104 protein-coding genes, 2 pseudogenes and 1 riboswitch (2 of these 107 running past the window's edge) are annotated in these 112,809 nt (G+C 69.6%); of the genes and pseudogenes, 57 read left to right on the plus strand and 49 right to left on the minus strand.

Annotated elements, in window-relative coordinates; all coding sequences use genetic code 11:
- Positions 1-813: the 3' portion of an oxidoreductase gene (locus ACIRG5_RS09000; RefSeq protein WP_402902332.1), read on the plus strand. It extends 60 nt beyond the left edge of the window; the window shows 813 of its 873 coding nt (coding positions 61-873); its start codon lies off the left edge, out of view; it ends in the stop codon at positions 811-813.
- Here the strand turns inward: ACIRG5_RS09000 and ACIRG5_RS09005 are convergent.
- Positions 800-1,543, minus strand: a complete 744-nt coding sequence (locus ACIRG5_RS09005; protein ID WP_402902335.1) for an ABC transporter permease — start codon at positions 1,541-1,543, stop codon at positions 800-802. The two genes, ACIRG5_RS09000 and ACIRG5_RS09005, sit on opposite strands and share 14 nt — an antisense overlap.
- Positions 1,540-2,448 carry an ATP-binding cassette domain-containing protein gene (locus ACIRG5_RS09010; protein WP_402902338.1) on the minus strand — a complete coding sequence of 303 codons (909 nt, stop codon included), beginning with the start codon at positions 2,446-2,448 and terminating at the stop codon, positions 1,540-1,542. Before ACIRG5_RS09010 ends, ACIRG5_RS09005 begins: the two co-directional genes overlap by 4 nt.
- Positions 2,449-2,526: 78 nt before the next feature.
- Between ACIRG5_RS09010 and ACIRG5_RS09015 the strand changes: the two genes are divergently transcribed.
- The 5 genes from ACIRG5_RS09015 (at position 2,527) to ACIRG5_RS09035 (ending at position 6,770) form a co-directional block, all read left to right on the plus strand.
- Complete coding sequence (locus tag ACIRG5_RS09015) at positions 2,527-3,210, plus strand: TetR/AcrR family transcriptional regulator (RefSeq protein WP_402902341.1); 684 nt, start codon at positions 2,527-2,529, stop codon at positions 3,208-3,210.
- Positions 3,207-3,737, plus strand: coding sequence for a molybdenum cofactor guanylyltransferase (locus tag ACIRG5_RS09020; RefSeq protein ID WP_402902344.1), 531 nt, complete (start codon positions 3,207-3,209; stop codon positions 3,735-3,737). Before ACIRG5_RS09015 ends, ACIRG5_RS09020 begins: the two co-directional genes overlap by 4 nt.
- 62 nt (positions 3,738-3,799) lie before the next feature.
- Positions 3,800-4,849, plus strand: coding sequence for a MoxR family ATPase (locus ACIRG5_RS09025; protein WP_093588020.1), 1,050 nt, complete (start codon positions 3,800-3,802; stop codon positions 4,847-4,849).
- 77 nt (positions 4,850-4,926) lie between these two features.
- A complete protein-coding gene (locus ACIRG5_RS09030) occupies positions 4,927-5,808 on the plus strand; it encodes a DUF58 domain-containing protein (RefSeq protein ID WP_402903117.1) in 882 nt (293 codons plus the stop codon).
- Complete coding sequence (locus ACIRG5_RS09035; RefSeq protein ID WP_330277363.1) at positions 5,805-6,770, plus strand: VWA domain-containing protein; 966 nt, start codon at positions 5,805-5,807, stop codon at positions 6,768-6,770. Before ACIRG5_RS09030 ends, ACIRG5_RS09035 begins: the two co-directional genes overlap by 4 nt.
- Here the strand turns inward: ACIRG5_RS09035 and ACIRG5_RS09040 are convergent.
- Both ACIRG5_RS09040 and ACIRG5_RS09045 read right to left on the minus strand, forming a co-directional pair.
- On the minus strand, positions 6,755-7,288 hold the full coding sequence (locus tag ACIRG5_RS09040) for a dihydrofolate reductase family protein (RefSeq protein ID WP_402902347.1): 534 nt from the start codon (positions 7,286-7,288) through the stop codon (positions 6,755-6,757). The two genes, ACIRG5_RS09035 and ACIRG5_RS09040, sit on opposite strands and share 16 nt — an antisense overlap.
- Positions 7,289-7,394: 106 nt before the next feature.
- Positions 7,395-8,363 (minus strand): SDR family oxidoreductase, encoded by a 969-nt coding sequence (locus tag ACIRG5_RS09045; RefSeq protein ID WP_402902350.1) that lies wholly within the window; start codon positions 8,361-8,363, stop codon positions 7,395-7,397.
- A gap of 121 nt (positions 8,364-8,484) precedes the next feature.
- Here ACIRG5_RS09045 and ACIRG5_RS09050 point away from each other — a divergent pair, with 121 nt between their 5' ends.
- Positions 8,485-9,075, plus strand: coding sequence for a TetR/AcrR family transcriptional regulator (locus ACIRG5_RS09050; protein WP_402902352.1), 591 nt, complete (start codon positions 8,485-8,487; stop codon positions 9,073-9,075).
- Between the two features lie 43 nt (positions 9,076-9,118).
- Here the strand turns inward: ACIRG5_RS09050 and ACIRG5_RS09055 are convergent, their stop codons facing one another.
- From ACIRG5_RS09055 to ACIRG5_RS09065, 3 genes are read right to left on the minus strand one after another with little or no spacing between them, the layout of a single operon-like run.
- Positions 9,119-9,955 carry a TAXI family TRAP transporter solute-binding subunit gene (locus ACIRG5_RS09055; protein WP_402903120.1) on the minus strand — a complete coding sequence of 279 codons (837 nt, stop codon included), beginning with the start codon at positions 9,953-9,955 and terminating at the stop codon, positions 9,119-9,121.
- 23 nt (positions 9,956-9,978) lie between these two features.
- A complete protein-coding gene (locus tag ACIRG5_RS09060; protein ID WP_402902355.1) occupies positions 9,979-11,283 on the minus strand; it encodes a sensor histidine kinase in 1,305 nt (434 codons plus the stop codon).
- Positions 11,284-11,943 (minus strand): response regulator transcription factor, encoded by a 660-nt coding sequence (locus ACIRG5_RS09065; RefSeq protein WP_402902358.1) that lies wholly within the window; start codon positions 11,941-11,943, stop codon positions 11,284-11,286.
- 150 nt (positions 11,944-12,093) lie between these two features.
- Between ACIRG5_RS09065 and ACIRG5_RS09070 the strand changes: the two genes are divergently transcribed.
- Positions 12,094-12,411 carry a hypothetical protein gene (locus ACIRG5_RS09070; RefSeq protein ID WP_402902361.1) on the plus strand — a complete coding sequence of 106 codons (318 nt, stop codon included), beginning with the start codon at positions 12,094-12,096 and terminating at the stop codon, positions 12,409-12,411.
- Between the two features lie 55 nt (positions 12,412-12,466).
- Here ACIRG5_RS09070 and ACIRG5_RS09075 read toward each other — a convergent pair whose 3' ends face one another.
- The 3 genes from ACIRG5_RS09075 to ACIRG5_RS09085 are packed head-to-tail and all read right to left on the minus strand — an operon-like array spanning position 12,467 to position 15,921.
- Positions 12,467-12,889, minus strand: coding sequence for a hypothetical protein (locus ACIRG5_RS09075; RefSeq protein ID WP_402902364.1), 423 nt, complete (start codon positions 12,887-12,889; stop codon positions 12,467-12,469).
- A 1-nt stretch (position 12,890) separates the two neighbouring features.
- Complete coding sequence (locus ACIRG5_RS09080; protein WP_402902367.1) at positions 12,891-13,310, minus strand: hypothetical protein; 420 nt, start codon at positions 13,308-13,310, stop codon at positions 12,891-12,893.
- Positions 13,311-13,338: 28 nt separating this feature from the next.
- The gene (locus ACIRG5_RS09085; RefSeq protein ID WP_402902370.1) at positions 13,339-15,921 is read right to left on the minus strand and encodes an FAD-binding and (Fe-S)-binding domain-containing protein; all 2,583 of its coding nucleotides are present in this window, start codon (positions 15,919-15,921) and stop codon (positions 13,339-13,341) included.
- A 108-nt stretch (positions 15,922-16,029) separates the two neighbouring features.
- On the opposite strand from ACIRG5_RS09085, the gene ACIRG5_RS09090 reads away from it, so the two are divergent.
- The 5 genes from ACIRG5_RS09090 to ACIRG5_RS09110 are packed head-to-tail and all read left to right on the plus strand — an operon-like array spanning position 16,030 to position 20,116.
- Entirely contained in the window at positions 16,030-16,734 is a 705-nt protein-coding gene (locus ACIRG5_RS09090; protein ID WP_330277353.1) for a beta-ketoacyl-ACP reductase, read from the plus strand.
- Between the two features lie 48 nt (positions 16,735-16,782).
- Positions 16,783-17,550: an enoyl-ACP reductase FabI gene (gene fabI / locus ACIRG5_RS09095; RefSeq protein ID WP_093588011.1), complete on the plus strand. Its 768-nt coding sequence runs from the start codon at positions 16,783-16,785 to the stop codon at positions 17,548-17,550.
- 52 nt (positions 17,551-17,602) lie between these two features.
- Positions 17,603-18,628: a ferrochelatase gene (locus ACIRG5_RS09100; RefSeq protein ID WP_402902373.1), complete on the plus strand. Its 1,026-nt coding sequence runs from the start codon at positions 17,603-17,605 to the stop codon at positions 18,626-18,628.
- Positions 18,629-18,662: 34 nt separating this feature from the next.
- On the plus strand, positions 18,663-19,385 hold the full coding sequence (locus tag ACIRG5_RS09105) for an ABC transporter ATP-binding protein (protein ID WP_402902376.1): 723 nt from the start codon (positions 18,663-18,665) through the stop codon (positions 19,383-19,385).
- Positions 19,382-20,116, plus strand: coding sequence for an ABC transporter permease (locus ACIRG5_RS09110; RefSeq protein ID WP_402902379.1), 735 nt, complete (start codon positions 19,382-19,384; stop codon positions 20,114-20,116). Before ACIRG5_RS09105 ends, ACIRG5_RS09110 begins: the two co-directional genes overlap by 4 nt.
- Here the strand turns inward: ACIRG5_RS09110 and ACIRG5_RS09115 are convergent, their stop codons facing one another.
- The 4 genes from ACIRG5_RS09115 to ACIRG5_RS09130 all read right to left on the minus strand — a co-directional run bounded on the left by ACIRG5_RS09115 (position 20,117) and on the right by ACIRG5_RS09130 (position 24,688).
- Positions 20,117-21,442, minus strand: a complete 1,326-nt coding sequence (locus tag ACIRG5_RS09115) for an extracellular solute-binding protein (RefSeq protein WP_402902382.1) — start codon at positions 21,440-21,442, stop codon at positions 20,117-20,119.
- Positions 21,439-23,241 (minus strand): VWA domain-containing protein, encoded by a 1,803-nt coding sequence (locus tag ACIRG5_RS09120; RefSeq protein ID WP_402902385.1) that lies wholly within the window; start codon positions 23,239-23,241, stop codon positions 21,439-21,441. Before ACIRG5_RS09120 ends, ACIRG5_RS09115 begins: the two co-directional genes overlap by 4 nt.
- Positions 23,242-23,404: 163 nt before the next feature.
- Positions 23,405-24,202 carry a hypothetical protein gene (locus ACIRG5_RS09125; protein ID WP_402902387.1) on the minus strand — a complete coding sequence of 266 codons (798 nt, stop codon included), beginning with the start codon at positions 24,200-24,202 and terminating at the stop codon, positions 23,405-23,407.
- Positions 24,203-24,262: 60 nt separating this feature from the next.
- Positions 24,263-24,688: a hypothetical protein gene (locus tag ACIRG5_RS09130; RefSeq protein ID WP_402902390.1), complete on the minus strand. Its 426-nt coding sequence runs from the start codon at positions 24,686-24,688 to the stop codon at positions 24,263-24,265.
- A 154-nt stretch (positions 24,689-24,842) separates the two neighbouring features.
- Here ACIRG5_RS09130 and ACIRG5_RS09135 point away from each other — a divergent pair, with 154 nt between their 5' ends.
- From ACIRG5_RS09135 to ACIRG5_RS09145, 3 genes are read left to right on the plus strand one after another with little or no spacing between them, the layout of a single operon-like run.
- On the plus strand, positions 24,843-26,234 hold the full coding sequence (locus ACIRG5_RS09135) for a sigma 54-interacting transcriptional regulator (RefSeq protein WP_319973163.1): 1,392 nt from the start codon (positions 24,843-24,845) through the stop codon (positions 26,232-26,234).
- A complete protein-coding gene (locus ACIRG5_RS09140) occupies positions 26,231-28,159 on the plus strand; it encodes a VWA domain-containing protein (RefSeq protein WP_402902394.1) in 1,929 nt (642 codons plus the stop codon). The genes ACIRG5_RS09135 and ACIRG5_RS09140 overlap by 4 nt, the downstream gene beginning before the upstream one ends.
- 44 nt (positions 28,160-28,203) lie before the next feature.
- Complete coding sequence (locus ACIRG5_RS09145) at positions 28,204-28,515, plus strand: hypothetical protein (protein WP_402902397.1); 312 nt, start codon at positions 28,204-28,206, stop codon at positions 28,513-28,515.
- 163 nt (positions 28,516-28,678) lie between these two features.
- Here the strand turns inward: ACIRG5_RS09145 and ACIRG5_RS09150 are convergent, their stop codons facing one another.
- Complete coding sequence (locus ACIRG5_RS09150; protein WP_402902400.1) at positions 28,679-29,215, minus strand: DUF4240 domain-containing protein; 537 nt, start codon at positions 29,213-29,215, stop codon at positions 28,679-28,681.
- A gap of 75 nt (positions 29,216-29,290) precedes the next feature.
- On the opposite strand from ACIRG5_RS09150, the gene ACIRG5_RS09155 reads away from it, so the two are divergent.
- A complete protein-coding gene (locus ACIRG5_RS09155) occupies positions 29,291-30,103 on the plus strand; it encodes a hypothetical protein (protein WP_402902403.1) in 813 nt (270 codons plus the stop codon).
- Here ACIRG5_RS09155 and ctaD read toward each other — a convergent pair.
- The 5 genes from ctaD to ACIRG5_RS09180 all read right to left on the minus strand — a co-directional run bounded on the left by ctaD (position 30,100) and on the right by ACIRG5_RS09180 (position 42,333).
- On the minus strand, positions 30,100-31,860 hold the full coding sequence (gene ctaD, locus ACIRG5_RS09160; RefSeq protein WP_402902406.1) for a cytochrome c oxidase subunit I: 1,761 nt from the start codon (positions 31,858-31,860) through the stop codon (positions 30,100-30,102). The genes ACIRG5_RS09155 and ctaD overlap by 4 nt on opposite strands.
- 38 nt (positions 31,861-31,898) lie before the next feature.
- Entirely contained in the window at positions 31,899-33,224 is a 1,326-nt protein-coding gene (locus ACIRG5_RS09165; RefSeq protein WP_402902409.1) for an esterase/lipase family protein, read from the minus strand.
- Positions 33,224-37,120 (minus strand): hypothetical protein, encoded by a 3,897-nt coding sequence (locus ACIRG5_RS09170; protein WP_402902411.1) that lies wholly within the window; start codon positions 37,118-37,120, stop codon positions 33,224-33,226. The genes ACIRG5_RS09165 and ACIRG5_RS09170 overlap by 1 nt, the downstream gene beginning before the upstream one ends.
- Positions 37,121-37,178: 58 nt before the next feature.
- Positions 37,179-37,961 carry a slipin family protein gene (locus ACIRG5_RS09175; protein WP_402902413.1) on the minus strand — a complete coding sequence of 261 codons (783 nt, stop codon included), beginning with the start codon at positions 37,959-37,961 and terminating at the stop codon, positions 37,179-37,181.
- A 205-nt stretch (positions 37,962-38,166) separates the two neighbouring features.
- Positions 38,167-42,333 (minus strand): glycoside hydrolase family 2 TIM barrel-domain containing protein, encoded by a 4,167-nt coding sequence (locus tag ACIRG5_RS09180; protein WP_402902416.1) that lies wholly within the window; start codon positions 42,331-42,333, stop codon positions 38,167-38,169.
- 236 nt (positions 42,334-42,569) lie between these two features.
- On the opposite strand from ACIRG5_RS09180, the gene mshC reads away from it, so the two are divergent.
- Positions 42,570-43,808, plus strand: a complete 1,239-nt coding sequence (mshC, locus tag ACIRG5_RS09185; protein ID WP_402902419.1) for a cysteine--1-D-myo-inosityl 2-amino-2-deoxy-alpha-D-glucopyranoside ligase — start codon at positions 42,570-42,572, stop codon at positions 43,806-43,808.
- Here mshC and ACIRG5_RS09190 read toward each other — a convergent pair.
- Together ACIRG5_RS09190 and ACIRG5_RS09195 are read right to left on the minus strand one after the other, a co-directional pair.
- A complete protein-coding gene (locus ACIRG5_RS09190) occupies positions 43,805-44,266 on the minus strand; it encodes a hypothetical protein (protein ID WP_402902422.1) in 462 nt (153 codons plus the stop codon). The two genes, mshC and ACIRG5_RS09190, sit on opposite strands and share 4 nt — an antisense overlap.
- The gene (locus tag ACIRG5_RS09195; RefSeq protein WP_402902425.1) at positions 44,263-44,505 is read right to left on the minus strand and encodes an ATP-dependent Clp protease adaptor ClpS; all 243 of its coding nucleotides are present in this window, start codon (positions 44,503-44,505) and stop codon (positions 44,263-44,265) included. The genes ACIRG5_RS09190 and ACIRG5_RS09195 overlap by 4 nt, the downstream gene beginning before the upstream one ends.
- 32 nt (positions 44,506-44,537) lie before the next feature.
- On the opposite strand from ACIRG5_RS09195, the gene ACIRG5_RS09200 reads away from it, so the two are divergent.
- A complete protein-coding gene (locus ACIRG5_RS09200) occupies positions 44,538-45,551 on the plus strand; it encodes a hypothetical protein (RefSeq protein WP_402902428.1) in 1,014 nt (337 codons plus the stop codon).
- A 64-nt stretch (positions 45,552-45,615) separates the two neighbouring features.
- Here ACIRG5_RS09200 and ACIRG5_RS09205 read toward each other — a convergent pair whose 3' ends face one another.
- A complete protein-coding gene (locus ACIRG5_RS09205) occupies positions 45,616-47,322 on the minus strand; it encodes a S8 family peptidase (protein ID WP_402902431.1) in 1,707 nt (568 codons plus the stop codon).
- A gap of 499 nt (positions 47,323-47,821) precedes the next feature.
- On the opposite strand from ACIRG5_RS09205, the gene ACIRG5_RS09210 reads away from it, so the two are divergent.
- Positions 47,822-48,922, plus strand: a complete 1,101-nt coding sequence (locus ACIRG5_RS09210) for a S1 family peptidase (protein ID WP_402902434.1) — start codon at positions 47,822-47,824, stop codon at positions 48,920-48,922.
- 50 nt (positions 48,923-48,972) lie between these two features.
- Here the strand turns inward: ACIRG5_RS09210 and ACIRG5_RS09215 are convergent, their stop codons facing one another.
- The gene (locus ACIRG5_RS09215; RefSeq protein ID WP_402902437.1) at positions 48,973-49,470 is read right to left on the minus strand and encodes a GbsR/MarR family transcriptional regulator; all 498 of its coding nucleotides are present in this window, start codon (positions 49,468-49,470) and stop codon (positions 48,973-48,975) included.
- A gap of 83 nt (positions 49,471-49,553) precedes the next feature.
- Here ACIRG5_RS09215 and ACIRG5_RS09220 point away from each other — a divergent pair, with 83 nt between their 5' ends.
- Positions 49,554-50,441, plus strand: a complete 888-nt coding sequence (locus ACIRG5_RS09220; RefSeq protein ID WP_402902440.1) for an ATP-binding cassette domain-containing protein — start codon at positions 49,554-49,556, stop codon at positions 50,439-50,441.
- Entirely contained in the window at positions 50,438-52,021 is a 1,584-nt protein-coding gene (locus tag ACIRG5_RS09225; RefSeq protein ID WP_402902442.1) for an ABC transporter permease, read from the plus strand. The genes ACIRG5_RS09220 and ACIRG5_RS09225 overlap by 4 nt, the downstream gene beginning before the upstream one ends.
- On the opposite strand, the gene ACIRG5_RS09230 is transcribed toward ACIRG5_RS09225, so the two are convergent.
- From ACIRG5_RS09230 to ACIRG5_RS09245, 4 genes are all read right to left on the minus strand, one after another.
- Positions 51,951-53,111, minus strand: a complete 1,161-nt coding sequence (locus ACIRG5_RS09230) for an MFS transporter (RefSeq protein WP_402902445.1) — start codon at positions 53,109-53,111, stop codon at positions 51,951-51,953. The two genes, ACIRG5_RS09225 and ACIRG5_RS09230, sit on opposite strands and share 71 nt — an antisense overlap.
- 74 nt (positions 53,112-53,185) lie before the next feature.
- Positions 53,186-53,359, minus strand: coding sequence for a hypothetical protein (locus ACIRG5_RS09235; RefSeq protein ID WP_402902448.1), 174 nt, complete (start codon positions 53,357-53,359; stop codon positions 53,186-53,188).
- Positions 53,360-53,505: 146 nt separating this feature from the next.
- Positions 53,506-54,405, minus strand: a complete 900-nt coding sequence (locus ACIRG5_RS09240) for a PAC2 family protein (protein ID WP_319973143.1) — start codon at positions 54,403-54,405, stop codon at positions 53,506-53,508.
- Between the two features lie 30 nt (positions 54,406-54,435).
- Positions 54,436-54,633 carry a hypothetical protein gene (locus ACIRG5_RS09245; RefSeq protein WP_402902452.1) on the minus strand — a complete coding sequence of 66 codons (198 nt, stop codon included), beginning with the start codon at positions 54,631-54,633 and terminating at the stop codon, positions 54,436-54,438.
- Between the two features lie 188 nt (positions 54,634-54,821).
- On the opposite strand from ACIRG5_RS09245, the pseudogene ACIRG5_RS09250 reads away from it, so the two are divergent.
- Both ACIRG5_RS09250 and ACIRG5_RS09255 read left to right on the plus strand, forming a co-directional pair.
- Positions 54,822-56,302, plus strand: a pseudogene (locus tag ACIRG5_RS09250) (vitamin B12 dependent-methionine synthase activation domain-containing protein); the annotation flags it as partial.
- Between the two features lie 37 nt (positions 56,303-56,339).
- A complete protein-coding gene (locus tag ACIRG5_RS09255) occupies positions 56,340-56,966 on the plus strand; it encodes an HAD family hydrolase (protein ID WP_402902455.1) in 627 nt (208 codons plus the stop codon).
- Positions 56,967-57,002: 36 nt separating this feature from the next.
- On the opposite strand, the gene ACIRG5_RS09260 is transcribed toward ACIRG5_RS09255, so the two are convergent.
- From ACIRG5_RS09260 to ACIRG5_RS09270, 3 genes are all read right to left on the minus strand, one after another.
- Positions 57,003-57,758, minus strand: a complete 756-nt coding sequence (locus ACIRG5_RS09260) for a CbtA family protein (protein ID WP_402902458.1) — start codon at positions 57,756-57,758, stop codon at positions 57,003-57,005.
- A gap of 26 nt (positions 57,759-57,784) precedes the next feature.
- Positions 57,785-57,973 (minus strand): CbtB-domain containing protein, encoded by a 189-nt coding sequence (locus tag ACIRG5_RS09265; protein WP_093588538.1) that lies wholly within the window; start codon positions 57,971-57,973, stop codon positions 57,785-57,787.
- A 53-nt stretch (positions 57,974-58,026) separates the two neighbouring features.
- A riboswitch (cobalamin riboswitch) is annotated at positions 58,027-58,161 on the minus strand.
- A gap of 70 nt (positions 58,162-58,231) precedes the next feature.
- Positions 58,232-58,882 (minus strand): (2Fe-2S)-binding protein, encoded by a 651-nt coding sequence (locus tag ACIRG5_RS09270; RefSeq protein ID WP_402902461.1) that lies wholly within the window; start codon positions 58,880-58,882, stop codon positions 58,232-58,234.
- Between the two features lie 108 nt (positions 58,883-58,990).
- Between ACIRG5_RS09270 and ACIRG5_RS09275 the strand changes: the two genes are divergently transcribed.
- Genes ACIRG5_RS09275 through ACIRG5_RS09285 form a run of 3 tightly spaced genes read left to right on the plus strand, consistent with a single transcriptional unit; the run spans position 58,991 to position 60,438 of the window.
- A complete protein-coding gene (locus ACIRG5_RS09275; protein ID WP_089912086.1) occupies positions 58,991-59,254 on the plus strand; it encodes a phosphoribosyl-ATP diphosphatase in 264 nt (87 codons plus the stop codon).
- A 15-nt stretch (positions 59,255-59,269) separates the two neighbouring features.
- Positions 59,270-60,130 carry an ATP phosphoribosyltransferase gene (gene hisG, locus ACIRG5_RS09280; protein ID WP_402902464.1) on the plus strand — a complete coding sequence of 287 codons (861 nt, stop codon included), beginning with the start codon at positions 59,270-59,272 and terminating at the stop codon, positions 60,128-60,130.
- The gene (locus ACIRG5_RS09285; protein ID WP_402902467.1) at positions 60,127-60,438 is read left to right on the plus strand and encodes an antibiotic biosynthesis monooxygenase family protein; all 312 of its coding nucleotides are present in this window, start codon (positions 60,127-60,129) and stop codon (positions 60,436-60,438) included. The genes hisG and ACIRG5_RS09285 overlap by 4 nt, the downstream gene beginning before the upstream one ends.
- Here the strand turns inward: ACIRG5_RS09285 and ACIRG5_RS09290 are convergent.
- From ACIRG5_RS09290 to ACIRG5_RS09300, 3 genes are all read right to left on the minus strand, one after another.
- Positions 60,399-61,013, minus strand: coding sequence for a phosphoribosyltransferase (locus ACIRG5_RS09290; RefSeq protein ID WP_402902470.1), 615 nt, complete (start codon positions 61,011-61,013; stop codon positions 60,399-60,401). The genes ACIRG5_RS09285 and ACIRG5_RS09290 overlap by 40 nt on opposite strands.
- Before the next feature lie 72 nt (positions 61,014-61,085).
- Positions 61,086-61,856, minus strand: a complete 771-nt coding sequence (locus tag ACIRG5_RS09295) for a thioesterase family protein (protein WP_402902472.1) — start codon at positions 61,854-61,856, stop codon at positions 61,086-61,088.
- On the minus strand, positions 61,856-62,701 hold the full coding sequence (locus ACIRG5_RS09300) for a PD-(D/E)XK nuclease family protein (protein WP_319973133.1): 846 nt from the start codon (positions 62,699-62,701) through the stop codon (positions 61,856-61,858). Before ACIRG5_RS09300 ends, ACIRG5_RS09295 begins: the two co-directional genes overlap by 1 nt.
- A gap of 174 nt (positions 62,702-62,875) precedes the next feature.
- On the opposite strand from ACIRG5_RS09300, the gene ACIRG5_RS09305 reads away from it, so the two are divergent.
- Both ACIRG5_RS09305 and ACIRG5_RS09310 read left to right on the plus strand, forming a co-directional pair.
- A complete protein-coding gene (locus ACIRG5_RS09305; protein ID WP_402902475.1) occupies positions 62,876-63,994 on the plus strand; it encodes a site-2 protease family protein in 1,119 nt (372 codons plus the stop codon).
- A 12-nt stretch (positions 63,995-64,006) separates the two neighbouring features.
- Positions 64,007-64,834: a tRNA (adenine-N1)-methyltransferase gene (locus ACIRG5_RS09310; RefSeq protein WP_402902478.1), complete on the plus strand. Its 828-nt coding sequence runs from the start codon at positions 64,007-64,009 to the stop codon at positions 64,832-64,834.
- Between the two features lie 59 nt (positions 64,835-64,893).
- On the opposite strand, the gene ACIRG5_RS09315 is transcribed toward ACIRG5_RS09310, so the two are convergent.
- Both ACIRG5_RS09315 and ACIRG5_RS09320 read right to left on the minus strand, forming a co-directional pair.
- Positions 64,894-65,721 carry a hypothetical protein gene (locus ACIRG5_RS09315; protein ID WP_402902481.1) on the minus strand — a complete coding sequence of 276 codons (828 nt, stop codon included), beginning with the start codon at positions 65,719-65,721 and terminating at the stop codon, positions 64,894-64,896.
- A 40-nt stretch (positions 65,722-65,761) separates the two neighbouring features.
- Positions 65,762-66,625 (minus strand): hypothetical protein, encoded by an 864-nt coding sequence (locus tag ACIRG5_RS09320; RefSeq protein ID WP_402902484.1) that lies wholly within the window; start codon positions 66,623-66,625, stop codon positions 65,762-65,764.
- A gap of 714 nt (positions 66,626-67,339) precedes the next feature.
- Between ACIRG5_RS09320 and arc the strand changes: the two genes are divergently transcribed.
- A complete protein-coding gene (gene arc / locus ACIRG5_RS09325; RefSeq protein ID WP_090070210.1) occupies positions 67,340-69,139 on the plus strand; it encodes a proteasome ATPase in 1,800 nt (599 codons plus the stop codon).
- A gap of 55 nt (positions 69,140-69,194) precedes the next feature.
- On the opposite strand, the gene ACIRG5_RS09330 is transcribed toward arc, so the two are convergent.
- Together ACIRG5_RS09330 and ACIRG5_RS09335 are read right to left on the minus strand one after the other, a co-directional pair.
- Positions 69,195-69,821: a response regulator gene (locus ACIRG5_RS09330; protein WP_402902490.1), complete on the minus strand. Its 627-nt coding sequence runs from the start codon at positions 69,819-69,821 to the stop codon at positions 69,195-69,197.
- Positions 69,818-70,885, minus strand: coding sequence for a sensor histidine kinase (locus ACIRG5_RS09335; RefSeq protein WP_402902494.1), 1,068 nt, complete (start codon positions 70,883-70,885; stop codon positions 69,818-69,820). Before ACIRG5_RS09335 ends, ACIRG5_RS09330 begins: the two co-directional genes overlap by 4 nt.
- A gap of 111 nt (positions 70,886-70,996) precedes the next feature.
- On the opposite strand from ACIRG5_RS09335, the pseudogene ACIRG5_RS09340 reads away from it, so the two are divergent.
- The 5 genes and pseudogenes from ACIRG5_RS09340 to ACIRG5_RS09360 all read left to right on the plus strand — a co-directional run.
- Positions 70,997-71,638 (plus strand): annotated as a pseudogene (locus tag ACIRG5_RS09340) (ABC transporter ATP-binding protein); the annotation flags it as partial.
- Between the two features lie 56 nt (positions 71,639-71,694).
- Positions 71,695-72,450, plus strand: coding sequence for an ABC transporter permease (locus ACIRG5_RS09345; RefSeq protein WP_402902496.1), 756 nt, complete (start codon positions 71,695-71,697; stop codon positions 72,448-72,450).
- 96 nt (positions 72,451-72,546) lie between these two features.
- Complete coding sequence (locus ACIRG5_RS09350; protein ID WP_402902499.1) at positions 72,547-73,602, plus strand: glycoside hydrolase family 5 protein; 1,056 nt, start codon at positions 72,547-72,549, stop codon at positions 73,600-73,602.
- A gap of 74 nt (positions 73,603-73,676) precedes the next feature.
- Complete coding sequence (locus tag ACIRG5_RS09355; RefSeq protein ID WP_402902502.1) at positions 73,677-74,555, plus strand: aldo/keto reductase; 879 nt, start codon at positions 73,677-73,679, stop codon at positions 74,553-74,555.
- A 13-nt stretch (positions 74,556-74,568) separates the two neighbouring features.
- On the plus strand, positions 74,569-74,904 hold the full coding sequence (locus ACIRG5_RS09360) for an antibiotic biosynthesis monooxygenase family protein (protein ID WP_402902504.1): 336 nt from the start codon (positions 74,569-74,571) through the stop codon (positions 74,902-74,904).
- Here the strand turns inward: ACIRG5_RS09360 and ACIRG5_RS09365 are convergent.
- On the minus strand, positions 74,901-75,386 hold the full coding sequence (locus tag ACIRG5_RS09365) for an NUDIX hydrolase (protein ID WP_402902507.1): 486 nt from the start codon (positions 75,384-75,386) through the stop codon (positions 74,901-74,903). The two genes, ACIRG5_RS09360 and ACIRG5_RS09365, sit on opposite strands and share 4 nt — an antisense overlap.
- A gap of 107 nt (positions 75,387-75,493) precedes the next feature.
- Between ACIRG5_RS09365 and ACIRG5_RS09370 the strand changes: the two genes are divergently transcribed.
- From ACIRG5_RS09370 to prcA, 5 genes are all read left to right on the plus strand, one after another.
- Positions 75,494-77,899, plus strand: coding sequence for an FtsX-like permease family protein (locus tag ACIRG5_RS09370; RefSeq protein WP_402902509.1), 2,406 nt, complete (start codon positions 75,494-75,496; stop codon positions 77,897-77,899).
- A gap of 73 nt (positions 77,900-77,972) precedes the next feature.
- Entirely contained in the window at positions 77,973-79,466 is a 1,494-nt protein-coding gene (gene dop / locus ACIRG5_RS09375) for a depupylase/deamidase Dop (RefSeq protein ID WP_319973120.1), read from the plus strand.
- A 79-nt stretch (positions 79,467-79,545) separates the two neighbouring features.
- The gene (locus ACIRG5_RS09380; RefSeq protein WP_319973119.1) at positions 79,546-79,740 is read left to right on the plus strand and encodes a ubiquitin-like protein Pup; all 195 of its coding nucleotides are present in this window, start codon (positions 79,546-79,548) and stop codon (positions 79,738-79,740) included.
- A gap of 49 nt (positions 79,741-79,789) precedes the next feature.
- Entirely contained in the window at positions 79,790-80,638 is an 849-nt protein-coding gene (gene prcB, locus ACIRG5_RS09385) for a proteasome subunit beta (RefSeq protein WP_093587954.1), read from the plus strand.
- A 34-nt stretch (positions 80,639-80,672) separates the two neighbouring features.
- Positions 80,673-81,437 carry a proteasome subunit alpha gene (prcA, locus tag ACIRG5_RS09390; protein WP_402902514.1) on the plus strand — a complete coding sequence of 255 codons (765 nt, stop codon included), beginning with the start codon at positions 80,673-80,675 and terminating at the stop codon, positions 81,435-81,437.
- A gap of 64 nt (positions 81,438-81,501) precedes the next feature.
- Here prcA and ACIRG5_RS09395 read toward each other — a convergent pair whose 3' ends face one another.
- The 4 genes from ACIRG5_RS09395 to ACIRG5_RS09410 are packed head-to-tail and all read right to left on the minus strand — an operon-like array spanning position 81,502 to position 86,023.
- Complete coding sequence (locus ACIRG5_RS09395) at positions 81,502-82,134, minus strand: alpha/beta fold hydrolase (RefSeq protein ID WP_402902517.1); 633 nt, start codon at positions 82,132-82,134, stop codon at positions 81,502-81,504.
- Between the two features lie 9 nt (positions 82,135-82,143).
- Positions 82,144-84,780, minus strand: a complete 2,637-nt coding sequence (locus ACIRG5_RS09400) for an FtsX-like permease family protein (RefSeq protein WP_402902520.1) — start codon at positions 84,778-84,780, stop codon at positions 82,144-82,146.
- The gene (locus ACIRG5_RS09405; RefSeq protein ID WP_402902523.1) at positions 84,777-85,481 is read right to left on the minus strand and encodes an ABC transporter ATP-binding protein; all 705 of its coding nucleotides are present in this window, start codon (positions 85,479-85,481) and stop codon (positions 84,777-84,779) included. Before ACIRG5_RS09405 ends, ACIRG5_RS09400 begins: the two co-directional genes overlap by 4 nt.
- Positions 85,478-86,023 carry a PadR family transcriptional regulator gene (locus ACIRG5_RS09410; protein WP_402902526.1) on the minus strand — a complete coding sequence of 182 codons (546 nt, stop codon included), beginning with the start codon at positions 86,021-86,023 and terminating at the stop codon, positions 85,478-85,480. Before ACIRG5_RS09410 ends, ACIRG5_RS09405 begins: the two co-directional genes overlap by 4 nt.
- A 205-nt stretch (positions 86,024-86,228) precedes the next feature.
- Here ACIRG5_RS09410 and ACIRG5_RS09415 point away from each other — a divergent pair, with 205 nt between their 5' ends.
- Positions 86,229-86,771, plus strand: a complete 543-nt coding sequence (locus tag ACIRG5_RS09415; protein ID WP_402902529.1) for a GNAT family N-acetyltransferase — start codon at positions 86,229-86,231, stop codon at positions 86,769-86,771.
- On the opposite strand, the gene ACIRG5_RS09420 is transcribed toward ACIRG5_RS09415, so the two are convergent.
- Positions 86,761-87,369, minus strand: a complete 609-nt coding sequence (locus ACIRG5_RS09420) for a maleylpyruvate isomerase family mycothiol-dependent enzyme (protein ID WP_402902532.1) — start codon at positions 87,367-87,369, stop codon at positions 86,761-86,763. The two genes, ACIRG5_RS09415 and ACIRG5_RS09420, sit on opposite strands and share 11 nt — an antisense overlap.
- A gap of 78 nt (positions 87,370-87,447) precedes the next feature.
- Here ACIRG5_RS09420 and ACIRG5_RS09425 point away from each other — a divergent pair, with 78 nt between their 5' ends.
- Positions 87,448-87,867 (plus strand): MarR family winged helix-turn-helix transcriptional regulator, encoded by a 420-nt coding sequence (locus ACIRG5_RS09425; RefSeq protein ID WP_402902535.1) that lies wholly within the window; start codon positions 87,448-87,450, stop codon positions 87,865-87,867.
- 5 nt (positions 87,868-87,872) lie between these two features.
- Positions 87,873-88,700, plus strand: a complete 828-nt coding sequence (locus ACIRG5_RS09430) for a hypothetical protein (protein WP_402902537.1) — start codon at positions 87,873-87,875, stop codon at positions 88,698-88,700.
- On the opposite strand, the gene ACIRG5_RS09435 is transcribed toward ACIRG5_RS09430, so the two are convergent.
- From ACIRG5_RS09435 to ACIRG5_RS09450, 4 genes are read right to left on the minus strand one after another with little or no spacing between them, the layout of a single operon-like run.
- Positions 88,697-90,217, minus strand: coding sequence for an FAD-dependent oxidoreductase (locus tag ACIRG5_RS09435; protein ID WP_402902539.1), 1,521 nt, complete (start codon positions 90,215-90,217; stop codon positions 88,697-88,699). The two genes, ACIRG5_RS09430 and ACIRG5_RS09435, sit on opposite strands and share 4 nt — an antisense overlap.
- Positions 90,210-91,700, minus strand: coding sequence for a glycerol kinase GlpK (gene glpK / locus ACIRG5_RS09440; protein ID WP_402902542.1), 1,491 nt, complete (start codon positions 91,698-91,700; stop codon positions 90,210-90,212). The genes ACIRG5_RS09435 and glpK overlap by 8 nt, the downstream gene beginning before the upstream one ends.
- Before the next feature lie 46 nt (positions 91,701-91,746).
- Entirely contained in the window at positions 91,747-92,502 is a 756-nt protein-coding gene (locus ACIRG5_RS09445; RefSeq protein WP_402902545.1) for an IclR family transcriptional regulator, read from the minus strand.
- Between the two features lie 41 nt (positions 92,503-92,543).
- Positions 92,544-93,908, minus strand: coding sequence for a phosphatase PAP2 family protein (locus tag ACIRG5_RS09450; protein ID WP_402903123.1), 1,365 nt, complete (start codon positions 93,906-93,908; stop codon positions 92,544-92,546).
- Between the two features lie 116 nt (positions 93,909-94,024).
- Here ACIRG5_RS09450 and pafA point away from each other — a divergent pair, with 116 nt between their 5' ends.
- The gene (pafA, locus tag ACIRG5_RS09455; protein WP_090070241.1) at positions 94,025-95,383 is read left to right on the plus strand and encodes a Pup--protein ligase; all 1,359 of its coding nucleotides are present in this window, start codon (positions 94,025-94,027) and stop codon (positions 95,381-95,383) included.
- Positions 95,384-95,416: 33 nt separating this feature from the next.
- Here pafA and ACIRG5_RS09460 read toward each other — a convergent pair whose 3' ends face one another.
- On the minus strand, positions 95,417-99,595 hold the full coding sequence (locus ACIRG5_RS09460; protein ID WP_402902549.1) for a hypothetical protein: 4,179 nt from the start codon (positions 99,593-99,595) through the stop codon (positions 95,417-95,419).
- A 121-nt stretch (positions 99,596-99,716) separates the two neighbouring features.
- Here ACIRG5_RS09460 and ACIRG5_RS09465 point away from each other — a divergent pair, with 121 nt between their 5' ends.
- From ACIRG5_RS09465 to ACIRG5_RS09525, 13 genes are all read left to right on the plus strand, one after another.
- The gene (locus ACIRG5_RS09465; protein ID WP_402902551.1) at positions 99,717-100,721 is read left to right on the plus strand and encodes an oxidoreductase; all 1,005 of its coding nucleotides are present in this window, start codon (positions 99,717-99,719) and stop codon (positions 100,719-100,721) included.
- A 4-nt stretch (positions 100,722-100,725) separates the two neighbouring features.
- Entirely contained in the window at positions 100,726-101,358 is a 633-nt protein-coding gene (locus ACIRG5_RS09470; RefSeq protein ID WP_402902554.1) for a uridine kinase, read from the plus strand.
- Between the two features lie 58 nt (positions 101,359-101,416).
- Entirely contained in the window at positions 101,417-102,268 is an 852-nt protein-coding gene (locus ACIRG5_RS09475; protein ID WP_402902557.1) for an alpha/beta hydrolase, read from the plus strand.
- 61 nt (positions 102,269-102,329) lie between these two features.
- Positions 102,330-103,295, plus strand: a complete 966-nt coding sequence (locus ACIRG5_RS09480) for a helix-turn-helix transcriptional regulator (protein ID WP_402902560.1) — start codon at positions 102,330-102,332, stop codon at positions 103,293-103,295.
- Positions 103,292-104,263, plus strand: a complete 972-nt coding sequence (locus ACIRG5_RS09485) for a YafY family protein (protein ID WP_319973100.1) — start codon at positions 103,292-103,294, stop codon at positions 104,261-104,263. Before ACIRG5_RS09480 ends, ACIRG5_RS09485 begins: the two co-directional genes overlap by 4 nt.
- Before the next feature lie 18 nt (positions 104,264-104,281).
- Positions 104,282-104,554 carry a bacteriophage holin gene (locus ACIRG5_RS09490; protein WP_402902564.1) on the plus strand — a complete coding sequence of 91 codons (273 nt, stop codon included), beginning with the start codon at positions 104,282-104,284 and terminating at the stop codon, positions 104,552-104,554.
- Positions 104,547-104,840 (plus strand): Sec-independent protein translocase subunit TatA, encoded by a 294-nt coding sequence (gene tatA / locus ACIRG5_RS09495; RefSeq protein WP_402902566.1) that lies wholly within the window; start codon positions 104,547-104,549, stop codon positions 104,838-104,840. The genes ACIRG5_RS09490 and tatA overlap by 8 nt, the downstream gene beginning before the upstream one ends.
- A gap of 113 nt (positions 104,841-104,953) precedes the next feature.
- A complete protein-coding gene (tatC, locus tag ACIRG5_RS09500; protein WP_402903126.1) occupies positions 104,954-105,862 on the plus strand; it encodes a twin-arginine translocase subunit TatC in 909 nt (302 codons plus the stop codon).
- On the plus strand, positions 105,859-106,719 hold the full coding sequence (locus tag ACIRG5_RS09505; RefSeq protein ID WP_402902569.1) for a diacylglycerol/lipid kinase family protein: 861 nt from the start codon (positions 105,859-105,861) through the stop codon (positions 106,717-106,719). Before tatC ends, ACIRG5_RS09505 begins: the two co-directional genes overlap by 4 nt.
- Positions 106,720-106,762: 43 nt before the next feature.
- Entirely contained in the window at positions 106,763-108,607 is a 1,845-nt protein-coding gene (htpG, locus tag ACIRG5_RS09510; RefSeq protein ID WP_402902572.1) for a molecular chaperone HtpG, read from the plus strand.
- Between the two features lie 115 nt (positions 108,608-108,722).
- Positions 108,723-111,470 (plus strand): DEAD/DEAH box helicase, encoded by a 2,748-nt coding sequence (locus ACIRG5_RS09515; protein WP_402902575.1) that lies wholly within the window; start codon positions 108,723-108,725, stop codon positions 111,468-111,470.
- A gap of 96 nt (positions 111,471-111,566) precedes the next feature.
- A complete protein-coding gene (locus tag ACIRG5_RS09520) occupies positions 111,567-112,289 on the plus strand; it encodes a DUF4333 domain-containing protein (protein WP_402902577.1) in 723 nt (240 codons plus the stop codon).
- 193 nt (positions 112,290-112,482) lie between these two features.
- Positions 112,483-112,809 carry the 5' portion of a hypothetical protein gene (locus ACIRG5_RS09525; protein WP_402902580.1) on the plus strand. 33 nt of this gene lie beyond the right edge of the window, so only the first 327 of its 360 coding nucleotides appear in the window; the start codon lies at positions 112,483-112,485; the stop codon falls past the right edge of the window.

The following is a 112,809-nucleotide window of genomic DNA, read 5'->3' on the forward strand; positions in this document are numbered from 1 at the left end:
CCTCAGCGGGGGACGGCGTTCGACCGCCGTGCCGAGCCACGCGACCGCGGGCAGGCGATCGAGGTGCTGCGGAAGGCCGTGGAGCTCGGGGTCAACCACGTCGACACGGCCGCCTTCTACTTCTCCGCCACGCGGTCGGCGAACGAGCTGATCAACAGCGCGCTCGCGCCGTACCCGGAGGACCTGGTGATCGTGACCAAGGTCGGGCCGGGCCGCACGCCGCAGGGGGAGTGGCTGCCGCTCGCGACGCCGCGGCAGCTGCGGGGACAGGTCGAGGAGAACCTGCGCCAACTCGGCCGCGACCACCTCGACGTGGTCAACCTGCGGGTGAGCGGTCTGGACGACGTCAGCGCGCACTTCGAGCAGCTCGCGGCGCTCCGGCAGGACGGCCTGATCCGGCACCTCGGCCTGTCCAACGTCAAGCCGCACCACCTCGACCAGGCGCAGCGGATCGCGCCCGTGGTGTGCGTGCAGAACTCCTACGGGCTCGGGCACCACCCCGAGCAGGACGACTTCGTCGGGGTCTGCGGGGAGCGGGGCGTCGCGTACGTGCCGTTCTTCGCGCTCACCGGCGCCAACCAGGAGGCCGGGACGTCGGCCAACGACGACGTGGTCACCGAGATCGCCCACGACCGCGACGCCTCGCCCGCGCAGATCCGGCTGGCGTGGACGCTCGCGAGAGGGCCGCACGTGCTGGTCATCCCGGGCACGGGCGATCGTGAGCACCTGCGGCAGAACGTCGAGGCGGGACGGCTGAGCCTCACCACGGACGAGCTCACCCGCCTCGACGCCGCGCACCTCAACGGGAGCTGATCCGCCGGAACAGCCAGGTGGCCCATCCGAAGGCCACGACCAGAAGGCCGCCCGACCACGCCAGTGCGAGCCGGCCCGACGACACGGGCTGGTCGGTCAGCAGAGCGCGCACGGTCTCGATGACCGGCGTGATCGGCTGGTGCTCGCTGACGGCGCGCAGCCAGGCCGGCATCGTCGCCACCGGCACGAACGCGCTGCTCAGGTACGGGATGAACAACATGAAGAACCCGAGCAGGCTGGCCGACTCGACGGTCCGCGCGATCACCCCGAAGCCCGCCGCGAGCCACGACAGCGCCAGCACGTAGAGCAGCAGCAGGCCCATCGCCACGATCCAGGAACCCAGCGACGCCGTCGGCCGGAAGCCCATCAGCAAGGCCACCAGCACCACCGCGAACGTCGCCAGGGCGTTGCGGGCGACCGACGCGGCGACGTGACCGGTCAGCACGGAGAAGCCGCTGATCGGCATCGAGCGGAACCGGTCGACCACGCCCTTCTTCATGTCGTCGGCCACGGACATCGCGGTGGACGTGGCGCCGTAACCGGTGCACAGCACGATGATGCCGGGCACCACATAGTCCACATAGGACTGCACCGAGCTGATCGCGCCGCCGAACACGTAGACGAACAACGCCATCATCAGCACCGGCAGCACGATCGCCATGATCAGCGTGTCGAGGTTGCGGCGGCTCAGGCGGATGCCGCGGCCGGCCATCGTCAGCGAGACGGTCATGCGGCCACCGCCGTCAAGGTCGTGAAGACGTCGTCCAGGGTCGGGCGGTGCGCGGACACCCGCGACACGCTCACCCGCGCCGCCAGCAGGTCGTCCAGCACGCGGTGCAGGTGCACGGCAGTGCCGTCGGACGGCACGCCCAGCGTCGCCCCGTCGGCCACCCCGCCGACCACGGCCTGGGCTCGCGCCGCGTCCTCGGCGCACGAGAAGGTCAGGTCCAGCCGGGTGCCGCCGACCGAGTTCTTCAACGCGTCCGCGGTGCCGTCCGCGACGACGCCTCCGTTGTGCAGCACCACGATCCGGTCGGCGAGGCGGTCGGCCTCCTCCAGGTACTGGGTGGTGAGGAAGATCGTCACGCCGTCGCGCACCAGGTCGCCGATCGCGTCCCACATCGTCGTGCGGCTCACCGGGTCGAGGCCGGTGGTCGGCTCGTCCAGGAACAGCAGCCGCGGCCGCGCCACCAGGCTCATCGCGAGGTCCAGGCGCCGGCGCATGCCGCCGGAATAGGTGCGCACCCGCCGGTCCGCCGCCTCGACCAGGTCGAACCGCTCCAGCAGTGCGACCGCCCTCGCACAGGCCGCCGATCGGGCGAGACGGCGCAGCCGGGCGATCATGACCAGGTTCTCCCGGCCGGTCTGCTCCTCGTCCACCGCCGCGTACTGGCCGGTCAGGCTGATCACGCCGCGCACGGCGGCGCCCTCCCGCTCCACGTCGAACCCGCACACGCGGGCCGCGCCGCCGTCGGGCCTGGTCAGCGTGCTCAGGATGCGGATCGCGGTGGTCTTGCCCGCGCCGTTGGGCCCGAGCAACGCGAGCACGGATCCTTCCGCGACCTTCAGGTCCAGGCCGTTCAGCACGGTGTTCGAGCCGTATCTCTTCGTCAGGCCCTCTGTCTCGACGATCATGGAACCCCCCTTTTATGCGTACCTAATACGCAAAACCTAAATGAGCGTATGGCATACGCATCTGTTTGACTAGAGGGCATGAAGAGGGGGCGCAAGCCGACCATCGACGCCGCCGACATCACGCGGGCCGCCATCGCTATCGCGGACGCCGATGGGCTTGCCGCCGTGTCGATGGCACGCGTCGCGCAGGAGATGGGCAACGCGACGATGGCGCTCTACCGGCACGTGAAGAGCAAGGACGAGCTCCTCGCGCTGATGGCGGACGCCGCGTTCGACGATCCGCCGCCCCTGCCGGACGGCGACTGGCGGGACAAGCTCGGAGTCTGGGCGAGGGAGATGCTCGGCGGCATCCGCAGGCGCCCGTGGTTCCTGCAGATCCCGATGAGCGGCCCGCCGACCGGTCTCAAGAGCCTCGCCTGGTTCGACAGCGCGCTGGGCGCGCTCGAGGGCACGCCGCTGGAGGCGGGGGAGAAGGTCGGCGTGGTGATGGGCCTGATGACGTTCGTGCACGGCGAGGCCTGGCTGAGCGTCACGCTGCAGCAGGGGTTCGACGACGACCCGGCCCAGTTCAGCCGCCAGTACGGGCAGCGGTTGCGCGAGATCGTCGACCCGCGCCGCATGCCCGCTCTCGCGAAGATCGTCTCGGCCGGCGTGTTCGACGTGGACGACCTCTTCGACGCGGAGGACGTCGCCGCCGACTTCGACTTCGGCCTGCACCTGTTCCTGGAGGGCGTCGCGACGCACATCGGAGGCAGGGCATGACGTACGCGGTGATCATCCTCACCGGCGGCACGGGCGAACGGCTCGGTGGCGTCGACAAGGCCGCACTGTCCTATCGGGACGCCACGCTGCTCGACCACGTGCTGTCCGTTGTGGACGACGCGAGTCAGAAAGTCGTTGTGGGACCGGAGAAGAACCTCCCCGGCGTCGTCTGGGCGCGCGAGGATCCACCCGGCGGCGGACCGCTCGCCGGACTCGCCGCCGGACTGGCGAAGATCACGGAGGACTGGGTCGCGGTGCTCGCCGTCGACCAGCCCGGCCTCACGAAGGACACCATCGCGAGGCTGCGCGAGACAGGACGCAACGCCGTGCTCTCCGACGACCGCGTGCAGTGGCTGATCGGCTTCTGGAACGCCGCTGAGCTGCGCGAAGCCCTCCCCGAAGATCCACGGAATCTGCCGTTGCGCAAGACTCTGCTGCGACTCGACCCCGTCGAAGTGTCCGCTTTGCCCGGTGAGGCTCAGGACGTCGACACGCCCGCCGACCTGGACACCCTTCACAGCGGTTGAACAGGCGAAGGGTAAGACTGTTCCACTATCGGTAAAACCCTGTTCCGCATGGAGGCCCGCACGTGACCGAGCCCGCCGCCGAGGCAACGCCGAACGCATCGGCGCCCGTCACCCCGGCTCGTGACGCCCAGCTGCTCGAACGCACCGTGTTCGAGGTGAAGCGGGTCATCGTCGGCCAGGACCGGCTCGTCGAGCGGATGCTCGTGGGTCTGCTGGCCAAGGGCCATCTGCTGCTCGAAGGTGTGCCGGGTGTCGCGAAGACGCTCGCCGTCGAGACGTTCGCCCGCGTGGTCGGCGGCTCGTTCTCGCGCGTGCAGTTCACGCCCGACCTGGTGCCCGCCGACATCCTCGGCACCCGAATCTACCGCCAGTCCACCGAGACGTTCGACGTCGAGCTCGGGCCCGTCGTCGCGAACTTCGTGCTCGCCGACGAGATCAACCGCGCGCCCGCCAAGGTGCAGTCGGCGATGCTCGAGGTCATGGCCGAGCGGCACGTGTCCATCGGTGGCCGCACGTTCCCGATGCCGAACCCGTTCCTGGTGCTGGCGACGCAGAACCCGATCGAGAACGAGGGCGTGTACCCGCTGCCGGAGGCGCAGCGCGACAGGTTCCTGTTCAAGATCCAGGTCGAGTACCCGACCGCGGAGGAAGAGCGCGAGATCGTCTACCGCATGGGCGTCGAGGCGCCCACGCCGAACCAGGTCCTCTCCCCGGAGGAACTGGTGCGCCTGCAGGGCGTCGCGTCGCGCGTCTTCGTCCACCACGCGCTCGTCGACTACGTGGTGCGCCTGGTGATCGCGACCCGCGCGCCCGGCGAGCACGGCCTCACCGACGTCGCCGGCTGGGTCGCCTACGGCGCCTCGCCGCGTGCGTCGCTCGGCATCATCGCCGCCGCGCGTGGCCTCGCGCTCGTCCGTGGCCGTGACTACGTGCTGCCGCAGGACGTCGTGGACGTCGTCCCGGACGTGCTGCGCCACCGTCTCGTGCTCTCCTACGACGCGCTGGCCGACGGCGTGCCGCTCGACCACATCATCACCCGTGTGCTGCAGATCGTGCCGTTGCCGCAGGTGTCGGCCCGTCCGCAGCAGCCGGTTCCGGCTGGTAGGCCGTGAGCCGGCCAGAAAAGGAAACCAAGGGAGCGGCCGAAGAGCGTCCGTCCTGGGCGCCGCCCGTCCTGCGCGGCGTTCGGATGGAAGCCGCGCTGCGCATGCTGGAGCTCGACGTCCGGCGCCGTCTCGACGGTCTGCTGCAGGGCAACCACCTCGGCCTCGTGCCGGGGCCGGGCACCGAACCGGGCGAGGCGCGCACCTACCAGCCCGGTGACGACGTGCGCCGGATGGACTGGGCGGTCACGGCCCGCACGACGATCCCGCACATCCGGGAGACCGTCGCGGACCGCGAGCTGGAGACGTGGATGGCGATCGACCTGTCGCCGTCGCTCGACTTCGGCACCGCCGCCTGCGAGAAGCGCGATCTGGCCATCGCCGCGACGGCCGCGGTCGCGCACCTGACACGCGGCGGTGGCAACCGGATCGGCGCCGCCGTCTCGACGGGTGCCGAGAACGTCCGCATCCCGGCCCGCGGTGGCCTGGCGCACGCGCGCGGCATGATCCGCAAGATCGCCGAGATCGACCGGGCGCCCGAGGGCACGCGCGGAGACCTGGCGGCGCTGCTGGAACAACTGCGCCGCCCGCCTCGCCGGCGCGGCCTGATCGTGGTGGTCTCCGACTTCCTGGGCGGCATGGAGTGGCAACGGCCGTTGCGCGCCTTGTCCGCGCGTCACGACATCGTGGCCATCGAGGTCGTCGACCCGCGTGACGTCGACCTGCCCGAGGTCGGCACCGTGGTGCTGTCCGACCCGGAGAGCGGCCGCCAGCGCGAGGTGACCGCGTCCGCGTTGCTGCGCAAGGAGTTCGGCGCCGCGGCCGCGGAACACCGGGGCGAGGTGGCGGCGGGCCTGCGCCGCGCGGGCGCCGGGCACCTGGTGCTGCGGACCGACTCGGACTGGATCGCGGACACGGTTCGTTTCGTGGTGGCGCGCAAGCGCCGCTGGTCTGGGGGTGTCGCATGAGCTTCTCGAACTTCGTCGCCCCGTGGTGGTTCCTGCTGCTGCTCGCGGTGGGGCTGCTCACCGCCGGATACGTGGTGGCGCAACGGGTCCGGCGCAAGCGGGTGCTGCGGTTCACGAACCTGGAGCTGCTGGAGAAGGTCGCGCCCAAGCGGGAACGCTGGTCGCGGCACGTCCCGGCGGCGTTCCTGCTGGCGGCGCTCGCGTTGCTGACGGTCGCGCTGGCCGGTCCGACGTCCGAGCAGCGGGTCCCGCGCAACCGGGCGACCGTGATGCTCGTGGTCGACGTGTCGCTGTCGATGAAGGCCACGGACGTCAAGCCGTCCCGGCTGGAGGCCGCGCAGGTGGCCGCCAAGTCGTTCGCCGAGGGCCTCACACCGGGCATCAACCTGGGCCTGATCTCGTTCGCCGGCTCGGCCACCGTGCTGGTCGCGCCGACGACGGACCGTGCCGCCGTCACGCAGTCGATCGACGGGCTCAAGCTCGCCCAGTCGACCGCCACGGGTGACGCGCTGGTGGCCGCGATGGCGTCGATCGACTCGTTCGGCAAGGTCGTCGGCGGCGCCGAGGGCCCGCCGCCCGCCCGCATCGTGCTGATGACGGACGGCAAGGAGACCGTCGGCACCCGCAAGGCGTTCGACGCGGCCGAGGACGCGAAGAAGGCCGGGACCCCGATCTCCACGATCTCGTTCGGCACCGAGGACGGCGTGGTCGACATCGAGGGCCGGCAGCAGTCCGTGCCCGTCGACGACGACTCGATGAAGGAGATCGCGAAGATCTCCGGCGGCGAGTTCTTCAAGGCCGCCTCCGCCGAGGAACTGCGCCGCGTCTACGACACGCTCGGCGAGCAGATCGGCTACGAGAAGAAACAGGCCGACGCCTCGAAGCCGTGGCTGCTGCTCGGCACGATGACGGCGATGTTCGCGGCCGCCGCGGCCCTGTTGCTCGGTCAGCGCCTGCCGTAGGTGAGCAGCACGACTCCGTTGTCGAACGCCCTGGTGCCCTTGAGCGCCAGGGCGTTCGGCTTGCGGAAGAACGGCGTGCCGGCGCCGATCGCGACCGGGTTGACGTAGAGCCGGATCTCGTCGATCAGGTCGTGCTCGAAGAACGTCTGAAGCAGCTCGTTGCCGCCGATCATGGCGTCGCCGGGGAGCGCCTTGATCTCGGCGGGAACGACCTCGGTGCGCGTTTCGGTGTTCCACTCGGTGAACTGCCGCGTGCGCGAGTAGACGATCTTGGGTGTGTCCCGCCAGATCGGGCCGAAGTCGAGCATCGGCTGCGGCCAGTCGAGGTGGTCCTCGGCGTGCGGCCACGCCCGCAACATCAGCTCGTGGTTGCGGCGGCCGTCGACGAACGTGGTCATCTTCGCCAGTTCGTCGTTGATGTGGCGGTGCAGCTCGTCGCTCATGTGGTGCCAGCCGATGTCGTGGCCGGGGCCCTCGAAGAACCCGTCCAGCGAGACCGACGCCATCGTGATGATCATTGTGGGCTCCTCGATGGTGTTCTTCCCGTGTGACTGTGGTTCCGATGCGGTCGAGCACGTGAAGCGGTGTTCCAGTATCGCTCTGTCGTGTCCGCGGGGCCGTGGGTCAGCTTTGGCTGTGCGCGTGTGTTTCGTGGTGTGGCGACCAGATCTCCTCGGCGCGAGCGCTGGCTTGTGGGGTGAAGTAGTCGCCGGTCTCGAGGTCCTCCAGCAAGGTCCTGTGCTTCGGCGCCCAGTTCAGGAGGGCCTGTGTGTGCTCGCTGGAGACGGGTACGTCGAGCGAGAAGAACCTTGCCAAGAAGGGGTTTCCGAGGTGCTCGGCGGCCTGTTCGAGGGTGAGCGAGACGCTGGGGACGCCGAGAATCCGCGCGATCTGCCCGGCGATGCTCTTGATCGTCACGGCGCTTTCGCCGACGGCGTGCAGCACGCTTCCGGCGGGAGCTTTCTCCAGCGCCAGGCGGAAGAGACTGGCGGCGTCCGAGCGGTGGACCGCCGGCCACCGGTTGGCGCCGTCCCCGATGTAGGCCGAGACACCCGCCCTGCGTGCGGCGGCGATGAGAGCGGGGATGAACCCGTGGTCGCCTGGGCCGTGGACGGTCGGCGCGAGTCGCACGACACTGGCTCGCACCCCCTGATCCGCGAAGCTCAGGCACGCCCGCTCGCCCGCTACGCGAACGGCGACGACCGAGTCGGGATCCGGTGCCTCCTCCTCGGTGCTGACCCGGCCACTCCGCATCACCAACGTGCCCGACGTGATGACCAACGGCTTACCGGACCCGCCAAGACCCTGACCGAGCGCCTCGATCGCGCCGCGGTCGCGACGGGCGAGAGCGTCCGGATCGGCGTAGTCGCCGCCGTAGGCCATGTGCAGGACGCCATCGGCGGCCTCGGCGCCACCGCGCAGACTGTCGAGGTCGTCGAGAGAGCCGCGGTGGGAGGTGGCGCCCAGCGCCTCCAGCCGGGTGGCGGAAGCGTCCGAGCGGGCCAGACCGATGACGGTGTGGCCCGCCTCGATGAGTTCGGTGACGACGGTGGGGCCGGTCTGACCGGAACCACCGGTGACGAAGACGCGCATGGCACTCCTGTTTCATGTCAGTGACTGGCGCTACTTGATGTCAGTCACTGACGCTACACGTTACGTCAGTGACTGGCGCAACGTGGCGCCAGTCACTGACATGACGCGGTAGGCTCAGGACATGCCGAGAAGCGGACTGGAAGCGCGCCGCCGCCTTCAGCAGGCGGCCCTGGAGCTGTTCCGGGAACGCGGTTTCGATCGGACCACCACGGCTGAGATCGCGGCCCGTGCCGGCGTCAACGAGCGCACCTACTTCCGGCACTTCGCAGACAAGCGTGAGGTCCTGTTCGACGGTGAGGACGATCTGCGCGCGTCTCTGGCGCAGGCGGTGGCCGAGGCGCCGGAGGGTCTGCGGCCGTTCGAGATCCTGCTCCTCGCCTTCCGGAGAACCGGCCGGGCACTCGAGGCCAACCGCTCGTTCGCGGAGCCGCGATTCGCCGTCATCGCCGCCACACCGGCGCTACAAGAACGCGAGCTGGCCAAGCACGCGTCGCTCACCGAGGTCGTGGCCGAGGCGCTGCGGCGGCGCGCCGTCCCCGACCGGCTGGCCGCGCTCGCGGCTCAGACCGGCTGGGCCGCCTACCGCCAGGCGGTCCAAGCCTGGACGAACGACCCCGGACAGGGCCTGGACGCGCACCTCACTCAGGCCTTCGACGATCTGCGCACCCTGTCCGCGGCCGGTTCATCGACGACGACAGGACCGGAACGCTGACATGGCGTTCTCGGCCGCGTGGCCGGTGGTGGCGAAGCAGACGTCAACCGTGCAACCTCCGGTACTCCGCCGCCGCGCCAGGATGCAGCGGCACCTTGCCCGTGTCGATCAGACTGCGCACGTCGAGGTACTGCGTGCCGAGCGCCTGTTCCGGCACCAGTTCGGCGGCTCTGCCCACGAGCAGCCGCACGACGGCGCTCGCGTGCTCTGCGGTGAGATCCGGCCGGCACACCAGCAGGTTCGGCGTGCCGATCGTGGGGACGTCGACCGGGGAGCCGTAGACGCCCATGCGGACGTCCACGCGTTCGTAGACCTTGCCGTGGTCCTGGCGCAGCTTCGGCAGAAAGCCGTCCAGCGGCAGGAGTCTGATCCCGCTGGCCTTGTCGAGTTCCGGGGTCGGGACGCCGCCGGACCACAGCAGGGCGGCGATCTCGCCCGCCTTGAGGGCGTCGACCGCGTTGCGCAACGGGTAGTGCGCCTCCTGAACGCCCAGCGCGAGCCGTGAACCCTGCAGGGCGGCGCCGGATCCGGCCGCGCCCAGGGACACCGGCTTGCCGATCAGGTCGGCGGCGGTCGTGTACGGCGAGGACTTCAGGACCACCAGCTGCAGGTAGTTCTCGTAGACGCGGCCCAGTGCGACGAGGCCGGGTTCCATGTGGGCGCTGTCGCTCAGCGACAAACCTATGTCGGCGGTGCCTTCGCGCAGGTGCCTGAGGTTGTCGGCGCTGCCGCCGGTCTGGATCGGCGTGATGGTCAGCGGGGCGGGGGAGAGGCGCGAGATCAGTCCGGCGAAGTCGTTGTAGAAACCGCCGGGCTCGCCGCCGGCGATCCTGATGGTGCCGTCCGGTTCGGAGGAACCGCAGGCGGTCACCGCGAGCATGCCCAGCAGGAACGTCCGGCGCCTCACAGCAGCGGCTCCTTCGGCAGTTCCACCGTCACGACCAGGCCGTTGTCGGTGTGCAGCTTCAGCTTTCCGTCGTGCGCGGTGACGATGCGTTCCGCGATCGCGAGGCCCAGGCCCGTGCCGCGCCGGGTGTCGTCGCCGCGCCAGAACCGTTCGGTGGCGTGCTTGATGTCCTTTTTGGACAGACCGGGTCCGTTGTCCCGCACGGTCAGCGTGGCGCGGTCGCACACCACCGTGATCTCCGAACCGCCGTACTTGATGGCGTTGTCCAGCACCACGTCCAGCACCTGCGCGAGGTCCGACACCGCGCACCGCACGAGTCCGGGCGCCCGGTCGTCGACGGTGATCGTGACGCCCTCCGCCTGGGCCGCCGCGCGCCACGCGTCGACCCGGTCGTGTGCCACGACCTGGAGATCCGCGAGTTCGGGTTCGACGCCGCCGGCCGCGCGTTCGGTCGCGGTGCTCTCGGCGTTGGCGAGGGCGAGAAGCCCGTCCAGCAACGACTCCAGGCGTTCGACCTCGGTCAGCAGCGATCCGTTGGAGGGCAACATGTCGACGCGCAACCGCAGTGCCGCCATCGGGTTGCGCAGCTGGTGCGAGGCGTCGGCGATCAGTCGTCGTTGCTGGTCGGCGGCCTCGGCGACGGCATCGGACATGCGGTTGAACGACTCCGACAGCGCCCGCAGCTCTGCCGGTCCGGCGGTGTCGGCGACGTGCGTGCGCCGTTGGCCCTCGGCGACCGCTCGCACACCCCGGTCGAGTTCCTTCAAAGGCCTGAGCAGCCAGCGGGAGACGACCAGTGCCAGCAGCACGCACGCGCAGGCCGCCAGCAACGCCCCGGCCAGCACGATCGCCCAGCGCCGTGCCACGTCGAGCGCGGCCACACGCGTGGAAGCCCGCAGCACCACGGCGCCCGCGACCTTCGTGCCGATGCCGACCGGGCGGGCGAACAGGACGTCGCCGCCGTTCCACGGCAGCACGGTCGGCACGGGCGCGGCGGGCTGGTTGCGCAGGGCCGCGTCGATCTGCGCGGACACGTCCCCTGCCGTCATGCCCGACTCCACGACGGGCGTGCCGGACGCGTCGACGACCACGATCTCCTCGCCGTAGACCTCGGCGTACCGCTCCGCCTCGGACACCACGACGTCGACGGGCAGTGTGGCGAAGCGGTCCAGGTCGGCGGTGCGGCTGATCACGAACTGCTGGGTGCGTTCGGAGGCGGTGCTCATCAGCAACGGGAACGCGAACGCCGTCACGGCCGAGAGCGAGAACAGCAGCAGCACCAACAGAAGCCGTTGCCGCATCTATTCACCGAGCCGGTAGCCGAAACCGCGGATCGTGTGCAGCAGCCCCGGCCGGTCGAGCTTGGCGCGCAACTGTGTGAGGTGCACGTCGAGCGTGCGTGACACCGCGACGAACGCGTTGCCCCACACCTCGTCCATCAGCTGCTGCCGGCTCACCGCCGTGCCGGGACGTCGCGCGAGCACCGCCAGCACGTCGAACTCCTTGGTGGTCAACGAGATCTCGCGCCCGCCGACCACGACCTGACGGCTCTGCAGGTCGATCTCCACATCGGACACCCGCACGACGTCCTCGGGTTCCTGCGACCGGGCCGCGCTGCGCCGCGCCACCGCGTCGATGCGCGCCAGCAGTTCGGCCAGCCGCACCGGCTTGACCAGGTAGTCGTCCGCGCCGAGCCGGAGCCCGCGCACCACCGTGCGTTCGTCACCGCGGGCGGTCAGCACGAGCACCGGCACCGGGTCGATCCTGCGGAGCTTGCGCAGCACCTCCAGGCCGTCCTGGTCGGGCAGGCCGAGGTCGAGCAGCACCACGTCCGCGTCGCGGTGGGCGATCAGCGCGTCGGAGCCCCTGCGCACGCGGGCAGGCCGGTGGCCGTTCGCCCGCAGCGCTTCCACCAGGGCGTCGGCGACACCGTCGTCGTCTTCGACCAACAGCACCCGCATGGGAGCAGTATCAGCCATGAAGTCTGTTTCGTGTGCGTGGCGACGCGCCTAAGGGACGGTTAAGTTGCCCGCGGGCCGGGCGGAGGTTCCCGTACGTTCGGATGCACGGGACGTAGTCGTTCCATCACAACAGGTTCTGGGGGAATCTGAATGCTCTTGAAGAAGACTCGTGCGCTGATCCTGTCGGCGGGACTTGCCGCCGCCGCGCTCACTCTGACTGTGCCGGCCTCCGCCGCACCCGTGAGCACGGCGTCGGTGTGCGGCCTGCACTACGAGGCGGGCGCGCCCACGCAACTCTGGTGGCACAACTGCGACGCGTCGCCAGACCTGGTGGAGCTGCACTACGCCGTGCTGCCCAACCAGAAGGTGTGCATTCCGCCGTACGCCGACCAGTGGGTGGCGAGCCAGGACTACGACAACCCGCTGGGCTGGGTGAACTCGCTGTCCCTCGCCGGCGAGTGGTGCTGATCGAGCAGGCCTCGCGGAGGGCGGTCTTGCGGCGACCGCCCTCCGCCTTCCGCCACTAGCAGCGTTCGTCGGTCGAACCGGAGGCGCTGTAACCGGATCCGAACACGTTGCCCGCCGCGTAGGTGCAGACGTTCAGCGTGTTCGCGCCGTACGACCACAGCTCCTGCTTGGTGCCGTCGTGGCCCGCGTAGTCGACCGCGCCGTCACTGGTGCGCGTCCAGATGCCCGCCCGGATGTGGTTGGACGGGTGCTTGGCCTTCCACGCGTCCCAGATGTAGACGTACGCCCAGTTCTTGTTGCAGCCCTTGAACTGCTTGAGCGACGCCACGGTCTCGGAACCGTGCTTCAGGTACTTCGTCGACCCGATCTGGGTGACCCCGCTGGAGCACTTGGGGTTCGTCTCGGCGTGAGCGGCGCCGGTGAACGTCATGGCGATGGCCGCGGCCGCGAGGGCGGTGGCACTGATCTTCTTCAGCATGTCAGCAACGCTCCTCGGTCTCGGCACCGCCGCTGTAGCCCGACGCCAGGATGGAGCCGTAACCCTTGGTGCACTTGGTCAGCGTGTCCGTGCCGTAGGACCACAGCTCCTGCTTGTTCTCGGCCCGGTTGTAGCCGCTCGGGAACTCGGCGCCGCGGACCTGGACACCAGCGAAGAGGCTGTAGGTCCGGTGGTTCGCGCGCCACGAGTCCCAGACGTAGATGTAGCCCCAGTTCTTGCCACAGCCCTTGAACTGCTTGACCGACGCAATGGTCGTGCTACCGCTCTTGACGTACTTGGTGGCGCCCATCTGCGTGACTCCGCTGGAGCACGACGGGTTCGTCTCGGCCTGCGCGGACCCCGTGAAGGTCATCGCGATCGCCGCGGCCGCCAGCACGGCGGCACCAATCCTCTTCTGCATGCGCACGACGATGGCCGGGCGCGGTTAGTCAGCGGTAAATCACACCCAGCCGGGCCGCGAGCGCGCTGGCCAGGTGGACCGGCTCGCGTTCGGTGGTGTGGCGGATCTGCGTGCGGCAGCTGAAGCCGTCCGCGATCACCAGCGCGTTCTTGTTTTCTCGCAACGCCGGCAGCAGGTCCTGTTCGGCGCAGGCGATCGAGACGTCGTAGTGCCCCTTCTCGAAACCGAAGTTCCCGGCCAGCCCGCAGCAGCCCTCGACGATCTTCGGCTTCAGCCCCGCCTTGGCCATCGCCTCGCGGTCGGGGTCGAACCCGAGTTCCGCGTACTGGTGGCAGTGGGTTTGCACGACGGCCTCGCGGGCGCCCTCGAGTGCGGGCAGCTTCGGCGCGACGTGCTCGGCGAACGTCCGGGTGGCCCGCGCCAGCGCGTGGACGGACGGTTCCTGCGAGAGCTTCGGGGCCTCGGTCCTCAGGAACGCCGTGCAGCTCGGTTCCAGGCCGATCACCGGGACGCCCTGGCTCGTCCACGGGTGCAGCGCCCGCGCGGTGCGTTCGATCACCCGGCGGGCCTTGGAGAGTTGACCCGTCGAGTGCCACGTCAGTCCACAGCAGACGTTCGCGGACGGCACCTCGACCCGGTTTCCCAGATGTGCCAGCACGTTCGCGGCGTCGAGGCCGACCCCCGGTTCGAAGTGGTTCGTGAACGTGTCGGGGAACAGCAGCACCGGATCGCCCTCGCCGAGCGGGTGCAGCTGGCGGACGAGGCGAGTGGTCTGCGTCGGCAGTTCGCGTTCCGGCGTGATCCCGGCAAACCGGCCGAGTTTCGCGGTGAACCTGTTGACCAGCCCGTACTTCAGCCACGTCGGCAGCCAGCCCATGGCGTAGTGCGCAAGTGGCCGGATCCGCCTCTTGTAGTGCTCGTGCAGGAATTCGGCCTTGTAGCTCGCCATGTCGACGTCGACCGGGCAGTCGCGCTTGCAGCCCTTGCAGCCCAGGCAGAGGTCCAGGGCCTCCGCGACCTCGGGCGACCTCCAGCCACCCTTGACCACGTCGCCGTTGAGCATCTCGAACAGCAGGTGCGCGCGGCCCCGCGTGGAGTGCTTCTCCTCCTTGGTCACGCGGTAGCTCGGGCACATCACGCCGCCCTTGGTGTTCAGGCACTTGCCGACGCCGACGCACCGCCGCGTGTCGATCGCGAACTCCGCGCGGGTCGGGATCTTCGGCGGTGCGACCAGGATCCGCAGGTCGTCGTCGAGCTTCAGCGGCTCCACGATCCGGCCGGGGTTGAGCAGGTTTCCGGGGTCGAAGGCGTGCTTGAACTCGCGGAACGCCCTGATCGCCTCCGGCGGGTACATACGGCTGAGCAGCTCGGACCGCGCCTGTCCGTCGCCGTGCTCGCCCGACAGGCTGCCGCCGTGGCTGACGACCAGGTCGGCGGCGTCCTGCAGGAACTCGCGGTAGCCGTGCGCGAGGTCGAAGTCGATGCGGACGTGGATGCACCCCTCGCCGTAGTGGCCGTAGGTGATGCCGCGACGGCCGTACCCGGTCAGCAGCTGGTCGAACTCGCGCAGGTAGGCGCCGAGGCGCTCCGGCGGGACGGCCGCGTCCTCCCAGCCGGACCAGGCCTCGCTGCCGTCGGCCATGCGGGTGGCGAGGCCAGCGCCGTCCTCGCGGATCCGCCACAGTGCCCGCTGCTGCGCCGGATCGTGGATGATCATCGAGTTCCTGGTGATCCTGGCGACGCGTCCGGGGTCGTCCTCGACCTCGACGAACAGCCAGCTCCGCCCTTCTGGCAGCTCGGGGCGGCTGCGGACGCTGTGCACCAGCGACTCGTTCAGACCTTCGATCGCGAGCGCGTTCTCGATCTGGGTGACCTGGTCGGCGGCCTCGTAGGTGTCCGCGAAGCCCAGCACGACCAGGACGCGGCGTTCCGGCCTGCGCACGAGCTTCAGTTCCGCGCCCAGCAGCACGACACAGGTGCCCTCGGTGCCGACGAGCTGCTGCGTGAGCGTCGGGGCGTCCAGCGCGTACCCGCTGACCCTGCGGCCGAGCTGGGGAAACCACGCCGGGTCGTGGTCCGGCAGGGTGAGCGGAGGCGGGTTCGTCGTGTCGAACGTGCGGCCGTCGGCGGTCAGGACCTGGAGGTTCGTGACGTTCTCGCTGGTCTTGCCCCACCTCACCGAGTGCGCGCCGCACGCGTTGTTGCCGATCATCCCGCCGATCGTGCAGCGGGAGTGCGTGGACGGGTCCGGGCCGAAGAGGTGGTCGCCGGCCTGCGCGTTGATCCTGTCGAGCACGGCGCCCGGCTGGGCGAACGCGCGGTCCCCGGAGATCTCGAACGCGGTCAGGTACCGGCTGAAGTCGATCACCAGGCCGGTGCCGCACGCGTTGCCCGCGATGGACGTTCCCGCGCCACGGCTGGTGATCGGCACCCGGTGCTCGGCGGCCAGCCCGACGGCCGCGACCACCGCGTCCGTCGTGCGCGGACGGACGACCACGCGTGGCACGTGCCGGTAGTTCGACGCGTCCGCCGAGTACAGAGCCCGGCTGGCCGGGTCGTCGAGCACGTCGCCGTCCACATCGCGCCGGAGCTGATCGAGAAAGGCCCGCATCACCCGATCATGCCCGCCTCGATGTGACATGCCTCCGCCGATGCCGGTCTACCTGCCGGTAGCCGATAACCTCACCCGGTCAACCAGCAGCGATTCTCAGGAGAGCTAGTGAGTCGGTCCGTTCTGGTCACCGGAGGCAACCGCGGCATCGGCCTCGCCATCGCGCAGGCGTTCGCGGCGCAGGGCGACAAGGTCGCCGTGACGCACCGCGGGTCCGGCGCTCCCGAAGGCCTGCTCGGCGTGAAGTGCGACGTGACGAACTCGGCGGAGATCGACGCCGCGTTCACCGAGGTCGAGGCCGCGCACGGTCCCGTCGAGGTGCTCGTCTGCAACGCGGGCATGACGCAGGACACGCTGCTGCTGCGCATGAGCGAGGAGCAGTTCACCCAGGTCGTGGACGCGAACCTGACCGGCGCGTTCCGGTTCGCCCAGCGCGCCTCTCGCGGCATGCTGCGCAAGAAGTTCGGCCGCATCGTCTTCATCTCGTCGGTAGTGGGCCTCACCGGCGGCGCCGGCCAGGTCAACTACGCCGCCTCCAAGGCAGGCATGGTCGGCATGGCGCGCTCGATCGCGCTGGAGCTCGGCTCGCGCAACATCACCGCGAACGTCATCGCGCCCGGCTTCATCACCACCGACATGACGGCGGACCTGCCCGAGGCGGTCCGCGAGGCAGCGCTCAAGCAGATCCCGGCCGGCCGTTACGGTGCGGCCGACGAGATCGCGCGCGCCGTGACGTTCCTCGCGGCCAACGAGGCGGGCTACATCAACGGTGCCGTGCTGCCGGTCGACGGCGGCCTCGGCATGGGCCACTGAGTTATCTGAACTACGGCTGGTCTCCTTACTGCGAAAGGGTTGGATCAAGTGACCGGACTGCTCGAAGGCAAGCGACTGCTGATCACCGGTGTGATCACTGATGCGTCCATCGCCTTCCACGTCGCACGCGTCGCCCAGGAACAGGGCGCGGAGGTCGTGCTGACCGGGTTCGGCCGGATGAGCCTCGTGACGCGCATCGCCCAGCGCCTGCCCAAGCCCGCGCCCGTCGTCGAGCTCGACGTGCAGAACCAGGAGCACCTCGACACGCTCGCCGACCGCGTACGTGAGCACGTCGACGGCCTCGACGGCGTCGTGCACGCCATCGGCTTCGCCCCGCAGAGCTGCCTCGGTGCGCCGTTCATGGACGCGCCGTGGGAGGACGTCTCCGTCGCGATGCACGTCTCCGCCTACTCGTACAAGGCGCTCGTGCAGGCCACGCGGCCGTTGCTCTCGCACGGCGCGTCGGTCGTCGGCCTCGACTTCGACGCTCGCCAGGCGTGGCCCGCCTACAACTGGATGGGCGCGGCGAAGGCGGCGTTCGAGTCGATCAACCGCTACATGGCGCGCGACCTCGGCCCGGACGGCATCCGCGTGAACCTGATCTCCGCCGGCCCGGTCCGCACGATGGCCGCGAAGTCCATCCCGGGCTTCGGCGAGCTGGAGAAGATGTGGGGCGAGAAGGCTCCGCTCTCGTGGGACGTCGACGACCCCACGCCGGTCGCGAAGTCCGTCTGCGGCCTGCTGTCCGACTGGTTCCCGGCCACCACTGGCTCGATGGTCTTCGTCGACGGCGGCGTGCACTTCCTCGGTCTCTGACGTCACATCTGTTCGTCATGTGAGGCGATCGGGCGTCTGATTGGATGGAGCGGTGAGTTTCGACGCGCTGCTCTGGCTGTCTTTCGGAGGACCGGAAGGTCCTGAGGACGTCCGTCCCTTTCTGGAGAACGTGGTTCGCGGACGTGGCGTGCCGCCGGAGCGGCTGGACGAGGTCGAGGCCCACTACCAGCACTTCGGCGGCGTGTCGCCGATCAACCGCCTGAACCTCGAAGCCATCGAGGCCGTGCGGGCCACCGGTTTCGAGCTGCCGATCTACTTCGGCAACCGCAACTGGCACCCGATGGTCGAGGACGTCGTCGCGCAGATGAAGGCCGACGGCGTCAAGCGCGCGCTGGTGTTCCCGACTAGCGCGTACGGCGGCTACTCCGCGTGCCGCCAGTACGACGAGGACATCGTGCGCGCCCTGCAGGCCGTGCCGGACGGCCCCGAACTCGTGAAGCTGCGCCAGTTCTTCGACCACCCGCTGTTCATTTCTTCCTTCGCCGACGGCATCCGCGCCGCCGCCGCGTCCCTGAACGGCCCGTACCGGCTGGTCTTCACCGCGCACTCGGTGCCGGTGTCCGCCGACAAGGCCGCCGGGCCGCCCGCGGAGGGCGGCTACCGCTACTCGCGCCAGATCGTCGAGGCCTCGCGGCTCGTGGCCGCGGAGCTGGGCGTCACCGAGTACGACGTCGTGTGGCAGTCGCGTTCGGGCCCGCCGCAGATCCCGTGGCTGGAGCCGGACGTCGTCGACCACATCGACGCCCTGCACGCCAAGGGCGTCACCGGGGTCGTCGTGTGCCCGATCGGGTTCGTGTCCGACCACCTCGAGGTCGTGTGGGACCTCGACACCGAGGCGCGCGACCGTGCCGCGGAGCTGGGCATGGAGTTCGCCCGCGCCGCCACTCCGAACGCGGACCCGCGCTTCGCCGAGCTCGTGGTCGAACTGGTCGCCGAGCACACCGCCGATGCTCCCGTGCGGAAGCTGTCGTCGTTCGCGGTGGCCGGCTGCACGGTGAACGGTGCCCCGTGCGCGCCGTTGTGTTGCGAACCGGCCAAGAGGCCTGCCCGAACCTAGACAGCAGTTTTTCAACGGATGCAGAATTGGTTGCATGACCAGTTCCGATGCCGTTGAGGTCACCGGGCTCCGGGTGCGCCGGGGCAAGCGCCTGGTCCTGCGGGATGTGAGCTGCACGATCCCGCGGGGCAGCGTCACCGGCTTGCTCGGCCCGTCCGGCTGCGGCAAGACCACGCTGATGCGCTCGGTCGTCGGCGTGCAGATCGTCGAGTCCGGCGAGGTGACGGTGCTCGGCGCCCCCGCCGGCAGCCCCTGGTTGCGGAACCGGATCGGGTACGCGACCCAGAACCCGGCCGTCTACGCCGACCTCAGCGTGGCCGAGAACCTCCGCTACTTCTGCGCGGTGCTGCGGGCTCCCCGGTCCGACGTGCGGCGGGTGATCGACGAGGTCGGGCTCGGCGGCCAGGAGTCGCAGCTCGTGTCGTCGTTGTCCGGCGGTGAGTTGTCGCGGACGAGTCTCGCGGTCGCGTTGCTCGGCAAGCCCGAGTTGCTCGTCCTCGACGAGCCGACTGTCGGGCTCGACCCGGTGCTGCGCGACGAGCTGTGGACGTTGTTCCGGGAACTCGCTGATCGTGGCGTCACGCTGCTCGTCTCCAGCCACGTCATGGACGAGGCCGCGCGCTGTGAACGGCTGCTGCTGATGAGGGATGGCGCGCTGCTGGCTGACGACACCCCGGCGGCGTTGCTGTCGGAGACCGGCACGAGCGACCTGGAGCAGGCGTTCCTCTCGCTGGTCCGGGCGAAGGAGACAGCGTGAACACCTCGATCCTGCTGGCCACGACCGTGCGGATCCTCACCCAGTTCCGCCACGACCGCCGCACCGTCGCGCTGATGGTGCTCATGCCGTCGCTGCTGCTGATCCTGCTGCGGTTCGTCTTCAACTCCGACCAGGCCTTCAGCCGCGCCGCACCGGCCCTGCTGGCGGTCTTCCCGTTCGCGATCATGTTCATCGTCACGTCGATCACGACCCTGCGCGAGCGCACCACGGCCACGCTGGAACGGTTGATGACGATGCCGATGGGCAAGCTGGACCTGTTGTTCGGCTACGCGCTGGCGTTCGGGATCGTGGCGCTGGTCCAGGTGCTGGTCGCGGTCGGCATCTCGCTGACGTGGCTCGGCCTGGAGATCGGCGGCTCGGTGTGGCTGCTCGTGGTCATCGCCGGGCTGGACGCGCTGCTGGGCACGGCACTGGGCCTGTTCGCGAGTGCCTTCGCGCGCACCGAGTTCCAGGCCGTGCAGTTCATGCCGTTGTTCGTGATGCCGCAGGTGTTGTTGTGCGGGCTGTTCGCGCCACGAGAGGCCATGACGCCCGCGCTGGAATGGCTGTCGAACGTCATGCCGCTGTCGTACGCCGTTGACGCGCTCACGGCCGTGACGAAGTCGTCCGACGTCACGGGTGAACTGGTGCGCAACCTCGCGATCGTGGCGGCGTGCGGACTCCTGGCGCTGGTGCTGGGCGCGGTGACGCTGCGCAGGCGCACGCCCTGATCACCGGCCTTGAAGAGCCGCGGTCAGCGCCTCCTCGGCGTTGCCGGGCAGGGCGCCGTCGTGGTCGAGGGCGTAGCGGACGATCGTGCGGAACTCGTCGCTGAAGCGCGAGTAGTACGGGGTGAGCGGCCGTAATCGCGCGTCCTCGATCGCCTTCAGCAGCGTGCGGGCGTACGGGTGTTCGGTGGCGACCCGGCTGTCCTGGTAGACGATGCTGCGGGTGGCGGCGAGGCCTCCGCGTTCGAAGAGGAGCTGCTGGCTGCGCGGGCCGGTGAGGAACTCGATGAGGGCCTGGGCGGCGCGGGGTTTGGCGGACTTGGCGGAGATCGCGAGGTTCTGGCCGCCCAGCACGCTCGGGCCGGGCAGCTGCGCCACCTCGAAGTCGATGGCGGGGCGGCCCGCGGACTCGCCGCGGTTGCCCTGCAGGGTGCGGTGGGCCACGGGCCAGTTGCGCATGAAGACGACCTTGCCGTCGCGGAACGCCTGGGTGGTCAGCTGCTCGTTCTGCGCGCGGGATTCGGGCAGCACCACGGGTTTCTCGCCCTTGAGGCCGTCGGCGAGCCAGCGCAGGGCGCGGCGGGTGCGGTCGGAGTCGATCACGACCTTGCCGCTCTCGTCGACGACGTCGCCCTTCTCCGCCCAGATCAGCTCCAGGGCGTTCACGGTGAGGCCCTCGTAGTCGAGGAACTGGCCCGCGTAACCGGCGGTGAGGCGGGCGTCCTGCGCGGCACGCAGCGCTCGGGTCGAGGTGTCGGCGATGTCGTCGAGGCCGAGGGGTTCGTCCTGGACGAGGTCCTTGCGGTAGAAGAGCAGGCCCGCGTCGGTGTTGAACGGCAACGCCCACAGCACGCCCTGGTAGCGGCAGCTCTCCAGCGGACGCCGCAGGAAGCCACTGGTGTCCACGGTGGACAGCGGACGCAGGTAGCCGGACTGGGCGAACTCGGCGGTCCAGGTGACGTCGAGGTTGAAGACGTCCGCGTTGTCGGCCTTCTCCCTGGCCCGCGCGACCATCTCGCTGCGCTGGCCGTCCGCCTCCGTGGGCAGTTCGATGATCTCCGCGGGCTGTTCGGGGTGCTCGGCGTTCCACTGGTTGATCAACGCGCGCCGCTGGCCGCCGTCGCTCTGGTCGCGGCCGCTGAGCACGACGAGCTTGCCCTTCTCCCAGTCGGTCGGCTCGCGGAAGAGCGGTTGCACCCCGCTGGTGAACAGGATCGTCAGCACGATGCCGACGGCCACGCCCATCGCGAGCCACGACCGGTTCGCCCACACCACACCGGGCGGGCCCAGCCTCGGCAGAGCCGCCCACGTGCGCCGCACCCATCTCATCCGGCACCTCCCCACACCCGGCGGAACAACGCCGCCAGGTCGTCGCCGAGCGTGTCCGTGGTCGAGTCACGGCACTCACCGCCGGACGCGTCCGTGATCGCGGTCAGCGCGTGGGCCGCACAGCTGGCCTCGCCGACGGCGATCACGAACACCCGGATCCCCTTCTGCCGCACCGCGTTCACCACGTCCTGCCGGGTCTGCGGGCTCGTCGTGTCCTCGCCGTCGGTCAACGCGATCACCGCGCTGACGTGGTCCGCGTCGTTGGCGCCGACCCGGTCGAGGCTGTCGAGGATCGCCTGGTGCAGCGGCGTGCCACCGGTGGGCCGCACGGCGTTCAACGCGGCGGTGGTGGCCTCCTTGTCCCGCCTGCCGAGGGGGACGAGTGGCCGGACCTCGGTGTCGTTGAACACGGACAGGCCGTACGTGTCCTCGGCACCCATCTGTGTGAGCGCCTTGCGGACACCTTCGACCGCCACGTCGAACCGCTTCTCACCGGTGGCCGTCGGCTCGACCATCGACCCGGACGCGTCGAGCGTCAGCCAGACGCGTCCGTCCCTCTTGGCCTGCTCGTACTTCTTCAGGAACGCGGTCTGGGCCTCCTCGTCGGGTGCGGCCTCGGCGCGGTCGAGCGCCAGGCCGGCCCGCACCCCGTACTCCTCGCGGAACTCGGCCCCCGCGGCCTGCCGGGCGGGACGCAGCCCGGCGGTGTTGAGCGCCGTCATGCCCTCCTGCGTGCCGAGCCACGCCTGGAACGCCTTCGCCGGCGCGCGGGCGGCGAAGTTGGACACGTCCGGCGCGTCCCACTCGACGAGGTTCAGCGGGTAGTCGGCGCGGTAGGTGTCCGACGGGTACAGCGCGGTCAGGCACGGCTTCTGCGCACAGCCGGTCTTGTTGTGCCGCACCAGGACCTGCTCGGTCGTGATCATCGCGGCGCCCGGCTGCGGCCGGTCGGTCTCCGTGACCCTGCGCTCGACGACGGCCGGTTCGAGCGACTCGTACAACGCCACCGTGGCGAGCCTGCCGTCGATCGCCATCAGCGGGTTCGGCCTGCCGATCGCGATCTCGGTCCTGCCGACCTTGGTCATCAGCTCGCCCCACGTCTCCGGGGAGCCGGAGACGACGTCCTGCGCGATCGGCGTGGGCACCGCGAGCACGACGGGCGAGAACGCGACGGAGTCGCCCGGCGTGATGCGCACCGCCGACCCGATGCCGCCGGTGCGGCGCACCACCTCGTTCGTCTCCGTGGTCGAGTCCGGCAGCCACACGTCCGGGTGCGGCCCGATCTCCCGCAGTTCCGGCGACGACCAGGAGGACCGCAGCGCGATCGCACCCCGGTTGCCCGGCGCCGCGAACACGTAGAGCCGCGCCGTGCGGCACCCGTGGTTCTCCGCGGCCGTGTGCTGCTCGAACTTCCGCGCCACCTCCCCGATCGCGGGCAACGCGTCCTGCGACGTCAGGACCCGCACCTCGGTCGGTTGTGGACAGCCGAGCAGCAGCACCCGCCCGTACGCGATCACCGGCGGTGCCGCGAGCGCGATCAGTCCCGCCGCGACCACCAGCACGGCCGTGAACACCACCCAGCGCAACCGGATGCGTTTGACCAACTGGTTCAACCGGTCGATCGCGGACGCGGACAGCACGAGCAGCGTGGCGCCGATGCCGTAGAGCACCCACGACTGCCAGGTCGAGAGCGCCCCGGTGGCCGTCTCCGAGAGCAGGTGCCCGGCTACCGCGGCCAGCATGAGGGCGCCCGCGTACCTGGGCGCTGTGCTCGACCGGCGCTGGTCGACGTCCTCCATCCGGCGTTCCTCCCCGATCGGCACCCTATGTCGGGGCACCGACAGTTCTGGGGGAGTTGCCCGCCAGGGCGGGGTCGCTGGAGGAGAACCACTCGTTTGGATCAGTGCTTGTGCAGGTCCGGCGTTCAGCGTGCCCGCAGGCACGCGTCCTCGTCAGCTGACGTCAGTGCCGGCCGGCTCCGCTGTCCGCCAGCACACGCACGGCCTCGTCGACCGCCGCGCACCGTGCACGGCGCACGGCTTCCGACACCGGCCGCAGCGCCTCGGTGCGCGCGGTCATCGCCGACGCCGACATCGCGCCGCCGGGGGAGTCGGAGCTCGCCACGGACACGATCGCGGCCACCTCGGCGGCCCGTTGGAGCACTCGCAGCGAGCGGGGCGGCATCGCGTCCGGCCACGGCAGCGTCGAGTTCTCCGCCGCCAGGTCGGTGATCTCCTTGCGCACGTTCGGGCGGTGCTTGGCCACGTCGAGCGACGCCAGGGCGGCCGTCGCCTCGCGCAGCGCCGCGCCCAGGCCGTGCTCGGCCTCGCCGATCGGTATGTGCTCCAGGCCGGTGGACGACGGCAGGTCGAACACCGTCCAGCGCATCACGCCGTCCGCCACGATCTTCGGCACGAGCCCGATGTGCACGGACGGCACCACGAGGGCCTCACCGGACCGCAGCGCGCACGTCGAGAGCGGGCCCTTGCCGCCCAGGCCTCGCACGTCGCCCGGTACTGGTAGCACCAGCCGAGCCGAGGTCGCGCCCGCACGCCGCAGCGCGGCCAGCAGCAGAGCGGGCCCCACGGGGGCCTCGTCGGGACCGGGGAGGTCGAGCGCCGTGGCGGTGCCGTCGTCGTCGGCCACCACCTCGTGCTGCTCGGCCCACATGTGCAGGGCGTCGAGGACGTCGTCGGCGGCGGCTAGACCGTGCAGCCATCCCGACGTCCACACGACCAGCGTGGCACTTGCACAGGACACCCGACGAGATTACGTGGCCCGGCCCCGGGAGCCCCACCCGGTGTGCCCGATCCGAGACGACTAATTGGCCGGACCGATGTGCTTTTCGAGGAGGGTGCGGAACGACGCGGTGTCCTCATCGGACGCGAAAGCCCGGTGCGGCACGGAAAGCGACGCCGCGCCCTCGTCGAGCGTCTCCAGCACGAAGCCCTGCCGCGTCTCGGTCCAGCCCGGCAGCTCCTGCCAGACGATCTCCTCGCGCACGGCGTTGCCCACGGCCATCCGGAACGACTGCTCGTCGGCGCTGCCCACCACGGTCCGGCTGATCATCTCGTCGGACGAGAAGCGCCACCACACCGCGACCGGCTCCATGAACCCGATGACCAGCGCGCACACCAGGCCGAAGAGCGCCACGAAGAGCGCGTCGTCGAAGCCGATCAGCAGCACCAGCGAGACCACCGCGAGCACGAGCGCGAACCACGGCGCCCATCTGAACATCGGCACCATCGCGCGCAGGCTGGCCCGCCAGTCCGCCGGTGAAGGGGCCCATCTGAAATCAACGCTGTCACTCATGTCGCCCGCATTCTGGCGCACGGGCCCGGCCCGCGCCTGGAGTTGCTCCACATCGACGGGTCCCGATTCGGTGCGTAGCGTCGTCTGCGTGACCCAGAACCTGGCCCGCACGGCGGGCGAACTGCGCGCCGCCGGGCATCTGCCGCGCGGCGTCAAGACCGAGATCAGGGAGAACCTCCTCGCGGCCCTGCGCGAAGGACGCAACCCGTGGCCCGGCATCGTCGGTTTCGACCGCACGGTGCTCCCTCAGCTGGAGCGCGCTCTGCTGGCCGGCCACGACGTCGTCCTGCTCGGCGAACGCGGGCAGGGCAAGACCCGCCTGCTGCGCACCATCGTGTCGTTGCTCGACGAGTGGACGCCCGTCATCGAGGGCTCCGAGCTGGGCGAACACCCGCTCGACCCGATCACGCCCGAGTCGAAGAGGCGGGCCGCCGAACTCGGCGACGACCTGCCGGTGGTGTGGCGGCACCGCGACGAGCGCTACGCGGAGAAGCTCGCGACGCCCGACACGTCCGTCGGCGACCTGGTCGGCGACGTCGACCCCGTGAAGGTCGCCGAAGGCCGTTCGCTCGGTGACCCGGAGACGATCCACTACGGCATGCTCCCGCGCGCCCACCGAGGCATCATCGCCATCAACGAGCTGCCCGACCTGGCGGAACGCATCCAGGTCTCCCTGCTCAACGTCATGGAGGAGCGCGACATCCAGGTCCGCGGCTACACGCTGCGGCTGCCGCTGGACGTGCTGCTCGTGGCGACCGCGAACCCCGAGGACTACACGAACCGCGGCCGCATCATCACGCCGCTGAAGGACCGCTTCGGCGCCGAGGTGCGCACGCACTACCCGTTGGAGATCGACGCCGAGGTCGACCTGGTCCGCCAGGAGGCCGATCTCGTCGCCGAGGTGGGCGACCACCTGCTGGAGATCATCGCCCGGTTCGTCCGGAACCTGCGCGAGTCGTCGTCGATCGACCAGCGCTCCGGCGTCTCCGCCCGGTTCGCGGTCGCGGCGGCGGAGACCGTCGCGGCCTCGGCACTGCGCCGGTCCGCGCTGATCGGCGAGACCCCGGCCATCGCCCGCCCGGTCGACCTCGCGTCGGTGCCGGACGTGCTGCGCGGCAAGCTCGAGTTCGAGGCGGGTGAGGAGGGCCGTGAGGACGAGGTCCTGGTCCACCTGCTGCGCCGCTCGATCGCCGACACCGCCCGTGCCCGTCTGGCGGGGCTGAACCTGCGTGCGCTGGCCGAGGTCGTCTCGGACGGCCACCCCGTCGCGACCGGCGACCGCGTGCACGCCGGCGACCTGCTGGCGGCGTTGCCGGAGCTGCCGATCCTGCACGAGGTGGCGGCCCGCATGGGCGCGGGCCCGAAGGATCCCGTCGGCCGCATCGCCTCGGCCGTGGAACTGGCCCTGGAGTCGCTGTACCTGACCCGCCACCTGTCGAAGGACGACTCCTCCGACGACGACCGATCGGTGTACGGATGAGATACCGCTACGGACGCTGGGGCGGCGGCGCCGATCCGCTGGCGCCCCCGGTGGACCTCCGCGCGGCCGTGGACGAACTCGGCCGCGAGATCATGGAGGGCGCCTCACCGGCGTCCGCCCTGCGCGAACTGCTGCGCCGCGGCGTCGACGGCACCCGCGGCCTCGACGACATGACCTCACGCCTGTGGCAGCGCCGCGCGTCGATCCAGCGGCGGCACCGCCTGGACGGCACGCTGACCGAGGTCAAGCAGTTGCTGGACAAGGCGGTCGAGGCCGAGCGCCGCGCGCTGTTCCCGGATCCGTCCGACGACGCGCGCTTCCGCGAGGCCCAGCTCGACGCCCTGCCGCCGGGCACCGCCGCGGCCGTGCAGGAGCTGTCCTCCTACGACTGGCGTTCCGAGGAGGCCCGCGAGGCGTTCGAGCAGATCCGCGACCTGTTCGGCCGCGAACTGCTGGATCAGCGCTTCCAGGGCATGAAGGAAGCCATGTCCAACGTGGACGCCGAGGACGTCAAGCGCATCCAGCAGATGCTCGGCGACCTCAACTCGTTACTGGAAGCACACGCCTCCGGTTCCCCGGACACGCCGCGCATGTTCGACGACTTCATGCGCAAGCACGGCGAGTTCTTCCCGGAGAAGCCCCGCAACGTCGACGAGCTCATCGACGCGCTGGCCGCCCGTTCGGCCGCAGCGCAACGCATGATGAACTCGATGACCGACGCCCAGCGAACCGAGCTGTCCGCGTTGTCCCAGCAGGCTTTCGGTGGCATCGGCTCCTCTCTGTCCACTCTGGACTCGCTGCTGCAACGCCTGCGCCCTGGTGAGGACTGGACGTCGTCCGCCCGCTTCCGCGGCCAGGACCCGCTGGGCCTGGGCGAGGGCGCGCAGGCCATGGCGGACCTCGCCGAACTCGACGCCCTGGCCGAACAGCTCTCGCAGTCGTATCCGGGCGCACGCCTGGAGGACATCGACCTCGAAGCCCTGGAACGCCAGCTCGGCGAGTCGGCCTCGGTCGACGCCCGTCGCCTGGCGGAGCTGGAAAAGGCGCTGCGCCAGCAGAACATCGTGGAACGCGCCCCGGACGGTTCGTTGCGCCTGACGCCCAAAGCGTTGCGGCGCCTGGGCGAAGCGGCCCTGCGCGGCGTCGTGGACCAGCTGCGGTCGTCACAGGGCTCACGCGAGACCACCTCGGCCGGCGCCGCGGGCGAACTGATCGGCTCGACCAGACCCTGGCAGTTCGGCGACACCGAACCCTGGGACGTGCCACGAACCCTGCGCAACTCCGTGCTGCGCTCCGGCTCGATGTCCCTCGACGTCGTGGACCTGGAAGTGTCCGAAACCGAACACCGCACCCGTGCGGCTGTCGCTCTGTGCGTGGACACCTCCTGGTCGATGGTGCAGGACGGCCGTTGGGTGCCGATGAAACGCACGGCCCTCGCCCTGCATCACCTCGTGCGCACCCGTTTCCGGACGGACGCTCTGCAACTGGTGACCTTCGGGCGTTACGCCGAGGCCGTGGACATCGGTCAGCTGACCGCGCTGGAAGGCGTGTGGGAACAGGGAACGAACCTGCACCACGCCCTGTTGCTGGCAGGGCGCCACGTGCGTCGCCATCCGGACGCGCAGCCCGTGGTGCTCGTCGTGACCGATGGCGAACCCACGGCGCACCTGGAGCCCGACGGGGATGCCGAGTTCAACTACCCGCCGCTGCCCCGGACCCTGGCCAAGACGTTGAACGAGGTCGACGCGCTGGCTCGGCTCGGTGCGACGATCTCGGTGTTCAAGCTGGGCGACGACCCCCGGCTGGCCGCCTTCGTCGACATCGTGGCCCGGCGAGGCGGTGGACGTGTGGTGTCGGCGGACGAGGAAGGACTCGGGGCCGCTGTGGTCAGCGACTACCTGAAGTCTCGGCGCCGGCGTCGTTGATGCGGTTCCTCCTTGCCGTTGTGCTGAGTGGAGTTCCTTCGACCGTGCACGCGCTGGTGGTGGGTGACGACCTGTTGCGCGCCACCAGAGCTGCCGGGTCGTTGGTCGGCGGTGGCGTTCGTTCGGGCGTTGTCGTGCACCTGGCCGTGTCCGCGTTCTGGGCGTTCGTGCTGACACGGCTTCGGGTGCGCGGTGTGGTCGGTGGGGCGGTGGCCGGGTTGGTGATCGCGGCCCTCGACCTGGAGCTCATCGGGCGCCACAACGCGCAGATCCGTGCACTGCCCAGGATTCCGCAGTGGCTGGACCACGCGGCTTTCGGCGTGCTCGTCGCCCGGCCACCCGTTCAGCGCAGCTAGAGCGCGGACAGGCGTGGGAAGAAACCGGAGCGCCTGCTCGTCGTCGAACTCGAGCCACCACGGGCGCAGTTCGTCGGCCGGTGACGTGGCGCGGGCGGCCACCTCGCAGCAGGTCTCGGCACCGGCACGCGCGGTGGAGATCAGCTGCCGGCAGCCGGGCACCTCACGACTCGTAGAGCGCGGCGAGGCAGGGTAAGCGGGTGGCCAGTTCGGCGCTGTCGTCGAAGTCGAAGTCCCAGTCCGGGTCGAGGTCGGGGTAGCGGATCCGGAAGGCGTCCTGCGGCAACTGCATGCCGGTGGCCTTGATGTGGGCGTTCCAGGCGATCGACAGGGCCGACTCGCACTCGAACTCCATGCCGGACTCGGCGGCCTCCACGACCGCCGGTAAGGACGCCAGCGCGTCGGGCGAGGCCACGACTGAGTTGTAGGTCTCCTCGCCCTGGGTGAGGAGCCAGCCGCGGAAGTAGTCGAAGCCGTCGTCCGAGCAGCCGCCGTTGATCAGGTAGGCCGCCGCCCACAGCGGGTTCTGGTACGACGTGGCCAGCAGATCCCACAGGACCTGTTGCGTCGCAACGATCTCCGCGGGCGGCCGGGCGGCCAGCAGAGTCGCGGCGGCGTCGGCCACCGCCTCGCCGTCGGACGGGTCGGAGACGCTCGCGCGGGCGTCGGCGATGAGCTTCCAGAAGGTGTTCGGGTCCACGTCGAGAAGCTTGGCAGAGGGGTCTGACAATTTTTGGCGCCTGACTTACGAGCCGGAACGTTCTAGGTTGGACACATGATCAGGAACCTGTTTCGTTCGCTCGAGGCCGTGCACGGAATGATCTACTTCGCCCCGGAGGCGGAGTCCCGGTACGCGAGTGTCGGGCTCGACCGGCCTGGAGGGTATTTCGCGTCACGGGCGGCGGCGCTGGGGGCGGTCGGGGCCGACGTCGTGATCGCGACCTTCTACAACTTCAACCCCGAGATCGTGCGGGCGCGCATTCCCCAGGCGTGGGAGAAGGTCACGCCGGAGCGCATGCTCGAACTGCGGTGGGAGGCGGCGGACGAGGCGCTCGCGAAGGCCCTGCCGGACGACCTGAAGGAGATCACCGAACTGGCGAAGCGCGCTGCCGAGCGGTCGAAGGAGATGCTGAGCGGCCGCACGTTGTTCGCCGCGCACGCGCGCCTGCCGTGGCCGGACGAACCCCGTCTGCAGCTGTTCCACGCCCAGACGTTGTTGCGCGAGTTCCGCGGCGACGGGCACCTCGCGGCCCTTCTCCGGCACAACATCAGCGGCATCGAGGCGTTGGTGCTGCACGTCGCGACGGGCGACTACCCGGCCGACGTGCTGCGCAAGACGCGTGCGTGGTCGGAAGAGCAGTGGGCGGCGACGGTCGCGGACCTGCAGCAGCGCGGGCTCGTCGGCGAGGACCAGTTGCTCACCGAGCAGGGACGGGAGCTGCGGCAGGGCATCGAGGACGACACGGACCGCATGGCCGCGCCGGCCTACGACGTCCTCTCCGACCAGGAGAAGCAGCGGTTCGTCGAGCTGGCCGCGCCGCTGAGCAAGGCCGTGGTCGACGCCGGGATGATCCCCGGACGCCGCTAGTCGGCCCCGTCGCGGTCGGTGGAAGCGAGCGCCTTCTCGGTGGCCTCGTCCTTGCCCGCCCGGTGTTTTCCGGGATGGGTCAGCGAGAAGTGCGCCTCGTCCCGCATCCGTTCGACCATGTGCGGGTAGTGCAGCTCGAACGCCGGACGCTCCGAGCGGATCCGCGGCAGCTCCTTGAAGTTGTGCCGCGGCGGGGGAGACGTCGTGGCCCACTCCAGCGAGTTGCCGTAGCCCCACGGGTCGTCCTGCGGGGCCGGGTCGCCGTAGCGGTAGGAGCGGAAGACGTTCCACACGAACGGAAGCACCGACGCGCCGAGCAGGAACGAGCTGATCGTGGAGATCGTGTTCAGCGTCGTGAAGCCGTCGGACGGGAGGTAGTCGGCGTAGCGGCGCGGCATGCCCTCGTTGCCCAGCCAGTGCTGCACGAGGAACGTGCCGTGGAACCCGATGAACGTCGTCCAGAAGTGCAGCTTGCCCAGCGGCTCGTTGAGCATCCGCCCGGTCATCTTCGGGAACCAGAAGTAGATGCCGGCGTACGTGGCGAACACGATCGTGCCGAACAGCACGTAGTGGAAGTGCGCCACCACGAAGTACGTGTCGGACACGTGGAAGTCCACCGGCGGCGACGCGAGCAGCACGCCGGTCAGACCGCCGAACAGGAACGTCACGAGGAAGCCGACCGAGAACAGCATCGGCGTCTCGAACGTCAGCTGGCCCCTCCACATCGTGCCGATCCAGTTGAAGAACTTGATGCCCGTCGGCACCGCGATCAGGAACGTCATCAGCGCGAAGAACGGCAGCAGCACCGCACCCGTGGCGTACATGTGGTGCGCCCACACGGCCACGGACAGCATCGCGATCGCCAGCGTCGCGAACACCAGGCCCTTGTAGCCGAACAACGGTTTGCGGCTGAACACCGGGAAGATCTCCGTCACGATCCCGAAGAACGGCAACGCGACGATGTACACCTCGGGATGGCCGAAGAACCAGAACAGGTGCTGCCACAGGATGACGCCGCCGTTGGCCGGGTCGAACACGTGCGCCCCGAGGTGCCGGTCCGCCGCGAGACCCATCAGGGCCGCGGTCAGGATCGGGAACGCCAGCAGGATCAGCACGGACGTGACCAGGATGTTCCAGGTGAACACCGGCATCCGGAACATCGTCATGCCCGGCGCCCGCAGGCACACCACGGTGGTCGTCATGTTGACCGCGCCGAGGATCGTGCCCAGGCCGGAGATCGCCAGACCCATGATCCACAGGTCCGCGCCGATGCCCGGCGAGTGCACGGCCGAGGACAGCGGCGTGTAGGCGAACCAGCCGAAGTCCGCCGCACCGCCAGGCGTCAGGAACCCCGAGACGGTGATGATGGCGCCGAAGAGGTACAGCCAGTACGAGAAGGCGTTCAGGCGCGGGAACGCGACGTCCGGCGAGCCGATCTGCAGCGGCAGGATGTAGTTCGCGAACCCGAACAGGATCGGCGTCGCGTACAGCAGCAGCATGATCGTGCCGTGCATGGTGAACAGCTGGTTGTACTGCTCGTTCGACAGGAACTGCAGGCCCGGCCGCCCCAGCTCGCCGCGCATCAGCAGCGCCATCACGCCGCCGATCATGAAGAACGCGAACGACGTGGTGAGGTACATGATCCCGATCTGCTTGGGATCTGTCGTCTTGAACAGCGAGAGGAAGTACGAACCCTTCGGCCGTGCGCGCGCCGCCCCCGGATGGGGCACCACAGGCGTGGGCTTGATCGTGGTCATCGCGCCTCCTCCGTGCCAGACGTGAATCGTCCTCCCGGTCAGACCGAGGGGCAATCCATGACGAGCACCGCACTGGTCACCGGGACCACCGGAGCGCCTACCGAAATGCCGCTGACCTGCACGTAGTAGGCGCCGGGGATCAATTCATCGAATTTGATCGTCATCCTCTCGGAGATCGCCGGACTGCGCGATTCGACCTGTTTGCCCTGCTCGTTCAGCAGCGCCACCTTCACCGCCCGCGCCGCCGTGTCCTTCAGCTCGACGGTGACCTCCAGGTCCTCCCCGGTCAGCACGAGGTCGGGCACGGTGAGCTGAGGCTCGGTCGCCGTCACGTTGCGCGGCACGACGGCCTTCGCGGTCAGGAACGACTCCACCGCGTCCAGTACGGCGGCGTTGTCCTGCAACGACGTGTGCTGCTCCGTTACGCGGTGCAGCGTGTTCGACGACAACGCCAGCCCGCGCCGTACGCCGCCGACCATGGGCACGGTCGCGTCCCCGTACAGGTCCTCACCCTCGTACGTCCGGAAGCAGGTGACCTTGCCGTCGGCGATACGAGCGGTGGTGGCCGTGGGCTGCTTACCGCCGAGGATCGCGTACGTCTGATCAGCGAACGAGTCGGTCAACGAGCCGTGGAACGCCATCGCGTCCGTGACCATCTTCGTGTCGAGCTCGGGCAACGAGGTCTCAGTCGTCTTGAGCAGGCCGCCCGGCGACTCGATGCACGCGTACTCAGGCAGCAGCTGGTGCAGCGACGGCATCGACCGCGCGAACTCCGTCAGGTCGATCGCCAACGGCCCGAGCCCCTTGCGCACACCGTTGACCAGCTGGTCCAACGCGGTGGCGGCCCCGCGATAGGGCGTGCCCATCGTGATCAGCTTGGCCGTGCGCTCGGCCATCCCGCACTGCTCGATGCACCACCGCGCCACCAGCCCGCCCATCGAGTGGCACACGAAGCTGACCTTGGCGTCCGGCCCGATCCGGTCCAGCGCCTCGTCCACCCGCCGGGCGAGCAACGCGCCGTTGTAGCGGTTCGACAGCCGCCAGTCGTAGGCGAACAGCAGCAGGGTGCCCTTCTCGACGCTGTAGCCGAGCGAGTTCATCCGGCGCGTCACCCGGTCGTAGCCCTTCAACGGCGTCCAGATGCCGGGGATGACGTGCAGGTCCGACATCAACGCCACGGGCTCGACGCCGTCCTGGGGGTGCTCGTCGCCGATGCCGGCGGGGAGCTTCAACCGCCCCAGGCTGCGGCCGAGCGTCAGCACCGCGCGCAACGCGGCCTTGCCGGACACCTCCCAGACCATGCCGTCGGCGTTGCGCAGCGTGCTGCCGAGAATGCCGGGCAGAACCACCACCAGATCGGTCATCAGGTCTCCTCGGCGAGCTTGCGGATGAGGGAGAGCAACGCGAGGTTCGCGGGCACCAGGTAGGTCAGCTCGTGGATCCAGGCCAGACGCTGGTCCGCCGCGGGCAGCGCCAGACGTTCGTCACCGGCCCGAGCGCGTGCGACCGCCTTGTACAGCGCTGCCAACGCGTGCGGTTCCAACGCCGTCACGGCCTGGGTCAACGCCTGCGGTGACGCGCCGCCGGCGAGCCCGCGCAGGATCTCGGTCACGCGCGTGGGGTCTTCCACGGCGTCCAGCACGAGGTCGAGCACATCGGCGTCCTCGTCGGCCAGCAGCAGCAACGCGTGCACGGGCCGGTTGTCGCGGACGTTCTTCAGCACTTCCTTGTCCAGCAACTCCTCCCGCCGTGTGGCGAGGAGTTCGCGACGGCGTGCGGGCGTGGCGTCCATGAACTCGTCCGCGAGGCTCGCGAGCAGCCACGGCCGATAGGCGAGTGCGACGCCTTGCTGTTGTGCGGTCGTGCGGCGCGACTGGATGACCTGCGCTTCGATCAGGCTCGTTCCGTACAACGCCTCCGTGACGGCGACATCCGCGTCCGTGGACAACAACTCGGGGTGTGCGACCAGGAGCGCGCGCTCCTCGGCGTACGAACGCGCGAACACCCACGAGCGGGCGGTCCTGAGCAACGCCCGGTCGACCGTCAGCCAGTCCGGCGTCGAGTCCCACGGCCACGGGCCGGAGTCGTAGTGACGGCGCGCGATGTCGTGCACGTCGTGCATCGCCTGCCGTGACTGGCCGACGTGCGTGAGCGCCTGGCACAGCCACTTCGCCGCCGCCGGATCACCGGCTCTCGTCGCGGCCGCCCGCAGCATCAGCAGCGTGGCGAGGTGCGGGCCGTTGAACCGCGCGGCCACCCGTTCCCAGGTCTCCTCGACGATCTCGGGCTGCTTGAGCCCCGCGCAGAGCGTGTCGAGCGTGAACAACGCGGCGGCCAGCGTCGAGAGCCGGTCGGTGTTCTCCGGCAGCAGGCAGACCTCGACGGTCCGCAACCCGGTGGCCAGCGCGTCCCTGTGCTTGCCCGCGTCCCGCTGGCGGCGCATCAGGTTGTGCAGCGCCTGGGCGTGGATCCGCGAGCCGTCGGCGAGGTCGGCGGCCTGCCGGGCGGCGTTGAGGGCCGCGTCCGTGCGGTCGACCATGCTGTAGGCGACGCTCAGGCTCAGCGCCGCGTCCGCGAGCTGGGGACGGAACGCCGCGTGCCGGCCGAGCGTGCCGCTGATCTCCGCGGCCTGCCGGGTCATGCCGTCGGAGTCGGACAGCCTGCCCAGGGCCAGGTAGTCGCGGCTCAGTTCCACCAACGCGCTGACCAGGTCCGCGAGGAACACCGGGTTCGTCTGCGCGAGCGAGTAGTACAGCTCGACGGCCTGCTTCGACCGTTGCATGGCCTCGTAGCGCAGGCCCGAGTCGCTGCACCGTGCGGCAAGACACGTCACCGCGCGCGCAAGCGGTGCATCGGTTTCGACCGCCGCAACGGCGTCACGGGCCGTGGACAGGGCCTCCCGCCTACGTCCCAGCATCGCGTAGATCTCGCTCAGGTCCACCAACGCGCCACTGAGGTGCGCCGCGTACGTCGGGTTGTCAACGCCGTGCGTCGTCGTCTTCGCGATGCGTTGCGCGAGCCGTTTGTGCGTAAGGCTTTCCGCTGTCGTCGGCGTCGACGCCACCAGCTCGCGGTAGCGCACGGCGGCCTCTTCCGCGGGCGCCACCGCCTGCTGGAGGCGTCCGGCGTCACGGAACCGGCGGCCGAGCTTGTTCAGCACGAAAGCCAAGTCCGCCAGGTACATCCGCAACGTGGGAACCAACGCGCGGAAGTGCTCGGCGGCTTCTTCGAAAGGCGCGATGGCCTCGTCGCCGCGACCCCAGTGCATCAGCTCGTTCGCCGCAGTCGTCGCCGCGAGCGCGATGTCCGGCAACAACATCCGGTTCATGCCCGCGAGATCGCGCAGCCCGTCCAACGCCTGCGTGCCGGCGTGCCCGCAGTGCCGCCACGCGTACTTCCACAGGTAGCCCGGCACGTTCGGCGGCACGCCGGCCTCCATGCGCTGCCGGTAGAGCCGGATCAACGCGCAGGCGACCTTCTCCGCACCCGGTGCGAACACCACGTCACGGCACGGCGCGAACTGCGGCCGCAGGTGGTCCGCGAACGTCTGATGCGTCAGCTTGAAGACCGCCGTGCCCTCCTCGCCGTCCTGCACGACGTGACGGCCCAATTCGGTGAGCACGGCGGTGATGTCGTCACGGGTGAACTCCTCGCCGGACAACGCCTGCGCGACCGCCATCCACTCGGCCTCGGGGAAACCCGCACCGTAGCTCCACGTCAACGCGGTCAGCAGCGCACGAGCTGAGGACACCTTCGCGAGTTCACGGTCGAACGCGGCCTCCAGCGAGAACCGGAGGTCGCCACCGCCGTCGGCCAGCACCTGGTCGGTGATCATCCACGCGGTCAGGAACGGCAGCTTCGCCAGCTCGTCCACAGTGGACTGCGGAGCGCTGGATCCCAGGCGCGCCAGGACGTACTCGCGCACGTCGGCCTCGCTGCCCGCCTCGTCGAGGTCGAGCACGTCGACCGGCGACAGCTCGGTCAGCAGGGGAGCGCCACCCGCGACCCGCTGCGCCTGCCGGGTCGAGACGATCACGACGGCGCAGGCCGCGAGCTTGGTCAGCAGCGAGGTGGCGATCGAGAACGACTCGCCGCGCGCCTCGTCCAGGCCGTCGACCACCAGCACCGGCGGTGTGCCCAACGCGCTGACCACGCCCACCAGTTCGGCGGCGCCCCGGCGCGGGCCGTCGGGCGCGGGGATCAGGCCCGCCGCGACGAGCTGGCGGCTGAGCAGGTCGGCGACGCGGTCGGCGTCCATCGCGCGGGCGTGCACGGCCGCGTCGACCGACTCGGGACCGGGGTCGGCGTGCCGGAACGGCGGCCCGGCGGACAGCAGGCGGTCGCGCTCGGCCGAGTTGGACAGGCTGACAACTCGGCCGACGACCGCGGACTTGCCCGTGCCCGGCGACCCGGTGACCACCCGCAGGCCGGCCACCCCGGACTTCACCCAGCTCACGACCTTGTCGACTTGGGCGGTACGGCCGGTGAACCACGACCGGTTGGTCGTGGAGTCACCACCGCGGGCCGCGAGCAGAAGGTGCTTCACGACCGTGTTCGCGGCGTAGAGAGGGTTCGGCAGCATCGGCTGTGCGGACCCGTACTGCATGAAGCGAGGCCGTTGGACGTCGCTGTCCCACGCGTTCAGCAGCGCCGTACCGACCGCGCCGCCGTCGATCAACGCGATGCGGTCGCTCCAGCGCCATGCGTCCTCATCGGCCGTGGGACCGGCACGCAGCAGCTTGCGGAGCTTGCCGCCGAACAGGCCGTCACGGGCCGTTTCGATGCTCGAACACGACACCAGCACGCCGGCCCAGTGCACCTGACCGGCCAGCAACTCCTCCTGGACGGCCGCGACCGTGCGGACGGCCTCGTCGAGCTGGGCGCCCGAATAGCAGGCGTCGATGATGATGAGCACCTGGTGCGCGCCCGACGCGGCACACCACAGCGCGAACTCGTGCAGCATGATGCCGTCGACCACGCCGTCGTTGTCCCTGGCCAGGAGCCTGAGGTTGCCGGCGACGGGGATGGCGTGCCCGCTCCACAACGCCACCAGCGCGCCGCCGTCCTGCGGCTTGGTGCGCAGCGCCTTCATGTGCGCGCGGATGTCGGCCTCGGCCGGGTCGGCCAGCGGTTCGCCCTCGTAGCCCTTGAGCAGGGCGCGCAGCTCCCGCACGTCGCTCACGGCGTGCTGCAGCGGCTGCACCAGCTCGTAGGAGCCGACGCCGATGCCGACGAACCTGCCTCTGACCCTCTCCTGCATGACTCACTACCCCCTGTCCACACGTCGCCGTGCGGCAAGGGGTGTTACTCCGGTTAACTCATTCGGCCGAGTCCTTGGGCAACTCGATGTTCGTGTTCTTCTCCAGGAACCTCAGGAGCTCCACCGGGAACGGCAGCACCAGCGTCGAGTTCTTCTCCGCCGCCACCTCCACGATGGTCTGCAGCAGCCGCAACTGGAGCGCGCCGGGCGTGGCCTCCATGGTCCCGGCGGCCTCGGAGAGCTTCTTGGACGCCTGCAGCTCGCCGTCCGCGGTGATGATCCGGGCGCGGCGTTCCCGTTCGGCCTCGGCCTGCCGCGACATCGAGCGCTTCATGCTCTCCGGCAGCGCCACGTCCTTGATCTCGACGCGGTCGATGTCGATGCCCCACTCCAGCGCGGGTGTGTCGATCATCAGTTCCAGGCCCTGGTTGAGGCGCTCGCGGTTGGACAGCAGGTCGTCGAGCTCGCTCTTGCCGATGATCGACCTGAGTGAGGCCTGCGCGACCTGCTGCATCGCGAACCGGTAGTCCTCGATGTTGATGACGGCCTTCGCCGCGTCCTGCACCTTGAAGTAGATGACGGCGTCGACGCGCACGGTGACGTTGTCGCGCGTGATGCCGTCCTGGGCCGGCACGGGCAGGGTGACGATCTGGAGGTTGACCTTCCTGAGTTGGTCGACCCCGGGCACCAGCATCGTCAGCCCCGGCCCGCGCACGCCCTCCCGGAGTTTGCCGAACCGGAACACCAGTCCCTGTTCGAACTGTTTGATCACTCTCGCGCTCATCGCGAGGCCGAGGCCTCCGAGCACGACGAGACCACCGAGGATTTCGAAGAAGACCATGAGACCCCGCCTTTCATCGGCGAATGCCCTTGATCTCCAACGGTACGCCCACGCGGGGTGATCACTAACCTTTGCCGCGTCTTTCGCCCCTCAGACGGTCGCATCGCGGTATCAGCCCCCGCCCCTCATATCGGGCATATGGGGGGCGGGGGCTGATACCGCGAGGTGTCCTGCTGAACGGTGAAAGACGCGGTGAAGATTGTGATCACCCCGCGTTGCAGCTCAGAACGGGGTTCGCCCAGTCGGAGTGGTCGTGGGCGTTGCCGTCACCGCTGTCTGTCACCCGGAACGTCAGCACCGTTGCTCCAGACGTGTCGACGGTGATCGGTTCGGCCGCGCTTTGTCCTGTCAGCGTGGGGCTTTGGTACGCGGACACCCCGTCCTTCAGCACCTCGAACCGGACGGTGCCGCCGCCGTTCGTCTCGTCGTCGACACCGATCGCGGCGGTGAGCGTCGAGCACTTGCCGCCGGTGTAGATCTGGAACTCCGAGTCGGCGTGCGTGCCGACGCCCTTGTCGAACTTGGCGCCCCGGATGCTCATCGGGTTGCCGTCGCCGCCGGAGTTCTCGCCGTTGCTGCGGTCGCGTTCGATCGGGCCCCAGCCGTTGCGCTCGTCGAGGAACTCCAGCGCGGACACCGATGCCTCGCCCTGCGGCGGACGCGGCGTCGCGGTGAAGTCCTTGGTGATCGTGCTCGCCGCCTTGCCCGAGCTGATCTCCGCGAAGACCGGGCGGGTGCCGGTCTCGCCGCCCTCGCGCTTGATCGTCACCTTCGCGGAACCGCTGGAGAGGTCGACGGTGCCCGGTGTGACGGACCAGTTGTCCGGCGCGGTCAGCCTGGCCGTGGTCGTGCCGGGGCAGGGCTTCGTCACGACCAGTTCCGCCTCGACCTGCTCACCTGGTTCGAGAACCGTGTCGGTGGCGTTGAGGACTGCCGTGGGGGCGCAGTCGACCTGACGGCCGAGCTTGCCCGTCGCGGCCTCCACGGGCGTGAGCGGGCGCAGCAGCACGGAGTACGCGTACTCGTTGCCCGCCTCCACCTGATACTGCGGCAACGGCTCGTGGAACGTCTCGCTGACGCCCGTCACGCGATGTGCCGCGTGCAGGGTGGTCCAGCCGTCGTTCTTCTTGAGCGCGAACGGGTACGCGGCACGGTCGAGGTCGTCGTACCGTGAGACTCGTACGTCCAGGTCGCCCGCGACGAGCAGACCCGCGCGGCCGTTGGACAGCGTCGCCCAGCGCGTGTCCGCGTGGTTGCCGAAGTCCTGCGGCTTGTAGTAGTCGTTGAACTCACGGTCCACAGTGGACTGGTAGACGCCGACCGGGTTGCCCGACTTGCGGTCGTCGTAGTTCTCGCCGGGACCGCGGCCGTACCAGGTGAACTTGCCGTAGTCGTCGGGAACCTTGAGCGTGAAACCGATGCCTGGAAGATAACTCAGGTCGCGCATGCGGTCCTGGGCTGCGACCCGGTGGCCGACGTTGATCTCGCCGTCACCCGTGATCCGGTAGGTGAAGGTCTGGCCGAACGACGCTCCGGCCACGGCCTGGGCGGTGGACTTGGCCGTGATGACCGTGTCGGTGGCGTTCTGGGTGACGGTGACGCTCGACGGTGTGGTCTTGAGGCGGTCGAGACCGTTGCGGTACCAGGAACCGTCCTCGCTCATGAACTCGTTCGACAGCGGGGCGCGCCACGCGTCCAGCTCCGGGCCGGTCCTGAGCAGTTCGGTGCCCCGCACGCGCATCGACGTGAGCGTGCCGGACCTCTTGCTCACGACGTAGCGGAAGTCCTTGCCGGACAACACGATCTCGTCGTCGTTCTGGGTGGTCGTGAGCCTGCCGGGTGCTCCCGGCGTGTGCAGGCCGGCGATCTGCGTGCCGCCCAGTGGGAACTGGGCGATGCCGACGTCGTCGCCCCGCCGGTCGGTGGCGCGGACGGTCAGCCAGCGCTCGGTCTCGGCCTTGAAGTCGGGCAACGTGATCGTGCCCGGCCGCAGCCCGCCGCGGTGCTCGGCGATCGTGCGGCCGTTGTCCTGGACCTGCCAGCGCAGTTCGAGGTCGTCGGTACCCGTGAACTGGCGTTCGCTGACGGTCGTGAGCTTGTTGTCGGTGAAGGAGAAGCGGATGGGGGAGTGGACGGCCATCAGTTCGGTGGTCTCCGGCTGTGGCCTGCGGTCGGACCACACCACACCGTCGACGCCACCGGTGCCCGCGCCGTAGGACTGCTTGCGGCCCTTGTCCTCCAGCTTCTCGAAGTCGAGCGCCAGCACGGCGGTCTTCTTCGGGTCCTGAGCCAGCTCGGTGCCGGTCAGGGCGCGGTGGTAGATCCGGACCTGATCGACCGAGCCGTGCGCCATGCGCGTGCCGACGTTCTCCTGCATGGTCTCGGCGTTGCGGCCGATGTTGACCGGCCAGTGCGACCAGTCGATCGCACCGCTGTGGTCGGTGGTGGCGACCTCCCGGCCGTCGATCAGCAGCCGTAGCTTCGAGCCGTCGAACGTGCCGGTGACGCGGTGCCAGTTGCCGTAGAAGTCCGCCGGGACGGTGGCCCGGAACGTGCGCCAGGTGCCGCTGTGGACGAAGAACTCCAGCGTGGTGGCGTCGGACATCTTCAGCGCGTACTGGTGGTCGCCCTTGGAGATGACGGTGAAGTCGCCGGTCCAGGTGTCGGGCTTGACCCAGGCGTCCAGGGTGAGGCCGGTGGTGACCTCGTCGAGCCTGCGGTCGCGATAGACCTCCACGAAGTCGTCAAGTCCGCTGAGTTGCAACGCTTTGCCGTGCGGTCCGTCCACCTGGGACGGCTTGCCGGACAGGTAGGAGAGGATGCCGCTCGCGTCGTCCGGTGTGGTGTAGAGCGGTAGAGCGATGTTCTGCTCGGCCCAGTCCCAGATGAAACCGCCCTGCACCTGCGGATAGGCGCGCACGACGTCCCAGAACTCCTTGAAGTTGCCGAGGCTGTTGCCCATCGCGTGCGCGTACTCGCCCATGATGATCGGCTTGGTCGTGGTCTTCGCCTTGGCTTCGAGACTCGCGGGCGACGGGTAGCGCGGGCCGGCCACGTCCGCGAACGGCGCGTCGCCGTCCGGCACGTTCGGCTGGTGGTACAGCGGGCGGGTGTCGTTCTTCCGCGCGTACTCGGCCATCGCGTAGTGCGCCTTGCCGAGACCGGCCTCGTTGCCGGTGTCCCACATGACGACGCTCGGGTGGTTCTTGTCGCGTTGCATCATGGCCGTGAACCGGTCCTGGAACGCGTCCTGCCACTCGGGGCGTTCGGCGAGGCAGTTGTTCGGGCAACCGTCGTGGTGGTGGGTCTCGATGTCGACCTCGTCGGCGATCATCAGGCCGTTGCGGTCCGCGAGCTCGTAGAAGTACGGGTCGCTCGGGTAGTGCGACGTGCGGACGGCGTTGATGTTGAACCGCTTCATCAGCTGGACGTCTTCGTCCTGGTCAGCGCGGGTGACGTAGCGGCTGCCGTGCACGCTGGTCTCGGCCCGGTTGGTGCCGCGGAACAGGACGCGCCTGCCGTTGATCTTGAACTGCCGGTCGATGATCTCGATCTCGCGGAACCCGACCGGTTGCATCCCGGTCTGGATCACGCGGCCGTCCTTGAGCAGCTCGACGCGCAACTCGTAGACGTTCGGGGTCTCGTCGGTCCACTTCAGCGGGTTCGCGACCTTGCCGTCCTGGACGGCGACCTCGCGGCCCCGCGGGTCGAAGAGCCTGGTCCGGACGGTGTGGCCCTCCCGCGGGCCGCCGATCTTGACGTCCGTGCTGATCGTGGCGTCGCGGTACCGGTCGTCGAGGTCGGTCCTGATCGTGACGTCCTGGAGGTAGGTCCTCGGCGTCGAGTAGAGCCAGACCTCGCGGAAGATGCCCGAGAACCGCCACTGGTCGTAGTCCTCCAGGTGGGAGCCGGAGCCCCAGCGGTGGACCTGGACCCTGATCGTGTTGCGGCCGGGCTTGAGCCTGCTGGTGAGGTCGAACTCGGCGGGCGTGTAGCCGCCCTGGTCGTAGCCGACGTACGTGCCGTTGACCCAGACGAAGTATCCGCTGGTCACGCCCTCGAAGCGGACCAGCGTGCGGTCCCAGTTCGCCGGCAGGTCGAACGTCTTCTCGTAGACGCCGGTGGGGTTGACGTCGTGCGGGATGGCCGGCGGGGCGTCCGGGTACATCTCGGTGGGAATGTTGCGGAACATCGGGTGGTCGAGGAAGTCGGTCTGCCACGTGTGGGGGACCTTGACCGTGCGCCATCCGTCGGGCGTGTCTCTGACGTCCTGTGGCCTGTCGAACATCCGGATGCGCCACTCGCCGTTGAGGCTGAGCCTGCGCTCGGGTTTCAGGTCCGGGTGCGGAGGTTCCTGGTTCTCCCCGGTCATTCTGGGATTCTCCAGATACGCCAAGGCATCCAGGGGTTCGGCCTGCGCGGTTGCGGGGGCCAGTGAGAGCGCTACCACCGTGGCTACGACGACACGAAGCATGCCTTCGGAAGCTAGGGGCGGCGTGAGGACGGCGTCAACGAATGTCCGCTCTTTCTGTCCGAACGGATCGAGCGCGCGCGTCCCAGCCCCCGGAAATCACGCTCCACTCCGCGGCACGCGTTAGTGTCGGATGCATGCAGACCTGGTCATCAATTCCTGTGCCGCGGGTTCCGGGGGACCCCCGCCCGCTGCGGCTGTTCGACACGGCCACGGGCGAAGTGCGTCCGACGGCTCCAGGAGACACCGCCAGGTTGTACGTCTGCGGGATCACGCCGTACGACGCGACGCACCTCGGCCACGCCGCCACCTATCTCACGTTCGACCTCGTGCACCGCGTGTGGCTCGACAACGGCCACAACGTGCACTACGTCCAGAACGTCACCGACGTGGACGATCCGCTTCTGGAGCGGGCGCTGCGGGACAAGGACGACTGGGAGGTGCTCGCGATGCGCGAGACCGCCCTGTTCCGCGAGGACATGGAGGCGCTGCGCGTCCTGCCGCCGCAGGACTACGTCGGCGTCGTCGAGGCGGTCCCCGAGATCGTCGAGGTGGTCGCGAAGCTGCTCGCCGACGGCCACGCCTATCGTGCGGACGACTCCGAGTACCCGGACATCTACTTCTCGCACAACGCCACGGGCCGTTTCGGCTACGAGTCGAACTACTCCGCCGAGGAGATGCTCCGGCTGTTCGCCGAACGCGGCGGCGACCCGGACCGTCCCGGCAAGCGCCACCCGCTCGACGCCCTGCTCTGGCGCATGAAGCGCCCCGGCGAGCCCGCGTGGCCGTCGGAGCTGGGCGAGGGCCGCCCCGGCTGGCACATCGAGTGCAGCGCCATCGCCCACAACCGCCTCGGAGCCGGCTTCGACGTCCAGGGCGGCGGCTCCGACCTGATCTTCCCGCACCACGAGTACTCGGCCGCGCACGCGGAGGCCCAGACCGGCCAGCACCCGTTCGCCCGCCACTACGTGCACGCGGGCATGATCGGCCTCGACGGCGAGAAGATGTCGAAGTCGCGCGGCAACCTGGTCTTCGTCTCGAAGCTGCGCTCGCAGAAGGTGGACCCGAACGCCGTTCGCCTGGCCCTGCTCTCCGGCCACTACCGCGAAGACCGCCCGTGGTCGCAGGAACTGCTGGACACGGCACTGGCGCGGCTGGACAGGTGGCGCACCGCCGCGGGCCTCGACACCGGACCGTCCGCTGTGGACACCGTGACGCGGCTGCGCGACCACCTGGGCAACGACCTCGACACGCCTCGCGCGCTGGCCGCGATCGACGCGTGGGCTGACGAGGCGTTGACGCACGGCGGGACGGACAAGCACGGGCCGTCGCAGATCCGTGACGCGGTGGACGCGCTTCTGGGCGTGGACCTCTAGGTAGGCCATCCGGTGGCGCTGCTCGGGTGCAGCGCCACCGCCAGGCACTCAGGGACGTGGTTGAACGTCTCGGCGCCCGAGGCAGACGCCGTTCTCCGGGTCACGTAGAGCGCGCGCATCAGGGCGAACGCGATGAGCCAGTCGTCGACCTCGTCGAAGCCGATCAGCCACGGCGTCGGCTCGTCGATCTTGGCGCGCACCCTCCTCGCAGGGCCGGGATCGGTGAGGATCTCGCGGTGCGCGGCCCAGAACTCGTCGGAGATCGGGAACATCCGCCTCAGCAGCACGTCCGCGGCCGGAGTGCGCCACCGCCTCTCGCGTCCCGGCGGCACCACGCCGTCCTCGAGCAGGCGCACCAGCTCGTCGAGCCGGTCGGCCATGGCCGTGAGGTTCTCGTCCGAACTGCGGGCCAGCAGGCCGTCGCCGGCGGGGAAGGCGTCGAAGTGCACCTCGGTCATCGCGCACCGTCCACCGTCGCGCGCACCCCGAACCTCACCAGCCGCAAGGCCATCGCCTCGGCGGAAGCGCGGTCGTAGGCACCCACGACGGAACGGCCGGAGCGGTGGACCTCCATCGTCTTCTCTCGTGCCCGCGCATCGTCGTGGCCACAAACCGTGCGCAGGATGTGGTGCACGAGCACGAACGAGTTCACGTCGTCGTTGTGCACGACGACCTGCCAACTTCCCCCAGAAGTCATGGATGAAGTATGCGACAGCCCACAATGGACCCGTGATGGAGGCGGCACGGCGCGACCTCGCGCGCATGCGGGAGTCAGCGGCAGCGTGGCAGGAACTGCGCTACGAGAGCACCGGCGACGGCGACGACGTGAACGAGGTGCCGCGCGCCAAGGTCCTGTGGGCGTTGCAGTACGACCGACGGCCCGAGGACCTGCCGCTGCTGCGGTTCCTGGCCGAGCAGGAGGCGTTGTGCCGCCGCAACGCGCCGTTCCAGGGCATCGGCGAGCAGGCCCAGCTGGCTGGCTTTCTGCTGGCCGTGCACGGGCAGGTCGAGGACGTGTGGCGGCAGCACGCGATCAAGCGCGCGAACTTCGACACCTGGTGCGGCTACGACCAGGAGCACGTCTTCGCCGCCGGCACCGAGGCCACGGTCGCGCACGTGCGCGCGAGCGACCACCCCGATCGCGACGAGGTGCTGGAGTTCCTCCTCGGCCGGGAGGTGGACGACGAGGACGTGCGGGCGTGGCTGGAGAGCCGCCACGAGTGGTTCCCGCTGGATCCCGCTGACGAGGACCCGCTGACGTGGGTCGAGCGCGCGAAGCTGGCGGGGGAGCGGGAGCTGGCCCGCGCGGAACTGGACCGGTGGGCGTTGGGCCGTTCGAGGGACATCGGCACGTTGAACCAGTTGCGCTACGAGCTGGCGGATCTGGGGGAGTTCGCGGAGGCGGCGCGGACCCAGCGGGAGGCTCTCCCGTTCGCGGACAGTGACTGGAATCGCGCAGTCGGGTGGTGCGTCCTCGCGGAACTCGAACGCCAGGCCGGGGATCACGGCTCCGCCTGGGACGCGTTGCGGGAGTGCGGGGCCGCTTTGAGAGGCGTGGCGGACTGGCGGGAGGCCGGGCTCGGGCGCGATTTCGTGAAGGAGCTGTACCTGCTCGCCGGGGTCGCGGACGTCGGGCTCGCCCGTGAGGTGTTCGCCGAGGCGCAGCGGCAGGCGCGGGACGTGCCGAGGCTGCCTCCGGTCGTGCTGCAGGCCGCGGCGGAGGCGGCGGAACGCTGCGGGTGAAGGAAACCGCCCCCGAGGCGGAAGCACCGGGGGCGGTCTCGTTCAGCGGTTACAGCTGGTCTGCTCAGACGTCGAGCGTCCAGCTGTTCAACGTGCCGGTGTCCAGGAACGCCGCGTCGCGCACGCGCAGCGTCCAGGTGCCGTTGGCAGCCTCACCAGAGAGGTTCTTGGTGTAGGTCTCGTTGATGTTGTCGGCCGAGCCGCCGGACCGGTTGTGCAGGTTGACGACCGTGCCGTCGGGCGCGACCAGGTCGACCACGAGGTCGCCCTTGTAGGTGTGGGTGATCGAGACCTTGATCGACGAGGTGGCCGACGCGTTGCCCGCGCAGCCGGAGACGACGATCGTGCTGGTCACCGTGGCCTGGTCCGGGATCGCGACCGGGGTCGAGTTGGTCCGGGCGTCACAGCTGCCGCCGACCGCGTTGACGACCCACGAGAAGGTCGCCGTGCCGGTCTTGTTCGCGGCGTCGGTCACCGTGGCGGTGACGGACGAGGTGCCCGCCGTGGTCGGGGTGCCGGAGATCGCGCCGGAGGCGGACGCCGACAGACCGGCCGGGAGGCCGCTCACGGACCAGGTGTACGGCGCGGTGCCGCCACTGGCCGAGAGCTGCAACGACGCCGCCGTGCCGACCGTGGAGGTCTGCGTGCCGGGGTTCGTCACCGAGGGGTTGCCCGGCTGGCCGCCGCCGAACAGCGTGTAGAGCAGCTTGTTCGGCGTGTTGGCGCCGACGTTGGTGATCTTGTTGGGCGTGGAGGCGGCGTTCAGGCCGTCCCACACCGCGGCCGGGGAGTCGGTCGGGTGCGTGGCGAGCCAGAGGGCTGCCGCGCCCGCGACGTGCGGGGTGGCCATCGACGTACCGGAGATGTTGTTCGTCGCGGTGTCGTTGGTGTTCCACGACGACACGATGTTCTGACCCGGCGCGTAGATGTCCGTGCAGGAGCCGTAGTTCGAGAACGAGGCGCGCGCGTCGGTGTTGGTCGACGCGTTGACCGTGATGGCCTCGGTGACGCGTGCAGGCGAGGTGCTGCAGGCGTCGGTGTTCGAGTTGCCGGACGCGATGGCGTAGGTGACGCCGGCCGCGATGGAACGGCGCACGGCCGCGTCCAGGGTGGCGTCCGCGCCGCCGCCGAGCGACATGTTGGCGACAGCGGGCTTGACCGCGTTCGCCGTCACCCAGTCGATACCGCCGACGACACCGGCGGTGGTGCCGGAGCCGGAGCAGTTCAGCACCTTGACGGCGACGACCTTGGCGCCCTTCGCGAGGCCGTACTCGGAGCCGGCGATGGTGCCGCCGACGTGCGTGCCGTGGCCGTTGCAGTCGGTGTTGTTGCCGTCACCGGAGGTGTTGGTGCCCCACGACGCGCGGCCGCCGAACGTGGAGTGCGTCGTGCGCACACCGGTGTCGATGACGTACGCCGTCACGTTGGACGCCGTGGTGTCGTACTGGTAGCTGTTGCTCAGCGGCAGGTCGCGCTGGTCGACGCGGTCCAGGCCCCACGACGGCGGGTTCTGCTGGACGTCGAGCAGGTGCACCTCGGCGTCCTGCTGGACGTACGCGACCTTCGGGTCCGCGGCGAGCTTGGCGGCCTGCTTGGCCGTCATCTTCACCGAGAAGCCGTTGAGCGCGTGCTGCCAGACCTGACCGACCTGGCCGCCGTACTTGCTCGCCAAGCCCGGTGCGGCGGCCCTCGACGCCGTGTCGGCCTTCAGCGAGACGATGTAGCTGTCCTTCACGACATCGGCGCGGTCGGCGCCGAGAATCGTCCCCACGTTTTCTTGAGCTGATGCGGCGGGGACCACGGCGGCGGCCAGACATACGGCGGCCGCGGCAGCGAGTCCCGTACCCAAGACTCTTCGCATTGCAGGGTTCTCCCTCGTGCAGGGAACAGGGTGACCAGCACGCTAGCCCTAAACCGCAGGTCAGAGGGATACGCCGAGGAGTGCGAACTGTTGACAGATTTGACATTTCGTGTCAAAGCGACAGTTGCGGACAGTCACGGAAATAGGCCGAGAGAACGTATTTGCTTTCCCTATATCAACCCGAACGCCGCGAGGTCCACCCCTCGATCGACCCTACCGTCCGGTAGGCATGCCGAAGTAGCGTCGCCCAGACGGAGGAACGAACTGATCGGGCAGTTCGCCGCCTGGGGACGCCATTCATCCGGTGTCGTACGCGCTGTGTTGCAGCACAGCTGATCTCCTCATCGCGGTTGCCCGGTCCGGCGTTACACCGGCCCTGCACAGAACCGAAGACCAAGGAGAATTGCCTATGAAGCGCATGGCTGTCGCAGCTGTGGCCGTGTTGGCGGGTGCTCTCGCGACGACGGTCTCCCCTGCCGCCGTCGCCGCCGAGGGACCGTCCGCCGACCTGCTCGCCGCGATGCAGCGCGACCTCGGGCTGGACGCCACGCAGGCGGCGGAACGGTTGCGCCAGGAGAGCGCGGCCACGGTCCTGCAGCGTGTCGCGGAAGGTTTCGCCGGCGAGAGCTACGGCGGCGCGTGGTTCGACGCGTCCATCGGCAAGCTCGTCGTGGGCGTGACCGACGCGGCCAAGGCCGACCGGCTCCGCAAGCTCGGCGCGGAGCCCCGCACGGTCGCGCACAAGGCTAGTGACCTCGACGCGGCCAAGGCGAAGCTGGACGCGGCACAGGCTCCGGCCGAGGTCACCGGCTGGTTCGTCGACACGAAGGCGAACGCGGTCACGATCACCGTCAAGCGCGGCCAGACCCAGGCGGCGCGGACGCTGGTGGAGAAGGCGGGCTCGGTCGCGAAGGTCGTCGAGACCGACGAGGCCCCGCGGTTGTTCAAGGACACCCGCGGTGGCGACGCCTACTACATCAACAACGCCGGACGCTGCTCCGTCGGCTTCGCGGTCGCGGGCGGCTTCGTCTCCGCCGGGCACTGCGGGTCGCCCGGCGACACGGTGACCGGCGTCGACAAGACGGCGATGGGCGAGTTCGAGAAGTCGTCCTTCCCCGGCAACGACTACTCGTTCGTCAGGACCAACTCGTCCTGGACGTCCACGGCCAAGGTGAACCACTACGGCGGCGCCGACGTCGTCGTGTCCGGTCACACCGAGTCCGCGGTCGGCGCCTCGATCTGCCGTTCCGGCTCGACCACGGGCTGGCACTGCGGCGAGGTCCAGGCCAAGAGCCAGACCGTGAACTACCAGGAGGGCTCGGTCAGCGGCCTCACGCGCACGAACGTGTGCGCGGAGCCCGGTGACTCGGGTGGCTCGTGGGTCAGCGGCACGCAGGCGCAGGGCGTCACCTCGGGTGGCTCCGGCGACTGCACCAGCGGCGGCACGACCTACTACCAGCCGGTCAACGAGATCCTCGAGACCTACGGTCTGACGCTCACCACGGGCTGACGCAGCCGGCGAAGGGGAGTCTCCATCCGTGGAGGCTCCCCTTTCTGCTTTCAGTCCTGACGCTCTTCCATCCACTTCTCGCGGTGCACACGCCAGCGGTCCAGCATCGAGCCGAGTTCGGCGTGGCAGAACCGGAAGAACTCGCGCGTCTCGTCCAGCCGCGACCCCGCCTCGGAGGCCGGACCGAGCGCCTTGACGCCCTCGCCGAGCACCTCGTCGATCATGCCCAGCATCTGGTCCTTGCGGAACGTCGCCTCGTACCAGACGTTGTCGCGCATCCGGTAGACGTCGCGGCGTGATCCGGGCTCGCGCTCGCGGCTGACGATCTGGACGGTGGTCAGGTAGCGCACCGCGCCCGACACCGCCGCCGGGGAGATCTGCAGCAGGTCGGCGATCTCGGCCGCGGTGAGCCGTCCCGAGTCCGTCGTCAGCAGCGCCGCGAGGATGCGAGCCGGCATGCGCGGAACGCCGGTGTCCGCCAGAATCCCGCCGAACCGTTCGACGAACTGGCTCACCGCCTGCGTGTCACGCTCCGTAGTACTCGTCACGGCGGCATCATCCCCTTTCGTCAGCCGATCGAGCAAAATTTACGTCCTTCACGAAGTTGTGAAAGAAGTGTAGCTTACCGGGCATGACATCTGCGATATCCGTGTCGGGCCTGGTGAAGACCTTCGGCTCGACGCGTGCACTGGACGATCTCAACCTGGACGTCCAGACCGGTGAGGTGCACGGCTTCCTCGGGCCGAACGGCGCGGGCAAGTCGACGACGATCCGGGTTCTCCTCGGCCTGCTGCGTGCCGACTCCGGCACCGCGCGGCTGCTCGGCGGCGACCCGTGGAAGGACACCGCGGCTCTGCACCGCCGGCTCGCCTACGTTCCCGGCGACGTCAACCTCTGGCCCAACCTGACCGGTGGCGAGGTCATCGACCTGCTCGGACGGCTCCGCGGCGGCTTGAACTCCCGTCGCCGCGAGGAGCTCCTGGAGCGCTTCGAACTGGACCCGCGCAAGAAGGGCCGCACCTACTCCAAGGGCAACCGGCAGAAGGTCGCGCTGGTCGCCGCCCTGTCGAGCGACGTCGAGCTGCTGATCCTCGACGAGCCGACCTCGGGCCTCGACCCGCTGATGGAGTCCGTCTTCCAGGCTTGCATCAACGACGAACGCGAGCGCGGCCGCACGGTGCTGCTCTCCAGCCACATCCTCGCCGAGGCCGAGGCGCTGTGCGACCGGGTGAGCATCATCCGGGGCGGCCACATCGTCGAGACCGGCACGCTCGCCGACATGAGGCACCTGACCCGCACGTCCATCTCCGCGGAGCTCGCGGGGCCGCCGAACGGGCTGATGTCGATGGCCGGTGTGCACGACCTCGTGGCCGAGGGCAACCGCGTCCGGTTCGAGGTCGACTCGGACAAGCTCGACCTCGTGCTCAAGCAGCTCGTGTCCACCGGCGTGCGCACGCTGACCTCGCAGCCGCCGACCCTGGAAGAGCTCTTCCTGCGCCACTACGAGGACGTGAAATGACCGGCACCTGGCAACTGGTCCGCCTGGCCCTGCGCCGCGACCGGATCCTGCTGCCCGTCTGGGTGTTCTTCCTGGTCGGCGTCACCTACTCGACGACGACCGCGCTCGAGGAGCTGTACAACACGCAGCAGTCACGGGACCTGCTCGGCGCCACCGCGAACGCCAACTCCGCGTTCCTCGCGATGCTCGGCCCGTTGCACGACTGGTCGTCACTCGGCGGCCTGGTCGTGTGGCGCTGGGGCGTCTTCTCCGGCCTGTTCATCGCGATCATGGCCATGCTGGTCGTCACGCGGCACACGCGCGCCGAAGAAGAAGCCGGCCGTACCGAACTCGTCGCGGCCACGGTCGTCGGACGGCACGCGCCGCTCGCCGCCGCCGTGATCGTCGCGGGCGGCACGAGCCTGCTGATCGGTCTGCTGCAGGCGCTGGCGCTGATCGGCAAGGATCTCGCTCCGGCGGGCGCCTTCGCGTTCGGTCTGTCCACCGCGAGCGTCGGGCTGGTGTTCACCGGCGTCAGCGCGTTCACCGCGCAGCTCTCGGAGAACTCGCGCGTGTCCAACGCGATCGCCGGTGGCTTCCTCGGCGTCGTCTACCTGCTGCGCGCGGCCGGCGACGCGGCGGGGGAGTCGGGCCCGCAGTGGCTGACCTGGTTCTCGCCGATCGGCTGGACCGAGAACGTGAGGTCGTTCGCGGACAACAGGTTCTGGGTGCTGCTGCTTCCGCTGGCGGCATTCGTCGTGCTGGTGGGCGTCTCCTCGTACGTCGTGAGCCGCCGTGACGTCGGGCTCGGCCTGCTCCCGGCCCGGCTCGGCCCGCCGCACAGCACGATCAGCACGCCGTTCGGGCTCGCGTGGCGGTTGCAGAAGGGTTCACTGATCGGCTGGTCCATCGCGTTGTTCGCGGTGGGCGTGATCTACGGCAGCGTCGCCCAGGCGGTCGGGCAGATGGTGCAGGACAACCCGACGCTCGGGCAGATCGTCAGCAAGATCGGCGGCGCCGACGCGATGGTGGACGCGTTCCTCGCGACCGTCACCCAGCTGGTCGGCCTGATCGCCTCTATCTACCTCGTGCAGGCGATCCTGCGGCTGCGCTCGGAGGAGACCTCGTTCCGCGCGGAACCGATCCTGGCCACGCCGGTCTCGCGCTGGAGCTGGGTCGCGTCGCACGCGGTGTTCGCCCTGGTGGGCGGCGCGGTCGTGCTGGCGGCGTCCGGTCTCGGGCTGGGCCTGGTCTACGGGCTGCAGATCGACGACGTGGGCGGGGTCGTGCCGAAGATGCTCGGCGCGGCACTGGCCCAGCTCCCGGCCGCCTGGGTGATCGCGGGCGTGGCGCTGATCCTGTTCGGACTGTTCCCTCAGCTCACCGGAGTGAGCTGGGCGGTGGTGTCGGTGTCGCTGGTGATCACGCTGCTCGGCCCGGCCCTGCAGCTCGATCAGTGGATCATCGACGTCTCGCCGTTCACGCACGTCCCGAAGTACCCGGACATCACCTTCGGGCCGCTCGCGTGGCTCACAGTGGTCGCGGTGGTGCTTCTGGCGGCGGGGTTCGCCGGGTTCCGCCGGCGCGACCTGACCACGTGACGATCGCGGGGATCGTGATCAGCAGAGCCGCCGGCACCAGGAAGCCCAGCAACGGGTGCGCCTGGTAGAGCGGGACGAACGCCAACGGGGCCGCGGCCGCGCCCATGAAGCGCAGTGACTGCACGACACTGACGCTGCCGCCCCTGTTGGCGTTGTCGCTCTGCAACACCAACGCGTTGATGCTCACCAGCACACCCTGAGCGGCCGCACCGGTCAGCGCCCACGCGACGACCGCGACCGCCATGATCGGTGTCGTGCCCACGGCCGCGACGAGTCCGGCGCCCAGCGTCGCGCCGACGACGACGGTGGTGGCGGCACCGAACCTGTCGATGGCCTTGCCAATCTGCCGTGCGGTCAGGAACCCGACGACGCCGAATCCCGTGAGCAGGACTCCGCGTTCACCGGCGCCGAGACCGAACACGTCGTCCAGCCGGAACGCCACGAGGAACGACAGCCCGCCCAGGCATCCCCAGCAGACGAAGGCGACGATCGCGGGCCTCAGCGTGCTCGGCACGAAAGCACTGCGCAGACTCGCGTCGCGCTCCGGTTCGGCCTCCGTCTCCGGCACGCCCAGGACCGCCAGCGCCGCGGCGACCACCGCGATCACGACGAACGCCAGCCGCCAGTCGATCTCGGCGGTCAGGCCACCGACGAGCGGCGCGGACGTCTGCCCGGCCGCCTGCATCGACCCGAACAAACCCAGTGCGCGCCCGAGTTTCTCCTTCGGCGTCGAGGCGGCGATCACGGCCAGCAGCACCGGTGTGGTGAACGAGTTCGCCGCGCCCTGCAACGCGCGTGAGGCCAGCAGCACCTCGAACGTCCACGAGGACGCCGCGAGCAGGGACGTCAGCGCGTAGGCGACGTAGGCGATCCGGACAGTCCGTTGTGGACCCCAGCGTTGCGCGAGCGTGCCGGAAGCCAGCATCAGCACGGCGAACGGCACGAGGTAGAACGTGAGCGTCGAGGCCGCGGATCCGGCGGAGCGGCCGAAGCTGGCGCCTATCTCCGGCAGGATCGACGTGGTGACGGCGCCGCCGAACGGCCCGATCAATGCGCCCGCGTACAGCCCGGCGCGTGCCAACCGTCCCAACTGACACCTCCGCCGCTCACCCTATGGGGGCGAGCGGGGGAAGGTGCCGAAAAGTGGTTGTTGTCGCTAAGTTTCTAGCCGTGGAGGCCCGCGGTGAAGCCTTGGAACGACTCCCTGGCGTCGCTCACGGTCGTGTGAGGACCGTTCTCCCCGAGGGAGTCGACGGGGGAGAGGGGAGCTGCACTGGCGGGAGACACGGCCAACAGCACGCCGCCGCCCGCAGCAAGGCCGACAACGATCTTGCGCACGAGAGACACGGTGGTTCCTGTCTGGAGATGGATCCTGTTACCCATTCCTCGGCGTCTGGAATCCTCGACTCGATCACTCGGAAGCGTGAAAAAGCCGTCCCGGTCCACATGACCGAGACGGCTTCTGACCTGCGTGAAGATGGCGGCTAGCGAGGGCCGGCCGACGGCCAGCCCGGACCACGGCCGCGGCGGCGCAGGTAGCGCTCGAACTCCGCGGCGATGTCGTCACCCGAGGCCTCGGTGATCTGCAGCTCCGCGTCGCCGCGCTCTTCCAGGGCGCGCACGTAGTTGCGCACGTCCTCGTCCTCGTCGGCCATCTCGGTGACCGTGCGCTCCCACTCCTCGGCCTGCTCCGGCAGCGCGCCGAGCGGGACCTCGATGTCGAGCACCTCCTCCACGCGGTGCAGCAGGGCCAGCGTGGCCTTGGGGGAGGGCGGCTGCGACACGTAGTGCGGCACGGCGGCCCAGAACGAGATCGCCGGGATGCCCGCCTGCACGCACGCGTCCTGGAACACGCCGACGATGCCGGTCGGGCCCTCGTACTTCGAGTGCTCCAGGCCGAACTTCTCGGCGGCGTCCGCGTCGTAGGCCGTGCCGGTGACCGGGACCGGGCGCGTGTGGGGCGTGTCCATCAGCAGGGCGCCCAGCGTCACCACCGTCGTCACCCCGAGAGCGTCGATGTGGCCCAGCAGCTCGGCGGCGAACTTGCGCCACCTCATGTTCGGTTCGATGCCGTGCACGAGGATCACGTCCACGTCGGAACCGGGAGGGCGGCACACCGACAGCCGCGTCGTCGGCCAGTCGACCCTTCGCGTGACGCCGTCCACCATGCGCACGGTGGGGCGCGTCACCTGGAAGTCGTAGTAGTCGTCCGGGTCGATCTCGGCGAGCGGGGTGGCGTCCCAGGTGAGTTGGAGGTGCTCGATCGCGGTGCTGGCGGCGTCGCCGGCGTCGTTCCAGCCTTCGAACGCACAGACCATGATCGGAGCCGTGAGCGGGATGCGCGGGTTCGAGGGGGTCGGGGATTCCTGGGACGGATCGTTCACGGCGCCAGACTACGGGTTCGGCCAGTCAACTCATCGTAGGCTTGGCCCATGCGCGATCGCGGAGAGTCGCCGTTGCTGGAAGCGCTGGTGAACCGCGTTGTCGTCGCTGACGGCGCCCTGCTTCAGGCCGTCGACCTCTCCCCGGACGACTTCAACGGTCTCGAGGGCTGCGACGAGATCCTGAACGTCCCCCGCCCGGACGTCGTGCGACGCCGTGGAGACGAACACGGTCGGCGCGAACCTCGCGAACCTGGCCGAGCACGACATTCCGGACCAGATCCTCCACCTGTCCGAACGCGGCGCGGGAGGTCGCGAACGAGTTCGGCAAGTCCGCGACCTCCCGGTTCGTGCTCGGCGCCGAGCGCGCGACGACCGCCGAGCGCGCGACGACCGCCGAGGGCCGGTACGTCCCGATCACGTTGCCGATCGTGCTCGACCCCACCGAGCTCAGGGTTCTCCAGGCCGGTCTGGAGTGCCTTGGCGGCCGCGGTGTCGTCAACTCGGTGAACTACGAGGACGGCGACGGTCCCGAATCCCGGTTCCGGAAGATCATGCGGCTCGTCTCGGAGCGCGGCGCGGCGGTCGTGGCGCTGTGCATCGACGACGAGGGCCAGGCCCGCACGGCCGAGTGGAAGGTTCGCGTCGCCACCTGGGAGGACCTGACGACCGACTGGGGCATGCGCGTCGGCGACATCATCGTCGACTGCCTGACGTTCCCGATCTCCACCGGCCAGGAGGAGGTGCGCCGCGACGCCGTCGAGACGATCCGTGAGCTCAAGCGTCGTTTTCCGGACGTGTGAACGACTCTGGGCCTGTCGAACGTCTCCTTCGGACTGAGCTTGGCCGCCCCGTCAGGTGCTGAACGACCTGACGGAGATGTACTTCGGCGACGCCCGCTACGCCCGCGACGCCTTCGAGGGCCTGCGTCTGAAGGACTCGATCATGGCCGCCAAGCGCGGCGAGGCTCCTGTGCTGGACGCCGAGATGCGGGAGAAGGCCGCGGAACGCAAGGCCCGTCGCGAACGTTCCCCGCGCATCGCCGCGGCCGCAAAGCCGTTGCGGTGGAGGAAGAAGTCGTGACCGGTCGCTCCGACGTGGCTGTCGGAAACCCGATCCCGGCCCTGCCGTTCTGGGCAGCCGGGTCGTGAAGGGCATCCCGGTCGCGGACTGCTCGGCGTCGCTGGACGAGCGTGCGACGTTGGCCCAGTGGGGCCTCAAGGGCGTGCGCGGCAGCGGCCCGGCCTACGAGGACCCGGTCGCGACCGAGGGCCGCCCACGCCTGCGCTACCGGATGGAACGCCTTGCCGCGGAAGGTGTTCTTGCCCACGCCGCCGTCGTCCGCGGCTACTTCCGTGCGTCTCCGACGGCGACGATCTAGTCGTTCTGGAAGAACCCGCCAGCTCGTCCGCTGAGCGCTTCCGGTTCACTTTTCCGCGCCGGAGAAGGGATCGGAGGTCGTGCCTGTCCGACTTCTGGCGCCCGAAGGAGTCCGGCGAGGTCGACGTCATCGCGTTCCGTCTCGTGACGACAGGCCCGCCGATCGCCGGCCACGCGAACGAACTGTTCGGCGAGAACGCGTATCGTGAGCACCTGGAAGTCCACGGACTGGGGGTCCAGCTCACCGAAGCGCTGGCCGAGTACTGGCACGAGCGAGTCCGCGAGGAACTCGTCCGGCCCACCGGCGGCACCGTCGCCGCCGAGGAGTACTTCACACTCGGCCACAGCGGCGCGCGGCTACGGCGCCTGCCCCGGGATGGAAGACCGCAAGCGCGTCGTCGAGCTACTCGATCCGTCGCGCATCGGGGTCTCGCTGTCCGAGGAACTTCAGCTCCACCCGGAACAGTCCACCGACGCCTTCGTGGCGCACCATCCGGAGGCGAAGTACTTCAATGTCTGACCTGGCTGTGTCTGATCTTCACGGTGTCCTATGGGACATGGACGGCACGCTGCTGGACTCCGAGAAGCTGTGGGACATCCCGCTCTACGAGTACGCGGAGAAGCTGGGCGGCGTGCTCTCCCCGGACACCCGCGAACGCATGGTCGGTAGCAACGTACCGACGACGATGCGCCTGCTGTTCGCCGACGTCGGCATCGAGCCCACCGAGGCCGACATGGCCGACGGCGCCGCCTGGATCTCCCGCCGCACCGAAGAGGTGTTCCGCGCGGGCCTGCCGTGGCGTCCGGGCGCAGCCGAGGCCCTGCGGGCGGTGCGCGCGTCGGGCGTGCCGATGGCTCTCGTGACGTCGACCGAGCGCTCGCTGACCGAGGTCGCGCTGGACACGATCGGGCGGGACCTGTTCGACGTCACCGTGTGCGGCGACGAGGTGGACGGGCTGAACAAGCCGCTGCCCGAGCCGTACCTGAAGGCGGCACGGCTGCTGGGAGTGGACGCGGCGCGGTGCGTGGCGATCGAGGACTCGCCCACCGGAGTGGCCGCGGCGGTGGCGGCCGGGTGCACCGTGCTGGTCGTGCCGTGCGACGTCGAGGTGGCGGCGGGGGAGCGGCGGATCTTCCGCGACTCGCTGGTCGGCGTGGACGCCGAGGTCCTGAAGTCTCTTTAGACGGGTGTGGGGTGGCCGCGTGGCCACCCCACACCATCAGGCGACAGCGGCCTTCTCAGGGGCCTTGGCCCTGCGCGCGGCCGGGTCGATCAGCAGGCCGAACACCACGCCGATGCCGACGTAGAGCGTGGCGAGCTGGGCGAGCGAACTGAGGCGGAACTGCCACAGCACGTTCACCGGCATGTCCGCGGGGATCGTGTCCGGCGGCGCGGGGAACGCCAGCAGCACCACCGCGACGGCCGCGGCCACCGCGAGCAGCACGGCCGTGGTCCGCACCGGCTGCGACTGCGCGCGCAGCTGTTCGGCGAGCCAGCTCGCGGCCCACACGATCACCAGACCGGCCACCACCACACCGAGGTAGAGCGCGGTCCGGTAGTTCACCGTCTCCGGGTCGCCCACGGCGGGCGGGTTGGCCGGGTACTTGAGCCACGGCAGCAATGCCACGGCACCGAACACCGCGGCACCGAACGCGAAGCTGCGGCTGAACGGCGTGCTGCCGGTGAACCAGCGCTTCGACAGCGCGTAGGCCGTGGCGAACACCAGGCCCACCGCGATGCCGACGATCACCACGCCGAGCATGCCGCCCGCGATCTGCGCGCCGCGGCTGACCAGCTCTTCCTCGCCGCCGTGCGGGTGGCCGGCCTCACCGGCGGGTTCCCGGGCCTCCTCGACCGCGAGCGCGGCGCGAATCGGGATCTCGGTCACCAGGAGCTGCACGAGCGCGGAGGCGACACCGGCGACACCGCCGGCCGCGACTCCGCGCAGCGCAAGGGACTTGTACGTCGTCGTCATGTCTTCCCTGCCTGGGATCGGGGGATCTAGTGGCAGGGCACGCCGAGCGCGTGGCGCCCGTCGTGGAAGAACTCGTGCAGCAACTCGGAACCCGCGCCGAGCGCGAGGCCGTTCTCCTGCAGGACCAGGTAGGTGACGATCAGGCCGAGCACTGAGACGGCGAAGGCCCATTTGGGCACGCGGACGGCGGACAGGCTTGCTGCGGGGCTCGTCATGACGGGCTCCTCCATACCTCGTGGAAGGTCAACTCTCCTTGCGGCGCCGCAGCCGGTCTCCTGACTCCCGGATCAACGCTGCCCCCGCGTCTTCCCAGCCCTCTCGCGAGGGCCAGTGACGTGCTCGGCGGGGATCGCTTCCCGGTCACAGTGGCGAGGACCGCGCCGGATTTTCACCGGCTTCCCGTCACTGCGGCGCGTGCACCGTAAGTTGATCGGCCCGTTAAGCACAACCGGCCATAAGAGTTGTTGCGTTCCTCACTTCACGAGTGGACAGTCACCACACTTCCCACCTGCGGCGACGCGGTAGTAGAGACAACACGACCGACGCCGGAACGAGACCTCTCCGGGAAAAGTCAGAAATTCCCCCGCCTGTTCGAACGGCGGGGCGCTCATGAGCCGTTCGCCGCGTTCTTCCGCTTCCTCGGCGGTGAGCATGCGTGCGCGCACAACCATTTTGAGCGCGCCCGCGATGTTCGACATGGCGTTGCCCCACAACAATCCACGCGCCACCGGGGTCACGTCCTGGATCGCCTCCACCACCGGTGCGAGCGCTTGGGCGGCCTCCGGGCCCAGTCGTGGCTGGTCGATGCGGACGCTCAGGCCGTTCGCCGGGTGGTGCTGCCACCAGAGGTTCTCCGGGCGGACGTCGATCGGGATGCCCGCGGCCGTGAGCGGGCTGAGCAGCCGCGCCGTGTAGCTGAGGAAGAACAGGCTGGCCGCTACGCGTGGTTCTTCCGCTTTGTACCGGATCGCGATGGCGTCGATCGTGGTCCTGAGCGCCGGGCCCTCCAGCAGCGCCGTTCCCGGCAGCCAGGACTCGTCCGGGCGGCCGACGTCGAGCGCGAAGAACGGGTTGATTCCGCGCACGCGGCGGAGTGCTTCGAGGACCTCGGCGAACTCAGACACAGAAGTTCACGCTACCGGGTGTCCATGCAGGACAGATCGCGTCCACGGCCTGGGACAGATGCGACCGCGGTGTGGACGGGGGTCGCCGGGATGGGAGGATGTCGTGCCGTGAAGACCTTCGATTCCCTGTTCGCTGAACTGACCGAACGAGCCGCCACCAAGCCGGAGGGTTCCGGCACCGTTGCTGCGCTCGAGGCCGGGGTCCATGCGCAGGGCAAGAAGGTCCTGGAGGAGGCGGGCGAGGTCTGGATCGCCGCCGAGTACGAGTCCGACGAGAAGCTCTCCGAAGAGATCTCGCAGCTGCTCTACCGCCTCCAGGTGCTCATGCTGGGCCGTGGGCTCACCCTCGAAGACGTCTACAAGTACCTCTGACGGAAGACTTCTCACATGCTGCGCGTTGCAGTCCCGAACAAGGGCGCGCTCGCTGAACGCGCCTCCGCCATGCTCACCGAGGCCGGCTACCGGCAGAGGCACGAGCCGCGCGACCTGACCGTGCTCGACAACAACAACGAGGTCGAGTTCTTCTTCCTGCGCCCCAAGGACATCGCGATCTACGTGGCGTCCGGCGACCTGGACCTCGGCATCACCGGCCGCGACCTGGCCGCCGACTCGGGTGCCGACGACAACGGCAACTCCGTCGAGGAGCTGCTGGCGCTGGGCTTCGGCTCGTCGACCTTCCGCTACGCGGGGCCTCGCGGCACCGACTGGAAGGTCTCCGACCTCGAAGGCAAGCGCCTCGCCACCGCGTACCCGAGGCTGGTGGGCCGCGACCTGAAGGCCCGCGGCATCACCGCGAAGGTGATCCGGCTCGACGGCGCCGTGGAGATCTCGATCCAGCTGGGCGTGGCCGACCTGATCGCCGACGTGGTGGGCTCCGGCCGCACCCTGCGCCAGCACGACCTGGTGCCGTTCGGCGAGCCGATCTGCGAGTCCGAGGCGGTCCTCATCCACCGCCACGGCTCGGAGCTGTCCGCCGCCAAGAAGCAGCTGACTGCCCGCATCCAGGGCGTCGTGTTCGCGCAGCAGTACCTGATGCTCGACTACGACTGCCCGCGTTCGATCCTCGACGACGCCATCGCGCTGACTCCGGGCCTGGAGTCGCCGACCGTCGCGCCGCTGGCCAACCCCGACTGGGCGGCCGTGCGGGCGATGGTGTCGCGCAAGGAGGCGAACAAGGTGATGGACGAGCTGGCCGCGATCGGTGCCAAGGCCGTGCTGGCCTCGGACATCAGGTTCTGCCGGCTGTGATCACGGAGCACGCCCTGCTGGACGTGCTGCCGGGTTCTGCCGAGGAGTTCGAGTGGGCGTTCGGCGAGGCGCGGGAGCTGATCTCCGCCTCGCCGGGCTTCCGCGGTCTCGAACTGCTGCGGTGCCTGGAGACGCCGTCGCGCTACCTGCTGCTCGTGCGCTGGGACTCGGTCGAATCGCACACCGTCGGGTTCCGGCAGGGGCCTGACTACGCGAAGTGGTCGGCTCTGCTGCACCGCTTCTACTCGCCGTTCCCCGTGGTGGAGCACTACGAGAGCGCGCTGAGCACCTCTTCGTCCGTGATCTGATCGAAGGCCTCGTACCAGCGGCTGACCGCGCCGAAGCGGCGCGGGAGAAGGATCGCGATCACCGGCGTCGTGAACGCGGCCAGCGATTCTCTGGCGGCCACCGGGACGGCGAGGGTCGTGGACCGCGGTTCGTGCTGGGCGATCCAGTGCAGCGCCGCCCTGGCCGTGACTCCGGTGGCCAGGCCGTCGTCCACGAGGATCACGTCGCGGTCCTTGAGGGTGAGCGGCTTGTCCCCGCGGTAGAGGGCCGTGCGTCTTCTGGCTTCTTCGCGTTCCTCGTCGCAGGTGCGGCCCATTTGCTCTTCGGTGAGGTTCAGGGCTCGCAGCACTCTCGGGTCGTAGATGGGTTCGCTGTCCGCGGTGACGGCGCCCACGCCGTATTCCGGATGGCCTGGGGCGCCGATCTTGCGCGCCACGACGACGTCCAGTTGGGCGTTGAGGTGTCGCGCTACTTCTTTGGCCACTGGAACGCCGCCTCGGGGGAGGCCCAGGACCAGCGGGTCGTGCCACGGGAGGTCCGCGAGTCGCGCGGCGAGGGCGCGGCCCGCTTCCTGCCGGTTCGCGAACCTCTTCACAGTCAGGCTGACGCTACGCGACTCCGGGCTCAGCGGAACAGGCCCGCGACGGTGGCGTGCGCGGGCCCGGTATCAGCGTTCGCGCACGAACAGCGCCTGCGCCGTCGTGCCCACCGGCCCCTCCACGTCGTGCACCACGCTGGTCGCGAGCCCTACCCCGTCCGGCCCGATGGTCGTCCGCGCGTCCATGCCCACCCACTCGCCGACGGGACGGCGGTGCAGGTGGACCGTCAGGTCGGTGTTGATGGCGTACCACTTGCGAATGTCCACACGGGACGAAACGCCGCTGGCCGAGTCCACGACGGAGAACAGTCGCTCTTCCGGTGAGGGGTCGAAGCCCTCGACGACGGCCACTCGGGGGCGGGCCCACACCTGGGCGTCGCCCGGCGTGAAGATGCCGCCCGACACGGAAAGCCACTCGACGGCGGCGAGGTAGCCACCGCCCCAGAAGTCCGGGATCTCCATCGGTGCGGCGGAAGCGGGCGGTGTCAGAGCGAGGACTTCGCCTCCCGCTACGGCCGTGGTGTCCGAGTCGACGATGCGCCACGCACGCGCCGTCAGCACCGCACGGCCTTCGTGGGACAGCGACGCCGCGAGCAGTTCTACCGAGCGGCCTGGGCGTTCGACCGAAGTGGACACCGTGAGATCGGCCACCGGCACAGGGCCGAGCACCTCGAACGTCACGCGGGCCAGCGAAGACGACGGGTTGCCCAGAGCGAGCAGCGAGCGCACCAGCAACGCCGAGGGAGGGCCGAGGTGCTGGCTGTCCGGGCCCCACGGGCCGACGGTGTGCTCGGTGGAGCGGAACGTGTCGTCGCCCAGCGGCAGGTAGAACGCCGTCATCAGTCGCGGTCCTGGAGGGTCTCGGTGTCGTCGGGCTCCGGCCAGCCGGGGTAGGGCGGCGGGGTGCCGTCGAACGCCGGGCAGAAGGCCTTGTGGTCGCAGTAGTCGCACAGGCGGCTGGGGTTGGGGCGGAAGTCGCCCGTCGGGGCCGCGCGCATGATGGCCTGCCAGATCGCGTCGAGGGTGCGCTCGAAGCGGGCCAGTTCGGACTCGTCCGGGGTGTAGGCGAGGGCCTGGCGGTCGGCCAGGTACATCAGGCGCAGCTGGCGGGGGACGACGCCGCGCAGCTTCCACAGGACCAGCGCGTAGAACTTCATCTGGAACAACGCCTTCGCCTCGCCCACCTCGCGGGGGGCGGCGCCGGTCTTGTAGTCCACGACGCGGATCTCACCCGTCGGGGCCACGTCCACGCGGTCGATGTAGCCGCGCAGCAGCACGCCGGACGGCAGCTCGGACTCGACGAGGAGCTCGCGCGACTCCGGTTCCAGGCGCCGGGGGTCCTCGAGGCCGAAGTAGCCGTCGAGCAGCTTCGTGGCGGACGCCAGCCACTCCGCCTCCTCCTCGCTGCCCTCGACCTCGAACAGCGTCGAGAACTCCGGGCGCTCGGCCTTCACGCGCTCCCAGGCCGGCGTGATCATCGAACGCGCGCGGTCGGGCACGCGGTCGGCGGCGGGCAGGGCGAACAGGTCTTCCAGCACCGCGTGCACCACCGTGCCGCGCACCTGCGCCTTCGTCGGCCTCTCCGGCAGCCGGTCGACCGCGCGGAACCGGTAGAGCAGCGGGCACTGCTTGAAGTCCCCTGCCCGGGAAGGCGAGAGCGCGGGCCTGCGCAACGTGGTGCTCATGGTTCGCACCCTAGGACAGAGGTCTGACAATTCTGTTCTCGCCACCATGACAACCCCTAGCCCGAAGCCGACGAGGGCGAGCTCGGGGAGGCTCCCACTCGGGAACACCGCCCTCATCGACTTCGGGAGCACCACCAGACCGCGGGATCACACCCGGAGCCCTACAGTTCACCCGTGGCCGCGCGGATCAGTGAACGAGAGGGCGGCCTGCTGCTGTTCCGGGTGGCGGGCATCCCGGTGATCCTCGCGCCGTCGTGGTGGATCGGCTCGGCGATCGTGGTGGCCTTCTACGCGCCGCTCGTCGACGATCTCGCCCCCGGCACGCCGCCGGGAGTCGGTCTGCTGCTCGCCGCGCTCTTCGCGATCTTCCTCGGCCTGAGCGTGCTGGCCCACGAACTCGGCCACTGCGTCGCGGCGCTGCGGCTCGGCCTGCCGGTCAGAAGACTGCGGCTGTACCTGCTGGGCGGCCTGTCCGAGATCATGCGCACGCCCGGCAAACCCAGCCACGAAGGCGTGGTCGCGGGCGCCGGGCCGATCGTGTCCGTGGCGCTGGCGGCGGTCTTCGGCATCGGCGCACTGGTCATGGAGCCCGGCGACGTCGTGTGGGTGCTGGTCTTCCAGATCGCCGCCGCGAACGTCGCCGTCGCCGTCTTCAACCTCCTGCCCGGCCTGCCGCTCGACGGCGGCCGGATCGTGAGGGCCGGAGTGTGGGCCATGACGGGGCAACGGGCGATGGGCACGCGTGTCGCCGTTGTCGGCGGTTTCGCCGTGGCCATCGCATTGGTGGCGTGGGCGCTGTACGGCGTCGCGGAAGGCGCGGAAGACCGTTGGTTGCGTTTCGGCGTGTGCGTGCTGACGGCATGGGTCGTCGTCGCCGGCGCGAGGAGTGAACTCGCGAGCGAACGCCGCCGCACGTGGCCCGCCGGTGTCTCCCTCAGCGACCTGATCCTGCCGGTGCTCCAGCTGCCGGCCGAGAGCCCCGTGGCGGACGCGCTGAGCACGTCGGCGGGCCGGGGCGTGGTGCTGGTGCGGGCCGACGGCGTGGCGGCCGGTCTGCTCGACACCGAACTGGCGCGAAAGCTCGCCGCCGCAAGTCCTTTCGCACCCGCGGAGCAGGCGGCCGAGCCGATCCTGCCCGAGACCGTGCTGCTGGCCGACGAGCCCGGCGAGGAGATCGTCGAACGCGTCCAGGGCACCGCCGCGTGGCAGTTCCTGGTCGTCGACCTGGAGGGCCGCCCGGCGGGCGTGCTGCGCAGGGAGGACCTGCGTGCGGCCATTGAGAAGGGCGTTTGACACCATTGCGCGGTGATTAGCGCAAGTGGACCGTTCCAGCCGGGTGACCGGGTACAGCTGACCGACCCCAAGGGCCGGCACTACACGGTCGTTCTCGAACCCGGCAAGGAGTACCACACCCACCGCGGCGCCATCCCGCACGACAAGCTGATCGGCCAGCCAGAAGGCTCGGTCGTCGCGTCGGTCGGCGGCACGAACTTCCTGGCGTTGCGCCCGCTGCTGCCCGACTACGTGCTGTCGATGCCGCGCGGCGCGCAGGTCATCTACCCGAAGGACGCCGCGCAGATCTGCATGTACGGCGACATCTTCCCGGGCGCGCGCGTCCTGGAGGCGGGCGCGGGCTCTGGCGCGTTGTCGTGCTCGCTGCTGCGCGCGGTGGGGGAGAAGGGCAGCGTCCAGTCCTACGAGGTGCGCGAGGACCACGCGGTGCACGCCATCCGCAACGTGGAGACGTTCTTCGGCGAGCGCCCCGGCAACTGGTCGATCACCGTCGACGACGTGAAGAACCACGAGGGCGAGGTCGACCGCGTCATCCTCGACATGCTCTCGCCGTGGGAGGTGCTGCCCACGATCGCGAAGAACCTCATCCCCGGCGGCGTCCTGGTCGTCTACGTCGCCACCACCACGCAGCTCTCCGTCGTCACCGAGGCGCTGCGCGAGATGACGTGCTTCACCGAGCCCCACGCGTGGGAGACGCTCGTCCGCCCGTGGCACGTCGTCGGCCTGGCCGTGCGGCCGGAGCACCGGATGATCGGGCACACCGCGTTCCTGCTGACCACCCGCAAGCTCGCGGACGGCGTGACGGCACCGCGGCCGCAGCGTCGCCCCAGCAAGGGCTGATCCGATGCGAAAAGGGCCCCGCACCTCACCGAGGTGCGGGGCCCTTTTCGCGCGTCAGATCAGTTGCCTTCGAGCTTGTCGATGCCGCACACCGTCCACTTGCCGCCCTCCTTGGACAGCTTGTAGATGATGGCGCCCGACGTGGTCTTGCCCGGATTGGCCGGATCGGCGAGCCCGGTGAGGCTCTGCCGGAACGTGCCCGTGCTGCCCGACGTCCTGACCTCCGACACGGTGGCCTTCACGCTCGGGTTCGCCTTGGCGTTCTGGGCCTTCAGCTTGGGGAACTCCGCCGCGCACACCAGGTCCTTGACGTCGTCCGGGGTGCTGGTGCCCGCGTGAACGCCCTTCAGGATCTTGTCGGTGAACTCGTTCGCCACGTCCTCGGCGTCGCTGTCCCCGCCGCTCGACGAGCTCTTCGACGACGGCGCGGTCGGCTTCGTGCTGCCGTCCGCCGGGTCTGAGTTCGTGTTGGACGACGCGGTGTCCGTGCTGCTCGGAGAGTCGTCACCGGAGAGCAGGACCGCGGCCGTGACACCGCCGCCGACCAGGACGAGCACGCCGATGACGACGCCGATGATCAGGCCGGTGCTGCTCTTCTTGGGCGGAGGACCACCGAACCCGCCGTAGCCGGGCTGCTGGCCGTACGGGGGCTGTCCGGGCGGCTGCTGGCCGTACTGGCCCTGCTGCTGGAATCCGCCGCTGGGCGGTCCCTGCTGACCGAACGGGTCCTGCTGCGGCTGCCCGTACTGGCCGGGCTGCCCGTAGCCCGGCTGCTGGCCGTACTGACCGGGCTGCTGCCCGTGTCCCGGCTGCGGCTGTCCGCCGTAACCGGGTTGCTGCGGCGGCTGCTGCCCGTAGGGCCCTGGCTGCTGCGGCGGATAGGTCATGACGAGTTCCCCCGAAGTGGATGTACCGACGGCTTCCCGGTCAGCGGGTCGGCGTCGGGACCTTGATGTCCTTGGCCAGGATGCAGACCTTCCACTTGCCCGACACCTTCTTGAACTTCGTGTCGGAGTCGATGGTCTGGGTCTGGCCGCCGTAGTCCGCGGTGATGGTGATCTTGACGGTCGCCTCGTTGCCGGAGACGGTCGCGCTCTTGTAGACCATCTTGGGCACCGGGAGCTTCTTCATCTCCTCGGCGAGCTTCTTCTGCTCGGGGGTGGCCTTCTTCTCGGCCTCCGCGGCCTCGTCGAGCATCTCCTGGCAGGCCATCGACTTGGCCTTGCTCTCATTCCTGGAGGTCGCCGCGGCGATGTACTCCTCGGCGGCCTTCTTGACGTCGGCCTCGTCGTCGGAGCTGCCGCTGTTGCCGTTGTCGCTCGAACCGGAGTCCGTCGACGAACTGCTGGAGTTGCTCGAGCTGTTGCTCGTGAGCATGACGGCGGCGGTGATGCCGCCGCCGACGAGCACCAGCACGCCGATGACGACGCCGATGATCAGGCCGGTGTTGCTCTTCTTGGGAGGCGGAGGGCCGCCGAACCCGCCGGGCTGGCCGTACGGCTGCTGACCGTAGGGCTGCTGGCCGTACTGGCCGGGCTGTCCGTACTGGCCCTGTTGCTGGAATCCGCCGCTGGGCGGTCCCTGCTGGCCGAACGGGTCCTGCTGCGGCTGGCCGTACTGACCCGGCTGCTGGCCGGGCTGCTGCCCGTATCCGGGTGGCGGCTGCTGGCCGTAGCCGGGCGGGGGCTGCTGGCCGTACCCCGGCTGCTGCGGCGGCTGCTGCCCGTACGGACCTCCGGGCGGCGGCTGCTGCTGCCCGTACGGGCCGGGCTGCTGCGGCGGGTAGGTCATGAAACTTCCCCCGATGCGGATGAGGTGATCTTTCGCTGGACATTGTCGTACTTCGCCGGACGACTCGCGGGCGAATGGGGTCTATCGACACGCACGAGTGGTTATGCATACGCCCTGTACCCGCGATCTGGCCGCGCAAAGGTCGTGTCTGATAACGATTGTGGCAACTCCACCGAGAATCGAGCGCGATGCTCTGCGCTGTCGGGGTGGTGCGCCGGTCGCGTCGGCGAAACCACCCGGTTGGCCGCACGCCCTCCGGAGGCATCGGAGCCTCGCTCGCGCGGGTCCTCCGACGGGCACGAACGGGGTGGGTTGCGGTGCGTGACCGCCGATCGGACCAACGGCTGGTCCACCTGGTGGGACGGTGGCGGATTGCCGCCCGTCGACGGGTCGTGGCCCATACCAGGTGTGCTCGTGATCGTCCGAGGGTGGTCGCAGACCGTAGGGGCCGGGTGCCCGCACAGGTGCTCCCATGACCCTCTCCTCGGACTTCTCGCAGGTCGTCTGGCGTGTCGCGGCGCGAAACGCCGGTAGTGGTTTCTGAGACGCACCGTAGCGGTTGGACGGTCGGACCGGACACCGAGATGGAGCAGTTGACCTCACTTGGAGGGTTCACCGTTGCACCACACGAGCGAAGATGATGTTGTGAGTACCCCATTTTGTCGGTGATCGCCGGTACCGTAATCGGTACGAACACGGGAGGAGGGTGCCGACATGCAGCACGGTCATCCCGGCAGCCAACCCGATGAGGGTGGCGAGCTGAACCAGGGCAACATTTCTGCTGAGCTGACTGCGCAGATCAGGTTCCTCGAGGACGAGATCGCGTCGTTGCGTCGCAAGCTGACCGAGTCGCCGCGGCACACGCGGTTGCTCGAGCAGCGCTTGGCTGAGGCGACAGAGCGCGTCAGCCAGCTGACCGAGCGAAACACGAAGCTCATAGACACCCTCCGCGAAGCACGAAGCCAGCTGCTCGCGCTGCGTGAGGAAGTCGACCGGCTGGCGCAACCGCCCAGCGGGTACGGCGTCTTCATGGCACGTTTCGACGACGGGACCGTGGACGTCTTCACGTCCGGCCGCAGGATGCGCGTAGCCGTGTCCCCCGCGGTCGAGCCGGAGAAGATCGCCTACGGCCAGTCCGTGCGTCTCAACGAGGCGCTGACGGTCGTCGAGGCCGGCGGGTTCGAGCGTTCCGGCGAGGTCTGCTCTCTGCGGGAGGTGCTGACCGACGACGACGGTCTGGACACCATTTCCCGCGCGCTGGTCGTCGGCCACGCGGACGAGGAGAGGGTGGTCTGGCTCGCCCAGCCGCTGCTCGACTCGCCGCTGAAGCCCGGCGACTCGCTGCTGGTCGACTCGAAGGCGGGTTTCGCCTACGAACGGGTCCCCAAGGCCGAGGTCGAGGACCTCGTGCTCGAGGAGGTCCCGGACATCGACTACAGCGACATCGGTGGCCTCTCCCGGCAGATCGAGCAGATCCGCGACGCCGTGGAGCTGCCGTTCCTGCACGCCGACCTGTTCCGCGAGTACGAGCTGCGCCCGCCCAAGGGCGTGCTGCTCTACGGCCCTCCCGGTTGCGGCAAGACGCTCATCGCCAAGGCGGTGGCGAACTCCCTGGCCAAGAAGGTGCGGGAGATCCGCGGCGAGACCGACAAGCAGGCCAAGTCCTACTTCCTCAACATCAAGGGCCCCGAGCTCCTCAACAAGTTCGTCGGTGAGACCGAGCGGCACATCCGCCTGATCTTCCAGCGGGCTCGTGAGAAGGCGTCCGACGGCACCCCGGTGATCGTGTTCTTCGACGAGATGGACTCGATCTTCCGCACCCGTGGTTCGGGTGTGTCGTCCGACGTCGAGACGACGATCGTGCCCCAGCTCCTCGCCGAGATCGACGGCGTCGAGGGCCTGGAGAACGTCATCGTCATCGGCGCCTCCAACCGCGAGGACATGATCGACCCGGCGATCCTCCGCCCCGGCCGACTCGACGTGAAGATCAAGATCGAGCGACCGGACGCCGAGGGCGCGAAGGACATCTTCAACAAGTACCTGACGCCCAACCTCCCGCTGCACGCCGACGACCTCGCCGAGTTCGGCGGGGACCCGAAGGCCTGCATCGAGGGCATGGTGCAGCACACCGTGGAGCGCATGTACGAGGAGTCCGAGGACAACCGGTTCCTGGAGGTCACCTACGCCAACGGTGACAAGGAGGTCCTGTACTTCCGGGACTTCAACTCCGGCGCCATGATCCAGAACATCGTCGACAGGGCGAAGAAGGCGGCGATCAAGTCGTTGCTGGACACCAAGCAGCCCGGACTCTCCGTCCGGCACCTGCAGGCCGCCATCCTCGACGAGTTCGCCGAGAACGAGGACCTGCCGAACACGACGAACCCGGACGACTGGGCTCGCATCTCGGGCAAGAAGGGCGAGCGGATCGTCTACATCCGCACGCTCGTCACCGGGAAGAACCAGGACGCCGGCCGCGCGATCGACACGGCCACGAACACCGGCACGTACCTGTAGCACCGCTTCACCGAACCGCCCCGGTCGCTGCACACGGCCGGGGCGGTTCTCCGTCTCAGACCAGACCCGACTCGTAGGCCGCGATCACCAGCTGGGCGCGGTCGCGGGCGTGCAGCTTCGCCAGCAGGTTCCCGATGTGCGTCTTCACCGTGCCGGGGCTGACGTGCAGCTCGGCCATGATCTCCGCGTTGGACCGCCCGCGGGCGATCAGCAGCAGGACCTCCTTCTCCCGTTCGGTCACGCGGTCCAGCCCGCGCACCACGGGCGAGGCGGGCTGCCGGACGAACTCGGAGATCAGCCGGCGCGTGACCGTCGGCGACAGCAGCGACTCGCCGGACGCCACGACCCTGACGGCGGCCAGCAGTTCGGCGGGTGGCGTGTCCTTGAGCAAAAATCCCGAGGCACCGGCCCGCAACGCGCCGAAGACGTACTCGTCCAGGTCGAACGTGGTCAGCACCAGCACGCGCGGGCCGGCCAGCAGCCGCGTGGCCTCGATGCCGTCCATCTCGGGCATGCGGATGTCCATCAGCACGACGTCCGGCCTCACCTCGGAAGCCAGCGCGACGGCCTCGGCGCCGGTGCCGGCCTCGCCGACCACGGTCAGGTCCGGTTCGTTGTCGACGAGCAGGCGGAAGCTGGCGCGCAGCAACGCCTGGTCGTCGGCGATCAGCACGCGGATCATCGGTGCGGCAGTTCCGCGACGACCCGGAAACCGCCGGACTCACCGGGGCCCGCGCTGAACGTGCCGCCGTACACGGCCACGCGTTCGCGCATGCCGATCAACCCGTGTCCCACTCCGAGCTCCCTCACCCCAGGCCCGTCGTCCGCCACGTCGACGCGGACGGCCTCCGGTGTCACCTCTACCAGCACCGTGCACGACGCCGGCGCCGCGTGCTTCACGACGTTCGTCAGCGCCTCCTGCACGATCCGGTACACCGACAGCCCGACCCCTTCCGGCACGACGGCATCGCCTGGCACGTCCAGCGTGACGCGCACACCCGCCAGCGACGCGCGGTCGGCCAGTTCGGCCAGTCCGCCGAGACCGGGGGAGGGCGCGAGGTCGGCGTCGGCGCGCAACACGCCCAGCAGCCCGCGCATCTCGGTCAGGGCCGCCCGGCTCGTCTCCGAGATCACCCGCAACGCCTCGTAGGCGTGCTCGGGTGAGCGCACGTGTGCGGCGTTGCCGGCCTGCACCGCGATCAGGGACAGGTTGTGCGCCACCACGTCGTGCAGTTCGCGGGCGATGCGCAGTCGTTCGTCGGCGAGTGCCTGCTCGGCCTGCTGCGTCGTCTCCCGCTCGATCATCGAACGCCGCAACCGCGTCGTGTAGCCGATCACCCACACCGCGCCGAGCACGGCGAGGCCGACCAGCAAGGTCTCCGGTTCACCTCCGGAAACGCCGGAGGTGGCGATGACGGTGACCACGAGCCCTGCCAACGACCACGCGCGGGTGCGCTCGACCGCCACGGTGTAGAGCGCGAAGCAGATCGCGCCGACCGGAGCCCCGAGCGCCTGGACCGGGAGCACCTGGCCGATCACCACGGCCACCGTCGCCAGCGTGGTGATCGCCAGAGTGGTCACGGGCCACAGGCGTCGCACCGCCACGGGCAGCGCGACGAGAGCGGCCCCTGGCAGGACGAGCCACCACGGCTTGTCCTGGTTCTCCACCATGGCGTAGGCGACGAGCACGCCGATCACCACGGCGGCGGTCACGTCGACCAGGTAGAGGTGCAGTTTGGCGATCACGGCGTCGACGGTAACGAGCCGGCGGGCGCCGTGCCTCGGACCACGGTCCGATTCCCGGGATCGGAGCACGGGCCGATCCGCGGAAGGTCTCCGCGAGACAGCCTCTTCCGCATGATCGAGGTGCGGAACCTGACGAAGAGATACGGCGACACCACGGCGGTCGAGGACCTGTCGTTCACCGTCCACCCCGGACTGGTGACCGGCTTCCTCGGCCCGAACGGCGCCGGCAAGTCCACGACGATGCGGATGATCCTCGGCCTGGACCGGCCCACGGGCGGCCAGGCCCTGATCGCCGGCAGGCGCTACCAGGACCTGGACCAGCCGCTGCGGCACGTGGGCGCGTTGCTCGATCCCGCCGCCGTGCACCACGGCCGCAGGGCGCTCGACCACCTGCGCTGGATCGCCGCCAGCAACGGCATCAGCCAGAAGCGCGCGGTCGAACTGCTGGAGCAGGTCGGCCTGGGAGGTGTGCGGCACAAGCGGATCAGGGCGCTGTCGCTCGGCATGAAGCAACGGCTCGGCGTCGCGGCGGCGTTGCTGGCCGACCCCGGGGTGCTGATGTTCGACGAACCGGTCAACGGCCTCGACCCCGAGGGCGTGCGGTGGATCCGCGACCTGATGCGCGGGCTCGCGAAGGAGGGCCGCACGGTCTTCGTCTCCAGCCACCTGATGAGCGAGATGGCGCTGACCGCCGACCACGTCGTGATCGTCGCAAGAGGACAGCTGGTCAAGGAGACGCCGATGGAGGCGTTGACCCGCAACGGTTCGCTGGAGGACGCCTACCTCGAACTCACCTCCGGGAGGGGACTGTGAAGAACGCGCTCGCCGCGGAGTGGCTCAAGCTCCGCACCGTCCGCTCGTCGTACGGGCTGATCATCACCATCGGGCTGATGGTGGTCGCGGGCGCGCTGCTGTCGTGGCTGATCGTCCAGGACTACGACACGTCGCCGGCCGCGGAACAGGCGAGGTTCGCCTCCGCCGACAGCAGCGTGGTGATCACCCCGGTCGTCCAGTTCCTCGTCGCCGCGCTCGGCGCCCTGGTCGCGACCTCCGACCCGAGGCTGACCGCGCTGACGGCCGTGCCGGGCCGGAAACGCTTGCTGGCGGCCAAAAGCGTGCTCGTCGCCACCACGGCCGTGGTGGTCGGTGCCGCCGCCCTCGTGCTGAGCGTCGGGACGAGCTGGCTGATCATGGGGGACCGGCCGCCACCGATCGCGCCGTGGGACGGCATCGGCGACGTGCTGCCGTGGGCGGGCGCGGCCGTGCTGTCGATCCTGGTGACAGGACTGACCGGCCTCGGGATCGGGCTCGCGGTGAGGTCGACGGCCGTCACGATCGTGGTGGTGGGCGTGCTGCTGTGGGGTCTGCCCGCCATCACGCCGATGCTGCCGGAGCCCTGGAACGTGGACGCGTCCGCGGTGATGGTGCCGTACCTGGTGTGGGAGGTCGCCGGGGTCGTCGACGACGCGCCCCTGGGTCCGTTGGCGGCCGCCGCGGTTCTGGTCGTTTACGTACTGGTGACGCTGGGTGCCGGAACGGTGACTCTTCTGCGACGAGACGCTTGACTCGCTCTTGGGGTGCCTTTAAGGTCATCTATACCTTTAATAGGTAAGGAAACTTACCTAACTAAGCCGCCGCCGACATCCGAGAGGAGACCCCGTATGTCCTGGCAGAAGTCTGTGGTGGCGTTCGCCGCGGCAGTCGTGCTCCCGCTGACCGGTGCGATGGCGGGAAGTTCCGTCGCCGCCGCTCCCGAGGGCACCTTCGCCGCTGCCGCGCTGCCGCCGGGTTCGCCCGCGGCGGTCAACGGTCAGCTCAAGGTGTGCGGCGTGAAGCTGTGCAACAAGAACGGCAAGCAGATCCAGTTGCGCGGCATGAGCACGCACGGCATCCAGTGGTACTCCCAGTGCGTCAAGACCGCGTCCCTGGACGCGCTCGCCAACGACTGGAAGGCGGACGTCCTCCGCATCTCGATGTACATCCAGGAAGGTGGCTACGAGACCAACCCTCGCAAGTTCACCGACCTGGTGCACGGCTACATCGAGGAGGCCACCAAGCGCGGCCTGTACGCGCTGGTCGACTGGCACCAGCTCTCGCCGGGCGACCCGAACGCCAACACGTCGCGCGCCAAGACCTTCTTCAAGGAGATCGCGCAGCGGCACAAGGACAAGACGAACATCATCTACGACATCGCCAACGAGCCGAACGGCGTGACGTGGGCGAAGGTCAAGTCCTACGCGGAGGCCGTCATCCCGACGATCCGCGCGGAGGACCCGGACAGCCTCGTGCTCGTCGGCACGCACGGCTGGTCGACGTTCGGCCTGTCCGACGGCAAGAACATCAACGAGGTCAGCCAGAACAAGGTCAACGCCTCGAACCTGATGTACACGTTCCACTTCTACGCGAAGGACCACCGCGACTCGTACCTCAACGCGTTGAAGACGGTCTCGAGCCAGGTACCGGTCTTCGTCACCGAGTTCGGTTCGCAGGAGGCCTCCGGTGACGGTCCCAACGACTTCACCATGGCGAACAAGTTCATCACGTTCATGAAGGACGCGAAGATCTCCTGGACCAACTGGAACTTCTCCGACGACAACCGGACCGGCGCGGTGTTCAAGAGCGGCACGTGCTCCGGCAGCGGCTTCTCGGGTGAAGGTCCGCTGAAGGACGCCGGCAAGTGGGTGCGCAACCACATCCGCACCGCCGACGACTTCTGATCTTCTCTGCATGACCGACCCCGGCGGGTCACGTGAGCGGCGGTCCCTCGGGACCGCCGTTTACCGTTGTCGGCATGGCTCACCTCGCGCTCGGTCTCGCCTCCCTCGGTCGTCCCGCCTACATCAACCTCGGCCGTGAGGACGCGCTGCCCGCCGTGCGCGACGTCGAGTCCATGCGCGCGCAGTGCCATCTCGTGCTCGACACGGCCTACGAACTGGGCATCCGGTGGGTCGACGCGGCCCGCTCGTACGGGCTGTCCGAGGACTTCCTGTCGTCGTGGCTGCCCGGCCATGACGACGTGACGGTCTCCAGCAAGTGGGGCTACGCCTACACCGCGGACTGGCGGCCCGACGCCGAGGTGCACGAGGTCAAGGAGCACTCGCTCGCCCGTTTCACCCGCCAGTGGCAGGAAACCTCGGCCCTGCTGCCCCGAGTCGATCTCTACCAGGTGCACTCGCTGACGGCCGACAGCCCGTTGTTCGGCGATCGCGCGTTGCAGGACGCGATGGCCGGGATCGGGGTGCCGCTGGGCTTCTCGACGTCCGGGCCGCGGCAGGCCGACGCCATCCGCAAGGCACTGGAGCTCGGCATCTTCCGGTCCGTCCAGTCCACCTGGAACGTGCTGGAGACCTCGGCGGGCCAGGCCCTGCGGGAGGCGCACGACGCCGGGTTGCGCGTGATCGTCAAGGAGGGCGTGGCCAACGGACGGCTCGTCGTGGAGCCTCCGCAAGCGGTTGCGGCCCAGGCGAAAGAGCTCGGCGTCGGCCCGGACGCGGTCGCGCTGGCGGCGATCGCGCGGCAGCCGTGGGTGGACGTCGTGCTGTCCGGTGCGGCGAGCCCGGGCCAGCTGCGGTCCAATGTGGACGTGCTGAGGATCGAGGCAGACCTGCCGGACCTGGCCGAGCCCGCGGAGCAGTACTGGAAAACCCGTTCTCAGCTCACCTGGAACTAGTTACGGTGGCGCGGTGAGCGATGCGCCCGTCGAGGCTTTCGAACCCCCGTACTACTCGGTCGTCTTCACCACCGTGCGGACGCAGGACCAGAGCGGCTACCGCGACACCAACGCGCGCATGGAAGAACTGGTGAAGGACATCCCCGGATATCTCGGGATGGACCACGCGCAGAATCCCGGCGGGCTCGGCATCACCGTCGCGTACTTCAGCGATGCCGAAGCCCTCACGCAGTGGCGCACCAACGCCGAGCATCAGGCGGCGCAGCGGCGCGGTCGCGCCGAGTGGTACGACAGCTACACGATCCACATCGCGAAGGTGGAGCGCAGCCACACCTTCAAGCGCGCCTAGAGCCTCAGCCACTCCCGGCCGATCGCGCGGCCGTCCGGCACTAGCGGCCAGCCGGGGTCCTCGATCTTGCCGCGCAGCTCGCCGGCGTTCATCCACCCGCCCCAGGCGACCTCCTCGGGCTGGTGGACGAACGGGCCGTCGCTGTGCGTCTCGTAGACCCACGCGTGATAGCGCGTCAGCTCGTCGACGTAGGTGGTCCGGAAGAGCGGCGTGAGCGGAGCCTCGACGCCGAGCTCCTCGCGCAGCTCGCGGACCGCCGCCTCGTCCGGCGTCTCGCCCGCGTCGATCACGCCGCCCGCCGAGAAGTCGTACAGGCCGGGATAGATGTCCTTGGTGTCCGTGCGGCGGTGCACGTAGATCCGTTCGCCGTCGAGCGAGAACACCACCGTCAGGACGCAACCGTGCCAGAGGTTCTCGGCGCGCATGCGGGCGCGGGTCACCTCGCCGACCACGTTCGCGTCCTCGTCGTAGAGGTTGATCATCCCCGTGTCCTCCTGTGGTCGTACGCGAGCTTGCTACCCCAGTCCGACGCCCGCTGATCGCCTTCCTTCCTACCTTCGTGAACGTCAGACGTCACCGAGGAGGATTCGTGTCCACTTCCCTGCGGCTCGGCGTCGCCGAGTTCCGCGCCCGGCCGGGCCGCGCACTGCTGCCCGGCGTCGCGCTCGTCGTCGGCGTCGCCTGCCTGCTGGCCGCCCTCGTGCTGAGCGACGCGCTCACCAGGTCGGTCGACGAGGGCGCGCCCCTCACACCGTCGTCGGTGAGCCACGTGGTGGACACCAAACCCGTCGAGTACGACGCGGGCGCCACCGAGGCGAACCGCCCGAAGCTCGACGACGCGTTGCTCGCGAAGCTCTCCTCCGTCGGCAGGGCCGTGCCGGTGCAGATCGCCCAGGCCGACCTCCTCGACGGCAACGGCCGGGCGGGGGAGCACCGCGCCGAGGTGCACGTCCAGCAGCCCGACCTGGTGCGCTGGCCGCTGGCCGAGGGGAAGGCCCCGGCGGCGGACGGTGAGGTCGCCGTCGACAAGATCACCGCGTACGAGCGCGGTCTCAAGCCCGGCGACCGGATCAAGCTCGCCGCGGCGGACGGCAAACCGGTCGAGGTGACCGTCAGCGGGGTCATGAAGAAGGGCGGGATGGACTCGCGGCCGATCCTGGTCGCGGGACCGGATCTCGCGAAGAAGCTCGACCCGCGGCCGTTCACCAAGGAGATCTGGGTGATCGGCGGGGCCAGGGACGCCGTCGCGAGCGCGGCGGGTGCGGCCTACGTCGTGTGGGATCCGGCGCCGGACGCGGACAGCATCGGCAACGAACTGACGTTCCTCCTGCTGCCGTTCAGCGTGCTCGCGCTGGCCACGGCGGTGTTCGTCGCGGCGGCCACGTTCCGGGCGGTCTACGCGCAGCGCCAGCGGCAGACGGCGTTGCTGCGGTGCATCGGCGCCCAGCGCGGGCCGTTGGTGCGCAGGAGCCTGTTCGAGGCGTTCGTGACGGGTGCGCTGGCGGGTGTCGCGGGCGCGTTGCTGGGCGGGCCGATGGCGTGGCTGCTGGCCAGGACGTTCGACGTCACCGGCATCTCCGTGCTGTTCGGCGCGGTGCAGCTCAGCCCGGAACTGCTGCCGTCGCTCGGATACGTGATCCTCGGAGTCGTCGTCGCCGCGCTGTTGAGCGTGATGGCGGCTGTTCGTCCCGCGATCAATGCCGCGCGCGTCTCGCCGTTGGCTGCTCTGCGTGACGCGGAGAACGAGGTGCCGCCTCGCGCCGTGCGTCGCCTTCGGTGGGTGTTCGGCGTGCTGTTCACCGGTGGTGCCGCGCTGCTCGCGATGGCGGCGATCGCAGCCAAGGGAACGTCCGCCGCTCCGCTGGCCGTCACGTTCTCCGCGATCGCCGCGGTGACCGGCCTGTTCTGGATCCTCGGCCCGGTCACGGTCCCGCTCATCGCGCGACTGTTCGGCAGGATCGGTGGTGCGGGTTGGACGCAGTGGAAGCTCGCCGGCGCCGAGGTGCGCAGGATGCCGCAGCGGTCGGCCTCGGTGGCGCTGCCGTTGCTCCTGGCGAGCTCGATGGTGACCTTCTTCCTGGTCGTGCTGGGCGGCGCGGAGGAGCTGACGTTCCAGTACGCCAACGAGGAACGTCCGGACGCGACCGTGGTGGACGCGGGCGACCGGCCGCTGCCGGAGATCCCCGCGCAGCCGGACGTGGCCGCGAGCGTCGTGCTGCACAAGACGTCGGACAGCGCCGCGAGCGTCGACCCCGAGCAGTTCAAGGCCTGGCTCAAGGCCCAGAACGTGTCCGGCGCCGAGCAGCTCACGGCCGGGACCGCGATCGTGCCCCCGCACTGGGAGGGCCGGCCGTTCGTCGAGGCGGACGGCACGCAGTACAAGGTGGTCGGCACGATCCCCGGCAGCATCACCGGCTACACGCCGATCATCGCCGGTCCCACGTCGGGACCCGCGGACAAGGTGCTGGTCGCGTTGAAGCCCGACGTCGACCCGGCCCAGTTCCGGGCGGGACTGCAGGCGGCGCTGCCGAACAACCCGACCGTCATCGTGCGGACGGACGCGGACGACCGGGCCGAGGCGGCCCGGTACATGCACCTCGGCACCGTGCTGATGATGGTGCTGCTCGGACTGTCCGTGGCGGTCGCCGTGACCGGCATCGGCACCGCGCTGACCATCTCCGTCCAGGAACGCCGCAAGGAGCTCGCACTCAGGCGCGCCTTGGGCGTCACTCAGGGCGGACTGCAGGGCGGAGTCATCGCTGAAGCGATCATGCTGGCCCTGGTCGGGGTGATCGGTGGAGGCGTGCTCGGGTTCGTCTACGCGGAGGTCGCGTTCCTCTCGATCGGCGTCCCGCTGACGCTGCCCGCCCTCAAGGTGGTGTTGCCGCTGGTCACAGGCGCGGTGATCGTCGTTCTGCTCGCCGTGGCCGCCGCTTTCGGGCCTTCTCGCGGCGCGTCCCGCATTCGTCCTGCCGCCGGACTGGCATCCGGGTGAATAGGCTGAGGGGAGCTTCAACGCGAAGCTCCCCTCACGCTTGGTGTCGGGGTGAGGTCATAAGGTGTGAGCTATGCGGCGGATCATGGGAACCGAGGTCGAGTACGGCATCGCGGTGCCGGGCGACGCGACCGCGAACCCGGTGCTCACTTCGACACAGGTGGTGCTCGCGTACGCGGCGGCGGCGGACATACCGCGCGCCAGGCGGGCGCGCTGGGACTACGAGGTGGAGTCGCCGTTGCGCGACGCGCGCGGGTTCGACCTGGGCAGCCCCGGTGGCCACCCCGCCGACTCCGACGTCGAGGACCTGGGCGCGGCGAACGTCATCCTGACCAACGGCGCGCGGCTCTACGTCGACCACGCGCACCCCGAGTACTCGGCTCCCGAGGTCACCAACGCGCGTGACGCGGTGATCTGGGACAAGGCGGGGGAGAGGGTGATGGAGGAGGCCGCGATCAAGGCCGCCTCCGTGCCCGGCCAGCCCCGCCTGCAGCTCTACAAGAACAACGTCGACGGCAAGGGCGCGTCGTACGGCACGCACGAGAACTACCTGATGCAGCGCTCGACGCCGTTCACGGCCGTCATCGCGGGCCTCACGCCGTTCTTCGCGTCGCGGCAGGTCATCACGGGCTCCGGCCGCGTGGGCATCGGGCAGTCCGGCGAGGAGGCCGGCTACCAGCTCTCGCAGCGCTCCGACTACATCGAGGTCGAGGTCGGCCTGGAGACGACGCTCAAGCGCGGCATCATCAACACGCGCGACGAGCCGCACGCGGACGCGGACAAGTACCGCCGCCTGCACGTCATCATCGGCGACGCGAACCTGGCCGAGTACTCCACGTTCCTCAAGGTCGGCACCACGTCCCTGGTGCTCGACATGATCGAGGCCGGGCAGCGGTTCGACGACCTGCGCATGGTCGACCCGGTGCGCGCGGTGCACCAGATCAGCCACGACCCGACCCTGAAGTTCAAGGTCGAGATGACCGGTGGCCGCAAGTTCACCGGTCTCGACGTGCAGTTCGCCTACCACGAGCGCGCGATGGCGTTCGTCGAGAAGGAGGGCGTCGGCGACCGCGACGTCCTGCGGATCTGGGGCGAGGTGCTCGACGCGCTGGCCCGTGACCCGTCCGAGTGCGCCGACCGGCTCGACTGGGTCGCCAAGCTGCGGCTGCTGGAGGGCTACCGCCAGCGCGACGGCCTGGAGTGGGGCGCGGCCCGGCTGAACCTGGTCGACCTGCAGTACTCCGACGTCCGCCTGGACAAGGGCCTCTACAACCGCCTCGTCGCGCGCGGCTCGATGAAGCGCCTGGTGAGCGAGGAGGAGGTCCGCGCGGCCATCACCTCGCCGCCCGAGGACACGCGTGCGTACTTCCGCGGCCGGTGCCTGGAGCGCTACCCGACCTCGGTCGCGGCCGCCTCGTGGGACTCGGTGATCTTTGATCTCGGTCGAGAATCCCTGGTGCGAATTCCGACCCTGGAGCCGCTTCGCGGGACGAAAGCGCACGTCGGAGCCCTTCTGGAGGCCTCGGACACCGCCGAGCAACTGGTGGACGCACTGACTCGCGGGTGATCGTCTACCCGAGTGGCTCAGGGTTTTTGTCGGTGCCGCTGGGTAGTGTTCTTGTCAGGCGAGTGAGCGGGAGGCCGAGATGTCCCAGGAACAGAAGCAGCGCCAGGGTGGTGGCGACGGCGACGACGGTGGCGACGACGCCGCAGGAGCCGGTCAGGAACGCCGCGAGAAGCTCGGCGAGGACGTGGACGCGATCCTCGACGAGATCGACGACGTGCTTGAGGAGAACGCGGAGGACTTCGTCCGCGCCTACGTGCAGAAGGGCGGTCAGTAGGCCTTCGGGGGCCTGTTGACCACCTCGGGGACGGGAGAACAACCAACACATGGACCACAGCTCGACCGGGCGTTACCCGGCCGCGGCGCTGCCCTCGGCGTACCTCACGCCGGGCTCGTCGTCGTTCACGGACTTCCTGCGGGCCCAGGCACCCGACATGCTGCCTAGCGCCCGGAAGCTCCCGGAGGGGACCGTCCAGGCCCCGCACGGGACGACGATCGTCGCGGCCACCTACAAGGGTGGGGTCGTGATCGCCGGCGACCGGCGCGCGACGATGGGCAACGTCATCGCCCAGCGCGACATGAAGAAGGTCTTCGTCACCGACGACCACTCGGCCGTCGGCATCGCGGGCACGGCGGGCATCGCCATCGAGATCGTGCGCCTGTACACGGTGGAGCTGCGCCACTACGAGAAGATCGAGGGCGTGCCGCTGTCGCTCGACGGCAAGGCGAACCGTCTCTCGGCGATGATCAGGGGCAACCTCGACGCGGCCATGGCCGGTCTCGCCGTGGTGCCCCTGTTCGCCGGGTACGACACCTCGGCCACCGACTCGGAGCGTGCGGGCCGCATCGTGTCCTACGACGTCACCGGCGGCCGTTACGAGGAGTCGCAGGGCTACCAGGCCGTCGGCTCGGGCTCGCTGTTCGCGAAGTCGGCGCTCAAGAAGCTCTACGACCCGGACGCGGACGTCGAAGCCGCGATCCGCTCCGTCGTCGAGGCGCTCTACGACGCGGCGGACGACGACTCGGCGACAGGTGGCCCGGACCCGGTCCGCCGCCTCTACCCGATCGTGGTCACCATCAACGGCGCCGACGGTGCCGTCGAGGTGCCGGAACCGCAGGTCGCCACGATCGCCGACGCGGTCGTCGAAGGCCGCCGGTCCCGCCCCTCAGGCTGAGTCCCCCACCGGTTCGACGTCAGGAGCACCACCCATGACGATGCCGCTGTACGCATCGGCAGAGCAGGTGATGCGCGATCGCTCGGAGTACGCCCGCAAGGGCATCGCCAGGGGTCGCAGCGTCATCGTGCTCAAGTACGCCGACGGCATTCTCTTCGTCGCGGAGAACCCTTCCAGCACGCTGCACAAGGTCTCGGAGATCTACGACCGCATCGGCTTCGCCGCCGTAGGCCGCTACAGCGAGTTCGAGAACCTCCGCCAGGCCGGCATCCGGTTCGCCGACGTGCGCGGGTACCAGAACGACCCGCGCGACGTGACGTCCCGGTCTCTCGCGAACGTCTACGCCACCACGCTCGGCACCTACTTCACCGAGCAGATCAAGCCGTTCGAGGTGGAGATCGCCGTGGCCGAGGTCGGCGACACCGCCGCGTCGGACACGCTGTACCGCTTGACGTACGACGGGTCCATCGTGGACGAGCCTCAGTTCATCGTGATGGGCGGCACCGTCGACGCCGCCAACACGGCGCTGAAGGAGGCCTTCGCGGACGGTCTCACGCTGGCCGAGGCCGTTCCGGTCGCGGTGAAGGCGTTGTCCGCCGGGTCGTCGTCCACCTCGAACAGTGCCTCCGAGATCCTTCCGGCCGCCAAGCTGGAGGTCGCGGTGCTGGAGAGGGCTCGGCCCCGCAGGGCGTTCCGGCGGATCGCCGGTGCCGCGCTGGACGGACTGATGCCCGCGCCCACCAAGGACGGCAAGGCCGTCGAGGACGTCGAGCTGCCGTCGGACGACGAGTCCAAGTAGGTCTGATCGCTGTGCGAAGGCCCTCGGGGGATGTTCTCCCCGAGGGCCTTCTGCTGTGTGGATGTCAGCTCGCGCAGGCGATCAGCAGGTCGGCCAGTTCGTTCGGCTTGCTCAGCGACGCGCAGTGGCCCGCAGCCAGTTCCACCGGCTCGACGCCCAGCCGGTCCGCGACCACCCCGCGCATGAAGTCCGGGGTGAAGAAGCGGTCCTCCGTGCACAGGACGAAGTGCGTCGGCACGTCCGGCATCGCGTCCAACGGCCACGGCTTGGCCATCGAGTTCTCGGACATGCCGCGTTCCCGCTTCTGCGCCTCCGCGGCCAGGTCGGCGGGGACGTCGTGGAAGAACTGGTCCTCCAGGCCCGAGCCGGTGTAGCCGGTGTTGGCCCACCAGTCTCCCGGCGTCTCGCCCGGACTCGGCACCATCGCCGTCACCAGCACCAGCGCCCTGGCGTCGACGCGGGCGGCGACCAGGGGAGCGACGAAGCCGCCGAACGAGTGGCCCACCGCCACCACGTCCGAAGTGGACGGGAGGGCGTCGACGATCGTCGACGCCCAGTCCGTCAGGTCCTTCGACTCGTCCTCGATGGGAAGGTCCGGTGCGACGACGGTGTGACCCTTGGCCCGCAAGGCTTCTGCGACCAGGTGCCACGACCAGCCGACGTCGCCCCCGCCGTGCGCTATCGCGAAGGTCGTCATGGCCGCAGCCTATGCGCGGCGCTCGATCGGTAGGCGGGAACGGGTGAAGAGGGCCGCGCCCAGCATCGCCACGGCCGGGACCACCAGCAGTGAGATCGCGATGGTGGGCCAGGGGACGGTGAGCGGGTTCGGTTCCGGCCGGGGCCAGAAGCCGGAGTAGCCGGCGTTGAGCGCCGCCAGCAGAGCCAAGGCAGAGCCCGCGCCCGCCGCCGTGCCCAGGAAGCCGCCGATCCCGGCGATCACGCCTGCCTGGCTCAGGGACAGGAGTGTGCGCAACGTCGGTGGCGCGCCGACCGCGGCCAGCGTGGTGAGGTCCCGGCGGCCGTCCGCTGCCGCGAGGCCGGTGGCGAGGGCGGCGGCCGCGAGGGTGATGATGCCCGCCACCAGGCCGAGAACGGTCAGGGCCTGCTGCACGTCGGACTCTGCCGGGCGGTCGACGTTCACCTCGTACTCGCCGCCCAGCGCCGCGGTCAGTGCTTCCTGTTCCGCTTCGGTCGGCATGCGGGTCGTGGTGGCGTACATGGTGAACGTCGTGACGTCGTATCCCAGTGACCGGGCGGTCTCCTCGGTCATCACGGCCAGCGGCGCCGGATGCCGTCGGGGTGCGGCGAAGCCCGGGGCCGGGGTGGTCGTGGCCTGCGTACCGGTGGCCAGGAGGACCTGGTCGCCGGACACGAGATCCGGGTCGTTGACGACGATCCTGCCTGCGCGCAGGGCCGTCTGGGCCGCTGCCACGTCGCCGGAGCTCAGGTGCAGCAAGGACTGGACGGCCTCCGGTGTGGCCACCACCAGGAAACCGTTCGAGGTGGTGTAGGTGCCGAAGTAGCGGTGGGTCCGTCCCACGCCGGCGCAGCGGTCGTCGGCCAGCGCGGATCGCTGTTCTGCCTCGGTGGGATCGCGGTGCAGGACGTCGAGGGTGTACGGGCATTCGCGGTCCGCCGGTGGGCGGACGTGGGCGAAGCAGGGGCCGCCGTCGCACGAGAGGAGTTTGAGCTCGTGGGTCCCGGCCACCGGCATGGCGTTGCGCAGGGCACCGGCCACCGAGGGCGGGATGGGGGCGGTGCTGGACTTGGTGAGGTCGTCCAGGCGGTAGACGGTGACGTCGCCCATGCTGCCCGCGAGCTGGCCAGCCTCCTGCTCGGACTGCGAGGTGAGCAGGACGCTCACGGCCACCGCGCCGATCACCGCGGCCATCACGGCCGAGATGGCGGGGGCCGCGGCGGTGCGGTTGCGGGAGGCGTCCCGCAGAGCGATGCGCAGTGCCACCGGGAGCCACCGGCCGGCGCGTGCCAGCAGACCCAGCAGCGACGGGGTGCAGAGCACCAGGCCCACCTCGGTGAGGACCAGGGCCGCCAGGATGCCGACGAACTGCATCCGGATCGCGCTGAGGACACCCACGGCGACACCGGCGGCCACGAGCGTCAGACCCAGCACCAGCCAGCGGCGGCGCGAGCGGGTGATGCCCCGCCTGCCCGCCAGCGCCGTGACCACGTCCTGCCGGGACGAGATCCACGCGGGAACGAGAGCCGCGAGGACACCGGTGACGATCGCCAGCAGGGCCAGCGCGGCCAGCGCGGACGGGTAGAAGCGCTGGGCGGCGAACCGTTCGGCCAGCAGCCACTCGATCAACGGACGGCCTGCCACCGCCGCCAGGACGCCCAGGATCACGCCGCTCACCGCCGCGATCGTGCCCATCACGACACCGTCCGCCAGGACGATGCGGCGGACGTGCGCGGGAGAGCCACCGACCGCGGCCACCAGCGCGAGGTCGCGTTTGCGGCGGCGGGCACCGACGGCCAGGGCGGAGCCCGCCAGCAACGACATCTCCAGCACGGCCAGGCCCGCCACCAGGACCAGGACGTCCGCGGTGAGCTCGTGCGAGCCCGGGAGTTCCGGATAGCGCTCGGACGCGGGCGGCAGGTTGTTCAGCACGGTGCGGGACAGCGCCGCGATGCCGACCTCGTTGAGTTCCTTGACCTTCGACCACGACAACGGCGTGGTCACCAGCCAGGCGCGGTCGGTCCGCTCGAACGTGCCGGGCAGCGCCACCAGGGTCGTGGTGTCGAGCCGGTCCGGTTCCTCGATGACGCCCACGACGGTGAACGTGCGGCCGTCCTCGGTCGTGAGGGTGCCGCCGAGCGCGGCGCCGGTGCGGTCCATCGCCTTGCGGGACAACGTGATCTCGCTGGCGTTCGCGGCCGCCCTGCCCTCCAGCACCGTGATCATGCCGTGGGTGAGCGGATTGGTCAGGTCGAGCATGCGGACGCCCGCGCGGCCGACACCCGCCGTCGTGCGGATGCCGGCTCCGCCGCGGTCGACGGGGACGAGTTCGGTGCCGGGGATCAGGGCCTTCAGGCGTTCCTCGGACGGGTCCTGGCCCTCGGCGTTGGTCTTCGGGATCGCGAAGTCCCTGGTCGGTTCCTGGATGACGGGACCGCGGTAGGGCCAGCTGACCAGGGCCTGCGCGGCGCCCATGCGGCGGTCGGCGTCCTCGTCCGGGGTGAGGCTGGTCGAGTCGTGGACGATCGCGGTGAACGACAGCGCGGCGACCGGGACCGCGATCAGGGCGATGACGAGGGCCGAGCGGCCGGCCGACCTGCGGGCCTCCCGCCAGGCGATGCGCAGTGCCGCGCGCCACCCGTTCACGGCGTGCTCAGCAGTTCTTCTGGCTGGTCGCGGGACGAGACGTCGACCACGACGCCGTCACGCAGGAAGACCACGCGGTCGGCCCAGGCGGCGTGGCGGGCGTCGTGCGTGACGAGGACGGCGGCGGCTCCGGCGTCCACTTTGGAGCGCAGCAGCCGGAGCACGGTCTCGCCGGTGCGGGAGTCGAGGGCGCCGGTGGGTTCGTCGGCGAGCACGAGACGGCGTTCGCCGATCAGGGCGCGGGCGATGGCGACGCGTTGCTGCTGGCCGCCGGACATCTCGTCGGGGAACCGGTCGGCGTACCCGTCGAGGTCCACCTCGGACAGTGCCTGCTCGGCCTGCTGCCGGGACCTGCGGACGCCGTCGAGGTCGAGGGGGAGAGCGATGTTCTCGGCGGCGGTGAGGCTCGCGATGAGGTTGAGGTCCTGGAAGACGTACCCGATCCGCTTGCGGCGCCAGGCGGCGAGCTGCTTGCGGGACAACGACCGCAGGCTCGTGCCGTCGACCAGCACCTGACCGCTGGTCGGGCTGTCGAGGCCGCCGCAGAGGTTGAGCAAGGTCGACTTGCCGGAGCCTGACGGCCCCATCACGGCGACGAGCTCACCCGGTTCGACGGTGAGGGACATGCCGTTGAGAGCGTTGACCGCCGTCTCACCGGTGCCATGGACGCGATGCACGTCGCGCAGTTCGAGGACGGTCATCTCGGCACCTCGACGTCGGTCGTCGCGGGGACGGCCTTGGGTTCGTAGCGCAGCAGGCTCGCCTCGCAGTGGTCGAGCCAGCGCAGTTCGGCCTCGGCCTGGAAGATCATCGCGTCGAGCACGAGCAGCCACGGCAGGTCGCCTGGCTGGGTCTTGAGCCTCGTGTACTCCTGCAACGTGCGCATCGTGGCCGTGCGCTGGGTCATCACGACCTTGGCGACGTCGACGCCCGGTGTGGTGATGGCGAGGGCGAGCTTGATCGCCACCTCGTCACGCGGCCGGTCACCGCGCTGGACGGGCGTCGCGAACCACTTCTTCAGCTCGTCACGGCCCTGCGTGGTGATCTCGTAGGGCCGCTGGCCCTCGTTCTCCGGCAGCGCGGCGACCAGATCGTCGCGCTCCAGGCGCGACAGCGTCGTGTAGACCTGCCCGATGTTCAACGGCCACGTGCCGCCGGTGGCCGAGTCGAACGCCACCCGCAGCTGGTAGCCGTACATGGGCCCGCGCTGCAACAACGCGAGCAGACCGTGTTTGACCGACATACCTACTGAGTATGCATACCGAGTATGTTCCTGGCAAACGGTGACGCGGAAACAGGAGTGCGAGCGGTCCCGGCATCAGGAACCCTGGACCGTGCCGGAGACGTCCGGCGGGAAGTGGACTGGGGGACGAGTGGTGGACGCCGCACCGGGGCGAACCGGGCAAGCGCGCCGGCTCGGGGCATCGGGCAGGTCCAGGGGCGGGCCGGTGGAGATCAGGAGCTACGAACCGGCGGACGAGGCGTCCTGGCTGAGGTGCCGGGTGCTCGGATTCCTCGCGACGACCTACTTCGACGACGTCCGGCAGGCCAGGCACCGCACCGACCTGGAGCTCGTCGCGCTCGACGGCGACGTGGTGGCCGGAATCCTGGACGTGTCGATGCCCGGCGCGGAGGCGACCATCGAGACCGTGGTGGTGCACCCCGACCGCCAGGGCGAGGGGATCGCGACGGCACTGCTCGCGGAGGCCGTGCCGCGACTGGAACGGTGCGGGGCGCGCACGCTCGACGCCTGGGCCCGTGAGGACGGACCCGCGCTGAACTGGTACGCGCGCAACGGTTTCACGGAGTCGGAGCACTACCTGCACGTGCACGCGTCCGCCGACGAACTGGCCACGGTGCTCACCGCGAAGCACGGGCTGGTGCCGGCCGGGGCGTTCCTGCACGCCAGGATCGAACGGGAAGCCGAGATGCGCCAACGGTTCGAGCGCGTCCACGTGTGCCGCAGGATGGTGCGCGAACTCAGACCGTGATTCCGCTCAGCCGCGGGATCGTCGCGGTGCGCCCGGCGAGCAGCATCACGAGCGCCTCGATCGGCCCGCTGATCTCGGCACCTTCACCGGCCGCCCAGTCGACGTCTGTGGCGACGAGCCGGTGCCCGGCCAGCCTGCGACGCGCGTGGAACGGGAACCCGATCCGCCACAGGTCGTCCGCCGCGACCACGGCGGCGTCGAGGGGCATGTGGCGTTCGATCCCCAGTGGCAGCGCGATGTCCTGGGTGTGGACCATGGTGTCCATCAGCGCGTTCTTGAGCGTCTGGCCGGGTGCTAGCCGGTGGAACCCGACGGCGCCGTGCAGTTCCGCGACGAGTTCGGCGGCCGGTCTGCGCGCCTCGTCGCGCGCTGTCCGGTCGACCATGCGGTTGAAGCTCCCGCGAGCCCGGACGAACGCCTTGAACGCCGTGCCGATCCGGATCCGGTGCGCGAGCGACAGGTGGGCGGCGACCTCCCGCACCGTCCAGCCCTCGCAGAGCGACGGGTAGGTCCACTCGACGTCGGTGAGTCCGGCGAGCAGGTCCGCGGTCGCCGCGCGTTCGGAGTCGATCGTCTGCCAGATCTGCGTCTCGTCCATCGCCCTCTCCTCTTGATTTAGTTCGAGAGGCTGACTACTTTAGTCAGAGTATCTGACCAAAAGCAACGGGAGTTCCGGGTGAACATCGGTCTGCTGCTCTTCATCCCGAACCGCGACGTGGAGAACCGCGTCCTGGCGGCGGTCAACGCGGCGGGCTTCGACGTCACGCAGGCGCAGGCACGCGTGCTCATGCGCGTCGATCCGGAGGGAACCCGGCTGACCGTGCTCGCGGAGGCGGCCCAGGTGACCAAGCAGACCGCCGGTTTCCTGGTGGACCAGCTGGAGAAGGCCGGGTACGTGGAACGCGTGCCCGACCCGGCGGACGGCAGGGCGCGGCTGGTGAAGGTCACCGCGAAGGCGCTGGGCGCGGTGCCCGTCGCCAACGAGGAACTGGCCAGGATCGAGGCGGAATGGGAACGACACCTGGGCAAGCGGCGCATGGGTCAGCTCCGCGAGGCGCTGGAGATGCTCGGCGAGATCACCGACCCGTACCGCTGACCCGCGTGGTCCCGGTGCCGTTCGACCCGGTCGCACCGACCACGGCGGCGGTCTACCGGGTGCTGTCGGCGGGGGAGCCGGCGTTCGTGAAGGTGCTGCGGCGGCCGTACATCCCGGACGAGTTCAAGGACGTGGTGGGCGAGCTCCCGTGGCGCGACGAGGCGGAGTTCCTGTTGTCGGACTTCGCGCTGCCACCGGGGATGCGCCGGCCGCGCGTGCTGCGGGTGGACGACTTCGGCGACCGGATCGCGTTGTGGCTGGAGGACGTGCGCTGCGCGGACGTGGAGTGGGACCTGCCGAGGTTCCGCCGGGCCGCGCTGGGGCTCGGCCGCTGGGCGGGGCGCAGGTTCGGCGGTGCGCCGGGCAGGGCGTTGCGGGTCCTGTACGAGGGAAGGCTCGTGCGGGACGCGTTCCTGCGGCCGCACTGCTCGGCCCTCGCGGAACGGGTGCCGGGCCTCCTGGCACGGCTCGAAGCGTTGCCCCAGGCGAACGGGCACAACGACGCGTGCCCCCAGAACCTGCTGGTACCACTGGACGATCCGGATTCGTTCGTGGTGATCGACGTGACCTGGCAGTGCCCGAACCCGGTCGGCGCGGACCTCGGTCAGCTGCTCGTGGGGCTCGCCCAGGCCGGACGGATGGCCGTCGCGGACCTGCCGCCCGTGCGCGAGGCGATCATCGACGCCTATCTCGACGGGCTGCGGCTCGAACATCGTGCCGTGTCACGGGACGAGGTCGTGCTGGGATGCGACGGGACGCTGGCGCTGCGCAGCGCGTTCCACTCGGAACCCGGACTGGCCGAGTACCTCGTGGAACGCGCCATGGCGCTCTAGGAGGCCAGCAGCTCCGACACCCGCGAACGGACCTCGGGGGAGTCGAGACCGCGGACCATCACGGTGGTGCGGCGGCGCAGCACGTCGTCCACTTCGGACGCCCACTCGGTGCGGCGGGCGTGCTCGACCTGCGCCCAGATGTCCGGGCCGTCCGGGTGGACGCGCTCCAGCAGCGCCGGGTTCTCCAGGCCGAGCGCGACGACCTCGTGCGACGTCGTGCCGTAGTGGGTGGCGAGGTGGCGGACCACGTCGTCGGGCAGCGCGTCGAACGCGTGGCCCAGCACGGAACCCACGGTGTCGGGCGAGGCCGAGCCGGGGAGCGCGACGCCGTCCAGGGGGCCGTCGAAGGTGCGGCCCAGTTCGGCGTTCACGCGGGCCAGGACGGTGGCGCCGATCTTGCGGAACGTCGTCCACTTGCCGCCGGCCACGCTGATCATGCCGCCGGACCCCGCGGTGATCACGGTCTCGCGCTTGGCGTGCGAGGTGTCGCCGGGGCCGCCGGGCAGCACCCTCAGGCCCGCGAACGTGTACGCGATCCGTGAACGGTCCAGACCGGACACCGCGACGCCCGCCTCGTCCAGGATCTGGTCGATGTCGGCGTCGGTGCACGCGACCGCGGCCGGGTCGCCCTCGTAGGCCTCGTCGGTGGTGCCGAGCAGGAGGTGGCCTTCCCACGGGATCGCGAACGACACGCGCACGTCGTCGACCGGGATCGTCAGCGCGGCCTTCCACTCCGAGGCCGTCTTCAGCACCAGGTGCGAGCCCTTGGAGAGGCGGATCGACGGGTCGGCGGCGGCATCCTCCATGCGCCGCAGCACATCGAGCCACGGGCCGGTCGCGTTCACGACGACCTTCGCGTCCACACCGAACTCGCCGAACGAGTCGCGCAGATCCACGCCCGTGACCTTCGCGCCGGTCTTGCGCAGGCCCACGACCGAGATGTGGTTGAGCAGCACGGCACCGGCCTCGGCGGCGGCGCGGGCGGCGGTGATCGCCACGCGGCTGTCGTTCATCTGGTGGTCGTAGTACATCGCGGCGCCGCGCAGACCGTCGGCGCGCAGGTCAGGCACCCACTCCACCGCCCTGCGCGCCGACAGGACCTTCCCCATGCCGTCGCCGAAGCCCGACAGCGCGGAGTACAACGTGACGCCCGCGCCCAGCACGAACCGGCTGTGCGGCCCGCCCTTGTAGACGGGGACGAGGAACGGCAGCGGCCGCACCAGGTGCGGGGCCAGGTGGTCGCCCAGCGCGCGGCGTTCCTTGTGGTTCTCGTGCACCATCGGCACCGCCGACGGGCCCATCGCGAGGTAGCGCAGGCCGCCGTGCACGAGCTTGGACGACGCGGACGACGTGGCGCCCGCGAAGTCGCCGCTCTCCACCAGCGCCACCCGCAGTCCCGAACGCGCCGCGGCCCAGGTGGTCGCGATGCCCAGGATGCCGCCGCCGATCACGACGACGTCGAACTTGCCGTGTTGAAGCTCTTCGCGAGCCCTGTCTCGTTGCGAAAGGTCAGTCATCGTCCTCGTCCATCCACCCGACGGTCCGCTCGACCGCCTTCTTCCACTTCCGGTAGCCCTTGTCGCGGGCATCCGGATCCATCGACGGCTTCCACTCGGCCGCCTTGTGCCAGTTGGCTTTCAGCTCGTCGGTGGTGCTCCAGTAGCCCACCGCGAGACCCGCCGCGTACGCCGCGCCCAGGCACGTCGTCTCGGCCACGATCGGGCGCACCACCGGCACGTCCAGCACGTCCGACAGGAACTGCATGAGCAGGTTGTTCGCCGTCATGCCGCCGTCGACGCGCAACGTCGTGAGGTCCGCTGCCGAGTGGGCATTCACAGCGTCGGCGTTCATCGCGTCCACGACCTCACGGGTCTGCCACGCTGATGCCTCCAGCACGGCCCGTGCGAGGTGCCCGCGCGAGATGTAGCCCGTCAGGCCGGCGATCACGCCACGTGCGTCGCTGCGCCAGTGCGGTGCGAAGAGACCGGAGAACGCGGGCACGAAGTACGCACCGCCGTTGTCGTCCACGGTCCGTGCGAGCGTTTCGATCTCCGCTGCCGACGAGATCAGCCCGATCTTGTCGCGGAACCACTGCACCAGCGCGCCCGTCACCGCGACCGCGCCCTCCAGCGCGTACGCCGCCGGCTCGTCGCCGATCTGGTATCCCACGGTGGTGAGCAGGCCGTTCTGCGAGCGCACCGGCTTGTCGCCCGTGTTGATCAGCAGGAACGCGCCGGTGCCGTAGGTGCACTTGCCCTCGCCGGGCTCGAAGCAGGTCTGGCCGAACAGCGCGGCCTGCTGGTCGCCCAGCGCCGACGCGACGGGCACGCCCTCGTAGGTGCCGTACACCTCGGAGGAGGACCGGATCTCGGGGAGCACGTCGCGCGGCACGTCCATCGCGCCGACGAGCTCCGGGTCCCAGTCGAGGGTCTCCAGGTTCATCAGCATGGTGCGCGACGCGTTCGTCACGTCGGTGACGTGGCGGCCGGTCAGGTTCCAGATCAGCCAGGTGTCCATGGTGCCGAACAGGACCTCGCCGCGTTCGGCCCGTGCGCGCAGTCCGTCGACGTTGTCGAGCAGCCAGCGCAGCTTCGGGCCGGAGAAGTAGGTGGCCAGGGGGAGGCCGGAGCGTTCGCGGAACCGGTCCTGGTCGCCGAGCTCTTTGATCACCGCGTCGGTGCGCGTGTCCTGCCAGACGATCGCGTTGTGCACGGGTTCGCCGGTCGCCTTGTCCCACACGACGGTCGTCTCGCGCTGGTTCGTGATGCCGAACGCGGCGATGTCGGCGTACGTCAGTGACGCGTGAGAGAGGGCGTCGCGCACGACGGCCTGCACGTTCGTCCAGATCTCGGTCGCGTCGTGCTCCACCCAGCCCGGTTTCGGGAAGATCTGGCGGTGCTCGCGCTGAGCGACCGACACGATCCCGCCGGACTGGTCGAACACGATGCACCGGGATGACGTGGTGCCCTGGTCGATCGCCGCGATGTAAGCCACGTGCACACTCCCTTGTGCGAACCATTCGACATTGTCGAACGATTCCACAGTACTACCAGGAGAGCCCGCCCAGCTCCCTCGAAACGCTGCGAGCTGCCTCACGTACGTAGGACACGAGTTCGAGGCGCGGCGGCTGGTCGGGCGAGTCGCACAGCCGCTCGACGGGCCCGGAGATGCCGACCGCGCCCACGACCACACCCCGCCTGTCCCGGATCGGCGCCGCTACCGACGCCTCGCCCTCGACGAGTTCGTGCAGGTCGTAGGCCCAGTCGCGGTCGCGGACCTCGTTCATGGAGTCGGCGAGCTGCTCGGGGTTGAGGGTGTGGCGCGTGAACCGCTGCAGGTCGCCGTCCGGCCACTCGCCGAACGCGACCAGCGCCTTGCCCAGGGCCGTCGCGTTCCACGGCAGCAGCGCGCCGGTGTCGAGCGTCTGCCGGCTGTTGTCCGGCCGGAACACGTGATGCACGACGAGCACGTGCTTGCCGTGCATCACGCCGATGCGCACCGCCTCGCGCGCACGCATCGCCAGCGTGTCCGACCAGTTCAACGCTTTGGCGCGCAGCTCGTTGCCGTCCAGGTAGGACGTGCCGATCTGGAACAGCGCGGCGCCCAGGCGGTACTTGCCGCCCTCGACCTCCTGCTCGACGAACCCGACCTCCTGCAACGTCCGCAGAATGCCGTGCACCGTCGGTTTCGCGAGGTCGAGAGCGCGCGCGATCTCGCCGACGCTCAGCTGGTGCGCGCCGCCGTGGGCGAGCAGCTTCAGGACCTCGGCCGCGCGCTGGATGGACTGAATGGGTCCGGGCACGCACCCCACTCTAGCTGCGCACGTTCGACAATGTCGAACACTTAGGGCCGATAGATTCCCAGCGCGGCCGCCCGCGAACGGAACTTGAAGTGGTTGGCCTTCTCGCGGACCTCGCCGTCCGTCGCGATCGAGATGGGCGCACCGTGCACCTCGACGTTCAAGGACGCCACCTCGAAGTGCTTGTACATGCGCGAGTGCTCCAACGCCCCGAGAAGGGCGCCGAAGAAGAACCTCGTCCGCGAGTACTTCCGGTCCGCACGGACGAACCGCACGTCGAGCAGCCCGTCGTCCAGCCGGGGCCGCATGGTCGGCGCGAAGCCCTTCGGCCGGTACGGCCCGTTGCCCACGAACAGCATCCACACGAGGTGCTTGTCACCGTCGATGGTCATGTGCAACGGCTTCGCGCGCTGCAGGACGCGGAACATCGCGATCCCGGCCGCGGGCCACTTGCCCCAGCGCTTCTCCAGCTTCTCCCGGATCCGCACCATGTCCGGGTAGCCGCCGAGCGACGCCGTGTTGACGAACCACTGGTCGTTGACCTGCGCCAGGTCCACCCGCACGCCCACGCCGTCGGCGACCGCCTGCGCCGTGTCGTGCAGACCGGTGATGCCCACGTCCCGCGCGAAGTGGTTCAACGTGCCGGAGGGGATGAGGACCATCGGCAGGTCGCGCTCGGCCGCGACGGCCGCCACGGTGGCCACGGTCCCGTCGCCACCGGCCACACCCAGCGCCTTCGCGTCGGGCAGGTCGTCGAGCTCCTCGACCGAGACGATCTGCGCCTTCGGCCACTCCTCGGTGATCTGCGGCGTCGGATCCGGCCCGATGCCGGAGAACGGGTTCACCACCACGACCAGGCCGTCGCCGTCTTGCAGCGACGTCAGGTCGGCGTGTTCGTAGGCCGACGCGGGCTCGTTCAACCCGAGCGGCCACCAGCGGCGCGTGAGCAACGCGGCGCCGACACCGACCGCCGCGCCGGCCGCGACATCTGTCGGCCAATGAACGCCCGTGTGAACGCGTGAATAGGCGACCGCGGCCGCGATCGGCGCCACCACAGCGCCTGCTTTGGGGGATTCCATGGCCACCGCCGTGGCGAAAGCGGCCGCTGACGCGGAGTGACCGGACGGGAATGACGACGACGTCGGCCGCTTGGACAGACGGCGGTCCATCGCGAGCAGATCCGCGGCGGGTCGCCGACGCGGGAAAAGTGACTTCCCGACCAGGTTCGCGCTGGTAGAGGCCCCGGCGATGGCCGCAAGACCCCGCATCGCACCACGCCGGTACGGGCCTTTCCTGGTCGCCAGAATCGCCGCGACGACGAACCACAGCAGGCTGTGGTTGGCGGCTTTCGAAAGCCTCTTCAAACCCCTGTCGAGCCTGCTCGGACGCAGTCCGGCCGAGGAGCTCATGAGCTTCTTGTCGAGAGCGCTGACCCGTTTCCACACCCCTCCGACACTAAACCGCAACCGGCGTGCCGCCCGAACGGATCACCCTGCTCCGCCTGAGAGTCGCCTACTGTTGAGGCATGCAGCGGCGGATCTTCGGCATTGAGACAGAATTCGGGGTGACCTGCACCTTCCACGGGCAGCGTCGTCTGTCCCCGGACGAGGTCGCGCGGTACTTGTTCCGCCGCGTCGTCTCGTGGGGGCGTTCTTCCAACGTCTTCTTGCGCAACGGCTCCCGGCTCTACCTCGACGTCGGCTCCCACCCGGAGTACGCCACGGCCGAGTGCGACGACCTGGCGCAGCTCGTCACGCACGACAAGGCGGGTGAGCGGATCCTGGAGGACCTGCTCGTCGACGCCGAGCGCAGACTCGCCGACGAGGGCATCGGCGGCGACATCTTCCTGTTCAAGAACAACACCGACTCGGCGGGCAACTCCTACGGCTGCCACGAGAACTACCTGGTCGCACGGGCCGGCGAGTTCTCGCGCATCGCGGACGTCCTGCTGCCGTTCCTGGTGACCAGGCAGCTGATCTGCGGCGCGGGCAAGGTCCTGCAGACCCCGCGCGGCGCCGTGTACTGCCTCTCGCAGCGCGCCGAGCACATCTGGGAGGGCGTGTCGTCCGCGACCACCCGCTCCCGCCCGATCATCAACACCCGCGACGAGCCGCACGCCGACGCCGAGCGCTACCGGCGCCTGCACGTCATCGTCGGCGACTCGAACATGTCCGAGGTGACGACGCTGCTGAAGGTCGGCAGCGCGAACCTGGTGCTCGAGATGATCGAGCAGGGCGTCCAGTTCCGCGACTTCTCGCTGGACAACCCGATCCGCGCCATCCGCGAGATCTCCCACGACCTGACCGGCCGCCGCACCGTCCGCCTCGCGGGCGGCAAGGAGGCATCCGCGCTCGACATCCAGCGCGAGTACTTCGAGAAGGCCGTCGAGCACTGCGCCAAGCGCTCACCGGACCCGATGGCGGAACGCGTCCTCGAACTCTGGGGCCGCACGCTCGACGCCGTCGAGGCCCAGGACCTGACGAAGATCGACCGCGAGATCGACTGGGCCATCAAGAACCGCCTGATGAACCGGTACATGGAAAAGCACAACATGGACCTGTCCAACCCGCGCATCGCCCAGCTCGACCTCGCCTACCACGACATCCGCCGCGGCCGCGGCGTGTTCGACCTGCTGCAGCGCAAGGGCCAGGTCGAGCGAGTGACCGACGACGGCGAGATCGAGGCCGCCAAGGACACCCCGCCGCAGACCACGCGGGCCAAGCTGCGCGGTGACTTCATCGCCGCGGCCCAGGCCGCCGGCCGCGACTTCACCGTCGACTGGGTGCACCTCAAGCTGAACGACCAGGCGCAGCGCACGGTGCTGTGCAAGGACCCGTTCCGCGCGGTGGACGAGCGCGTCGAAAGGCTCATTTCGTCGCTGTGACGCTCGGCTGAGCGGCGGGCGATGGTCCGCCGCTCAGGAGCCGAGGGTGATCCCGAGCCGTTGCAGCCGAGCGATCACCTCGTCAGGTGCCATCTTGGTCTGTGCGGCCATGTAGGGCACCCGGCCGAGCGGAAACTCCTCTGCGACCGACCTGAACGGGTCCTCGCCGCTCCCCGCCTCGCTCAGGAGCAGGAGGTCCGTCTGGTCGACCGAGCGAGGAAGCTCCTGGACGTCCTCGGCCGGGAAACCCATGTCCGCGAGGCGGCGGAGGACGGTCGCCGGCGGCAGGCCCGTCCTGGCAGCGGCTGTCAGCAGGTGCACCGTCTCCACCGGCACGGTCGCGCTGAGCCACAGGAACTCGTCTGAGTGCTGAAGCTGCCACCTGTCGGAGTCGACCGCACGGCTGAGCAGCTGGTCGGCCATGGCGTCGACGCGGGCCGGGAGATCTGCCGCCTCGGTGCGCAGGCCCAGCTGTTCCAGCCTGGCCGCGATCTCTGCGGGAGACAGGCCCAAGCGGGTTGCGGCGACCAGGACGTGCCCGAGCGGCAAGGTGAGCTCGTGGCGGATCAGAGCCGGATGGTCGCCGTCCAGCCACGGTGCCCTGCCGTCCAGAGCCATGCTGAGCAGAAGCAGATCGTCCGAGCTCGGGTCGAGGCCGAGCAGGGATTCCGGTGGGGTGCTGAAACCCAGCTGCCCGAACCTGTGTGCGACGTCGAGGGGAGATCGTCGCGTCTTGACCGCGGCGATCAGGATCCGTTGCAGGTGCACCCAGGTACCGGAACGCAACCAGGAACTTCGCGAGTAGGGCCAGGTCGAGGCTCCGATCGTCGTGCTGACGAGGACCAGGTCATCGGGCTCCACGGTGTCGGGAAGTTCTTCCGGGGGCGCGTGCCCCAGCTCCGTGAGCCGCCGTGCGACCTGGGACGGTGTTCGTCCTGTTCTGATCGCAACGCTCAACACGTGACCGATTTTCGTCGTGGCTTCGTGCAACGGCTCATCGGTTCGACCGTCGTCGACTTCCTGGATCTTCGTGAGGGCGGCGTCCAGCGGGAGTTCGAGTTCGGGCAGGTCGTCGTGGGCGGGTACGTCGAGACCTGCCGCGGCAAGACGGGCAGCGACCTGAGCCGGTGATCGACCGGACCTGATCGCGGCCGCGGTGACCTGCCACAGCGGAACAGGACTTCTCACGGGCATGCCGGGATACGTGGTGAAGATCGTGGTGTCCTGGCTGTCGGAGTCAGGTGGCAGCTGCGCGGCCTCGGGTGTGCTGTAGCCGAGCTCGGTGAGCCGTCGCGCCACCGCGGGCGGTGCCCAGCCGGTCGCGGCCGCGGCCATCAGCACGTGGGAAGCCGGTACGGCCGCCGGGTGGGACAGCAGACAGTAGTCGAGCCCGCCGTGGAGGAGCGCTTTGTCGATCGGGTGCACCGCTTCAGGAACTTGGTCCGGGTGCGTCGCGGAGTAGCCCAGTTCGGAGAGCCTCCCGAGCACCGCTGCGGGGGTCAGACCGGTGTCCACCGCGGCCAGGAGCACGTGTTCGTGGGAAACCGGCTGCTTTCTCGACAGCCACGGCCACACGCCGTTGCGGTACGTGCTGAGGAGCCGAGGATCAGTCGCCTTGGCGTCGGGTGGCAAGGGCTCCAGCTCTGGCGTGGACCAGCCGAGCGAGGTCAGCCGCTCCGCCACCTCGCGCGGCGAGCGCTGCGCTCGCAGCGCCGCGGACAGGACGTGGCCGAGATCCGGTTGAATCGTGTCGGACAACCAGCGGTCGCGCCTGCCGTCAGAGGTGAGGAGCAAGTCGTCGGAAGGGAGCGCGGGGACCACCGCACCGGTACTCCCTGAACGTCCGGCTTCCGAACTCGCCCAGCGCCAGGCCGCCAGCCTCCATCGTCCCGTCCGGTCGTCCCAGTGCGGTTGGTTGAAGCGCTTGGCGGAGAGCATGTCCGCGTCGGTGGGGAAGCAGCCGACCACCTCGATCGGCATGTCCCTCCCCGCGACCGTCCAGGGCCGGTACCTGACCGCGATCGCGCGCTCGCAGATCTCGTCCGCCAGGCGCGGCATGTCCCGCACGAGCTTCGACAGCCACCCGTGCGACAGCGGCGAACGGGGCGCGTCGAGCAGCACTCCGCATGCCGCGCGCATGAGCTCCTCGACCAGCGGACGGTCGAGGCCGATGATCGTCTTGCGGTCGATGGTGAGCCGGGGCAGATCCCGGCCGGTCAGGTTCACGACGGCGCCGAACACGTCCGTGCCCGCCCAGATCCCGTCCGCGAGAACCGCGCCGCTGGTCTCGCACCACCACACCCTGCCCCCTGGCGCGGCGATCACCTGGCCGGCGATCCTTCGGGAGTCGTGCTCGAACGGGTCGTCCGTGCCGATCGGCGCGGCCGGGGACAACTCGCGGGGCTCCCACCTCTGCAGGCCGCTCATGTCGTCGGACGTGACCTCGTAGTCGCTGATCCAGAGGATCCGGCGCAGCAGCTCCGTGCAGCGCGGCGGGTCTGCCGTCCGACGCAGCCACAGCCGCACGACGGTGCCCGCCTCGTCGCCCTTGCCCAGATCTCGCACCTTGAACAACGCGCCGGGGCCGGCGATGTGCACTTCCAGCCGTTGTTCGGGAACGCCCGCGCGGGACAGCCTGCAGGTCGTCACGGTGATCTCGTCCGCCAACATGAAGTAGCTGAGCACCCCGATGCCGAAGCGGCTGTTGGGATACGACTCGATGCCGTGGCCCGCCCAGTCCGCCTGCTCCTCGACGTACTCCGGCAGGTCGGAGAACCGGACGCCGGCCCGGGAGAACACCTGTACGAGTTCGCGGTCGCGCATCCCGATACCGTTGTCCACGCATTCGAGGTAGGGACGTCCGCGCTCGTCGACTCCCTGCCGGAAGTCGATCCTGCCGCTCCACGGCTGAACCTTGCCGCCGGTCTTGCGCAGGTAGGTCGTCCTGGCCTCGCGATACCGGCAGGCGTCGAGCGCGTTCTGGTACAGCTCCCGGATGGCGAGTTCGGGCGTTCCGTAGAGCTGCTCGCCCATCAGCAGCTCCTGGATCCTGTCGCTGGCCAGGCGGAACTGATGACCAAGTGAGACCGGTGCCTTGCCACTGCCCTGTGCCGTCTTGAGTTCGATGCCGTCGGCTGAGACGTGCACAGGTACGGCTTTGAGGGCGAGCAGCGGGCCCTCCACCTCGGAGGCTCGGGCGATGTCGGTGAGTACGGCGTCGAGCGCCGTCGTGTGCCTGCGCAGCGCGAGCACGGTGGCGTCGTGGTCGCAGGCGGTGGTGAGAACGCGCGTCCTGTCGCCGAGCCATTGCGCGTCCCTGAAAGCGCTGAGCACTCCCTCAGGGCTCACACCGTCCTCGATGCCGAGGTGGTCCGCGATCACGTGGTGCGTCAGGGCAGGGTCGATCGCGGTGCGGTAGGCGATCACGAGCAGGTAGCCGATCAGCTGTTCGCGGACCTTCTGCTCCTGGTCGCTGCCGCCCGCGATGTGTGCGATCGGCTTCAACCCGTTCTCGCGGTCGGGATCCTGGATGAACGCCGGGTCGATCTGGACGACGCGGAGCAACTCCATGAGCCGCTTCGGGGTGAGCACCCACCTGAGCGGCGCCGGAAGACGTGAGGGAAGCAGCGAGACGAGACCGTCGGCGAGGTAGCAATTCGACTCGCCCACCAGCCAGTGGTGGAACAGCCACCAGGCGATGCTGTTCGCGGCGGCATCACCGGCGTCGGCACCGCGACGGTGCAGGATGCCGTGCCGGGCGGCGAACGCGTGGAAGCCGGGCAGCCCGTGGTTCTCGGTGAACGCGGCGGTCACCGGGGAGGTGCCCTGGAGCACGTTGGCGGCCTGCTTCGTCCAGAACGCCTGGTGCAGGTAGGGGAAGGTGACCAGCAGCGCCACCTCGGCATCCGACAGTTCGAAGTCCTTGATCGTGCGCACGAGGCTGACCATCCACCGGACCGCGCCGGTGAACCGGGTGCCGAACTCGACGTCGAGCCAGGGGTCGTCAGCCAGTGAGCGCCGTCGGGTCTCCCAGATTCCGGCCAGCCTGCGCACCACGGCGATCGTCGCCGACTTCGTCGCACCGTCGCGAACGTCCTGCCAGCCGACGTGGTCCGCCGCGTTGTCCGACCACTCGTGCGAGGAGGTGAGGTCCGAGAGCTGTGTCAGCGGCAGCAAGACCTCGATCGAGATGACGTCGGCGCTTTCGGGCATGGGAAGATCTTCGGCCTGTGGACGCCTGGGGGTGCGGCAGCGACGCGACAAGTCACCCGTTCAGCCGTGTCCGGCCGATCAGCGGGTAGGAAGTGGACACCGGCTCGACCAGAGTGGGCGCATGAGGATCATCGCGGCGGCACTCGCCGCTTTCCTGGTTCTTCCCGGGGTGGCTTCGGCATCCGACGACACCTTCTGGGACCTGTCACCCACCGGCACCGACGCGCGCTTCAGAGGCCTGTCCGCGGTCAACGGTCAGGTCGCGTGGGTCAGCGGCTCCAAGGGCACCGTCCTGCGCACGACGAACGGCGGCCGGTCCTGGGACTCCGTGGGGCCGCCCGGCACCGAGGCGCTGGAGTTCCGCGACATCGAGGCCTTCGACGCGCGCAACGCCGTGGCGTTGTCGATCGGCGAGGGCGAGTCGTCGCGGATCTACCGCACGTCCGACGGCGGCAAGAGCTGGCAGGAGGAGTTCCGCAACACCGATCCGAAGGCGTTCTACGACTGCGTGGCGTTCTTCGACCGGTTCCGCGGGCTGGCGTTGAGCGATCCGGTTGATGGCAAGTTCCGGGTGCTGCGGACGTGGGACGGCGGTAGGTCGTGGCACGTCAACGACACCAAGGGCATGCCGGACGCGTTGCCGGGCGAGTTCGCGTTCGCGGCGTCCGGGCAGTGCGTGACGACCAGTGGCAACCACGCGTGGATCGCGACCGGCGGCGGCGCGAAGGCACGGGTGCTGGAGTCGCGGGACGGTGGGCGGTCGTGGAAGGCGAGCGATGTGCCGTTGCCGTCAGGTGAGGCTGCCGGGGTGTTCGCCGTGGCGTTCAAGACGCCGTGGCGGGGTGTGGCCATCGGCGGGGACTACCTGAAGCCGACCGATCCGACGCCGGCGTTCGCCACCAACGACGGTCGCGGGTGGACCGCGGGCAAGCAGGCTCCTGTCGGTTATCGGTCCGGCATCGCCTATCGCGGTGACGGGCTGGTCGCGGTCGGTCCGTCCGGGACGGACACCAGCAGGGACGGCAGGTCCTGGAAGGTCGCGGACACCGGAAGTTTCGACACTGTGGACTGCGTCGGTTCCACCTGCTGGGCGGCCGGGGAGAAGGGGCGGGTCGGCAGGACCTGAGAGCGTGCGTCTGCATCCGGGTGAGACCGAGGCCGCGGGATGGCGGGTCACAAGGCTGGCCGACGTCGTGCGGCGACTGCGGGTGGAGGCGCCCGATGGGCGTCCTCTGCTCGTCGCGGTCGACGGGCGTGGCGGTGCCGGGAAGTCCACGCTCGTCGAACGGCTGCGCAGGATCGTTCCCAGGTCCGAAGTGGTGCACACCGACGACATCGCCTGGAACCACGCGTACTTCGACTGGGGAGACCTGCTGGTCGAGAACGTCCTGGCGCCCCTGCACCGGGGTGGGACGGTGACGTTCCGGCTGGCGGCCTGGGCCGAGCACGACCGGCCCGGCGCGATCCAGGTCGCGTCCGGGTTGGACGTCGTGTGGATCGAGGGCACCGGGATCATCCGGGAGCAGTGCGCTCCGTGGATCGACGCCTCGATCTGGATTCAGGGTGATCTGGACGAACAGGAACGACGGCTGGTCGCCCGCGACGGTGACTCCGCCGAGCAGCGACGGCACGTCGCCGCGTGGCTGGCCGAGGAGTTGCCGTTCCTGTCGCGCGAACAGCCGTGGCGCAAGGCGACCGTCGTCGTGGCAGGTACGACCATCCTTGACCACGATCCCGAGTCCGAGGTCGTCGTCGCGGTGTAACGCCTGCGGGGCGTCTGGCGAAAAAGGACGTGTCGGCCGCTCCCGAGCGGGGTAGCCGATGCAGGTGTTCGACGGATTCTCGTTGCGTTGCAGGGACGTTGGCGAGGCCAATCTGCGAGTGAGGACCGGTGGTGCAGGGCCGCCGGTCCTCCTCTTGCACGGACATCCGCGCACCCACACGACGTGGCACCGCGTCGCACCGTTGCTCGCTGACGACTACACGGTCGTGTGCCCGGATCTTCGCGGTTATGGCGAGTCCAGCAAACCCGGTGACTACTCGAAACGCGCCATGGCGCGCGACTTCGTGAACCTGATGAGCCAGCTGGGCCACGAGAAGTTCGCCGTCGCCGGTCACGACCGGGGCGCCGCCGCGGCCATCCGGCTCGCGCTCGACCACCCGGACAGGGTCACCCGGCTCGCCGTGCTCGACGGGCTGCCGATCGGCGCCCACCTCAGTCGCTGCGACGCCCGGTTCGCGCAGGACTGGTACCACTGGTTCTTCCTGGCACAGCAGGAACTCGCGGCCGCGATGATCAACCAGGACCCCGATCTCTGGTACGGCCGCCGCTACCACGACACCCCGCTGGCGATGGGTGTGGAGAACTGGGCCGACTTCCAGCGGGCGATCCACGACCCGGCGACCGTGCTGGCGATGTGCGGCGACTACCGCGCCGGTCTCGAGGTCGACCGTCAGCACGACGACGAGGACCGCGCCGCCGGGCGGAGGATCTCGTGCCCGGTGCTGGCGCTGTGGTCGGCCGAGGACGACCTCGGCGACCTGTACGACGACCTGCCGGGAATCTGGGCCGAGTGGGCGGATGACGTGCGGGTACGTGCGCTCGACTGCGGGCACCACATGGCCGAGGAAGCACCTGCCGAACTGGTCCGGGAACTGCGGACCCTGTTCTGAACTGACCGTTGACGACAGGTGGTGATGAGGTTTCGGCGCGCGCACGCGTTAGGGTCTCTCCGTGGCCATCGCACGCGCCGAACGCCTTGTCAACCTGGTGCTGTGCCTGCTGTCGACCCGTCAGTACCTGACAGCGGAGCGCATCCGCGCCATCGTCCCCGGCTATCACGAAGCGCCGACGGACGAGGCGTTCTTCCGCATGTTCGAAAGGGACAAGTCCGAGCTGCGGGATCTCGGCGTGCCGCTCGAGACCGGGCGGCAGTCCAACGCCGAGGGCGCGGAGGACGGGTACCGGATCGCGCGGCGTGACTACGAGCTCGGCGACATCGACCTCGAGCCCGACGAGGCCGCCGCCGTGGCGCTGGCCGCCCGGCTCTGGGACTCGCCGCAGCTCACGGGCGCGGTGCACGGGGCGTTGATCAAGCTGCGGGCCGCCGGCGTGGACGTCGACCAGGACACGCCCGCGGCCGTCGAGCCCAAGGTGCGCGCGAACGAGCCCGCGTTCCCGCCGCTGCTGCAGGCCGTGCAGGCCGGGCAGGTCGTCTCGTTCGAATACCGCAAGCCGCCGCCCGGCGGGTACAAGGAACGCACGGTCGAGCCGTGGGGCGTGGTCGCCTGGCGCGGCAAGTGGTACCTCGTCGGCTGGGACCGCGATCGCAACGACACGCGCTGCTTCCGGCTCTCACGTGTCGTAGGCCAGGTGCGGCCCGTGGGCAAGCCCGGTGTGGTCACCGTGCCCGAGGGCACGGACCTGATGAGCCTCATCGCGCGCACGGAGGTCGATCCGCACCACACGGCGCCCGCCAAGATCTGGGTGGCCAAGAACCGGGCGCAGGGGCTGCGGCGGCACGCGAAGGTCGTCGAGGAACGCGACGGCGGCGACGTCGTCGAGATCGACCTGAAGTTCCCCGACTCGGCGGCCAAGTGGCTCGCCGGGTTCGGGCCCGACGTCGTGGTGCTGGAACCCGAGGTCCTGGCCAAGTCGGTCCGCGACCGCCTGCAGGGCGCACTGGAAGGAGCGCGGTGACCGCGTCGAACGAACGGCTGCCGCGCCTGCTCGCACTCGTGCCCTACCTGCTCACGAGGCCCGCCATCACCATCAAGGAGGCCGCGGCCGACTTCGGCATCACGCCCAAGCAGCTGCGCAAGGACCTCGAACTGCTGTGGATGTGCGGGCTGCCCGGCTACGGGCCCGGCGACCTGATCGACCTGTCGTTCGAGGGCGAGACGATCACCGTCTCGTTCGACGCGGGCCTCGACCGGCCGCTGCGCCTCACCGCGGCCGAGGCGGCGTCACTGCTGGTCGCGCTGCGGGCGCTGGCCGACACACCCGGTGTGGTCGACACGGACGCCGTGCAGCGGGCGCTGGCGAAGATCGAGGCGGCGGTCGGCAAGGCGCAGCCCGCGGGCATGGTGGTCGGGCTCGGCGCGTTCGAACGCGGGGAGACCGCGGAGGTCCGCGCCGCCGTGCAGGACGCCGTGAAGCGCGAACGGGCCGTGCGCATCCGTTACTACTCGCAGTCGCACGACGCGATGAGCGACCGAGTGGTCGATCCGATGCGTCTGCTGCTCGTGGAGGGGCGCGGCTACCTCGAAGGATGGTGCCGTTCGGCGCTCGGCGTGCGGTTGTTCCGGCTCGACCGCATCGACGAGGTCGAGGTGCTCGACGAGCCGTCGTCACCTCCGCCGCACGCCCAGTTGACCGATACGTCGGAGGGATTGTTCCACCCCAGGGACGACCAGAAGGTCGCGGTGCTGTTGCTGGAACCGGACGCGCACTGGGTCGCCGAGTACTACCCGGTCGATCACTCCGCCGAGCTCTCCGACGGCCGCACGCGTGTCCTCATGCGCTACGACGACCCGTCCTGGATGGTCCGCCTGCTCCTCGGGCTGGGCGGCGACGTGCACGTAGAGCAGCCGGCGGAACTGGCGGACGAGGTGGTGCGCCAGGCGCGGGAGGCATTGCGCCGGGCAGATCACCTGCTGTCCACCTAAGGCGTATAGGTTGTGGTTGTGCCGTCGACACCGACCCTGGCGCTGATCGCGCTCGGCCTGATCGTGCTCGTCGCGATCATGGTCCGAGTCCTCCGATCCTTGCGCCGATTCGCCCGTGCCCGCACTCTGGTGGGGGACAGGGTCGGGGACGGCGTGGGCATGCTCAGGGCGCGATCGGCTGCGCTCAGGGTCGCCTTCGCACAACGACGCCCCAAGGAACAGGCCCGCACCAGGGCAAACCCCGCGTACGATCGTCGTGACGGGGGAGACAGGAGGATCACCAATGGGTAACCTCGGACCCACCGAGCTGATCATCATCGCAGTGGTGATCATTCTGCTGTTCGGTGCGAAGAAGCTTCCTGACATGGCGCGTTCGCTCGGCAAGTCGGCGAAGATCTTCAAGGCTGAGACCAAGGGCCTGCGCGACAACCAGGACGCGGACGACGTGCCGGTGCAGCAGCAGCCCGTGCAGCAGCCGGTCCAGCAGCTCCCTCCGGCTCAGCCGCAGGTGCAGCAGCAGCCCGTGGTCGCGCCTCCCATCGAGCAGACCACCCAGAACAAGGCCGCGAACAACTGACCCTTCCGGTCTCCTGACTTGTAAGGACGGTCAACGCGGTGGCAAGTCCGTTCCGGTGGGTGGCTGAACGCCGGGAACGCGGCAGGCGCCGTCGGGGAAGCGCCGACGGCACGATGTCGCTCAAAGAGCACCTCTACGAGCTGAGGTACCGGCTCGGCCTGGCGATGCTGGTCATCGCCGTCGGTGCCATCTTCGGCTTCATCTGGTTCCAGGTGAGGCTCGGCCCGATCCCGTCGCTGGGCGACATCCTGACGGGGCCGTACTGCCAGCCGGATCTGGCGCAGTACCGGGCCAAGATCACCAACGACGGCACCTGCGCGTTGCTGCAGACCGAGCCGTTCGAGATCTTCCTCGTGCAGTTGCAGGTCGGCACGGCGGCGGGCGCGGTGCTGCTCAGCCCGTTGTGGCTGTACCAGATCTGGGCCTTCATCACGCCCGGCCTCTACCAGAAGGAACGCCGGTTCGCGCGCATGTTCGTCAGCGCGGGAGCGCTGCTGTTCGTGGCCGGCGCGGTGCTCGCGTACCTGGTGGTTCCCCAGGGCCTCAAGGTGCTGCTCGGCTTCGGTGGCGACAACTGGGTCACCGCCCTCACCGGCAGCAAGTACATCAACTTCGTCATCACGATGCTGTTCATCTTCGGGGTGAGCTTCCTGCTCCCCCTGGTCGTGGTGATGCTCAACCGCGCGGGCGTGCTGTCCTACGAGCGGCTGTCGAAGTGGCGGCGCGGCCTGCTGATGGGCCTGTTCGTGTTCGCCGCGATCGCGACGCCGGGCACCGACCCGATCTCGATGGTCGTGCTGGCCCTCGCGTTGTCGGTGCTGTTCGAGATGGCGATCCAGATCTCCCGCGTGCACGACAAGCGCAAGGCGAAGCTGCGCGCGGCCGAGGGCCTGGACGAGCTGGACGACGACGAGGCGGCGCCGTTCCACTACGTGGCGTCCGACGCCGACGGCAACGACCCCGGTGAGAAGGCCATCGCTTCGGAGCCCTCGAAGCGCGTGAACTACGACGACGCAACGTGACGCGGGCCGCCTTGCTGGTGTGCCCCGCGTCGGGCAAGGGGCGGGCGGCCAGGATGGCCGGGTCGACCGCCGCCGCGTTGCGTCCGCACGTCTCGTCGCTGCGGCAACTCGTCGCGCACGACGCCGAGGGCACGCTCGCGATGGCCCGCGAGGCCGTCGCGGACGGGGTCGACCTGCTGGTCGTCCTCGGCGGTGACGGTGCCGCCCACCTGGGTCTTCAGGCGGTCGCGGGCACGTCCACCGCGCTGGGCATCGTCCCGGCGGGCACCGGGAACGACCTGGCCGTGGCCGTGGGGTCGCGGTCGGTCGAGGACGTCGTGCACGGCACGAAGAAGACCCTGGACCTGGGCCGGTTGTCGACGGGCCAGTGGTTCGCGACGGTGCTGTGCGCCGGGTTCGACTCCGCGGTCAACGAGCGGGCGAACGCGATGCGCTGGCCCGCCGGTCCGCGCCGCTACGACCTCGCGATCGTGGCCGAGCTGGCGTCGCTGAGGTCGGCGCCTCTGGTCGTGACGACCGAGGACCGGACGTTCGAGCTGGACGCCACGCTCGTGGCGATCGGCAACACGCCGAACTACGGCGGCGGGATCCCGGTGTGCCCCGGTGCGGACGCCCACGACGGGCTGTTCGACGTGACGGTCGTGGAGCACGGCAGCCGCACGATGCTGATGCGGATGCTGCCGACGTTGCGCACGGGCAAGCACACCGAGCACCCGGCCGTGCGGACGTTCCGGGCGCGTGAGGTCTCTCTGTCCGGGGGCAACGGCTGGGTCGCTTACGCCGACGGCGAACGCCAGGAGGCGTTGCCCGTCTCAGTTCGGACGGTTCCAGGCGCTCTCACAGTCATGGGTCGCTAAATTGTCGGACTGTTCGGTTCGTTTCGTTTTTCGGTAGGGATGCATGGAAACGCTGGAGTTTCAGAGTGAGGCACGTCAGCTGCTGCAGCTGATGATCCACTCGATCTACTCGAACAAGGACACGTTCCTGCGCGAGCTGGTCTCGAACGCCTCCGACGCGCTGGACAAGCTGCGACTGGAGTCCTTCCGCGACAAGGACATGGTCGTCGACGTCGACGACCTGCACGTCGTGATCGAGTCCGATCCGGCCGAGCGCACGCTGACCGTGCGGGACAACGGCATCGGCATGACCCGCGAGGACGTCGTGCGGCTCATCGGCACGATCGCGAAGTCCGGAACCGCGGAGTTCCTGAAGCAGCTCAAGGACCAGCAGTCCGGCAGCGCGTCGGACCTGATCGGCCAGTTCGGCATCGGCTTCTACTCGTCGTTCATGGTGGCGGACAAGGTCACCCTCGTGACGAAGTACCCGCACGCCGAGAAGGGCGTGCGCTGGGAGTCGACCGGCGAGGCCACGTACACGATCGACGACGTGGACGACGCGCCGCAGGGCACCTCGGTCACGCTGCACCTCAAGCCGTCCGACGACGAGGACCGCCTGCCCGACTACACCGAGCCGGCGAAGATCAAGGAGATCGTCAAGCGCTACTCGGACTTCATCACCTGGCCGGTGCGCCTGGGCGGCGAGGAGATCAACTCCCGCAAGGCCCTGTGGGCGCGCCCGGCCTCCGAGGTGACGGAGGAGGAGTACGCCGAGTTCTACCGCCACATCAGCCACGACTGGAACGCGCCGCTCGAGACCATCCGCATGCAGGCGGAGGGCACGTTCGAGTACCAGGCCCTGCTGTTCCTGCCCGCGCAGGCGCCGATGGACCTGTTCATGCGCGACGGCAAGCGCGGTGTGCAGCTCTACGTGAAGCGCGTCTTCATCATGGAGGACTGCGCCGAGCTGATGCCGGAGTACCTGCGGTTCGTGAAGGGTGTCGTCGACGCGGCGGACCTCTCGCTGAACGTGTCGCGCGAGATCCTGCAGCAGGACCGCCAGATCCAGCTGATGCGCCGCCGTCTGGTGAAGAAGGTCCTCTCGTCGATCAAGTCGCTGCAGTCCTCGCGTCCCGACGACTACGCGAAGCTGTGGGGCGAGGTCGGCGCGGCGCTGAAGGAGGGCCTGCTCTCCGACTCGGACAACCGCGACGCGATCCTGGAGGTCTGCTCCTTCGCCTCGACGAACTCCGCGGACTCGATGACGACGCTCGCCGAGTACGTCTCGCGGATGAAGGACGGCCAGGAGCACATCTACTACATGACCGGCGACTCGCGGACGTCCGTCGAGAACTCGCCGCACATGGAAGCCCTGCGCGCCAAGGGCTTCGAGGTGCTGATCCTCACCGACACGATCGACGAGATGTGGGTCGACTCCGTTCCCGCGTTCGACGGCAAGACGCTCCAGTCCGTCGCCAAGGGGCAGGTCGACCTGGAGACCGACGAGGAGAAGACGGCCAACGAGGCCAAGGCCGCGGAGTTCGGCGACCTGCTGACGTGGCTGAAGGAGCAGTTGGAGGACGACGTCAAGGACGTGCGTCTGTCCACGCGCCTGACGACCTCACCGGCGTGCGTCGTCGGTGACTCCTACGACATCACTCCGACGCTGGAGAAGATGTACAAGGCGATGGGGCAGGAGCTGCCGAAGATCAAGCGGATCCTGGAGCTCAACCCGTCGCACCCGCTGGTCGAGGGGCTGCACGGGGCGTTCGCGGCGGGCGAACGCGAGTCGCTCACCGACACCGCCGAGCTCGTCTACGGGCTGGCGTTGCTGGCCGAGGGTGGCGAGCTCGCCGACCCGTCCCGTTTCGTGAAGCTGGTAGCGGACCGGGTGCAGCGCACGTTCTGACAAAACCGCAGGTGGAGGGCGATGTCCGAGGGACATCGCCCTCTGTTGTTTCAGTGTTGGTTGAAGTTAATCTATCTCGGCGGCGATTGTCGGTGTGATGTGAAAGCCTGATGGTGTGTCAAGTGCTTCGCGGTCCCCGGCCGAGGCCTACGCCGACTCCCGGCGTCGTGCCGAACGGCCCAAGCTGACCGACTTCCTGTCCGTGATCTCGTTCGAGCTGGACCCGTTCCAGCGCCAGGCCTGCGAGGCCCTGGAGGACGGTCACGGAGTGCTCGTCTGCGCCCCCACCGGTGCCGGCAAGACGGTGGTGGGCGAGTTCGCCGTGCACCTGGCCCTGACCGAGGGCCGCAAGTGCTTCTACACCACTCCGATCAAGGCCCTGAGCAACCAGAAGTTCGCCGACCTCACCGCGCGGTACGGGGCGGACAAGATCGGCCTGCTCACCGGTGACACGAGCATCAACGGCGGCGCGCCCGTGGTCGTCATGACCACCGAGGTGCTGCGGAACATGCTCTACTCGGGTTCGTCCACTCTGGACGGACTCGCCTACGTCGTGATGGACGAGGTGCACTACCTGGCGGACAGGTTCCGCGGCCCCGTGTGGGAAGAGGTCATCCTGCACCTGCCGGAGCACGTGCAGGTGGTCGGCCTGTCCGCGACGGTCAGCAACGCCGAGGAGTTCGGCGAGTGGCTGGTCGAGGTGCGCGGGGACACCTCCGTCGTCGTCGACGAGCACCGGCCGGTGCCGCTGTGGCAGCACATGCTGGTGGGCAACCAGATGCTCGACCTGTTCGAGGGCGACCAGACGCACGCGCGGATCAACTCGCAGGTGCTGCGCAAGACCGAGGAACTCACGCGCTACCACGTGCCGTTCAGCCGTGGGCGCAACCGCGGCGGTGGTGGCGGCCCAGGCCGTCCGGCGCGCAACAGCGGGTTCAAGCCGACGTCGCGCACCGACATGATCCAGCGGCTCGACGCGGCCTCCTTGCTGCCCGCGATCGTGTTCGTGTTCAGCCGTGCGGGCTGTGACGCGGCGGTCGCGCAGACGGCCCGTGCGGGGCTGCGGCTCAACTCGCCGGAGGAGACCGAGCAGGTTCGCCGGATCGTCGACGAGAAGACGCGCGACCTGCCGGAGGCCGACCTGGCCGTGCTCGGGTACTGGGAGTGGCGTGAGGCCCTGGAACGGGGCATCGCGTCGCACCACGCCGGGTTGCTGCCCGCGTTCAAGGAGACGGTCGAGGAGCTGTTCGTCCGCGGGCTGGTCAAGGTCGTGTTCGCGACCGAGACGCTCGCGCTGGGCATCAACATGCCCGCGCGGACGGTCGTGCTCGAAAAGCTCGTGAAGTACAACGGCGAGGCGCACGTCGATCTCACGCCGGGCGAGTACACGCAGCTCACGGGCCGCGCGGGCCGTCGTGGCATCGACGTCGAGGGGCACGCGGTCGTCGTCTGGCAGCCGGGGATCGACCCCAAGGCGGTCGGCGGCCTCGCGTCCACGCGCACGTACCCGCTGCGGTCGTCGTTCCGGCCCGGCTACAACATGGCCGTCAACCTCGTGGCCCAGCTCGGCGCCTCGGCCGCGCGCGAGATCCTGGAGCAGTCGTTCGCGCAGTTCCAGGCGGACCGCTCGGTCGTGGGCCTCGCGCGCCGCATCGAGCGCAACAAGGAGGCGCTCGCCGGCTACACCGAGGCGATGACGTGTCACCTCGGCGACTTCAGCGAGTACGCGGCGCTGCGCCGCCGCATCGGCGACCGGGAGAAGCAGCTCTCGAAGCAGAACACGAACTCGCGTCGCATCGAGACGGCCAAGTCGCTCGAACGGCTGCGCAAGGGCGACGTGATCGCCGTGCCGTCCGGGCGTCGCAGCGGTCTCGCCGTGGTCGTCGACCCCGGTCTTGAGCCGATGGGGGAGGCGAAGCCGCTGGTCGTCACCGAGGACCGCTGGTCCGGCCGGCTGACGTCGGCGGACTTCCCGTCGCCGGTCGAGGTGCTGGGCCACATCAGGCTGCCCAAGCAGGTCGACGTGCGTTCGCCCAAGTCGCGGCGCGACCTCGCGTCGACGATCCGCAACACGGGCATCACCGTGCCGTCGCGGGGCCGCAGGCAGACGACGGCGGACGACGACCCCGAGCTCGCGACGCTGCGCCGCGCCCTGCGTGCGCACCCGTGCCACGGCTGCGACCAGCGTGAGGACCACGCCCGGTGGGGCGAGCGGTACCACCGGCTGCTGGCCGAGAACCAGCAGCTGGAGCGCAAGGTCGCGGCGACGACGCACTCGCTGGCGCGTCAGTTCGACCGCATCCGGGCGTTGCTGCGCGAACGCGGCTACCTCAGCGAGGCCGAGGAGATCACGGCCGACGGCAAGCGTCTGACCAGGCTCTACAGCGAGTCGGACCTGCTCGCCGCCGAGTGCATCCGCAACGGCGTGTGGAAGGGCCTCAGGCCGGAAGAGCTCGCCGCCGTCGTGTCGTCGCTGGTCTACGAGGCGCGCCGGGACGGTCCGGTCGAGGCGCGGCTGCCGCAGGGCCCTGTCGCCGACGCGATGCTCAAGACCGTGCGGCTGTGGGCGGAGATCGAGGACGACGAGCGCCGCCACAAGCTCGAACGCATCACCCGCCAGCCGGACCCCGGTTTCGCCTGGCCGGTGTACCGCTGGGCGCGCGGCGAGTCGCTGGAGAAGGTGCTGAGCGCCGCCGAGGCCGGTGGCAACGAGCTCGGCGCCGGCGACTTCGTGCGCTGGTGCCGGCAGGTGATCGACCTTTTGGACCAGATCCGTGAGGTGGTCGGCCGCCAGGACCCGGTCGGAGCGGCTGCGGCCAAGGCCGTCGACGCGCTGCGGCGCGGAGTTGTGGCGATGATGTGACATGGGCCTGACGAAGGTTTTGCGAGTCGGAGTAAAGACTGACGTCAACGGTGTGATTGGATTTCGCCGCAACGTCGTACACGTGGAGGTCGACAGATGAGCAGCCCGTACGGACCGTCCGGAGGGAACGATCCGCAGCAGCCATGGGGCCAGCAGCCGCAGCCGCCGCAGCAGCAGCCCTATGGAGGCGGTTTCCCTCCCGGCACGCCGTCCGGCGGCTTCCCGGCCCAGAACCCGGGGCAGCAGAACCCCTACGGCCCGCCGCAGGGCCAGCCCCAGCCGGGTCAGCAGCAGCCGTATCCGGGTTTCGACCCGTCGCAGCAGCAGACGCAGCAGTACGGCGTGCCCGGCCAGCAGCCGCAGTCGAACCCCTACGGCACCCCGGCTCAGGACCCGTACGGCCAGCAGACGCAGCAGTACGGCATGCCGGGCCAGCAACAGCAGCCCAACCCGTACGGCCAGCAGCCGGGTTACGGCCCGCCGATGCCGCCGAAGAAGAAGTCCAGCGCGGCCATCTGGGTCGCCGCTGTGGTCGTCGTCCTGCTCGTCGGTGGCGTGCTGTTCACCGGCTTCGTGTCGCCGGCGTTCTTCAAGAAGAAGATCTTCGACAACACCGCGGTGCAGAGCGGCATCGTCCAGATCCTGAAGGACGAGTACAAGATCTCCGACGTCGGCGCCGCGACCTGCTCCGGTGAGAACGAGGTCAAGCCCAACACCTCGTTCGAGTGCAAGGTGCAGGTCGGCGGCAAGGACAAGAAGGTCAAGATCGTCGTCAAGACCGAGGACGGCGAGTACGAGGTCGGCCAGCCCACCGGCTGATCCTCGCTTTTCGCGTCAGCCTTCCCCTGGGAGTTCCTGGGGGAAGGCTTTCTTTTGCGCTACTTCGTTTTTCCGGCCGGCGAGCCGGAGCCCCGCTGTCCGATCGCGGTGGTGCGGGCCGGCGACGACGGAACCGGGCAGGCGTTCACCCGTGCGCTGCGGTGGGAGCCGTTGTCCGCACGGCCTCGAAGAGGTGGACGAGCGCACCGCGCTGTGGAAGGTCGCCGGCGTGATCGAACGTGTGCGCGGTGCGTGGTCGCATCGCTGGCCCGGTCCGCACTACTTCGCGGTCTTCAACCAGGGCCGGCAGGCGCTCCACCTGGACGACGCGTTGCACGTGGTGCGGGCGAGGGGCGGCCACGACTCGTACCTCTGCGACTCCTTCGGGATCGGCGGTGACTGGCATCCGGCGACCACGTTGCGGGAGTTCGCCATGGCCGACCATCGCGGCGTCAAGATCCCTATCGCCGAGTCCGAGGCGGACCACCTCGTCGAGGTGATCCTCCGGCGCCGCGCGCAG

It is taken from the genome of Lentzea sp. NPDC102401 (assembly GCF_044765805.1).
Classification (GTDB): Bacteria; Actinomycetota; Actinomycetes; order Mycobacteriales; family Pseudonocardiaceae; genus Lentzea; species Lentzea sokolovensis.

Excerpts from the sequence above, each read along its gene's own strand:
- ACIRG5_RS09005 (WP_402902335.1), bottom strand. The coding sequence starts at position 1,543 with ATGACCGTCTCGCTGACGATGGCCGGCCGCGGCATCCGCCTGAGCCGC.
- ACIRG5_RS09010 (WP_402902338.1), bottom strand. The coding sequence starts at position 2,448 with ATGATCGTCGAGACAGAGGGCCTGACGAAGAGATACGGCTCGAACACC.
- ACIRG5_RS09015 (WP_402902341.1), top strand. The coding sequence starts at position 2,527 with ATGAAGAGGGGGCGCAAGCCGACCATCGACGCCGCCGACATCACGCGG.
- ACIRG5_RS09020 (WP_402902344.1), top strand. The coding sequence starts at position 3,207 with ATGACGTACGCGGTGATCATCCTCACCGGCGGCACGGGCGAACGGCTC.
- ACIRG5_RS09030 (WP_402903117.1), top strand. The coding sequence starts at position 4,927 with ATGGAAGCCGCGCTGCGCATGCTGGAGCTCGACGTCCGGCGCCGTCTC.
- ACIRG5_RS09035 (WP_330277363.1), top strand. The coding sequence starts at position 5,805 with ATGAGCTTCTCGAACTTCGTCGCCCCGTGGTGGTTCCTGCTGCTGCTC.
- ACIRG5_RS09040 (WP_402902347.1), bottom strand. The coding sequence starts at position 7,288 with ATGATCATCACGATGGCGTCGGTCTCGCTGGACGGGTTCTTCGAGGGC.
- ACIRG5_RS09045 (WP_402902350.1), bottom strand. The coding sequence starts at position 8,363 with ATGCGCGTCTTCGTCACCGGTGGTTCCGGTCAGACCGGCCCCACCGTC.
- ACIRG5_RS09050 (WP_402902352.1), top strand. The coding sequence starts at position 8,485 with ATGCCGAGAAGCGGACTGGAAGCGCGCCGCCGCCTTCAGCAGGCGGCC.
- ACIRG5_RS09055 (WP_402903120.1), bottom strand. The coding sequence starts at position 9,955 with ATGCTCGCGGTGACCGCCTGCGGTTCCTCCGAACCGGACGGCACCATC.
- ACIRG5_RS09060 (WP_402902355.1), bottom strand. The coding sequence starts at position 11,283 with ATGCGGCAACGGCTTCTGTTGGTGCTGCTGCTGTTCTCGCTCTCGGCC.
- ACIRG5_RS09065 (WP_402902358.1), bottom strand. The coding sequence starts at position 11,943 with ATGCGGGTGCTGTTGGTCGAAGACGACGACGGTGTCGCCGACGCCCTG.
- ACIRG5_RS09070 (WP_402902361.1), top strand. The coding sequence starts at position 12,094 with ATGCTCTTGAAGAAGACTCGTGCGCTGATCCTGTCGGCGGGACTTGCC.
- ACIRG5_RS09075 (WP_402902364.1), bottom strand. The coding sequence starts at position 12,889 with ATGCTGAAGAAGATCAGTGCCACCGCCCTCGCGGCCGCGGCCATCGCC.
- ACIRG5_RS09080 (WP_402902367.1), bottom strand. The coding sequence starts at position 13,310 with ATGCAGAAGAGGATTGGTGCCGCCGTGCTGGCGGCCGCGGCGATCGCG.
- ACIRG5_RS09085 (WP_402902370.1), bottom strand. The coding sequence starts at position 15,921 with ATGCGGGCCTTTCTCGATCAGCTCCGGCGCGATGTGGACGGCGACGTG.
- ACIRG5_RS09105 (WP_402902376.1), top strand. The coding sequence starts at position 18,663 with ATGACCAGTTCCGATGCCGTTGAGGTCACCGGGCTCCGGGTGCGCCGG.
- ACIRG5_RS09115 (WP_402902382.1), bottom strand. The coding sequence starts at position 21,442 with ATGAGATGGGTGCGGCGCACGTGGGCGGCTCTGCCGAGGCTGGGCCCG.
- ACIRG5_RS09120 (WP_402902385.1), bottom strand. The coding sequence starts at position 23,241 with ATGGAGGACGTCGACCAGCGCCGGTCGAGCACAGCGCCCAGGTACGCG.
- ACIRG5_RS09130 (WP_402902390.1), bottom strand. The coding sequence starts at position 24,688 with ATGGTGCCGATGTTCAGATGGGCGCCGTGGTTCGCGCTCGTGCTCGCG.
- ACIRG5_RS09140 (WP_402902394.1), top strand. The coding sequence starts at position 26,231 with ATGAGATACCGCTACGGACGCTGGGGCGGCGGCGCCGATCCGCTGGCG.
- ACIRG5_RS09155 (WP_402902403.1), top strand. The coding sequence starts at position 29,291 with ATGATCAGGAACCTGTTTCGTTCGCTCGAGGCCGTGCACGGAATGATC.
- ctaD (WP_402902406.1), bottom strand. The coding sequence starts at position 31,860 with ATGACCACGATCAAGCCCACGCCTGTGGTGCCCCATCCGGGGGCGGCG.
- ACIRG5_RS09165 (WP_402902409.1), bottom strand. The coding sequence starts at position 33,224 with ATGACCGATCTGGTGGTGGTTCTGCCCGGCATTCTCGGCAGCACGCTG.
- ACIRG5_RS09170 (WP_402902411.1), bottom strand. The coding sequence starts at position 37,120 with ATGCAGGAGAGGGTCAGAGGCAGGTTCGTCGGCATCGGCGTCGGCTCC.
- ACIRG5_RS09175 (WP_402902413.1), bottom strand. The coding sequence starts at position 37,961 with ATGGTCTTCTTCGAAATCCTCGGTGGTCTCGTCGTGCTCGGAGGCCTC.
- ACIRG5_RS09180 (WP_402902416.1), bottom strand. The coding sequence starts at position 42,333 with ATGACCGGGGAGAACCAGGAACCTCCGCACCCGGACCTGAAACCCGAG.
- mshC (WP_402902419.1), top strand. The coding sequence starts at position 42,570 with ATGCAGACCTGGTCATCAATTCCTGTGCCGCGGGTTCCGGGGGACCCC.
- ACIRG5_RS09190 (WP_402902422.1), bottom strand. The coding sequence starts at position 44,266 with ATGACCGAGGTGCACTTCGACGCCTTCCCCGCCGGCGACGGCCTGCTG.
- ACIRG5_RS09195 (WP_402902425.1), bottom strand. The coding sequence starts at position 44,505 with ATGACTTCTGGGGGAAGTTGGCAGGTCGTCGTGCACAACGACGACGTG.
- ACIRG5_RS09210 (WP_402902434.1), top strand. The coding sequence starts at position 47,822 with ATGAAGCGCATGGCTGTCGCAGCTGTGGCCGTGTTGGCGGGTGCTCTC.
- ACIRG5_RS09220 (WP_402902440.1), top strand. The coding sequence starts at position 49,554 with ATGACATCTGCGATATCCGTGTCGGGCCTGGTGAAGACCTTCGGCTCG.
- ACIRG5_RS09225 (WP_402902442.1), top strand. The coding sequence starts at position 50,438 with ATGACCGGCACCTGGCAACTGGTCCGCCTGGCCCTGCGCCGCGACCGG.
- ACIRG5_RS09255 (WP_402902455.1), top strand. The coding sequence starts at position 56,340 with ATGGACGGCACGCTGCTGGACTCCGAGAAGCTGTGGGACATCCCGCTC.
- ACIRG5_RS09260 (WP_402902458.1), bottom strand. The coding sequence starts at position 57,758 with ATGACGACGACGTACAAGTCCCTTGCGCTGCGCGGAGTCGCGGCCGGC.
- ACIRG5_RS09265 (WP_093588538.1), bottom strand. The coding sequence starts at position 57,973 with ATGACGAGCCCCGCAGCAAGCCTGTCCGCCGTCCGCGTGCCCAAATGG.
- hisG (WP_402902464.1), top strand. The coding sequence starts at position 59,270 with ATGCTGCGCGTTGCAGTCCCGAACAAGGGCGCGCTCGCTGAACGCGCC.
- ACIRG5_RS09295 (WP_402902472.1), bottom strand. The coding sequence starts at position 61,856 with ATGACGGCGTTCTACCTGCCGCTGGGCGACGACACGTTCCGCTCCACC.
- ACIRG5_RS09300 (WP_319973133.1), bottom strand. The coding sequence starts at position 62,701 with ATGAGCACCACGTTGCGCAGGCCCGCGCTCTCGCCTTCCCGGGCAGGG.
- ACIRG5_RS09315 (WP_402902481.1), bottom strand. The coding sequence starts at position 65,721 with ATGACCTATCCGCCGCAGCAGCCAGGGCCCTACGGGCAGCAGCCGCCG.
- ACIRG5_RS09320 (WP_402902484.1), bottom strand. The coding sequence starts at position 66,625 with ATGACCTACCCGCCGCAGCAGCCCGGCCCGTACGGGCAGCAGCAGCCG.
- arc (WP_090070210.1), top strand. The coding sequence starts at position 67,340 with ATGCAGCACGGTCATCCCGGCAGCCAACCCGATGAGGGTGGCGAGCTG.
- ACIRG5_RS09330 (WP_402902490.1), bottom strand. The coding sequence starts at position 69,821 with ATGATCCGCGTGCTGATCGCCGACGACCAGGCGTTGCTGCGCGCCAGC.
- ACIRG5_RS09350 (WP_402902499.1), top strand. The coding sequence starts at position 72,547 with ATGTCCTGGCAGAAGTCTGTGGTGGCGTTCGCCGCGGCAGTCGTGCTC.
- ACIRG5_RS09355 (WP_402902502.1), top strand. The coding sequence starts at position 73,677 with ATGGCTCACCTCGCGCTCGGTCTCGCCTCCCTCGGTCGTCCCGCCTAC.
- ACIRG5_RS09365 (WP_402902507.1), bottom strand. The coding sequence starts at position 75,386 with ATGATCAACCTCTACGACGAGGACGCGAACGTGGTCGGCGAGGTGACC.
- dop (WP_319973120.1), top strand. The coding sequence starts at position 77,973 with ATGCGGCGGATCATGGGAACCGAGGTCGAGTACGGCATCGCGGTGCCG.
- ACIRG5_RS09380 (WP_319973119.1), top strand. The coding sequence starts at position 79,546 with ATGTCCCAGGAACAGAAGCAGCGCCAGGGTGGTGGCGACGGCGACGAC.
- prcB (WP_093587954.1), top strand. The coding sequence starts at position 79,790 with ATGGACCACAGCTCGACCGGGCGTTACCCGGCCGCGGCGCTGCCCTCG.
- prcA (WP_402902514.1), top strand. The coding sequence starts at position 80,673 with ATGACGATGCCGCTGTACGCATCGGCAGAGCAGGTGATGCGCGATCGC.
- ACIRG5_RS09395 (WP_402902517.1), bottom strand. The coding sequence starts at position 82,134 with ATGACGACCTTCGCGATAGCGCACGGCGGGGGCGACGTCGGCTGGTCG.
- ACIRG5_RS09405 (WP_402902523.1), bottom strand. The coding sequence starts at position 85,481 with ATGACCGTCCTCGAACTGCGCGACGTGCATCGCGTCCATGGCACCGGT.
- ACIRG5_RS09410 (WP_402902526.1), bottom strand. The coding sequence starts at position 86,023 with ATGTCGGTCAAACACGGTCTGCTCGCGTTGTTGCAGCGCGGGCCCATG.
- ACIRG5_RS09420 (WP_402902532.1), bottom strand. The coding sequence starts at position 87,369 with ATGGACGAGACGCAGATCTGGCAGACGATCGACTCCGAACGCGCGGCG.
- ACIRG5_RS09435 (WP_402902539.1), bottom strand. The coding sequence starts at position 90,217 with ATGACTGACCTTTCGCAACGAGACAGGGCTCGCGAAGAGCTTCAACAC.
- ACIRG5_RS09450 (WP_402903123.1), bottom strand. The coding sequence starts at position 93,908 with ATGAGCTCCTCGGCCGGACTGCGTCCGAGCAGGCTCGACAGGGGTTTG.
- pafA (WP_090070241.1), top strand. The coding sequence starts at position 94,025 with ATGCAGCGGCGGATCTTCGGCATTGAGACAGAATTCGGGGTGACCTGC.
- ACIRG5_RS09460 (WP_402902549.1), bottom strand. The coding sequence starts at position 99,595 with ATGCCCGAAAGCGCCGACGTCATCTCGATCGAGGTCTTGCTGCCGCTG.
- ACIRG5_RS09465 (WP_402902551.1), top strand. The coding sequence starts at position 99,717 with ATGAGGATCATCGCGGCGGCACTCGCCGCTTTCCTGGTTCTTCCCGGG.
- ACIRG5_RS09475 (WP_402902557.1), top strand. The coding sequence starts at position 101,417 with ATGCAGGTGTTCGACGGATTCTCGTTGCGTTGCAGGGACGTTGGCGAG.
- tatA (WP_402902566.1), top strand. The coding sequence starts at position 104,547 with ATGGGTAACCTCGGACCCACCGAGCTGATCATCATCGCAGTGGTGATC.
- tatC (WP_402903126.1), top strand. The coding sequence starts at position 104,954 with ATGTCGCTCAAAGAGCACCTCTACGAGCTGAGGTACCGGCTCGGCCTG.
- htpG (WP_402902572.1), top strand. The coding sequence starts at position 106,763 with ATGGAAACGCTGGAGTTTCAGAGTGAGGCACGTCAGCTGCTGCAGCTG.
- ACIRG5_RS09520 (WP_402902577.1), top strand. The coding sequence starts at position 111,567 with ATGAGCAGCCCGTACGGACCGTCCGGAGGGAACGATCCGCAGCAGCCA.